The 105,330-nt window shown below is 67.6% G+C and carries 106 protein-coding genes, 4 tRNA genes and 2 pseudogenes; 60 read left to right on the forward strand and 52 right to left on the reverse strand.

The window, feature by feature from the left end:
* The 3 genes from lgt to ACIQ0W_RS11125 form a co-directional block, all read right to left on the reverse strand.
* Positions 1-745 (reverse strand): prolipoprotein diacylglyceryl transferase (gene lgt, locus ACIQ0W_RS11115; RefSeq protein ID WP_396642840.1); only part of this gene is annotated, 745 nt, incomplete at its 3' end.
* Complete coding sequence (locus ACIQ0W_RS11120; protein ID WP_157813986.1) at positions 718-1,314, reverse strand: M23 family metallopeptidase; 597 nt, start codon at positions 1,312-1,314, stop codon at positions 718-720. The genes lgt and ACIQ0W_RS11120, both read right to left, overlap by 28 nt.
* A 423-nt stretch (positions 1,315-1,737) precedes the next feature.
* Positions 1,738-2,172, reverse strand: coding sequence for a hypothetical protein (locus ACIQ0W_RS11125; protein ID WP_304689526.1), 435 nt, complete (start codon positions 2,170-2,172; stop codon positions 1,738-1,740).
* Positions 2,173-2,514: 342 nt separating this feature from the next.
* Between ACIQ0W_RS11125 and ACIQ0W_RS11130 the strand changes: the two genes are divergently transcribed.
* The 15 genes from ACIQ0W_RS11130 (at position 2,515) to ccsB (ending at position 15,044) form a co-directional block, all read left to right on the forward strand.
* Positions 2,515-3,753, forward strand: a complete 1,239-nt coding sequence (locus ACIQ0W_RS11130) for a peptidoglycan DD-metalloendopeptidase family protein (protein ID WP_304689527.1) — start codon at positions 2,515-2,517, stop codon at positions 3,751-3,753.
* A 103-nt stretch (positions 3,754-3,856) separates the two neighbouring features.
* Positions 3,857-4,300, forward strand: coding sequence for a DUF6153 family protein (locus tag ACIQ0W_RS11135; protein ID WP_304689528.1), 444 nt, complete (start codon positions 3,857-3,859; stop codon positions 4,298-4,300).
* Positions 4,301-4,375: 75 nt separating this feature from the next.
* A complete protein-coding gene (locus tag ACIQ0W_RS11140) occupies positions 4,376-4,981 on the forward strand; it encodes a DUF305 domain-containing protein (RefSeq protein WP_396642841.1) in 606 nt (201 codons plus the stop codon).
* Positions 4,982-5,071: 90 nt separating this feature from the next.
* Positions 5,072-5,977, forward strand: coding sequence for a WD40/YVTN/BNR-like repeat-containing protein (locus tag ACIQ0W_RS11145; RefSeq protein ID WP_396642842.1), 906 nt, complete (start codon positions 5,072-5,074; stop codon positions 5,975-5,977).
* Between the two features lie 61 nt (positions 5,978-6,038).
* The gene (locus tag ACIQ0W_RS11150; protein ID WP_036297898.1) at positions 6,039-6,479 is read left to right on the forward strand and encodes a hypothetical protein; all 441 of its coding nucleotides are present in this window, start codon (positions 6,039-6,041) and stop codon (positions 6,477-6,479) included.
* Between the two features lie 99 nt (positions 6,480-6,578).
* Positions 6,579-7,244, forward strand: a complete 666-nt coding sequence (locus ACIQ0W_RS11155) for a DsbA family protein (protein ID WP_396642843.1) — start codon at positions 6,579-6,581, stop codon at positions 7,242-7,244.
* 128 nt (positions 7,245-7,372) lie between these two features.
* Positions 7,373-8,284, forward strand: coding sequence for a cation diffusion facilitator family transporter (locus ACIQ0W_RS11160; RefSeq protein WP_036297894.1), 912 nt, complete (start codon positions 7,373-7,375; stop codon positions 8,282-8,284).
* The gene (locus tag ACIQ0W_RS11165; RefSeq protein ID WP_051513314.1) at positions 8,277-8,951 is read left to right on the forward strand and encodes a copper resistance CopC family protein; all 675 of its coding nucleotides are present in this window, start codon (positions 8,277-8,279) and stop codon (positions 8,949-8,951) included. Before ACIQ0W_RS11160 ends, ACIQ0W_RS11165 begins: the two co-directional genes overlap by 8 nt.
* Positions 8,941-9,477, forward strand: a complete 537-nt coding sequence (locus tag ACIQ0W_RS11170; protein ID WP_100812062.1) for a signal peptidase II — start codon at positions 8,941-8,943, stop codon at positions 9,475-9,477. Before ACIQ0W_RS11165 ends, ACIQ0W_RS11170 begins: the two co-directional genes overlap by 11 nt.
* On the forward strand, positions 9,474-9,809 hold the full coding sequence (locus tag ACIQ0W_RS11175) for a DUF6804 family protein (protein ID WP_036297890.1): 336 nt from the start codon (positions 9,474-9,476) through the stop codon (positions 9,807-9,809). Before ACIQ0W_RS11170 ends, ACIQ0W_RS11175 begins: the two co-directional genes overlap by 4 nt.
* Positions 9,806-10,411, forward strand: a complete 606-nt coding sequence (locus tag ACIQ0W_RS11180) for a TlpA disulfide reductase family protein (RefSeq protein ID WP_036297888.1) — start codon at positions 9,806-9,808, stop codon at positions 10,409-10,411. Before ACIQ0W_RS11175 ends, ACIQ0W_RS11180 begins: the two co-directional genes overlap by 4 nt.
* On the forward strand, positions 10,408-11,175 hold the full coding sequence (locus ACIQ0W_RS11185; protein WP_036297886.1) for a cytochrome c biogenesis CcdA family protein: 768 nt from the start codon (positions 10,408-10,410) through the stop codon (positions 11,173-11,175). The genes ACIQ0W_RS11180 and ACIQ0W_RS11185 overlap by 4 nt, the downstream gene beginning before the upstream one ends.
* Complete coding sequence (locus tag ACIQ0W_RS11190) at positions 11,156-12,841, forward strand: cytochrome c biogenesis protein ResB (protein ID WP_100812064.1); 1,686 nt, start codon at positions 11,156-11,158, stop codon at positions 12,839-12,841. The genes ACIQ0W_RS11185 and ACIQ0W_RS11190 overlap by 20 nt, the downstream gene beginning before the upstream one ends.
* Positions 12,838-13,776: a cytochrome c oxidase assembly protein gene (locus ACIQ0W_RS11195; RefSeq protein WP_100812065.1), complete on the forward strand. Its 939-nt coding sequence runs from the start codon at positions 12,838-12,840 to the stop codon at positions 13,774-13,776. Before ACIQ0W_RS11190 ends, ACIQ0W_RS11195 begins: the two co-directional genes overlap by 4 nt.
* A gap of 221 nt (positions 13,777-13,997) precedes the next feature.
* On the forward strand, positions 13,998-15,044 hold the full coding sequence (gene ccsB, locus ACIQ0W_RS11200; RefSeq protein ID WP_100812066.1) for a c-type cytochrome biogenesis protein CcsB: 1,047 nt from the start codon (positions 13,998-14,000) through the stop codon (positions 15,042-15,044).
* Between the two features lie 9 nt (positions 15,045-15,053).
* Here the strand turns inward: ccsB and ACIQ0W_RS11205 are convergent, their stop codons facing one another.
* Entirely contained in the window at positions 15,054-16,907 is a 1,854-nt protein-coding gene (locus tag ACIQ0W_RS11205) for a cation-translocating P-type ATPase (protein WP_232711474.1), read from the reverse strand.
* A 167-nt stretch (positions 16,908-17,074) separates the two neighbouring features.
* On the opposite strand from ACIQ0W_RS11205, the gene ACIQ0W_RS11210 reads away from it, so the two are divergent.
* The 5 genes from ACIQ0W_RS11210 to ACIQ0W_RS11230 are packed head-to-tail and all read left to right on the forward strand — an operon-like array spanning position 17,075 to position 20,811.
* Positions 17,075-17,434: a helix-turn-helix transcriptional regulator gene (locus ACIQ0W_RS11210; RefSeq protein WP_036297877.1), complete on the forward strand. Its 360-nt coding sequence runs from the start codon at positions 17,075-17,077 to the stop codon at positions 17,432-17,434.
* Positions 17,431-19,347 (forward strand): cation-translocating P-type ATPase, encoded by a 1,917-nt coding sequence (locus tag ACIQ0W_RS11215; protein ID WP_036297919.1) that lies wholly within the window; start codon positions 17,431-17,433, stop codon positions 19,345-19,347. The genes ACIQ0W_RS11210 and ACIQ0W_RS11215 overlap by 4 nt, the downstream gene beginning before the upstream one ends.
* The gene (locus ACIQ0W_RS11220; protein ID WP_036297875.1) at positions 19,347-19,955 is read left to right on the forward strand and encodes a cadmium resistance transporter; all 609 of its coding nucleotides are present in this window, start codon (positions 19,347-19,349) and stop codon (positions 19,953-19,955) included. The genes ACIQ0W_RS11215 and ACIQ0W_RS11220 overlap by 1 nt, the downstream gene beginning before the upstream one ends.
* Complete coding sequence (locus ACIQ0W_RS11225; protein WP_036297873.1) at positions 19,952-20,482, forward strand: signal peptidase II; 531 nt, start codon at positions 19,952-19,954, stop codon at positions 20,480-20,482. Before ACIQ0W_RS11220 ends, ACIQ0W_RS11225 begins: the two co-directional genes overlap by 4 nt.
* An 11-nt stretch (positions 20,483-20,493) precedes the next feature.
* A complete protein-coding gene (locus ACIQ0W_RS11230; RefSeq protein WP_036297871.1) occupies positions 20,494-20,811 on the forward strand; it encodes a hypothetical protein in 318 nt (105 codons plus the stop codon).
* Here ACIQ0W_RS11230 and ACIQ0W_RS11235 read toward each other — a convergent pair whose 3' ends face one another.
* A complete protein-coding gene (locus ACIQ0W_RS11235) occupies positions 20,812-21,828 on the reverse strand; it encodes a hypothetical protein (RefSeq protein WP_081766240.1) in 1,017 nt (338 codons plus the stop codon). It abuts the gene before it with no gap.
* Between the two features lie 78 nt (positions 21,829-21,906).
* Here ACIQ0W_RS11235 and ACIQ0W_RS11240 point away from each other — a divergent pair, with 78 nt between their 5' ends.
* Complete coding sequence (locus ACIQ0W_RS11240) at positions 21,907-22,491, forward strand: hypothetical protein (protein WP_396642845.1); 585 nt, start codon at positions 21,907-21,909, stop codon at positions 22,489-22,491.
* On the opposite strand, the gene ACIQ0W_RS11245 is transcribed toward ACIQ0W_RS11240, so the two are convergent.
* The gene (locus ACIQ0W_RS11245) at positions 22,481-22,969 is read right to left on the reverse strand and encodes a hypothetical protein (RefSeq protein WP_396642846.1); all 489 of its coding nucleotides are present in this window, start codon (positions 22,967-22,969) and stop codon (positions 22,481-22,483) included. The two genes, ACIQ0W_RS11240 and ACIQ0W_RS11245, sit on opposite strands and share 11 nt — an antisense overlap.
* Positions 22,970-23,082: 113 nt before the next feature.
* Positions 23,083-23,604 (reverse strand): AAA family ATPase, encoded by a 522-nt coding sequence (locus ACIQ0W_RS11250; protein ID WP_042378569.1) that lies wholly within the window; start codon positions 23,602-23,604, stop codon positions 23,083-23,085.
* A 95-nt stretch (positions 23,605-23,699) separates the two neighbouring features.
* On the opposite strand from ACIQ0W_RS11250, the gene ACIQ0W_RS11255 reads away from it, so the two are divergent.
* The 24 genes and pseudogenes from ACIQ0W_RS11255 to ACIQ0W_RS11370 all read left to right on the forward strand — a co-directional run bounded on the left by ACIQ0W_RS11255 (position 23,700) and on the right by ACIQ0W_RS11370 (position 49,684).
* Entirely contained in the window at positions 23,700-23,984 is a 285-nt protein-coding gene (locus tag ACIQ0W_RS11255) for a metal-sensitive transcriptional regulator (RefSeq protein ID WP_396642848.1), read from the forward strand.
* A 46-nt stretch (positions 23,985-24,030) separates the two neighbouring features.
* A complete protein-coding gene (locus ACIQ0W_RS11260; protein ID WP_396642849.1) occupies positions 24,031-24,384 on the forward strand; it encodes a heavy-metal-associated domain-containing protein in 354 nt (117 codons plus the stop codon).
* On the forward strand, positions 24,381-26,660 hold the full coding sequence (locus tag ACIQ0W_RS11265) for a cation-translocating P-type ATPase (protein ID WP_021065010.1): 2,280 nt from the start codon (positions 24,381-24,383) through the stop codon (positions 26,658-26,660). Before ACIQ0W_RS11260 ends, ACIQ0W_RS11265 begins: the two co-directional genes overlap by 4 nt.
* A gap of 21 nt (positions 26,661-26,681) precedes the next feature.
* Positions 26,682-26,945, forward strand: a complete 264-nt coding sequence (locus ACIQ0W_RS11270; RefSeq protein ID WP_021010667.1) for a YHS domain-containing protein — start codon at positions 26,682-26,684, stop codon at positions 26,943-26,945.
* Between the two features lie 29 nt (positions 26,946-26,974).
* Positions 26,975-27,556: a hypothetical protein gene (locus tag ACIQ0W_RS11275; protein WP_021065011.1), complete on the forward strand. Its 582-nt coding sequence runs from the start codon at positions 26,975-26,977 to the stop codon at positions 27,554-27,556.
* Positions 27,557-27,710: 154 nt separating this feature from the next.
* Complete coding sequence (locus ACIQ0W_RS11280; RefSeq protein ID WP_036302050.1) at positions 27,711-28,202, forward strand: DUF6153 family protein; 492 nt, start codon at positions 27,711-27,713, stop codon at positions 28,200-28,202.
* Positions 28,203-28,307: 105 nt separating this feature from the next.
* A complete protein-coding gene (locus ACIQ0W_RS11285) occupies positions 28,308-28,943 on the forward strand; it encodes a DUF305 domain-containing protein (RefSeq protein WP_396642850.1) in 636 nt (211 codons plus the stop codon).
* 196 nt (positions 28,944-29,139) lie between these two features.
* The gene (locus ACIQ0W_RS11290; protein WP_396642851.1) at positions 29,140-29,997 is read left to right on the forward strand and encodes a F510_1955 family glycosylhydrolase; all 858 of its coding nucleotides are present in this window, start codon (positions 29,140-29,142) and stop codon (positions 29,995-29,997) included.
* A 58-nt stretch (positions 29,998-30,055) separates the two neighbouring features.
* Complete coding sequence (locus ACIQ0W_RS11295) at positions 30,056-32,509, forward strand: phosphoketolase (RefSeq protein ID WP_396642852.1); 2,454 nt, start codon at positions 30,056-30,058, stop codon at positions 32,507-32,509.
* Positions 32,506-35,100 carry a heavy metal translocating P-type ATPase gene (locus tag ACIQ0W_RS11300; RefSeq protein WP_396642853.1) on the forward strand — a complete coding sequence of 865 codons (2,595 nt, stop codon included), beginning with the start codon at positions 32,506-32,508 and terminating at the stop codon, positions 35,098-35,100. Before ACIQ0W_RS11295 ends, ACIQ0W_RS11300 begins: the two co-directional genes overlap by 4 nt.
* A gap of 19 nt (positions 35,101-35,119) precedes the next feature.
* On the forward strand, positions 35,120-38,326 hold the full coding sequence (locus ACIQ0W_RS11305) for an HAD-IA family hydrolase (protein ID WP_051513456.1): 3,207 nt from the start codon (positions 35,120-35,122) through the stop codon (positions 38,324-38,326).
* Complete coding sequence (locus tag ACIQ0W_RS11310) at positions 38,326-39,972, forward strand: AarF/ABC1/UbiB kinase family protein (RefSeq protein WP_036298344.1); 1,647 nt, start codon at positions 38,326-38,328, stop codon at positions 39,970-39,972. The genes ACIQ0W_RS11305 and ACIQ0W_RS11310 overlap by 1 nt, the downstream gene beginning before the upstream one ends.
* A gap of 38 nt (positions 39,973-40,010) precedes the next feature.
* On the forward strand, positions 40,011-41,069 hold the full coding sequence (locus ACIQ0W_RS11315) for a type II glyceraldehyde-3-phosphate dehydrogenase (protein WP_033107657.1): 1,059 nt from the start codon (positions 40,011-40,013) through the stop codon (positions 41,067-41,069).
* Positions 41,070-41,123: 54 nt separating this feature from the next.
* A complete protein-coding gene (locus ACIQ0W_RS11320) occupies positions 41,124-41,342 on the forward strand; it encodes a DUF2933 domain-containing protein (RefSeq protein WP_021010678.1) in 219 nt (72 codons plus the stop codon).
* Positions 41,339-42,358: a DMT family transporter gene (locus ACIQ0W_RS11325; RefSeq protein WP_396642854.1), complete on the forward strand. Its 1,020-nt coding sequence runs from the start codon at positions 41,339-41,341 to the stop codon at positions 42,356-42,358. The genes ACIQ0W_RS11320 and ACIQ0W_RS11325 overlap by 4 nt, the downstream gene beginning before the upstream one ends.
* On the forward strand, positions 42,355-43,878 hold the full coding sequence (locus tag ACIQ0W_RS11330; RefSeq protein WP_036298348.1) for a multicopper oxidase family protein: 1,524 nt from the start codon (positions 42,355-42,357) through the stop codon (positions 43,876-43,878). Before ACIQ0W_RS11325 ends, ACIQ0W_RS11330 begins: the two co-directional genes overlap by 4 nt.
* A gap of 722 nt (positions 43,879-44,600) precedes the next feature.
* The gene (locus ACIQ0W_RS11335) at positions 44,601-44,816 is read left to right on the forward strand and encodes a helix-turn-helix domain-containing protein (RefSeq protein ID WP_232711325.1); all 216 of its coding nucleotides are present in this window, start codon (positions 44,601-44,603) and stop codon (positions 44,814-44,816) included.
* A pseudogene (locus ACIQ0W_RS11340) lies at positions 44,806-45,315 on the forward strand (IS5 family transposase); the annotation flags it as partial. The gene ACIQ0W_RS11335 and the pseudogene ACIQ0W_RS11340, both read left to right, overlap by 11 nt.
* Positions 45,207-46,823 carry a heavy metal translocating P-type ATPase gene (locus tag ACIQ0W_RS11345; protein WP_396642855.1) on the forward strand — a complete coding sequence of 539 codons (1,617 nt, stop codon included), beginning with the start codon at positions 45,207-45,209 and terminating at the stop codon, positions 46,821-46,823. The pseudogene ACIQ0W_RS11340 and the gene ACIQ0W_RS11345, both read left to right, overlap by 109 nt.
* A gap of 31 nt (positions 46,824-46,854) precedes the next feature.
* Entirely contained in the window at positions 46,855-47,295 is a 441-nt protein-coding gene (locus tag ACIQ0W_RS11350; RefSeq protein WP_100814304.1) for a DUF6153 family protein, read from the forward strand.
* Positions 47,296-47,391: 96 nt separating this feature from the next.
* Positions 47,392-47,985, forward strand: a complete 594-nt coding sequence (locus tag ACIQ0W_RS11355; protein WP_100814303.1) for a DUF305 domain-containing protein — start codon at positions 47,392-47,394, stop codon at positions 47,983-47,985.
* A 55-nt stretch (positions 47,986-48,040) separates the two neighbouring features.
* Positions 48,041-48,925, forward strand: coding sequence for a hypothetical protein (locus ACIQ0W_RS11360; protein WP_304690009.1), 885 nt, complete (start codon positions 48,041-48,043; stop codon positions 48,923-48,925).
* Positions 48,926-48,989: 64 nt separating this feature from the next.
* On the forward strand, positions 48,990-49,397 hold the full coding sequence (locus tag ACIQ0W_RS11365; protein ID WP_396642909.1) for a heavy-metal-associated domain-containing protein: 408 nt from the start codon (positions 48,990-48,992) through the stop codon (positions 49,395-49,397).
* A complete protein-coding gene (locus tag ACIQ0W_RS11370) occupies positions 49,394-49,684 on the forward strand; it encodes a tyrosine-type recombinase/integrase (protein WP_396642856.1) in 291 nt (96 codons plus the stop codon). The genes ACIQ0W_RS11365 and ACIQ0W_RS11370 overlap by 4 nt, the downstream gene beginning before the upstream one ends.
* Positions 49,685-49,898: 214 nt before the next feature.
* Here the strand turns inward: ACIQ0W_RS11370 and ACIQ0W_RS11375 are convergent.
* The 3 genes from ACIQ0W_RS11375 to ACIQ0W_RS11385 all read right to left on the reverse strand — a co-directional run bounded on the left by ACIQ0W_RS11375 (position 49,899) and on the right by ACIQ0W_RS11385 (position 51,101).
* Positions 49,899-49,989 (reverse strand) — tRNA-Ser (locus tag ACIQ0W_RS11375).
* A 59-nt stretch (positions 49,990-50,048) separates the two neighbouring features.
* Positions 50,049-50,552, reverse strand: coding sequence for a DUF2231 domain-containing protein (locus ACIQ0W_RS11380; RefSeq protein WP_100813983.1), 504 nt, complete (start codon positions 50,550-50,552; stop codon positions 50,049-50,051).
* 30 nt (positions 50,553-50,582) lie between these two features.
* Positions 50,583-51,101 (reverse strand): DUF2231 domain-containing protein, encoded by a 519-nt coding sequence (locus tag ACIQ0W_RS11385; RefSeq protein WP_100813984.1) that lies wholly within the window; start codon positions 51,099-51,101, stop codon positions 50,583-50,585.
* Between the two features lie 201 nt (positions 51,102-51,302).
* On the opposite strand from ACIQ0W_RS11385, the gene ACIQ0W_RS11390 reads away from it, so the two are divergent.
* Complete coding sequence (locus tag ACIQ0W_RS11390; RefSeq protein ID WP_396642857.1) at positions 51,303-52,763, forward strand: MFS transporter; 1,461 nt, start codon at positions 51,303-51,305, stop codon at positions 52,761-52,763.
* A gap of 51 nt (positions 52,764-52,814) precedes the next feature.
* On the forward strand, positions 52,815-53,768 hold the full coding sequence (locus tag ACIQ0W_RS11395) for an L-lactate dehydrogenase (protein ID WP_396642858.1): 954 nt from the start codon (positions 52,815-52,817) through the stop codon (positions 53,766-53,768).
* A gap of 94 nt (positions 53,769-53,862) precedes the next feature.
* On the opposite strand, the gene ACIQ0W_RS11400 is transcribed toward ACIQ0W_RS11395, so the two are convergent.
* The 3 genes and pseudogenes from ACIQ0W_RS11400 to ACIQ0W_RS11410 form a co-directional block, all read right to left on the reverse strand.
* The gene (locus ACIQ0W_RS11400; RefSeq protein WP_396642859.1) at positions 53,863-55,074 is read right to left on the reverse strand and encodes an MFS transporter; all 1,212 of its coding nucleotides are present in this window, start codon (positions 55,072-55,074) and stop codon (positions 53,863-53,865) included.
* A gap of 122 nt (positions 55,075-55,196) precedes the next feature.
* Positions 55,197-56,630, reverse strand: a complete 1,434-nt coding sequence (locus ACIQ0W_RS11405) for a hypothetical protein (protein ID WP_396642914.1) — start codon at positions 56,628-56,630, stop codon at positions 55,197-55,199.
* Positions 56,631-56,800: 170 nt separating this feature from the next.
* Positions 56,801-57,232, reverse strand: a pseudogene (locus ACIQ0W_RS11410) (hypothetical protein); the annotation flags it as partial.
* Positions 57,233-57,313: 81 nt separating this feature from the next.
* Between ACIQ0W_RS11410 and ACIQ0W_RS11415 the strand changes: the two are divergent.
* Together ACIQ0W_RS11415 and glpK are read left to right on the forward strand one after the other, a co-directional pair.
* Positions 57,314-58,279: a sugar-binding transcriptional regulator gene (locus ACIQ0W_RS11415; RefSeq protein ID WP_396642860.1), complete on the forward strand. Its 966-nt coding sequence runs from the start codon at positions 57,314-57,316 to the stop codon at positions 58,277-58,279.
* A 120-nt stretch (positions 58,280-58,399) separates the two neighbouring features.
* Positions 58,400-59,902: a glycerol kinase GlpK gene (gene glpK / locus ACIQ0W_RS11420; RefSeq protein ID WP_396642861.1), complete on the forward strand. Its 1,503-nt coding sequence runs from the start codon at positions 58,400-58,402 to the stop codon at positions 59,900-59,902.
* Positions 59,903-59,992: 90 nt separating this feature from the next.
* Here the strand turns inward: glpK and ACIQ0W_RS11425 are convergent, their stop codons facing one another.
* On the reverse strand, positions 59,993-61,717 hold the full coding sequence (locus tag ACIQ0W_RS11425) for an FAD-dependent oxidoreductase (RefSeq protein ID WP_396642862.1): 1,725 nt from the start codon (positions 61,715-61,717) through the stop codon (positions 59,993-59,995).
* Positions 61,718-61,892: 175 nt separating this feature from the next.
* Between ACIQ0W_RS11425 and radA the strand changes: the two genes are divergently transcribed.
* A complete protein-coding gene (gene radA / locus ACIQ0W_RS11430) occupies positions 61,893-63,293 on the forward strand; it encodes a DNA repair protein RadA (protein ID WP_396642863.1) in 1,401 nt (466 codons plus the stop codon).
* Positions 63,294-63,309: 16 nt separating this feature from the next.
* Here the strand turns inward: radA and ACIQ0W_RS11435 are convergent, their stop codons facing one another.
* Positions 63,310-63,699, reverse strand: coding sequence for a dehydrogenase (locus tag ACIQ0W_RS11435; protein WP_396642910.1), 390 nt, complete (start codon positions 63,697-63,699; stop codon positions 63,310-63,312).
* Between the two features lie 81 nt (positions 63,700-63,780).
* Entirely contained in the window at positions 63,781-64,482 is a 702-nt protein-coding gene (locus ACIQ0W_RS11440; protein WP_396642864.1) for a hypothetical protein, read from the reverse strand.
* A 446-nt stretch (positions 64,483-64,928) separates the two neighbouring features.
* On the opposite strand from ACIQ0W_RS11440, the gene ACIQ0W_RS11445 reads away from it, so the two are divergent.
* The 4 genes from ACIQ0W_RS11445 to ACIQ0W_RS11460 all read left to right on the forward strand — a co-directional run bounded on the left by ACIQ0W_RS11445 (position 64,929) and on the right by ACIQ0W_RS11460 (position 68,579).
* A complete protein-coding gene (locus ACIQ0W_RS11445) occupies positions 64,929-65,759 on the forward strand; it encodes a mycofactocin-coupled SDR family oxidoreductase (RefSeq protein WP_396642865.1) in 831 nt (276 codons plus the stop codon).
* Between the two features lie 18 nt (positions 65,760-65,777).
* Complete coding sequence (locus tag ACIQ0W_RS11450) at positions 65,778-66,611, forward strand: mycofactocin-coupled SDR family oxidoreductase (RefSeq protein ID WP_396642866.1); 834 nt, start codon at positions 65,778-65,780, stop codon at positions 66,609-66,611.
* 30 nt (positions 66,612-66,641) lie between these two features.
* A complete protein-coding gene (locus ACIQ0W_RS11455; protein WP_396642867.1) occupies positions 66,642-67,595 on the forward strand; it encodes an AAA family ATPase in 954 nt (317 codons plus the stop codon).
* Positions 67,596-67,790: 195 nt separating this feature from the next.
* Positions 67,791-68,579, forward strand: coding sequence for a VWA domain-containing protein (locus ACIQ0W_RS11460; RefSeq protein WP_396642868.1), 789 nt, complete (start codon positions 67,791-67,793; stop codon positions 68,577-68,579).
* A 16-nt stretch (positions 68,580-68,595) separates the two neighbouring features.
* Here ACIQ0W_RS11460 and ACIQ0W_RS11465 read toward each other — a convergent pair whose 3' ends face one another.
* The 5 genes from ACIQ0W_RS11465 to ACIQ0W_RS11485 form a co-directional block, all read right to left on the reverse strand.
* Entirely contained in the window at positions 68,596-69,096 is a 501-nt protein-coding gene (locus ACIQ0W_RS11465) for an amino-acid N-acetyltransferase (RefSeq protein WP_396642870.1), read from the reverse strand.
* Between the two features lie 267 nt (positions 69,097-69,363).
* The gene (locus ACIQ0W_RS11470) at positions 69,364-71,889 is read right to left on the reverse strand and encodes an ATP-dependent Clp protease ATP-binding subunit (RefSeq protein ID WP_396642872.1); all 2,526 of its coding nucleotides are present in this window, start codon (positions 71,887-71,889) and stop codon (positions 69,364-69,366) included.
* A gap of 188 nt (positions 71,890-72,077) precedes the next feature.
* Positions 72,078-72,806, reverse strand: coding sequence for a hypothetical protein (locus ACIQ0W_RS11475; protein WP_396642874.1), 729 nt, complete (start codon positions 72,804-72,806; stop codon positions 72,078-72,080).
* Between the two features lie 172 nt (positions 72,807-72,978).
* Positions 72,979-74,445, reverse strand: a complete 1,467-nt coding sequence (gene cls, locus ACIQ0W_RS11480) for a cardiolipin synthase (protein ID WP_396642875.1) — start codon at positions 74,443-74,445, stop codon at positions 72,979-72,981.
* A 41-nt stretch (positions 74,446-74,486) separates the two neighbouring features.
* The gene (locus ACIQ0W_RS11485; RefSeq protein ID WP_036301599.1) at positions 74,487-74,684 is read right to left on the reverse strand and encodes a hypothetical protein; all 198 of its coding nucleotides are present in this window, start codon (positions 74,682-74,684) and stop codon (positions 74,487-74,489) included.
* Between the two features lie 132 nt (positions 74,685-74,816).
* Here ACIQ0W_RS11485 and ACIQ0W_RS11490 point away from each other — a divergent pair, with 132 nt between their 5' ends.
* Positions 74,817-75,941 (forward strand): DUF4192 family protein, encoded by a 1,125-nt coding sequence (locus ACIQ0W_RS11490; protein ID WP_396642876.1) that lies wholly within the window; start codon positions 74,817-74,819, stop codon positions 75,939-75,941.
* A 57-nt stretch (positions 75,942-75,998) separates the two neighbouring features.
* On the opposite strand, the gene lysS is transcribed toward ACIQ0W_RS11490, so the two are convergent.
* The 13 genes from lysS to tilS all read right to left on the reverse strand — a co-directional run bounded on the left by lysS (position 75,999) and on the right by tilS (position 88,346).
* Positions 75,999-77,549, reverse strand: coding sequence for a lysine--tRNA ligase (lysS, locus tag ACIQ0W_RS11495; protein WP_396642877.1), 1,551 nt, complete (start codon positions 77,547-77,549; stop codon positions 75,999-76,001).
* A gap of 89 nt (positions 77,550-77,638) precedes the next feature.
* Positions 77,639-78,517, reverse strand: a complete 879-nt coding sequence (gene panC, locus ACIQ0W_RS11500) for a pantoate--beta-alanine ligase (protein WP_396642878.1) — start codon at positions 78,515-78,517, stop codon at positions 77,639-77,641.
* A gap of 9 nt (positions 78,518-78,526) precedes the next feature.
* A complete protein-coding gene (locus ACIQ0W_RS11505) occupies positions 78,527-79,294 on the reverse strand; it encodes a DUF2520 domain-containing protein (RefSeq protein ID WP_396642880.1) in 768 nt (255 codons plus the stop codon).
* Positions 79,291-80,970: a PH domain-containing protein gene (locus ACIQ0W_RS11510; protein ID WP_396642881.1), complete on the reverse strand. Its 1,680-nt coding sequence runs from the start codon at positions 80,968-80,970 to the stop codon at positions 79,291-79,293. Before ACIQ0W_RS11510 ends, ACIQ0W_RS11505 begins: the two co-directional genes overlap by 4 nt.
* Complete coding sequence (locus ACIQ0W_RS11515; RefSeq protein WP_396642912.1) at positions 80,967-81,515, reverse strand: PH domain-containing protein; 549 nt, start codon at positions 81,513-81,515, stop codon at positions 80,967-80,969. Before ACIQ0W_RS11515 ends, ACIQ0W_RS11510 begins: the two co-directional genes overlap by 4 nt.
* A gap of 76 nt (positions 81,516-81,591) precedes the next feature.
* Positions 81,592-82,119: a DUF3180 domain-containing protein gene (locus ACIQ0W_RS11520; protein WP_304689045.1), complete on the reverse strand. Its 528-nt coding sequence runs from the start codon at positions 82,117-82,119 to the stop codon at positions 81,592-81,594.
* Complete coding sequence (folK, locus tag ACIQ0W_RS11525; protein ID WP_396642882.1) at positions 82,116-82,688, reverse strand: 2-amino-4-hydroxy-6-hydroxymethyldihydropteridine diphosphokinase; 573 nt, start codon at positions 82,686-82,688, stop codon at positions 82,116-82,118. Before folK ends, ACIQ0W_RS11520 begins: the two co-directional genes overlap by 4 nt.
* A complete protein-coding gene (folB, locus tag ACIQ0W_RS11530) occupies positions 82,685-83,074 on the reverse strand; it encodes a dihydroneopterin aldolase (RefSeq protein ID WP_396642883.1) in 390 nt (129 codons plus the stop codon). Before folB ends, folK begins: the two co-directional genes overlap by 4 nt.
* Positions 83,062-83,871 carry a dihydropteroate synthase gene (folP, locus tag ACIQ0W_RS11535; RefSeq protein ID WP_396642913.1) on the reverse strand — a complete coding sequence of 270 codons (810 nt, stop codon included), beginning with the start codon at positions 83,869-83,871 and terminating at the stop codon, positions 83,062-83,064. The genes folB and folP overlap by 13 nt, the downstream gene beginning before the upstream one ends.
* A 38-nt stretch (positions 83,872-83,909) precedes the next feature.
* Complete coding sequence (gene folE, locus ACIQ0W_RS11540) at positions 83,910-84,500, reverse strand: GTP cyclohydrolase I (protein WP_396642884.1); 591 nt, start codon at positions 84,498-84,500, stop codon at positions 83,910-83,912.
* A 3-nt stretch (positions 84,501-84,503) separates the two neighbouring features.
* Entirely contained in the window at positions 84,504-86,510 is a 2,007-nt protein-coding gene (gene ftsH, locus ACIQ0W_RS11545; RefSeq protein ID WP_396642885.1) for an ATP-dependent zinc metalloprotease FtsH, read from the reverse strand.
* Positions 86,511-86,717: 207 nt separating this feature from the next.
* Complete coding sequence (gene hpt / locus ACIQ0W_RS11550) at positions 86,718-87,269, reverse strand: hypoxanthine phosphoribosyltransferase (protein WP_396642886.1); 552 nt, start codon at positions 87,267-87,269, stop codon at positions 86,718-86,720.
* Positions 87,270-87,308: 39 nt separating this feature from the next.
* Positions 87,309-88,346, reverse strand: coding sequence for a tRNA lysidine(34) synthetase TilS (tilS, locus tag ACIQ0W_RS11555; protein ID WP_396642887.1), 1,038 nt, complete (start codon positions 88,344-88,346; stop codon positions 87,309-87,311).
* A gap of 209 nt (positions 88,347-88,555) precedes the next feature.
* Here tilS and ppa point away from each other — a divergent pair, with 209 nt between their 5' ends.
* Complete coding sequence (gene ppa, locus ACIQ0W_RS11560) at positions 88,556-89,089, forward strand: inorganic diphosphatase (RefSeq protein WP_036298950.1); 534 nt, start codon at positions 88,556-88,558, stop codon at positions 89,087-89,089.
* Between the two features lie 24 nt (positions 89,090-89,113).
* Here the strand turns inward: ppa and ACIQ0W_RS11565 are convergent, their stop codons facing one another.
* Together ACIQ0W_RS11565 and ACIQ0W_RS11570 are read right to left on the reverse strand one after the other, a co-directional pair.
* Positions 89,114-90,337: a mechanosensitive ion channel family protein gene (locus ACIQ0W_RS11565; RefSeq protein ID WP_396642888.1), complete on the reverse strand. Its 1,224-nt coding sequence runs from the start codon at positions 90,335-90,337 to the stop codon at positions 89,114-89,116.
* A gap of 86 nt (positions 90,338-90,423) precedes the next feature.
* The gene (locus ACIQ0W_RS11570) at positions 90,424-91,857 is read right to left on the reverse strand and encodes a M23 family metallopeptidase (RefSeq protein ID WP_396642889.1); all 1,434 of its coding nucleotides are present in this window, start codon (positions 91,855-91,857) and stop codon (positions 90,424-90,426) included.
* 268 nt (positions 91,858-92,125) lie between these two features.
* On the opposite strand from ACIQ0W_RS11570, the gene ACIQ0W_RS11575 reads away from it, so the two are divergent.
* The 3 genes from ACIQ0W_RS11575 to ACIQ0W_RS11585 all read left to right on the forward strand — a co-directional run bounded on the left by ACIQ0W_RS11575 (position 92,126) and on the right by ACIQ0W_RS11585 (position 92,448).
* Positions 92,126-92,198: transfer RNA gene (locus tag ACIQ0W_RS11575), tRNA-Glu, on the forward strand.
* A gap of 20 nt (positions 92,199-92,218) precedes the next feature.
* Positions 92,219-92,292, forward strand: a tRNA-Asp gene (locus ACIQ0W_RS11580).
* Between the two features lie 83 nt (positions 92,293-92,375).
* Positions 92,376-92,448, forward strand: a tRNA-Phe gene (locus ACIQ0W_RS11585).
* A gap of 340 nt (positions 92,449-92,788) precedes the next feature.
* Here the strand turns inward: ACIQ0W_RS11585 and ACIQ0W_RS11590 are convergent.
* The 16 genes from ACIQ0W_RS11590 to ACIQ0W_RS11665 form a co-directional block, all read right to left on the reverse strand.
* Complete coding sequence (locus tag ACIQ0W_RS11590) at positions 92,789-93,832, reverse strand: cation diffusion facilitator family transporter (RefSeq protein WP_396642890.1); 1,044 nt, start codon at positions 93,830-93,832, stop codon at positions 92,789-92,791.
* Complete coding sequence (locus ACIQ0W_RS11595; protein WP_396642891.1) at positions 93,829-94,194, reverse strand: ArsR/SmtB family transcription factor; 366 nt, start codon at positions 94,192-94,194, stop codon at positions 93,829-93,831. Before ACIQ0W_RS11595 ends, ACIQ0W_RS11590 begins: the two co-directional genes overlap by 4 nt.
* Before the next feature lie 51 nt (positions 94,195-94,245).
* On the reverse strand, positions 94,246-94,557 hold the full coding sequence (locus ACIQ0W_RS11600; protein ID WP_396642892.1) for a metal-sensitive transcriptional regulator: 312 nt from the start codon (positions 94,555-94,557) through the stop codon (positions 94,246-94,248).
* Positions 94,558-94,571: 14 nt separating this feature from the next.
* Complete coding sequence (locus ACIQ0W_RS11605) at positions 94,572-96,728, reverse strand: heavy metal translocating P-type ATPase (protein ID WP_396642893.1); 2,157 nt, start codon at positions 96,726-96,728, stop codon at positions 94,572-94,574.
* Positions 96,729-96,784: 56 nt separating this feature from the next.
* Positions 96,785-96,994 carry a heavy-metal-associated domain-containing protein gene (locus ACIQ0W_RS11610; protein ID WP_396642894.1) on the reverse strand — a complete coding sequence of 70 codons (210 nt, stop codon included), beginning with the start codon at positions 96,992-96,994 and terminating at the stop codon, positions 96,785-96,787.
* 117 nt (positions 96,995-97,111) lie between these two features.
* Entirely contained in the window at positions 97,112-97,699 is a 588-nt protein-coding gene (locus ACIQ0W_RS11615; RefSeq protein WP_396642895.1) for a DUF305 domain-containing protein, read from the reverse strand.
* A 178-nt stretch (positions 97,700-97,877) separates the two neighbouring features.
* Positions 97,878-98,153, reverse strand: a complete 276-nt coding sequence (locus ACIQ0W_RS11620) for a hypothetical protein (protein ID WP_396642896.1) — start codon at positions 98,151-98,153, stop codon at positions 97,878-97,880.
* Entirely contained in the window at positions 98,150-98,509 is a 360-nt protein-coding gene (locus tag ACIQ0W_RS11625) for a hypothetical protein (protein WP_396642897.1), read from the reverse strand. Before ACIQ0W_RS11625 ends, ACIQ0W_RS11620 begins: the two co-directional genes overlap by 4 nt.
* Complete coding sequence (locus tag ACIQ0W_RS11630; RefSeq protein WP_396642898.1) at positions 98,509-99,261, reverse strand: hypothetical protein; 753 nt, start codon at positions 99,259-99,261, stop codon at positions 98,509-98,511. The genes ACIQ0W_RS11625 and ACIQ0W_RS11630 overlap by 1 nt, the downstream gene beginning before the upstream one ends.
* Before the next feature lie 90 nt (positions 99,262-99,351).
* Entirely contained in the window at positions 99,352-99,549 is a 198-nt protein-coding gene (locus tag ACIQ0W_RS11635; RefSeq protein WP_396642899.1) for a hypothetical protein, read from the reverse strand.
* Positions 99,549-100,670, reverse strand: a complete 1,122-nt coding sequence (locus ACIQ0W_RS11640) for a tyrosine-type recombinase/integrase (RefSeq protein WP_396642900.1) — start codon at positions 100,668-100,670, stop codon at positions 99,549-99,551. The genes ACIQ0W_RS11635 and ACIQ0W_RS11640 overlap by 1 nt, the downstream gene beginning before the upstream one ends.
* Entirely contained in the window at positions 100,660-100,902 is a 243-nt protein-coding gene (locus ACIQ0W_RS11645; RefSeq protein ID WP_396642901.1) for a helix-turn-helix transcriptional regulator, read from the reverse strand. The genes ACIQ0W_RS11640 and ACIQ0W_RS11645 overlap by 11 nt, the downstream gene beginning before the upstream one ends.
* Positions 100,899-102,266 (reverse strand): replication initiator, encoded by a 1,368-nt coding sequence (locus tag ACIQ0W_RS11650; protein WP_396642902.1) that lies wholly within the window; start codon positions 102,264-102,266, stop codon positions 100,899-100,901. The genes ACIQ0W_RS11645 and ACIQ0W_RS11650 overlap by 4 nt, the downstream gene beginning before the upstream one ends.
* Positions 102,253-102,675, reverse strand: a complete 423-nt coding sequence (locus ACIQ0W_RS11655; protein ID WP_396642903.1) for a hypothetical protein — start codon at positions 102,673-102,675, stop codon at positions 102,253-102,255. The genes ACIQ0W_RS11650 and ACIQ0W_RS11655 overlap by 14 nt, the downstream gene beginning before the upstream one ends.
* Positions 102,672-104,075: an FtsK/SpoIIIE domain-containing protein gene (locus ACIQ0W_RS11660; protein WP_396642905.1), complete on the reverse strand. Its 1,404-nt coding sequence runs from the start codon at positions 104,073-104,075 to the stop codon at positions 102,672-102,674. The genes ACIQ0W_RS11655 and ACIQ0W_RS11660 overlap by 4 nt, the downstream gene beginning before the upstream one ends.
* On the reverse strand, positions 104,075-104,473 hold the full coding sequence (locus ACIQ0W_RS11665; protein ID WP_396642906.1) for a plasmid replication, integration and excision activator: 399 nt from the start codon (positions 104,471-104,473) through the stop codon (positions 104,075-104,077). Before ACIQ0W_RS11665 ends, ACIQ0W_RS11660 begins: the two co-directional genes overlap by 1 nt.
* 155 nt (positions 104,474-104,628) lie before the next feature.
* Between ACIQ0W_RS11665 and ACIQ0W_RS11670 the strand changes: the two genes are divergently transcribed.
* Complete coding sequence (locus ACIQ0W_RS11670; protein WP_396642908.1) at positions 104,629-105,135, forward strand: hypothetical protein; 507 nt, start codon at positions 104,629-104,631, stop codon at positions 105,133-105,135.
* Positions 105,136-105,330: the final 195 nt, after the last annotated feature.

The following is a 105,330-nucleotide window of genomic DNA, read 5'->3' on the forward strand; positions in this document are numbered from 1 at the left end:
TGGGGTCGATACGAATGGATTCGAACCACGCCCTGCCCGTGCCGTAGATAAGCAGGTAGACGCCGAGCGCCCTGCCCCACCTCAGGTCATAACGACGCTCCAGAAGAAGGATCGTCGCGGCGCCTGCGAGATTCCACAACATCTCGTACAGAAAGAGCGGGTGAAAAATCGTGCCCGGCGGCAGGCCCTCCGGGAAAGCGGCGCTCTGCGGGTCGATTTGAAGCCCCCACGGAAGAGTGGTCGGAAGGCCGTAGAGCTCTTGATTGAAGTAGTTCCCCAGCCGACCTACTGCTTGCGCGATGAGCATGGCCGGTGCGAGTGCGTCGGCGAAGGACAGGAACCGGATTCCCGCGATGCGGCATCCGATCATCGCGGCAGCGCCCCCGACGAGGACGGCACCGAAAATGGCGAGTCCCCCCTCCCAGACATAGAGCACGCGCCACAGATCAGCGCCCGGGTAAAAATAGTCGTTGGGATGGGTGATCACATGGTAAGAACGTCCACCGGCGATCCCGAAAGGGACCGCCCACAGCGCGATGTCGACGACAACGCCGCGGGCGCCACCTCGCCGTTCGAGGCGCCGAGAAGCCAGCCACGTGGCGATCGCAATCCCCAAAATGATGAATAGCGCATAGAAGCGAAGTTCGAAGCCGCCGAGATAGACAGAATTGATGGAGGGGCTGGGAATACCCGCCGTGAACATCGGGCCGCTGCCGTTCAAGGATTCACCTTTGCCGACAGCCACGCGTAGGGGTCGATGTAGGTACCGTCGGCTCGCATCATACCGAGGTGTAGGTGGGGGCCTCCGCTCAGTCCGGTATCGCCGACTTTGCCGACGAGGTCACCGACACTGACCGAATCACCGGCCCGGAGAGCCAGCGTCCCGACTGCCATGTGTGCGTACAGGCTGCTGATTTTCTCCCCGTCGACGACGTGGTCGATGATCGCGTACACGCCCCACTGGCTGCTGTCGCTGGCTGACGCTTCCCGTACGACGCCATCGGCGACCGCTTGGATCGCCGAGCCGGCGCCCGGGTTCATATCGATCCCGTTGTGATCCTGCGGGCAACCAGGGCACGGTGATTCGCGCCATCCGAACCCGCTGCTGATCGGAACTCCGGTCAGAAAGGGCCACTGTATCGCGCCGCTGTAGTTGACGAATGTGGATGCTGTCTGCGCATACACTCCCGTCGTGATCGCGCTCGCACTGACGTACGTTCCCCGATCGAGGGGTGCGCCTGTCACCTGGATGTCGAGGTCAAGCGATTGGGCCTCGCCGTCGGAGCCACTTGCTTCCACCGTGTCGCTCGACACCGATGCCGGGAATGAGGCGCCGCTGGCGGGAAGAGCGAAACTTAGCGCTAGCGCCACCGCGGACGACATCGCGGTCGCCGACACAATTTGTCGCCGGAACGACGAACGACGTGTCACGGCGAGCGCAGGGTTGGGTGGCGCCGATGGTGGCAGTGTCAGGCGCTCCTTTCCGCTCTCCCTGATGCTTCGGCGGGTCGGCGAGGTAGCGGGCATAGACGGGTCTGAGGATGAGGGCATTGTGCATTCCGGGAGGAGAGATGTCGCGCGCACCGGCGCGGAAGAAAAGCGCGAGGATCCAGGTAGCGGATCACTCGTGACGCGGTCGCGGATCATGAGGCAGACCGGTCTTGACTCACGCCGCCACGCCGCCTGAAAATACGCGGCGTGGGGCGGTAACGAGCACCGTGACGAAAACGGGTGTGCTCAGGTCCGACTGATCGAGAGGACGTGAAGATCTGGTGCGCTGTGAAGGAGCACCCGCGCACGGAAACCCGTCGCTGAAGGGGGAACCAGACGTGTCGACAGCCAGAATCGCCGCGACGCCCGTGCGAGCCCGAGGCCTAAGGCAGCGACGAACGCGCAGACCGCGACAACCATGCACGCAAACAGGTCACCCATGTGGGATGAGCAATTTGAATCGCAGGGTTCAGCAACGGAAGAAGAACCGTCCGATGCGGAGGACAATATCGGGTTCTCCATAATGCTCTGCGAAAGGGACACTTCCGACGAGCCTGCGACGTTGTGCTCGCCCTCGCCCCCTGCATGCATCGCCAGAAGGGCGAGCACGAAGAGCGACACGAGCGTGACGAGCCAGAGGGTCGCGCCCTGCGTGCGTGTGCCGTCGCGAAGAATGTTCACTCGCGCCTTCCTGCCGCAGGGCTCGTTACGTGATCGTGATGACTTCAGGACAGAGTACAAGATCTGCATCCGAGACTTTCCTGTGAACCACACCTGGTAGGTATCGCCAACTGCAGTTGCTCGGCGTGTCTGGACAAGCGCGCTGGATGATCGGTGTAAGGGTAGCGAACGTTTCCCGCTATCGTCACCCGTCGCACGAGGAGTCCAATGTCCCGCTACCTTCCGCCGGTGGCGCTTCCCGCTGTCGACTGCGGGTGTGCACCATCCGCAGAAGAACTACGCAAACTTGAAGGACCGCGACGCGATGCGGGCGTCAGACACACATTGGGGCGGCGGGGCTTCGTGCGCATCGGCGCGCTCGGGCTGCTCGCCGCGGCGTCGCTCGGGGTGGCTGCTCCGGCCTTCGCTGCCACGTATCCGTCCTGGGACGATGTGCAGCGCGCCCGCGACAATGAAGCCGCGAAAGCCACCGAGATCTCGCGCATTCAAGGGTTCATCGCAACACTGAACGCCAACGTCATACGGACGCAGGCAGCAGCAGAGGAAGCGTCTCAAGAATTCTTCGTCGCGGAGGAGGAGTACTTTGCTGCTGTTGCGCGGGCGGATGAGTTCCAGTCCCAGGCTGATACCCAGGCCGCCGTCGCAGCGACTGCCTCGGAACGAGCGGGCCGCGTTGCAGCGGAGATGTATCGATCGGGTGGCGACGACACGTCGTTGCGATTGTTCTTTTCCGATGCCGGTGACGCCGACCAGCTGCTGAGCAGGTTGGGCAGGGCTGACAAACTTCTGCAGCGAAACCGAGATGCGTTCGCCGATGCCAGCCTCGCGCGCGGGGCGGCACAGTCGCTCAGCGATCAAGCCGCGGTCGCGCGAGACGAACGCGATCGACTCAAGCAGCTCGCTTCGCAGCGAATGGAAGAGTCGCAGGCCGCAGCCGACGCCGCTCAGCAGGCTTTGGACGAACAGTCCACCAACTTGGTCGTCCTGGAGGCTCAGCTGGCGGCACTTCAGGATTCCACTGCACGCACCGTGGCGGACTACCAGGCCGGCGTGGAAGCTCGACGCCGCGCGGAGCAGGAAGCGAGACGCCGCGCGGAGGAAGAGGCACGGCGCGCAGCCGAGGCAGCGGCTGCGCCTGGCGGGGGCGGGGGCGGACAGATCGGGCAGTCAGGTTGGGCGCGACCGTCCGGCGGGCGACCAACGTCACGTTATGGAGCGCGCGCGACAATTTGCGAGAACGGTTATTGCACCGGCTATCACTACGGCACTGACATGGCGACGGGCTGCGGGGCAGGCGTTTTTGCGGCGAGTGCGGGTCGTGTTGCATACGCCGGGACATATGGAGCGTTCGGGCAGCACGTCCGCATCGATCATGGCGGTGGCATATTGACGGCATACTCGCACCTTCAGCAGGGCGGGATATTGGTGGGCTACGGGCAACAGGTCGCAGCGGGCCAGTTGGTTGCGCGGGAAGGGAACTCCGGATTGTCGCGGGGTTGCCATTTGCACTTCGAAGTGTGGCGGAACGGGCAACGAATAAACCCCGAACCGTTCATGAGCGAGCGCGGCATCTCTATCTGACTTGGCAGCCAGGCGCCGACACCCGCCAACTCATCAGAAATCGAATGTACGATACCCCGTAGCGGTATAACCGCCGAATCGGATCCCGGGAAAGGTTTCGCACATGAGCGTTATGCGTCTGCGCGTCGCCCTCACTCGCCGTGTCGGGTATATCCGTCCCCTTCTTCTCGCGACCATAGGCGTCGCGCTCATCATCGTCGGACTGCTGTCCATGCACGGGATGGGCGGAATCGCCGACCACTCGGTGCCCGCCTCAACTCAGGCACACGCTGCTGCCTCGGAATCTCTGCCGCACGACAATCCCGCGCCAACAGATCACGAAGAAGCCGCAGAAGACTGCGCGCCAGCGTGCCCATCAGGCGACATGATGACGATGCTCATGTGCGTGCTCGCCCTGTTGGTGGGTGCTCTTCTCGTCGGCGTTCGCCCCAGGGCCATGAGCGTGCTCCCGCGGCACCTCGTCGCTCCCGAGGTCAAGCGCCGGGTTGAAGACATTGCGCCGCCCGCGCCTCCTGACCTGAACGTCCTCTCCATCAGTCGAACGTGAACGGGTAGCTGCCACAACGCAGTCCCGCGCTGAGCGCGGCTTCACCCACACTAAAACTGAACTTGAGGATAAGAAATGCGCACTCGATCCACCCTGCTCGCCGCAGGAACGCTTGCCACAGCACTCTTTCTAGCCGGCTGCACCGGCACGAGCATGGAGGGCATGGACGGCATGAATGGCAACGAACCATCGACAGGCATGTCTGCGGAGGCTACGGACGTCGATTTCAACGACGCCGACGCTACCTTTGCGATGGAAATGATCATGCACCACCAGCAGGCGATAGAAATGTCCGACGTTCTCCTCGCGAAAAACGACGTCGCGCCCGAGGTCATCTCTCTCGCCGAACGCATCAAGGCCGCGCAACAACCCGAAATCGACACCATGAACGATTGGCTCGCGTCTTGGGGCCGGGAGACGATGGGTTCTATGGGCTCCATGGACAGCATGGGCGGGATGATGTCAGAAGAGGATATGACCGCTCTCGAAGATGCCTCGGGACCGGAGGCGTCTTCGCTGTTTCTCGAGCAGATGATCGTGCACCACGAGGGAGCAATCGAGATGGCGCAAGCGCAGGTGACGGACGGGCAGAACCCGGACGCCGTGGAACTGGCCCAGAAGATCATCGACGACCAAACAGCAGAGATCGCAGAGATGGAGCAGTTGCTCACGCAGCTCTAGGCGCTTCGCGTCCGTAATCGTCTGCCATCTGCGAGGGGTCGCCGTGAAACTGGCGACCCCTCGCCCACCCCTCTTCGCCAGAAAGCGCTCATGCCCCGCACGCCGAAACATCGCTTTCCGCGAGGCCGGATTCAACAACTCCGCCTCGCTGTCACAGTTGTCATCACCCCACTCACCCTCGCCGGCTGCAGCAATTCACCCGACCCAACAACACCGGAAGGCATCGCCGAGCTCCAACACGTCCATGGCATAGTCGACAATCCCGACGGAGACGGCATCTTGATCGCGACCCACGCCGGCATTTATGGTCTCGACTCCGTAGACGGAAATGGAGAACTGACCAAGCTTGTCGGCGGATGGGAATTCGATGCAATGGGCATCACCTCGACAGCCGATACTCTCTACGCCTCCGGGCATCCTGGGCCCGCGACACCGGAGGGTTTCGGCAGTCCGAACGTGGGCTTGGTTCAATCGGACGACGGCGCCCTCACCTGGCGGAGCGTGTCGCTTGCCGGGGTAGCGGATTTTCACGACCTGAGTGCCGCGTCTGAGGAATCCGAAACCATATACGGGCTGCAGGGCGAGGCGCTGCGCCGCAGCGACGACGGCGGCCAGACGTGGGTCGACCTTCCCCCCGTGCAGGCCCGCGACATTGTCGTGTCCCCCGGCAGCGGAGGCACGCTAAACGCGACAACGGAAGCGGGGCTGGCGGTGAGTTCTGACGGCGGCGAGAGCTTCGTCACCGACCCCCAGGCGCCCGTGATGTATGTCATCGCCGCCCGGAACGACGGAGGCCTCGTCGGAGTCGACCTCGCTGGCACGGTTCGCTACCAGGACGGACCTTCCGCGGAATGGGTTTCCGGGGGCGCTCTCTCGGGTACGGCGCAGGCGTTCAGCTATCTGGACGAGTTCGGAATGCTTCTCGCGGCCGATGATCGAGGAGTGCTCGCGTCGGAGGATTTCGGTGTGTCATGGGTGACCCTGATCGCGTCGTGAATGCGCGCCTAAGCCGGAGCACCTTTAGCGCACCATTGAACGTTGATAGGGTGAGGAGGACATGATCGCCCCGGTGTCGTCCCGACCCTCGTCAATCTTGTCCGAACGCCTGTTGATAACGAAGATCATTACGAGCGTGGCGCTCGCGTTCTTTCTCATCCTCGGCGCGTGGGTGTCGACTCACTCCGAGCAGGAGGCCGCTGCGCCGGTTCCTGTCGGCGTCGCGCTGATCGATTCACACGTCGAAGCGCCCGCTCCGGCCGTTCAGACGATCGTTAGCACATACTCGGGCACCGATTCCCTATGGGGAATAGCGGTGTGCGCATTTGGAGTGCTGTGCGGGCTTCTTCTCGTGCTGATGGCGACCAATTGGTTCCATTCGCGGGGGCGCCCAACCCACGCCAACGTCGCGCTCGCGATGACCCGCGTACTCCTCCTCGCGCCGCCCCTGCCTCGCAAGGTAGCACTTTCACTTACGCAATTGAGCATTTCTCGAACCTGATACTCGCTGCGCCGTCTTGGTGATGGCGTCTCGCTCCGGCCGTCCGCCGGAGGCATCCGTTTCTATGCCGTTCGCGTGTTGAGTGTGTGGAGTTGCTTCGTGAAAACCCCCGTAAAGGCGACATTGATCGCCATTGCTGTCGCTGTCGTTCTGGTACTTGCCGGAATTATCTATGCCCTCGTGAACCAGACCGAGCCCTCGGCCCTCACAGGCGACGCCGGGGTTGTCTCGGTGGTGCGCCCCGACTCGCATGTCGTCGACGACGGAGGTGATGGCGCGGTCATTGTCGTGGAGTTCCTGGACTTCGAGTGCGAGGCGTGTGGCGCGTTCTACCCGATCGTGGAAGAAATACGGGAAAAGTTCGACGGCGAGATCACCTACGTCATCCGCTACTTCCCGCTGCCCGGGCACACCAACTCCACGAACGCCGCGCTCGCGGCCGAAGCGGCTGCGCAGCAGGACCAGTTCGAGGCGATGTATCAGCGACTGTTCGAGACTCAAGCCGAATGGGGCGAGTCGCAGGAATCCCGCGCGGATATGTTCAGAGGCTTTGCCGAGGGACTGGGGCTCGACCTCGCCGTCTACGACGCGGCAGTCGCAGACCCAGCCACGCTGGCTCGGGTGCAGTCGGACTTCGACGACGGACGCGCGCTCGGCGTCAGCAGCACCCCCACATTCTTCGTAGACGGGGCACTTCTGGAGCTGCAGCAGTGGAATGACCTCGAAGACACGATCGATCAAGCAGTCAACGGAGCGTCCGACTGAAATCGGCGTGAGCCGAGCCGCAGGCAATCGTAGACGCTCGCCACCGACCTCACGTCTCGACGCGGGCGAGGAATGAAACGATCGCGATGGCCCGTCAGATCATCGACCGCCCCTGAAAGGAGCGAACCGTGGGCGCAGGACACAGCCACGACATGAGCGAAGCGACCCCCCGCAATAAATTGCTCATCGCATTCTCGATCACCCTGGCGGTGTTCGTGGTCGAAGTGATCGGATCGATCATCACCGGCAGCCTCGCGCTGCTGGTCGATGCGGGGCACATGCTCACCGACGTGATCGGCCTCGCGATGGCGGTTACCGCCGCTAACCTCATGAACCGTCCCCCGTCCGACCGGCACACCTGGGGGCTCCGGCGCGCCGAGGTTCTCAGTGCACTCGCCCAGGCCGCCCTTCTCTTGGGCGTGGGGATCTTCGCTCTCGTCGAAGGAATCCGACGTCTATTCGAGCCGCCCGAGATCGCATCCGGCAGCCTGTTGTTCTTCGGGATCGTCGGCCTGGTCGCGAACATCGCGTCCCTGCTGGTACTGATGAGCGGTCGCACACGCAACCTGAACATGCGCGCCGCGTTCCTCGAGGTCCTCAATGACGCACTCGGCTCGGGCGGTGTCATCGCCAGCGCCATCCTGATCGCCACCCTCGGCTGGTACCAGGCAGACGCCATCGCCGGCATCCTGATCGCCCTCCTGATCATCCCACGCACCTTCATCCTGCTTCGCGCCTCCGGCAGCGTCCTGCTCGAATCCACCCCGCCCGCCCTTGACCTGGCGGAGGTACGCCGACACATCCTCGAACTCCCGCAGGTGGTCGCCGTGCACGACCTGCACGCCTCCCAAGTCTCCACCGACCTCCCGACGCTAACCGCACACGTCGTGGTCGACGACACCCTCACCCCGGAGCAGTCCGCCCGGCTCCTGCGAGCACTCCAGGAATGTGTCGCCGAGCACTTCCCAGTCAGCATCGAGCACGCCACCTTCCAGATCGAACCGCAATCACACCCCGGAGAGCACACCACCCATGCGTAAATCCCGCCGCTACCTCTTTTCCGTCATCGCTGCAGTCCTTCTCGGGTCTGGAATCACGCTCGCGGCGGCAGGCCCGGCGCAGGCGCACGACGACCTCCTGGGCTCCTTCCCGGATGCAGATTCCACGGTCGCTGTCTCGCCGGATGAGATCACCCTGTCATTCAGCGGCGAACTCATCTCTGACATGCAATCAGCGGTCATCGAGGTGACCGCGCCCGGCGGCGAGAACATCGCTACTGACGCCCCGACTGTCAGTGGCACCACGATCACGCAACACCTAGAACCCAACCCCCCGGATGGCGCCTTCACCGTTCTGTGGCGGGTTGTTTCCGGCGACGGCCACCCGATCAGCGGCGAGTACACCTACACGGTCGAACCGATTCAGAGCGACGCGAGCACCCCGGGCGCGGGTGCGACGGAACAAGCGCCCGAACCGTCCATCACCTCCGCCGAGACAACCACCAACACCGGCGGTAGCGAGCCCTTTGGAGGTGTAGCACTCCTGCCGATCCTCGCAGTACTCACCGGGGTCATCATCCTCGGAGCGGGGTTCATCGTGGTGTTCAAGGTCACCCGCGAACGTCGACTCCGCAACGAGGAAGCGGTCGACCGACAGGAGCAGCAGGATTCCGAGCGCACAAGTAAGGACGCGTCCCATGAAAAGTAACCAGGTGCGATTGTTCGCGACGGCATGCATTGTCGCCGCAGCCGTAGTGGTGGTCGATCAGGCAACGAAGGCGGCTGCCATCGGCGGGCTGAGCGAGACGGAGCGGATACCCATCCTGGGTGACTTGCTCGGGCTGCAGCTGGCGTTCAACCCCGGGGCGATCCTCTCCCTCGGCTCCGAAGCAACTTGGCTGCTCACCCTGCTTGGCGCGAGCGCCATGGCGTTCCTTGTCGTCGCCGCAACGCGTGCTCGCAGCGCCGGGTGGGCGGCAGGAATCGGACTGATCCTCGGGGGCGCGCTCGGAAACCTTATCGACCGATTGTTCTCGCCCCCCGGATTCGCACGCGGCGAGGTAACCGACTTTCTCGCGTACGGGAACCTTTTCATCGGCAATCTCGCCGACATCGCCCTCGGCGCCGGCGCGCTCGTTCTCGCCGTGACGCTCTTGAATCGCTCCCGGCGCACCCGCGAAGGCCGTCCCGCAAGCACAGCTGCTGACGAGTCGAACATGCAGGTGGTTCCGTGAGCGACAAAGCCCGTGTTGCTTCATCCTTTCAACGGAACGCGTTCGCCCCCGGGCTCGTAGCTGCGGCTGTGCTGTTCGTTGCCCCCGTCCTCATGGGAGACGACTGGTTCACCCTGGTGCTGTTCGTCACCGCCATCCTGGCTGCCATCGTGGGATGGTTCTCGATCCAAGCCCGCCAATGGTGGTGGACGCCTGTATTCCTCGCTGTCGCCGTAATCTGGAATCCCGTGTTCCCGCTGCCGTTCGCCGGTCCCGTTTGGGCGGGCGCTCAGCTCTTCGCGGCGGTGGCGTTCCTCGTCGCGGGTGTGCTGATCAAGGTGCCGCGCACATGAGCCTGCGCGAGCGAATCGGCTGGCCCTCCACGGTGCTCGCCATCGCCATAGTGCTCTCGGGATGCGCCGCCAACGACGCTCTCGCGGAGCAGTACCGGGACGGGAGTGAGAAGGGCTACATCTCCGGCGACTTTCAGGTCGTGGAGATCCCGGAGGGCGAGCGCGGCGATCCGGTCGATTTCGAAGGAGTCATCGAGACCGGAGAACCGGTCTCCAGCAGCGACTACAGGGGGGACGTTCTGGTCGTGAACTTCTGGTATGCGGCATGCGGCCCATGCATCGTCGAAGCGCCGCTCCTCGAGGAGGTATGGCAGAACTACCAGAGCGAGGGCGTCGCCTTCCTCGGGGTCAACACCTACGATCAGCCTGCCACCGCTCTGTCCTTCGCCCGGGACAACAACGTCACCTACCCGAGCGTCATCGACGTGAACGATGGAACCGTCAAGCTTGCGTTCGCGCAGGTCACTCCCATCCAGGCCACCCCAACCACACTCGTCCTAGATCGGGACGGGCGGGTCGCCGCCCGGATAATCGGGCAGTTGGCAACCGCATCCATCCTGTCCACCCTCGTCGATGACGCTCTCGCGGAGGACTCTCCGTGAATCCCGGTCAGCTGGTCTTCGATGGCGCCCTGTGGGTAGCGATCCCCATCGCCGTCCTCGCCGGTCTCGTCTCGTTCGTCTCGCCGTGCGTGCTACCTCTCGTGCCTGGCTACCTCGGCTACCTCGGTGGCACCTCGGTAGGTGATGGGGGAGCTGCTGATACTAATCAGCGCACGGCCACTGCGGACCGTGCCCGCATGATCGTGGGAGTGGGTTTGTTCATTGCAGGGTTCACCGTGGTGTTCGTGTCCGTGACGATCCTCGGCGGCACATTCGGTTACCTGCTGCTGCAATACGCGAACGTCCTGACCCGCATTTTCGGCGTGGTGGTGATCGCGCTGGGGCTGGTGTTCATCGGCTTCTTCGGGATCGCACAACGCACCCTGCGGCCCCGCGTCCAAGGCCGGGCCGGATTAATCGGTGCACCCCTACTTGGGTTCGCACTCGGTGTCGGGTGGACTCCCTGCATTGGCCCCACGCTGGCAGCGATCCTGTCTATGTCGTGGAACCTCGGCGACCCCGCCCGCGCGGGTCTCCTCGGGCTTGCATACTCAATGGGGCTCGGCATTCCCTTCCTTCTCCTCGCGCTCGGGTGGGGGTGGGCGTCACGCTCGGTGTCGATCCTCCGCCGCCACATCCGCGTCCTGAACATCGTCGGCGGGGCGCTGCTGGTTGTCTTGGGGCTGCTGATGGTGACCGGACTGTGGACCGCGCTGATGTCCACACTGCAGCAGGTGGTGATCAATGTCCCCGCCCCGCTCTGACACCGATAGTGCGGTCGATCCGCTGCGGCCGCCCGATCACGCCGACACCGATCGGGCCGACATCGTCGCCCCCTCTCTCGGGCTGGTCGGGTGGATGCGATGGGCGTGGCGTCAGCTGACCAGTATGCGCACCGCCCTCGTCCTGTTGCTCTTCCTCGCGATCGCCGCCGTTCCGGGATCGCTGTTTCCGCAACGCAGCGCAGACCCGAACGGGGTCATCCAGTGGGAGCGCAACAACCCCGACGTCTTCCCCCTGGCCGACGCAGTCGGCTTGTTCGATGTGTACTCGTCGCCGTGGTTCTCCGCGATCTACCTTCTGCTGTTCGCCTCCCTCATCGGCTGCGTGATCCCGCGCGCGAAGCACCATTACACCGCACTGCGGGCCCAGCCGCCTCGGACCCCTGCTCGGCTTGCCCGACTCCCGGCCTATCAGGAAACAACCCTGCCTGTCGTCGGCGGAAACACAGACGCCATGGGGCTCGCAGTTGACCTCGCGGAACGTCAGATGCGTCGGGCCGGCTATCGCGTGCACCGCTACGAAGGTGCGGGCTGGGCGTCGGTGTCGGCCGAACGGGGCTATGTGCGTGAGACCGGCAATCTGGTTTTCCACGTCGCCCTGGTTGGAGTGCTCACCTCGGTCGCCGTGGGCACCGGGTTCGCCTATACCGGACAGCGGGTCGTGGTGGAAGGCACCACGTTCGTCAACGCGCTCAGCGACTATTCCTCGTTCAATCCCGGCCGGTTCGTCGACGGGACCGTGCTCGCACCGTACTCACTCACCCTCGACGATTTCCAGGTCTCGTACCGACTCCCCGGCGCGCCTGGGGCCGGGCAGGCGGGGGACTTCTCTGCGGACGTCACCGTCCGCACACCGGGAGACGACGACCGCGCCGAGAGCGTGCTCGTGAACTACCCGATCACCGTTGATGGCGATCGGGTCTACCTTCTCGGCAACGGCTATGCTCCCACCCTCTCCATCCGCAACTCCGACGGCGAGCTGGTCTACAGCGAGTCGCAGCCGTTCCTTCCGCAGGACTCTGCGATGACCTCTTTGGGGATCATCAAGATCCCGGACGGTCTGCCGGAGCAGGTCGGCCTCGTCGGCTTCTTCTACCCCACGCAAGGCGTACTTCCCTCAGGCGCGTTCACCTCGATCTACCCCGATGTCGCGAATCCGGTCCTCACCCTCAATGTGTTCAGCGGCGATCTCGGCATCGATGACGGGATACCCCGGTCGGTCTACACACTGGATGTCGGCGGGCTCACCCAGCTCACCGGCGCTGACTCCGGCCTGGACTCCCTCGAGCTCACCCCTGGAGGCACCGCTGATTTGCCGAACGGGTGGGGCACCATCACCTGGGAGGACGACACGGAACAGGTCGGCGAGCCGGTGAAACGGTTCGCGTCCCTACAGATCCAGAGGGATCCCAGTGGCGTCTGGGTGCTCGTCTTCTCGATCCTCGCCCTCCTGGGGCTGTTCGCCGGACTGTTCGTCCCGCGCCGACGCCTCTGGGTCAAAGCTCGTCTGATGCCGGACGGGGTTCACGTCGAATATGCCGGTCTCGCGCGGGGAGAGGACCCGGCCCTTTCCCGCGCCGTCAGCGACTTCGCATCGCGACACTCCACCGCTTACACCGACCTGCCGAACGCAGCCCCACGCCCATGACGGAATGGATCTCGGACGCACCGCCCACGTTGATGGGGTTCCTTTCCCCTGTCCCGCTGCCGTTCCCGCTGTTGCCGCTTATCGCGGCAGCTCTTGCGGTCGTCTACCTCGTAGGCGCGATCCGGATGTGGACGCGGGGCAGGCGCTGGCCGATCTGGCGAACAGTCAGCTTCCTGCTGGGCTGCGTCAGCCTCGCCGCCATCACCGGGCTGGGAGTCGAGGCCTACGGGTACGCGCTGTTCTCGGTGTTCATGTTCCAGCAACTCACGCTCATGATGGCGATCCCACCGCTGTTGGTCCTCGGCTCGCCGGGCACGCTGCTCTTGCGCGCCACCCCTCACCACGGCGCCGGCCGCATTGTCCTCCAGATAGCTCACGCGGGGCTTCGCAGCCGGTTCGCGCGGTGGCTCCTCAGCCCCTGGATCGCGCTGCCGCTCTATCTCTTCGCGTTCTACGGTCTCTACCTGGCCGACTTCGCCGACCTCATCCTCGCTTTGCCCGGAGGTCATCTCGGCCTCGAGGTCGGCTTCCTCATCGCGGGGATCCTGTTCACCATCCCCGTGCTTTCCTCAGACCCGTTGCCCGTGCACCTCAATCACGCGGGACGAGCACTCGACGTCTTCGCGGAAGCCGCGCTGCACGCATTCTTCGGGGTGTTCCTGATGATCGCGGCAAGCCTTCTTATCGACAACTTCGCCGCATCCAGCCTCGCCCTCGGCGTTGACCCCCTCGTAGACCAGAGAATCGCGGGAGGGCTGGCCTGGTCGTACGGAGAAGCACCCACCCTGCTGATGCTCCTCTTCGTCATGCATCGCTGGTACCGCGACGACACCACCCGCGACGCAGCCGCCGCACGATACGCCGACACACACGGCGACCCCGATCTCGACGCCTACAACGCCTACCTCGAAACGCTCCGCAAGAGGGACACCTGACGAATGCTCTCGCTCACCTTCGCCTCTCACCCGACGCGACGCCGACACCGGCGACGGCAGGGTCACCGCTGTCCCGCCCCGAACCCGGCTCACTCCGGCCTCGATCGTCGATGCCTGGCTCACCACCCTCCTGCCGATCAGCGCCGGAGCCGGATTGATCCTTTTCGGATTCACTCACCGTCTTCGCAACCGACCTCGCCCTCACGATTGGAAACAACTCAATGCCCGGAACAGACCCACTTTCCCTCGATGGGATCTCACTGCTGCTGGTGTGGACGGCAATCGCCACCTACTCCCTAGCCTTCATCGCCTTCACCATCGACCTGGCGCAACGTGCCTCGCGCGCCGATACAGCGCACCTCCAGGAGCACCTACCCGCGCTCGTCGCTGTGGGCACAAACGCCCCCCACTCCGGCGTGGCAGACTTCGCCAACACTGCCGCCGCGAAACCAGCAGTCATCGATGCCCTGCGGGTGCCGCCAAGACTGCGCCCCCGACTGCTGTGGGCGCGCATCGGCACCGCGCTCACCGTCCTCGGGTTTCTCTTCCACGCGGCGGGCACCGTCTCACGCGGCATCGCGGCCGAGCGGGTTCCGTGGGCGAACATGTACGAATTCGCCCTCACCGGGACGTTGCTGATCGTGGCGGTCTTCCTCCTCGTCCTCCGGTTGTACGACCTGCGTTTCCTGGGTGCATTTCTCCTCGGAATGGTCGTGCTCCTTCTCGGTGGGGCGGCGGTCGCGTTCTACGTGGAGGTCGTCCCGCTGATGGACCCGCTCAAGAGCATCTGGCTGGTGATCCACGTGTTCGTCGCGTCCCTCGCCACAGCACTCTTCGCGATTGCATGCGGAATATCGGTCACGCAGTTGCTGCAAGCGCGCCGCGAGACGCGAGACTTGGCTACGTCCGACGATGCCGACATTCCCCGCTCTGGACTTCTGCGCGCACTCCCCAGTTCCGACGCCCTGGAATCGCTGTCCTACCGGTTTGCGATCGTCGGTTTCATGTTCTGGACATTCACGCTCATCGCCGGCGCCATCTGGGCAAACGACTCGTGGGGCCGCTATTGGGGCTTCGACACCAAAGAGGTGTGGACTTTCGTCATCTGGGTGCTCTACGCCGGTTACATCCACGCCCGGGCGACCCGCGGATGGCGGGGCAAGCGTTCCGCCTGGCTGTCCATCATCGGTTTCATGACCGTGCTGTTCAACTTCACCATCGTCAACATCTTCTTCAAGGGCCTGCACTCATACTCGGGCCTCAGTTGATCGGCAGGTTCAGGACGTCGAGGCGAGTGCGGGCTGCGAGGCGGCTGACTCAGTCATGCTGCGAACGAGAGCCGGGCGACGCGCAGCGCGAACGCCGTTCGCGATGACGATCAGCTCGGCTATCTCGTGAACCAGGACGACCCCAGCGAGCCCCATCACCCCGAATAGCGCGAGGGGGAAAAGCACAACGACAATCGCCAGCGCAAGGCCGATGTTGGCCGTCATGATCCGCCGACCGCGTCTCGCGTGCGCCAAGGCAATAGGGATAAGGCGAAGATCGTGGCCCGTGAAGGCGACGTCAGCAGATTCGATCGCCGCCGCGGAACCGCGCACTCCCATGGCGATCCCAACCGTTGCGGTAGCCAGCGCCGGGGCGTCGTTGATGCCGTCACCGACCATCGCGGTCGGATGCGTCGCCACGAGCTCCACGATCGCGTCGGCCTTATCTTTCGGCAGCTGCTCCGCCCGGACTTCGGTAATCCCGGCTTCCTCAGCGATCGCGCGCGCGGTGCGATCGCTGTCACCGGTGAGCATGATCGTGTCGATGCCCTGCGCGTGCAGCATCCGAACGGTCTCTGCCGACTCGGGCCGCAGCTCGTCACGCACCCCAATCAGACCGGCGAGCTGACTGTCTGCTTCGACGACAACAACGGTCATGCCGTGAGCTGCCATCTCTTCCGCGGCGACGCGGAGCCCCCCGGGGTCCAGCCAGCAGGCGTTGCCGACGTGCACGACCCGGTCGCCCACCTGGCCGGTGACACCGTGGCCGGCGTCCTCCACCACGTTCGTCGCGGAGGCGCCTCCCGTTCCGGCTTGGTTGATCGCCGCAGCCAGTGGGTGTGTGCTGGTGGCCTCGACCGCTGCAGCCCAGTCCAACAGCTCCTCGCGGGTAACGCCCGGGGCGGGTCGCACGTCCGCGACAATCGGTCTGTTGCGGGTGAGTGTTCCCGTCTTATCTAGTGCCACGGTACGAATGGTGCCGAGTTGCTCGAACGCCTCGCCGGACTTGATCACCACACCGAACTTTGATGCGGCGCCGATCGCGCTGATCACCGTCACCGGAACCGCGATCGCCAAAGCGCAGGGCGACGCGGCGACGAGGACGACCAGGGCGCGCTCGACCCACGTCCCGGGATCCCCCACGATGAACCCGAAAACGACGATCGCGGCAGCGGCAACCAGCACTACAGGCACTAGGGGGCGCGCGATGCGATCTGCGAGCCGAGCCCGATCTCCTTTCCGGGCATGAGCTTGCTCCACCAAAGCAACGATCTGCGTCAGCGAGTTATCCCGTCCATTCGCAGTCGCCTCGATGCGGAGCGTGGCCGCCCCATTCACCGAACCCGCGGCGACCGTCGCGCCAGGCGCGACATCTACCGGGATGGACTCGCCCGTCACTGCAGACGTGTCCAGACTCGAGCGACCCTCCACGACCACACCGTCCGTCGCGACACGTTCGCCGGCACCCACAACCAGGATGTCGAGTTCGCGCACCTCCGAGGCGGGGATCGTGAGATCGCTGTCAAGGCGCGAGACGCGCGCCGTCTCTGGAATCAGGGATAGTAGCGCGCGCAGGCCCTCCTTTGCGCGGTCCATCGCACGGTCCTCAAGGGCTTCGGCGAGGGAGAACAAGAACGCAAGCGTGGCTGCCTCGCCCACGTGGCCGAGCAGCACAGCCCCGATCGCGGCGATCGTCATCAGCAGTCCCACCCCGAGACGTCCGCGGAGAAGCCGCCGAACAGCGCCGGGAACGAACGTGTACGCGCCCGCCACCAACGCGGCCGACTGCAACGCCAACGCGAGGATGTCGAGCCCAGACCACTTGAAGATGTACCCGACGAGCAGGAACACCCCAGAAAGCACGGAGGGCAGCAGCGCACGATCGCGCCACCAGGCAGGGCGGACCTCCTCATACTGGTAGCGCCGATTGTTGCTGAGTTGCGTATTCAGCGGCTTCCGACTCTTCTCCCAATGAATGGTGGGGCACTGATCACCAATGATTGATCAGCGCTTGCTGTATAGTTCAGTACATGCTGACTATTGCTTCGCGCCTCGACGTCATGAACCGGCTCGGCCGGGCCATGGCGGACCCGACGCGCTCCCGGATCTTGATGACTCTGCTGAACGCACCGAGCTATCCGGCCGTGCTCTCGCGCGAGCTGGAGCTGACCCGCTCGAACGTCTCGAACCACCTGACGTGCCTGCGTGACTGCGGGATCGTGGTCGCCGAGCCTGAGGGTCGCCAGACGCGCTACGAGATCGCTGACCCGCATCTTGCGGCTGCGCTCGTCGCGCTCGTGGATGTGACGCTGGCGGTCGATGAGCACGCGCCGTGTGTGGACTCGTCGTGCACGGTGCCGGGCTGCTGCGGTACAGGGGCGGACGCGTGAGCGCGGCGTGTAGCTGCGAGCACGAGCCTGCCACTGCGGCGGAGGATGAGACCGAAGAGGTGGAGCGGCCCTGGTGGAGGGACCGTGGGATCATGGTGCCGGTCTTCTCCGGTGTCGCGTTCCTGGCTGGTCTGATCCTTGAATGGTCCGGGCTCGAGATCCCGGCGCTCGTACTGTTCTGGATCGGCCTGCTGCTGGGCGCGTCGACGTTCACTCCTGGCGCGATTCGGAAGCTGTTCAAGGGCAAGCTCGGGATCGGGCTGCTGATGACGATCAGCGCGATCGGCGCGGTCATCCTCGGCTATGTGGAGGAGGCCGCTGCTCTGGCGTTCTTGTACTCGATTGCTGAGGCGCTTGAGGACAAGGCGATGGACCGTGCCCGTGGCGGCCTGCGGGCGCTGCTGAAGCTCGTGCCGGAGACGGCGACCGTGCTGCAGAGCGGCGTCTCTGCGCAGGTGCCGGCGAGGGAGTTGACGGTCGGCCAGGTCATGGTGGTCCGCCCGGGCGAACGGATCGCAACCGACGGGATCGTCCGCTCTGGCCGCTCAAGCCTGGACACCTCGGCGATCACCGGAGAGTCGATCCCCGTCGAGGTCGAGCCCGGGGACGCGGTGTCGGCCGGCGCGATTAACAGCTCCGGCGTGCTGGAGGTCGAGGCGACCGCGGCCGGTACCGATAACTCGCTTACGACGATCGTGGAGTTGGTCGAGAAAGCGCAGACGGAGAAGGGCGAGCGTGCGCGTCTCGCGGACCGGATCGCCCGCCCGCTCGTACCCGGTGTGCTGATTCTCGCAGCGCTCGTCGCGATCATTGGGTCACTGCTGGGCGACCCGGAGGTATGGATCACTCGTGCGCTCGTCGTGCTGGTAGCGGCCTCTCCGTGCGCGCTGGCGATCTCGGTGCCGTTGACGGTCGTTGCCGCGATCGGCGCGGCGAGCAAGTTCGGCGTGATCATCAAGTCCGGCGCGGTCTTCGAGCGCTTCGGCACGGTCCGGCACGTCGCGGTCGACAAGACCGGCACCCTGACCCGTAACGAGCCCGCGGTCACCGCGGTCCTCACTGCGAACGGCATTGCCGAGGAGCAGGCGCTGGCTTGGGCGGCGGCTCTGGAGCAGCACAGCACGCATCCCCTTGCGGCGGCGATCACCGCTGCAGCCCCGGGTGTTCCCGTGGCCGCGGATGTGACCGAGCAGGCCGGGCACGGCATCGACGGCACCGTCGATGGCGCTCGTATCACGGTCGGCAGCCCCCGCTGGCTCGACGCCGGCGAGCTCGGCGACCGGGTTGCAGGGCTTGAGGAGCAGGGCATGACTGTCGTGATCGTGCACCGCGACGAGGCACCGGTCGCGGCGATCGGCGTCCGCGACGAGCTGCGTCCGGAAGTCCCCGAGGTGGTCCGCACGCTTGCGGATCAGGGCGTCGGCATGACGATGCTCACCGGGGACAACGCCCGCACCGCTCGTGCGCTGGCTGCGCAGGCCGGGATCGCTGATGTGCGCGCGGAGCTGCGCCCTGAGGACAAGGCGACCGCGATCGGCGAGTTGTCGAAGGCGGGATCGGTCGCGATGATCGGTGACGGCATCAACGACGCCCCGGCCCTGGCGTCCGCGGACATCGGCATCGCGATGGGAGCGACCGGCTCCGATGCGGCGATCGAGTCTGCGGACGTGGCCTTCACGGGTCATGATCTGCGGCTCATCCCGCGGGCGTTCGATCACGCGCGGCGGGGCCGGCGGATCATCAACCAGAACATCATCCTGTCCCTGCTGATCATCACCGCACTGCTCCCGCTCGCGCTCTTCGGGGTCCTGGGGCTCGCGGCTGTCGTCCTGGTCCACGAGGTCGCGGAGGTCATCGTGATCCTCAACGGCCTGCGCGCCGCACGCACCCGCACACCACGAATGGAAAGCTGATGCTCGCAACCATCGGGTCGGCGATCGGCCTGTTCGCGGCGACCAACATCGACGACATCGTCGTGCTCACCGTGCTGTTCCTCGCCTCCAGCCGGGGAAAGCCGCGACCGTGGCAGATCGTCGCAGGCCAGTACCTCGGGTTCATCACACTCGTCGTGATCAGCGTGATCGCCGCGCTCGGTCTCACGATCGTCCCGGACGAATGGGTCGGCTTCCTGGGTCTGATCCCGCTCGGCATCGGCATCTGGACGCTCATTCGCGGCCTGCGCCGTAACGGCGACGACGATGATGACGACTCCAAGATCACCGCGGTCGGACTATGGGGGGTCGCCGGGATCACGATCGCCAACGGGGCCGACAACATCTCCCTCTACACGCCGATCTTCCGCACCAGCTCGCCCGGCGACGTCGCGGTCATGATCGTCGTGTTCCTGATCCTCGTCGCCGTCTGGTGCGCTGCCGGGCGACTGATCGGCACCCACAAGGCCGTCACCGAAACGCTCGAACGTGTCGAGCACTGGCTCGTCCCCGTCGTGTTCATCGGCCTGGGCCTGTTCATCCTCATTGAATCCGGCGTTATCGTCCGTCTCTTCGAGGCCCTCGCATGACCCCGGACACGAATACCGACGTTGAGTCGGCATCGGCGTCGGGAGAGCGTCCGCAGAGAGGACGCTGGCGGCTCACTGCCTGGGCGCTTCTGATCGCCGTGGTCGTCGTCGTGATCGATCAGGGAACGAAAGTGTGGGCCGAGGCCACCCTGTCGGAGCACGAGCGCATCCCGCTGATCGGCGACCTGTTGGGCCTGCAGCTCGCGTACAACCCCGGCGCGGCGTTCTCCTTCGGGGAGAGCTTCACCTGGGTGTTCGCTCTCATCGCCGTCGCGGCCACGGCCACCGCGATCGTGTTCGCGTTCCGGGTCCGACGCCCCGGGTGGGCGATCGTGATCGGTGCGCTCGGCGGGGCCGCTGCTTCGCACGCCGGCGACCGGCTTTTCCGCCAACCAGGATTCGCCCGGGGGCACGTCGTCGACTTCCTCGCCTACGGCAACTGGTTCATCGGGAACCTCGCCGACATCGTGATCGTCACCGCTACGATTGCCGGAGCGCTCCTGATGCTCCGCGGCACCGAGAACTGAGAGGGCCAACCATGGAGATCACCCTGCAGTACTTCGACGGCTGCCCGAACTGGGAAGTACTCGACCGCCGGCTTGCTGAGCTGCTCGACGGTCGATCAGATATCCGCGTCACACGACAGTTGGTCGAGACCGCCGAGCACGCCGAGCGCCTCGGATTCCACGGGTCACCGACCGTCCTCGTCGACGGCGTCGATCCCTTCGCCGACGAGCACACGCCGGTCGGGCTCGCCTGCCGGGTGTTCCGTACCCCTGCCGGGCTGGGAGGCTCTCCGACCGTCGAGCAACTGCGCGAAGCGATTTCCGGCCCGGCTCTGACGGGTGATGCTTGATCAGGGGTGGGTGGAGCGGAGAGCCGGGTAATCGGACCACTCGCCACCGGCGAGACGCGACCATGAGGCAGCGGATGCCGTCGTGATGCCGAGGAGATCCGAGACGATCCGGGGATGCAGTTGCCGGGTGAGCTCGATGAGCGCTGTCGTGCGGGCGCTCCCGGCAAGCAGGCCTTCGGCGCGAAGGCGACGGCTGAGCGGCCCCGGGGTGAGGTGACGGCCCGGGTTCCGGCCGGGGAACAACCACCCTTCAGGATGGCCCTTTGTGGCATCGACGAGCTCGACGATGGCGTCGCCGAGGATCGCGGGGACCTCGATCGGCTCGGCCCCGACGGTGAGCGTCACGGGCCGCGAGCTCGTGTCGACCTGTGCCCGGGTGATCGTGACGATGCGGGTCAGCTGGATCCCGTAGAGCAGCACGAGGAGACCCGCGGCCCGGGTCTTCGGGTCCATGTCGGCATCGGACAGGAACCTGCGGGCCATCTGCCATCGGTGATCAGAGGCGTAGTCTCGCCCCTCGAGGCGATGGGCTCGAAACTCGACCCGAAGGGTGCTCAGCCGGTGTTTTCGCAGCCAACGAGTGAACGGTGCCAGCGCGTCGCGTTGGCTAGGCGAATCGGTCAGATACGCGTCGAGTAGGCGCTGCGGGAACGTCGCCAGCGTCTCCTGCTGCGCCCGGATCTCCCCGAGGAACGCGGCGCAGTACTTCAGTGCAGCCCTCTGCCTCTGGAAGCCGGAAGCAGGGCTGGACGCGCTGCGCAGTGTCCGAGTGGATCGGAGGAGCTCCCAGGTGCAGTAGCGGCGCAGGATCAGCCGGTCCTCGGGATGGTCGATGCCACCGAGCCAGTCGTTGAGCCAGTGGTCGAAGCGCGTGCCCTCGACGTCGAGCTCCGGCAGCACGCCGGAACGGACCAGCAGTGAGAGGAGGAACGCGACCGACTGTCCCGACCGGGCTCGGGTGATGATCGCCTCGGCGGTGAGCGGCAGGGTCCCGTCCGCGAGCTCGCGGAGCACCATCGCGCACTTGCTCTTGTGCAGCCAGCGTTCGAGCGACGCCGCTTTGCCATGGTGCGTGAGCAGATAGTCAGCAAGCGGGTGGAGATCCTCACGGATCTCTCCCGCATCGTCGGCGAGCAGCTGTTGGATCGCGACGGGCCGGCGGCACTCGACGCAGAGGTGCCGCTGGAGGGGCTCGTGATGGGCACTCGCGCCGGGGACCTGGATCCGGGGGTGCTCCTCGCGCTCGGCCGCGCCGGCGTCGCATGGGATCGGCTGGAGGCGCTGCTCACGCGCGAGAGCGGCCTGCGGGCGCTGGCCGGCACCGAGGACATGCGCGACATCCACGCCGCGGCCGCCGCTGGGGATGCGAGAGCCGCCGCTGCGCTCGACGTCTACCATCACCGGCTGCGCCACTATCTCGGCGCCTACCTCGCCCAGCTCGGCGGAGCGGACGCGATCGTCTTCACCGGCGGCGTCGGCGAGAATGCCGCCGCGACGCGCGCGGCGGTGGTCTCCGGCATGGCGGGCCTGGGCATCCTGATCGACCCGGCACGCAACGAGGCGAGGGCCGACGGGGCGCGAGCGATCTCGGACCCGAGCTCACCGGTCGCCGTGCTGATCGTTCCCACGGACGAGGAGCTCGAGATCGCCCGGCAGTCGCTCGCAGCGGTCAGCGTCTAGCGGTTCCGTCGACGTCGGAGGAGGCGGTCTCGTTCGTCCGATGCCGTCGGATGACGTTCAAGACGAGGACGGTTGCGAGCACCAGTGCCAGCACGAACATGGTCGCGATGAACCACAGGAAGTCCGAGCCGATCAGGATGTTGCTGATGACGAAGCGGCCGAAGGCGACGAGCACCCCGGCCGCCGTGCCGAGGTAGAGCCACAGCGTGCGGCGGGACAGCAGGGTCGCGCCGATGCCCAGCAGCACGATCCCGAACCCCGCGATGAAGCCGCCCCAGGTCGAGAAGACGATCCCGAGCCAGTCCACGAATGCCACTGGCAGCGTGGCGGCGTCGATACCCGTATGCCGGATGTCTTCTGGCAGGAGGGAGGGTCGAAGGAACAGGAAGTAGACCCCGATCCCGAGGGTGAAGACGCCGAGCGCGGTCGTGAGAGCGCCGCCAAGCAGGTCCTTCCGGAGACGTTCCTGAGTGGGCATCCGAGACATCCGTCCTGTTCGACCGTTGGGCGCGTTCTCGCCTGGACCTGTGCCGGTGAGATATGCCCTGGGCGCCAAGCGTTGCACAGGACACCCCGATCGGGCGAGAGCGGTCAGAGCCGGTCCAGGATGAACTGCACCCGCTCCTCGGCGCTGAGGACCGGAACCCGCACGACCGGGAAGGGCAGCGCTTCGTACACCTGGGTCAGCAGTTCGTGGATGCGCTGCTGGGCGGCGGTGTCCTCGGTGCGGGCGTAGTCCGCGGCCAGGGGCAGCAGGTCGAGGATGAACGTCTTGCGGTAGTCGACGTGCTCGAGCGCGGTGAGCAGGGCGGGGTCGGGCTCGAGGTCGAGGAAGCGGTAGTAGGCGAGGGAGTCGGGGACGGCCCGGTCGAGGAACACGGTGGCGTCCGGGTCGAGGGCAGCTTCCTCCGCGAGCTGCATGTCCAGGACGCCGCGCTGGAACTGCCGCTGCTTCGCCCGGACCTCCTCGACGGTGCGGCCGGCGATGCGCTGCAGGTCGAGATAGTGCCGGGCATGCTCGATGGTGGTGGTGTAGCCGCGGTCCCGCAACAGGTTCACGGTGGTGGTCTTGCCCGAGCTGGGCCCGCCGGTGATGACGTACCAGTTGGTCACGTTCGCCCTTTCGCTCTGCCCGCTCCGGGAATATCCTCTTCACGAAGTACCTTATACCACTAGAGGGTATACGATCGACGTCGGAGGTGGCTGAGATGGCACGCGGATACGTGGATGACAAGCAGGCGCTGCTGGCGCGGTTGCGTCGGGCGGAGGGGCAGGTGCGCGGGATCGCGCGGATGGTCGACGAGGACGTGTACTGCATCGACATCCTGACCCAGGTCTCGGCGGCGACGAAGGCGCTGGAGTCGGTCGCGCTGACGCTGCTGGAGGACCATCTCGGGCATTGCGTCGCGCAGGCGACCGCGCAGGGCGGCCCGGTCGCGGAGGAGAAGCTCCGCGAGGCGAACGCCGCGATCGCGCGGCTGGTCCGCTCCTAGAACGTTCACACCACACGCATCGACACGCTCACGAAAGAAGCACAACATGACCGGACAAGGATTCCAGGAACTCGGCCTGCAGGCGACGAACGGCGGTGGCTGCGCCTGTTGCGCCCCCACCTCCCACGCCGCCACGGCCAACACCACCGCCTCCGCGACGGCGCAACCGGCATCGGGCGAGGTGTCGGCGCAGTTCCTGGTGGAGGGGATGACGTGCTCGCACTGCGTGCGCAGCGTCACCGAGGAGGTCTCCGCGATCGACGGGGTCTCCGGCGTCGAGGTCGACCTGCACGCCGGCGGCGTGTCCACGGTGACCGTGTCCAGCACCGCCCCGGTGGACGCGGAGCGGGTGCGGGAGGCGGTCGAGGAGGCCGGGTACAGCCTCGCCGCAGCCTCATGAGCACGCTGGACGTCGATCTCGACATCACCGGGATGACCTGCGCGTCGTGCGCGACGCGGGTCGAGCGGAAGCTGAACAAGCTGCCCGGGGTGGAGGCGACGGTCAACTTCGCCACCGAGAAGGCCCGCGTGCACTCGGAGGCCCCGGTGCCGGTGGAGGAGCTGATCGCGGCGGTCGAGCAGGCGGGGTACGGAGCGAGCCTCCCAGCCCCGCCTGTGCCCGACACGGCTGAGCAGACCATCCCGCGGGACGATGAGCTGGCGTCGCTGCGGCAGCGGCTGATCGTCTCGGCGGTGCTGGCGGTGCCGGTCGCGGTGCTGTCGATGATCCCCGCCCTGCAGTTCACCTACTGGCAGTGGCTCACGCTCACCCTGGCCGCGCCGGTGGTGGTGTGGGGGGCGTGGCCGTTCCACCGCGCCGCGGCGATCAATGCCCGGCACGGGGCGGCGACGATGGACACTCTGATCAGCGTCGGGGTGCTGGCCGCGTTCGGCTGGTCGCTGTACGCGCTGTTCTTCGGCGGTGCGGGGATGCCGGGAATGCGGATGAGCGTCACCTTCGTCGGCACCCCGCAGGCCGGTGGCCACGAGGTGTACCTGGAGGTCGCCGCGCTGGTGACCGTGTTCATCCTCCTCGGCCGCTACCTCGAGGTTCGTGCCAAGCGGCAGTCCGGCGAGGCCCTGCGCGCCCTGCTGGAGCTCGGCGCCAAGGACGCAGTGATCCTCCGCGAAGGCACTGAGCAGCGCGTCCCCGTCGCACAGCTCGTTCCGGGTGATGTCGTGGTGGTGCGGCCGGGTGAGAAGATCCCCGCCGACGGCCTCGTCACCGAGGGAATGTCCGCGGTGGACGAGTCGATGCTGACCGGCGAGTCCGTGCCGGTCGAAGTCGCCCCCGGCTCCCGCGTGGTCGGCGCGACTGTGAACACCGGCGGGCGCCTGCTCGTGCAGATCACCCGCGTCGGCGCCGACACCGAGCTGGCCCGGATGGCGCGGCTGGTCGAGGAGGCGCAGACCGGCAAGGCCCAGGTGCAGCGCCTCGCCGACCGGGTGTCGGCCGTCTTCGTCCCCATCGTCATTGTCCTCGCCCTGGCCGCGTTCGCCGGGTGGCTGATCGCGGGGGCGCCCTTGGAGGTCGCCTTCACCGCCGCGGTGACCACCCTGATCATCGCCTGCCCGTGCGCGCTGGGGCTGGCGACGCCGACCGCTCTGCTGGTCGGCACCGGCCGCGGCGCCCAGCTGGGCATCCTCATCCGCGGACCCCAGGTGCTCGAGCAGACCCGCCGCATCGACACCGTCGTGCTCGACAAGACCGGCACCATCACCGCCGGCACCATGACCGTCACCGGCATCCACCCCGCTCCCGGCACCGATGAGGCGGAGCTGATCCGGTTCGCCGCGGCGCTCGAGCACGGCTCCGAGCACCCCATCGGCCGCGCCATCACCGCCGCAGCCGACGGCCCGACGGATGCCGTGGAGTCATTCGCCGCCGAGGCCGGTCAAGGCGTGCAGGGCATCGTCGACGGCCGCATGGTCGCCGCCGGCCGCGCCACCTGGATCACCGGGCAATGGGCGATCGCGATCCCCGACGAGCTCGCCGCGACGATCACGGCCGACGAGGCCGCGGGCGCCACCGTGACCGTCGTGGCGTGGGACGGGCAGGCGCGCGGCGCGATCAGCGTCGCCGACACCATCAAGCCCACCAGCCGTGAGGCCATCGCCCGACTGCGCGGGCTCGGGCTGACCCCGATCCTGCTCACCGGCGACAACCCCGGCGCCGCCCGCACCATCGCCGACGACGCCGGCATCGAGGACGTCCGCGCCGGAGTCACCCCGCAGGGCAAACTCGACACCATCCGCGAGCTGCAGGCATCCGGACGGGTGGTCGCGATGGTCGGCGACGGCGTGAACGACGCCGCCGCCCTCGCCCAAGCGGACCTCGGCATCGCAATGGGCACCGGCACCGACGCGGCCATCACCGCCGCGGACCTGACCATCGTCTCCGGCGACCTGCTCCTGGTCCCGGACGCGATCCGGCTCGCCCGCCGCACCCTGGGCACCATCAAGGGCAACCTGTTCTGGGCGTTCGCGTACAACGTCGCCGCGATCCCGGTCGCGATGCTCGCCCTGCTCAACCCCATCCTCGCCGCCGCCGCGATGGCGTTCAGCAGCGTGTTCGTCGTCACCAACAGCCTCCGACTGCGCCGCTTCCGCCTCCTGCCCGCCCCGACGCCCACCGTCCTGACGCCCAGCCGCGACACCACCCCCGTCCACGCCTGACACCCACGCAAGGAGACCGCCATGACGCACGACCACGAGCACCACACCGGCCACGAGCACGCCGCGCACGATCACGGATCCCACGAGCACCATCACCATGAGCCCCCGGCCGGGGCGACCAACCTCGTCACCTGCCCGGTCATGCCCGGCAATCAGGTCGACCCGGCGTGGGCAGAGAAGCGCGGCCTGTTCCGTGACTACGAAGGCGCGCGGTACTGGTTCTGCTGCCCCGAGTGCGGGCCGCTGTTCGACGGCGACCCCGCCCGCTACGCCAACGCCGCCTGACCCACGACGGCAGGGAAAGGGGGCGCGGGATGGATACAGCGGTCGGTCTGGTGCAGGCCTACCTGCGGGTGAACGGGTACTTCACCGTCGCCGAGTACCCGGTGCTGGACGCGACCGGTCCGGACGGGCCGCGCACCGTCACCGACCTGGACATCCTCGCGATCCGACTGCACCACATCCCCGGCGACGACCCCGACCCGGCCCTCGGCGCCCGCCCCGGGGCGCCGGACATGATCGTCGGCGAGGTCAAGGAGGGCGCCCCGAAGCTGAACCCCGCGATGCGCGACCCCGCGGTGCTGGAGGCCGCGTTCGCCCGGTTCGGCTGCTGCACCCCCGCCGACGCGCCCGCCCTCGTCCAGGAGCTGCTGACGGCCGGGCAGGTCCTCGCCCCGGAGGGCCACCTGATCCGCACGGTCGCGTTCGGCAACACCGCCCGCCCCCATCGGTCCGGCTCCTGGCACACCGTCCCCCTCGAGCACATCCTCGACTATCTCCGCGATCACCTCGCCCGCAACTGGGCCGTCGTCGGTCGCACCCAGATCAAGGACGACACCCTCGGGCTGCTGGCTCTGATGGAGAAGGCCCACCGTGCCGGAACGGGCCGCCGATGAGCCGGTTGCCGCGCACCGGTCCCCATCCGGGACCATCGCCCCTGGCCAGGCATCGGTCGGGCGACCAGGCTGGGCAGGACCGCCGTGCGCCCGATCGGCGCCGGCGGGGATCCAGGCACACCGGGGTACGCTGGACGCGGGAAGGAGGTCGGCGGTGAACCACATCCGAACCCTGGTGCACGCCCCATCCGGGCTGCACCGGCTGCTGCTGACCTTCGCGACCGCGCTCCTGCTGATCGCCGGCCTGCTGGCCATGCACACCCTCACCGGCATGCTCACCAGCGGGCACGCCGACACCCCCGCAGCGGCCTCCGAAGCCGCCCATGCCGCGCCCGACTCTGACCTGGGCGGCACCGTCGCGACCGGGAGCATGCTCGAGAACACCATCGGGACAGGCACCGAGGCTTCGGGCGGGCACTGCGAGGGCGACTGCGACAGCTCGGGCGGAATGCCGGACCATTCGATGCTGATGATGGCGTGCGTGCTGGCGCTGCTGGCCGCCACCATCGTGCTGCTCGCCCCGGCGCTGCTGGCCCGCCTGGGCACCGTCCTCGCCCTGCTACGCCTGCACGGGCGGAATGTGCTCACCGCGTTACCGCACCCCCGACCACCTTCCCTCATCGTCCTGTCGATCAGTCGAACCTGATTCCCCGCCCTCCCGTCGCCGCTGTGCCGGGAGATGCTGCGCCGTGCCCGCATACGGCTCGGGAATCAACTCACCATTCGACTGACTAGACAAGGACACCCACCCATGCGTTTCCGCATTCTCGCGCTGAGCACCGCCGCGCTCGCCGCTGCGCTCGTGCTCGCCGGCTGCGCGCCCACCGACGGATCCATGCCCGGCATGGACCACGGCCCCGGCGGCATGACCAGCGGCACCCCCGCCCCCTCCGAGCAGGCATCGTTCAACTCCGCTGACGAGATGTTCGTCACGATGATGATCCCGCACCACGAACAGGCCATCGAGATGGCCGATCAGATCCTGGCCAAGGACGGCATCGACGAGCGGGTCGTGACCCTCGCCGAGCAGATCAAAGCCGCCCAAGGCCCCGAGATCCAGACCATGAAGGGCTGGCTCGAGGACTGGGGAATCCCCTACGACGACTCCATGTCCGACATGGGCGGGATGGGCGGGATGGGCGGCATGGACCACGGCGACGGGATGATGTCCGACGACGACATGGTCGCCCTGGACGCCGCCACCGGGGTCGAGGCGACCCGGCTGTTCCTCGAGGGCATGGTCGGCCACCACCAGGGCGCCGTCACCATGGCCCAGATGGTGCTGAACAACGGCGAGAACCCGGACGTGGCCGCGCTCGCCCAGCAGATCATCGACGGACAGACCGCCGAGATCACCACCATGCAGGACATCCTCGCCACCCTCTGACCCGAACCCCTCGGGCGGGGCCGACCACCCCTGACCTGGCCCCGCCCGAGGCCCGGCGCATCCGTCCTGACCGACAGCGCCGGCCCGTCGAAAGGCCCATCATGACTTCCCGGACTCTGGCCGCGTGCTTCGTGGGCATCATCCTCGCCCTGATCATCCTGTCCGCGGCGACCATTCTCTTCATCCAGGCGATCGCATGAGCAGCAACGCCACCACGATCACGGCCGCTGCCGTCGCCGCTGCTGCGGGCCTGCTGCTGACCGGCTGCACCTCCACGCCGACCGCCACCTCGGCACCCGCCCCGGATACCGGTCTCGGTCATGTGCACGGCATCGTCGACCTCGGCGGGAGCACCGTGCTGCTGGGCGCCCACGCAGGCCTCTACACCCTCACCGACACCGGCGACATCTCCGGCCCCCTGGGAGGCGCGGACTTCGACGCGATGGGCCTGACCGCCGACGGCGACGTCCTCTACGCCTCCGGGCACCCGGGACCGAACACCCCGGCGGAGCTCGGCGAGCACAACCTGGGACTCATCCGAAGCACCGACGCCGGGACCACCTGGGAGCCGGTCGCGTTTACCGGGCAGGAGGACTTCCACGTCCTCACCGCCGGAGACGGTGCGATCCACGGGATCGGGTCCAGCTCGATCACCATCCGCACCAGCACCGACGGCGGGACCACCTGGATCGACGGCGCCGAGCTCCCCGCCGCCGACCTGACCGTCACCACCGACGGCACCCTCTACGCCGCGACGCGGCAGGGCCTGCAGGAGAGCCGGGATGCGGGCGCCACCTTCGACCTCGTCGCGGATGCGCCGCCGCTCTACCTGGTGGAGGCGGACTCCACGGGCGGGCTGGTCGGCGTCGACACCGACGGCACCCTCTGGCGACTCACCGGCACCGGATCCTGGGACAGCGTCGGTGCCGCCACGGGCACCGTCCAGGCGCTCGGGAACGCAGATGGGGCGGTCGTGCTCGTCGACGACCGCGGCATCGTCTGGATCCACGGCACCGAGACCACCGTCGTCCTCCCGGCAGGGACCGCACAATGACCACTATCACCATGACCACATTCGGCGGCCTCGGCCGCGAACCGCGAGGAGACCGACCATGAGCACCGCACCGGCCCGCTGGGCATACCGCACCATCGCCGTCACCCCGGAACGACTGGAGGAGGTGGATGCGTGGTGGCGGGCGGCGAACTACCTGAGCATCGGGCAGATCTACCTGCTCGACAACCCGCTGCTGCGCGACCCGCTCACCGCGGAGCACATCAAGCCTCGACTACTGGGGCACTGGGGCACCACCCCGGGCCTGAACTTCCTGTACGCCCACCTCAACCGGGCGATCACCGACCGGGATCTGAACACCCTGTACGTGACCGGGCCGGGGCACGGCGGGCCGGGCATGGTCGCCAACGCCTACCTGGACGGCACCTACACGGAGCTGTACCCGCGGATCGACCGCACCGAGGAGGGGCTCAAGGCGCTGTTCCGGCAGTTCTCCTTCCCCGGCGGCATCCCCTCGCACGCGTCCCCGGACACGCCCGGGTCGATCAACGAGGGCGGCGAGCTCGGCTATTCCCTCGTCCACGCCTACGGCGCCGCGTTCGACAACCCGGACCTGCTGGTCGCGTGCGTGATCGGCGACGGGGAGGCCGAGACCGGGCCGCTGGCGACCGCGTGGCACGGCAACAAGTTCCTCAACCCAGCCGCGGACGGGGTGGTGCTACCGATCCTGCACCTGAACGGGTACAAGATCGCCAACCCGACGGTGCTGTCCCGCATCCCCGAGGACGAGCTGGTCGCGCTGCTGCGCGGCTACGGCCACGAGCCGTTCGTGGTCACCGTCGGCTTCGACGGCGAGGACCCGCGGGAGTCCCACGCCCGGTTCGCCGGCGTGCTGGACGAGGTGCTGGACCGGATCGCGGACATCAAGACCGCCGCGGCGGCCGGCACCCTGGAAGGCCGGCCGGCGTGGCCAGCGATCGTGCTGCGCAGCCCGAAAGGCTGGACCTGCCCGCCGGTGATCGACGGGCTCCCCGTGGAGGGCACCTGGCGGTCCCACCAGGTGCCGCTCGCCGAGGTCCGCGACACCCCCGAGCACCTGCAGCTCCTCCAGGACTGGCTGGCCTCCTACCGGCCCGACGAGCTCTTCGACGCCGACGGCGCCCCGTTCCCTGCCACGGTCGCCGCCGCCCCGGCCGGAGCGCGGCGGATGAGCGCTAACCCGGTCGCGAACGGCGGGCAGCTGACCGTCCCGCTGCGCCTGGGCGACTTCCGCGACCACGCCCACCCGGTCGACCCCGAGGCGCGAGGCACGGGAACGGCGGAGGCGACCCGGATGCTCGGCGAATGGCTCGCCGACGTGATCCGGCACAACCCGGACAACTTCCGCATCTTCGGCCCCGACGAGACCGCCTCCAACCGGCTCGCCCCGCCCGTGTTCGAGGCCACCGGCAAGCAGTGGAACGCGACCGTGCTGCCGGTGGACGAGCATCTGGCGCCGACCGGGCGGGTGATGGAGGTGCTCAGCGAGCACCAGTGCCAGGGCTGGCTCGAAGGGTACGTCCTCACCGGCCGGCACGGCCTGTTCAACTGCTACGAGGCGTTCACGCACATCGTCGACTCGATGTTCAACCAGCACGCCAAATGGCTCGAAGCCGCCAGCGAGGTGCCCTGGCGGGAACCGGTGCCGAGCTTCAACTACCTGCTCTCCAGCCACGTCTGGCGGCAGGACCACAACGGGTTCAGCCACCAGGACCCCGGGTTCATCGACCTCGCCCTGAACAAGAGCCCCGACATCGTCCGCGTCTACCTCCCGTTCGACGCGAACACGCTGCTGTCCACCTACGACCACTGCCTGCGCTCCACCGGCTACATCAACGTCGTCGTCGCCGGAAAGCAGCCCGCCCCGCAGTGGCTCACCATGGACGAGGCGATCGAGCACTGCACCCGGGGCCTGGGCATCCTGCCCTGGGCCGGCACCGAGACCGAGGGCGCCGAGCCGGACGTGGTGCTCGCCGCCGCCGGCGACGTGCCCACCCTCGAGGGGCTCGCCGCGGCCGCGTTGCTGCGCGAGCACATCCCTGACCTGTCCGTGCGGGTCGTGAACGTGGTCGACCTGACCCGTCTGCAATCCGAGGACCAGCACCCGCACGGCCTGCCGGACCGGGAGTTCGACGCGATCTTCACCCCCGACAAGCCGGTGATCTTCGCCTACCACGGCTACCCGTGGCTGATCCACCGTCTCACCTACAAGCGCGCCGGGCACCAGAACCTGCACGTCCACGGCTTCGTGGAGAAGGGCACCACCACGACCCCGTTCGACATGGTCATGCTCAACGACCTCGACCGCTACCGGCTCGCGATCGACGTCCTCGACCACGTCCCGGGCCTTGCCGCGACCCACGCGCAGCTGCGGCAGGAACTCGTCGACGCCCGCCTGCGCGCCCGCGCCCACACCCGCGAGCACGGCACCGACATCCCCGCCGTCGCCGACTGGCGCTGGCCCCACCCCGACACCGACCCGAACCGCCCCTCCACCGCGAAGGAAATCCGATGACCGACACCAAGACCGTGACCCTGCAGGTCAGCGGCATGATCCGCGCGACCTCCAAGAACGTCACCGAAGCCCACCTCGCCCGCCAGCCGGGCGTCCTGTCCGTCGACGCGAACCCCGTCTCCCAGACCGCGACCGTCACCTACGACCCGCAGACCACCTCGGTCGCGCACCTGCAGCAGTGGGTGATCGAATGCGGCTACCACTGCGCCGGGCAGTCCGTCCCGGACCACATCTGCGACCCCGCCCACGAACCCCACGAGCACGCCGACCACCACGACCACGCCGAGCACGATGCCCACGCCGAGCATGACGCGCACGACGGCTATCAGGAGCACGCCGAGCACGAGGGACGCGCGGTCTCCACCGGTCATGACACCCCGGCGGGGCACGAGCACCCGCACCCGGCAGCGGACCACGCGGACCACTCCGCCATGGACGCCGGCGCGCATGCCGGTCACGCTCCGGCCACCGAGGGTGGGCACGATCACGGGGCTCAGCCGGCCGGCCGCAGCGCGCAGGATGTGATGGGCCACGGCGGGCATCACGGCGGCATGTCGATGGCGGCGATGATCCGGGACATGCGCAACCGGTTCCTGGTCGCGTTGATCCTGTCGATCCCGATCACCTTGTGGTCCCCGATCGGCCGGGAGGTGATCGGCTTCGAGGTGCCGGCCCCGTTCGGGCTGCGCGACGACGTGTTCATGCTGATCCTGTCGCTGCCGGTGATCTTCTACTCAGCCTGGATCTTCTTCGACGGCGCCTACCGGGCTCTGCGCGCCCGCACCCTGGACATGATGGTGCTGGTCGCGGTCGGTGTCGGCGCCGGCTGGATCTACAGCCTGGTCATCACCCTCACCGGAGGCGGCGAGGTGTTCTACGAAGCCGCTACCGTGCTGGCCACCTTCGTGCTGCTCGGCCACTGGGTCGAGATGCGCGCCCGGGGAGGTGCGAACGACGCCATCCGCCGGCTGCTGGAGCTCGCGCCCGCCCGCGCGGTCGTCCTCCGCGACGGAGAGGAGGTCGAGATCCCCACCTCCGAGGTCGTCCCCGGCGACCTCATGCTCATCCGCCCCGGCGCGAAAGTCCCCACCGACGGCGTCGTCGAGGACGGCGAGTCCGAGATCGACGAGTCGATGGTCACCGGCGAGTCCATGCCGGTCGAGAAGGCGCCCGGCTCGGAGGTGATCGGGGCGACCGTGAACACCGTCGGCACGCTCCGGGTGCGTGCCACGAAGGTCGGCGCGGACACCGCGCTGGCGCAGATCGTGAAGCTGGTGCAGGAGGCGCAGAACTCCAAGGCCCCCGGCCAGCGCCTCGCCGACCGGGCCGCGTTCTGGCTCGTTCTGCTCGCCCTCGTCGGCGGCACCCTGACCTTCCTGGTGTGGTTCCTCGCCGGGGCGGAGCTGCCGATGGCGATCCTGTTCGCGATCACCGTCGTCGTCATCACCTGCCCCGACGCCCTCGGGCTCGCCACGCCGACCGCGATCATGGTCGGCACGGGCCTGGGCGCCAAGCGCGGCGTGCTGTTCAAGAACGCGACCGGCATCGAGACCGCCGCGCACATCGACACCGTCGTGCTGGACAAGACCGGCACGCTCACCAAGGGCGAGCCGGAGGTCACCGACTACATCCCCATCGGCATGGACGACCTGGAGCTGCTCGCCCTCGCCGCCGCGCTCGAGCGGGAGTCGGAGCACCCGCTGGCCAAGGCGATCGTCACCTACGCCGAGAGCCGGAACATCCCGCGCCGCACCGCGTCCGCGTTCCGCAACGTCACCGGGCAGGGCGCGATCGCCACCGTGGACGGGAAGCACGTGGTGCTCGGCAACGCCCGGCTGATGGCCGCGCAGGGCATCGACACCGGCCCGGTCGTCTCGCAGCAGCAGGCCCTCGCGGACGGCGGCCGCACCGCGATCATGTTCGCCGTCGACGGGCAGATCGCCGGCGTGATCGCCCTCGCCGACGCCCCCCGCGACACCGCGAAAGCCGCGATCGACGCACTCCACGAGCAGGGCATCGAGGTGGCGATGCTCACGGGCGACAACAAGCCCACCGCCGAGCGCATCGCCTCGCTGCTGGGCATCGACACCGTGATCGCCGACGTGCTCCCCGAGGACAAGTCCGCCAAGATCGCCGAGCTCCAGGCATCCGGCAAGAAGGTCGCGATGGTCGGCGACGGCGTCAACGACGCCCCCGCCCTCGCCCAGGCGGACCTCGGCATCGCGATCGGCGCCGGCACCGACGTCGCCATCGAGACCGCCGATGTCGTCCTGATGCGCTCCGACCCGCTGGACGTGGCGATCGCGCTGAAGATCGGGAAGGGCACGCTGCGGAAGATGCGGCAGAACCTCGGCTGGGCCATCGGCTACAACGCGATCGCGCTGCCGATCGCCGCCGGCGTGTTCTACCCCGCGTTCGGGATCATGCTCTCCCCGGAGATCGCCGCCATCAGCATGTCCGGCTCCAGCGTGATCGTCGCCGTCAACGCGCTCCTGCTCAAGCGGCTCCGGCTGCCCGCCCAGCAGGCCCCCGCGGCCCCGGCAGAGGCGAGCAGCCTCGCCCCGGCGTCGACGCCCGGCGGCGCCTCATGACCGGACGCGAGGCGCCGCGATGACTCCGCGGTCGGCAGAGCGCGGGACTCACCACCTCGATGCCGTCTACGACGCGGTGCTGTTCGACATGGACGGCGTGGTCACGAACACCGCCGCGATCCATGCCGCCGCGTGGAAGCAGCTGTTCGACGAGGTGCTGCGAGACCCGCGTGTGCAGGTGGACGACCCCGAGACGACCTTCGACCCGGTCGCCGACTACCGCCGCTATGTGGATGGGCGAACCCGCGAGGACGGGGTATCGGCGTACCTGACGGCCCGTGGGATCGCCCTGGACGCCGGAGATCCCGACGACCCACCAACGGCGTGGACGATCGCGGGGCTCGCGGCGCGCAAGAACGAGCTGTTCCTGGCGGAGCTGGGCACCCGCGGGCTGCGCGTCTATCCGGGCACCGTGGCGCTGCTGCATCGCCTGCGGGGCGCGGCCGTTCCGGTCGGGCTGGTCACCGCGAGCCGGAACGCGCACCAGATGCTCGCCGCCGCAGGACTGGCCGGCTGCTTCGACACCGTGGTGGACGGCCGGATCGCGCTCTCGCATCACCTGAAAGGCAAGCCGGATCCCGCCATGTTCGTCGAGGCGGCCCGGCGACTGGGTGTCGCCGCGGCCCGCACCGCGGTCGTCGAGGACTCGGTCGCCGGCGTGGCGGCCGGGAGGCGCGGAGGCTTCGGCTTCGTCGTCGGCATCGACCGCGCCGGAGCGCGGGAGCAGCTCGAGGCCGCGGGCGCCGACCTCGTCCTGGCCGATGTCGCCGAGCTCGACCTGGGCGTCTCCACCACGGATCCGTGGCAGCTGGTCTACGACGGCTTCGACCCCGCGCACGAAGGGCACCGGGAGGCGCTCACCGCGCTGGGCAACGGCTACCTGGCCACCCGGGGCGCCCGGCCCGAGCACCACGACGACGGCATCCACTATCCCGGCACCTACCTCGCCGGCGTGTACAACCGACTGGCGAGCACCATCCACGGGCGCGAGCTCGAGGAGGAGCATCTCGTCAACACTCCCAACTGGCTTCCGGTGGACCTCCGCCTCGGAGACGGGCCGTGGCTGTCCACCGGCCAGGTCGTGACGCACAGCGAACGACGCGAGCTCGACCTGCGCCGCGGCCTGGTCGTCCGCCGCGCGGTCCTCACCGCTCCGAACGGGGATCGACTCGACTTCGTGCAGACGACGTTCACCTCCCTGGACGAGCCTCACCTGGCCGTGCTGGAAACCACGCTCACCGCCCCCGACTGGAGCGGCACGGTCACCCTCCGCGCCGGGATCGACGCCGGCGTGCGCAACAGCAACGTGGCCGCGTATCTCGGATCGGACGCCACCCACCTCACGCAGCCGACGTTCCGCCAGGTCGGCGACACCACCCTCTGCGAGGTGCGGACCCGGCAGAGCCGGGTCCACATCGCCACCGCCGTCCGCTCGACCCTCACCGGAACCGACAGCGCGACCGATCACCGCATCGACACGCCATCGCAGCACACCCGGGAGCTGCGCATCCCTCTGGAGCAGGGTCGACCGGTCACCCTCACCAAGACGGCCGCGATCTACACCTCCCACGATCGGGCCATCAGCGAGCCGGGTGGTGCCGCCCTGACCCTGCTCACCGAACGCGGTGGCGACGTCGAGGCGCTGCGGGAACGCCACGCGGCGGCGTGGCGGCGACTCTGGGAACGCTTCGCGGTCACCCTGGACGCCGACACGCACAGCCGACTCATCCTGAACCTGCACGTCTTCCACCTGCTCCAGACCCTCTCGCCGCACACCGTCGAGCTCGACGCCGGGGTGCCCGCCCGCGGCCTGCACGGCGAGGGGTATCGGGGGCACGTCTTCTGGGACGAGGTGTTCGTCCTGCCCGTGATCGCTCTGCGCACGCCCGAGATCAGCCGGGCGCTGATCGACTACCGCTGGCGGCGACTGGACGCCGCCCGCGCCGCGGCGACCGCCGCCGGACTCCGCGGAGCCCTCTTCCCCTGGCAGAGCGGCAGCGACGGTCGCGAGGAGACGCCCGAGGCGCTCTACAACCCGCGCTCCGGTCGGTGGATGCCGGACAACTCCCACCGTCAACGCCACGTCGGCCTCGCCATCGCCTACAACGCCTGGCAGCACTACCAGGCCACCGGCGACCTCGAGTGGCTCGCCGAACGCGGCGGCGAGCTCATCATCGAGGTCGCCCGCCTGTTCGCCTCGCTCGCCGAGCACGACACTGCCACCGACCGCTTCCACATCGCCGGGGTGATGGGACCCGACGAGTTCCACGACGGCGCCCCGGACGCTCCCGGCAGCGGCCTGCGCGACAACACGTACACCAACGTCCTCGCCTCGTGGGTCGCCACGCGAGCGGCCCGGACACTCGCCCTGCTCCACGGGCACCGCGGCGAGGGCCTCCGCGACCGGCTCCGCGTCACCGACGAGGAGATCGCGGGGTGGGCCCGGCTCAGCACACGACTGGCGGTGGGGTTCCACCGCGACGGCATCCTCACCCAGTTCGACGGCTACGAGAGCCTGCAGGAGCTGGACTGGGACCACTACCGCGAGGAGTACGGGAACATCGGCCGGCTCGATCTCATCCTCGAGTCCGAGAACGACAGCACCAACCGGTACAAGCTCGCCAAGCAGCCCGACGTCGTCATGCTGGTCTACCTGCTCGGTCACGACGGGCTCCGGGCGCAACTCGCCACGCTCGGCTACCCGTTCTCCGAGCAGGACCTGACCCGCACGGTCGAGTACTACCTCGCCCGCACCGCCAACGGGTCGACGCTCAGCCGAGTCGTGAACGCCTCCGTCCTGGCCGGCATCGACCCGTCCCGCTCCTGGATCGCGTTCCGCGAGGCGCTGATCGCCGATCTCGACGACTCCCAGGGCGGCACCACCCGCGAAGGGATCCACCTCGGCGCGATGGCCGGCACCATCGACCTGCCCGTCCGCTCCTTCGCCGGCATGGCCCTCGGTGACGACGAGCTCGTCTTCGCCCCCCGACTGCCGCCGAACCTCACCCGGGTCGGGTTCCAGATCCGATACCGCGGCCACCTCGTCGACGTGATGCTCCGTGACCGCAGCCTGGAGCTTCGCGTGCACGCCGGCTCAGCACCCGCGATCCACGTGCGCGTCGGCGCGGTCGCCGTGCCGCTCTCGGCCGGACAGACCAAGACGTTCGCGATCGGCCCGGGCACCTCGGCCCGCGACGCGACCAACCGCGAAGGAGGCCTCGACTGATGAGCACGCATCGGAGCCGGTATCGGCGCATCGCCACCATCCTCGAGCACCACGGACTCGGGCTCGGCCTCGGGCTGCTCGGACTGGAGAAGTGGATTCCCTTCAACAAAGGCGTTCTCGGGCATGCGCGCCGGGACGAGCCCTACACCAGTCCGGAACACCTCCGACTCGCCCTCGAGGAGCTCGGACCGACCTTCATCAAACTCGGCCAGCTGCTGTCCACCCGCAACGACCTGCTGCCCGCCGCTTACCTCGCCGAGTTGGTCAAGCTTCAGGACGCCGCGCCGCCCGAGGCCTGGGAGCCGATGAAGGCGGTGATCCGCGAGGAGCTCGGCGCGGACCCCGAACAGCTCTTCGCACAGTTCGACCCGCAACCGCTGGCCGCCGCGTCGATCGGGCAGGCATACGCCGCGACCCTTCACGACGGCACCCAGGTCGTCGTGAAGGTCCGCCGACCCGGCGCGGTCGCCCAGATCCACGAAGACCTGGAGATCCTGCAGAACCTCGCCGAGCGCGCCGACAAGCGGTGGGATGCCGCCCGCCAGTACAACCTGCCGGGCATCGTCGAGGAGTTCTCCCGCACGCTGCGCGCCGAGCTCGACTATCTGCAGGAGGGCCGGAACGCGGAGCGGTTCGCCGCCGACTTCGCCGACTCACCCGACGTCGCCGTCCCTCAGGTGTTCTGGGAGACGACCACGTCACGCGTGCTGACCCTGGAACGGATGCACGGCATCCGAGTCGACGACCTGCCCGCCCTGGACGCGGCCGGCATCGACCGGAACCAGCTGGCCAGGCGAGGCGCAGACCTCATCCTCACCATGGTGTTCGAGAACCGCTTCTTCCACGCCGACCCGCACCCGGGCAACCTGTTCATCCAAACCGACGGATCCATCGCCCTCATCGACTTCGGCATGGTCGGCCAACTCGACGAAGAGGTCACCGAGCAGCTCTCCGACGTGCTGCTCGCCTTCACCCGCGGAGACTCCAACGCGCTCGCCACCGCCCTGCTCGCGCTCTCGATCACCAAGAACACCTCCGACCGCGGCGAGCTCGGCCGCTCCCTGGACGTCTTCGTGTCGCGGTATCTCGGACGCCCCCTGTCCGACATTAACCTCAGCCACCTGCTCGGAGAGCTGCTCGCCCTGCTGCGACACCACCACCTCCAGCTGCCGCAGCAGACCGCTCTGCTGTTCAAGGTCCTGATGATGGGCGAGGCACTGGCGGCACGGCTCGACCCCGAGTTCGAGATGCTGCAGGCGCTCACCCCCTTCTCGGAGCGGATCGTGCAGCGACAGTTCTCCCTCCCCGCCCTGGCGAAACGCTGGGCACAGGCATCCGCGGATGCCGGAGCACTGCTGCTCGAGCTGCCCGGAACACTCAAGCAGCTCCGGCGGGTGCTGGAGAACGGCGGCCTCGAGGTGCACCTGCGCGCGGCCGAACTGGAACCGCTCGTGGGACGGGCTGAACGGATCGGCAATCGCCTGATCGCCGGCATGATCACCGCCGCCCTGATCAACGGCATCGGCGAACTCGTCAGCGGGAACACGAGATGGCGCTCGCGGGAAGGCGTCATGATCGGCGCCGGCGCGAGCGTGGTCACCGCACTCGGCGGCTACCTGCTCTGGACCACGCGGCGACGGCGATGACCGCCGCGGCTCCCATCCCTCATCAGAAAGGCACGCACATGAACACCATTCGAGTCGGCGTCAACGGCTACGGCGTCATCGGCAAGCGCGTCGCCGACGCGGTCCTGCTGCAGTCGGACATGGACCTGGTCGGCGTCGCGGACATCGCCACCGACTGGCGGATCAAGTCCGCAGCGAACCGCCTGCCCGTGTTCGCCTCCACCATCGAGGCGCAGCAGGCCATGCGGGGCGCCGACGTGCCCGCACAGGGAGTGCTCGACGACCTTCTCGCGCAGTGCGACGTCGTCGTCGACACCACCCCCAAGCATGTGGCAGCGGGAAACCTGGAGCGCTACCGCGCCCTCGGCGTCAAGGCAGTGCTCCAAGGCGGCGAGTCCCACTCCACCACCGGCCACTCCTTCGTCGCCCAAGCCAACTACGCCAGCGCCATCGGCAGGGACAGCACCCGGGTGGTCTCCTGCAACACCACCAGCATCGTGCGGATCCTCGGCGCGCTGGATGCGGCCGGACTCCTGCTGCGCGCCCGTGGGGTGCTCATCCGCCGCGCCACCGACCCGTGGGAATCGCACCTCGGCGGGATCATGAACACGATGGTCCCAGAACCGACCATCCCCTCTCATCAGGGCCCCGACGCACAGACCGTGCTCCCCGGACTCGATGTCGTCACCATCGCCGCCAAAGGCGCCCACACGCAGACCCACAGCCACTACTGGACGCTACAACTGACCCGGGAGGCGACCCGCGACGAGGTGCTGGACGCCCTGCGCGCCGCGCCCCGCATCGCGTTCATCCGGATGTCCGATGGCCTGGTCGCCCTCAACTCCACCGTCGAGCTGATGCGCGATCTCGGCCGCCCCCGGGGAGACATGTGGGAGGTCGCCGTGTGGGAGGACCTGGTCACCGTGAACGGCAGCGAGGCCTACCTCGCCTACCAGGTCTACAACGAGGCCATCGTCGTGCCCGAGACGATCGACGCGATCCGCGCGCTGACGGGCACCGTCCCCGACGCCGCGACCTCGATCCGCCTCACCGACGAGAGCCTCGGCATGCGCCAGGACTTCCTCACACCGGCGGAGGAGCCCGACCATGACCGGTGACCACCAACCGCCCGCCGACGTCCCGGCGAAGGCGACCCGCGGCGACGGATGCCTGTGACGGCGTGGCTGATCATCGGGATCTCCGTGCTCGGGATCGCGATCTACCTGTTCATCGACCACCTTCCCCACGTCGTCGCAGTGCTGCCCTACGTCGCGATCATCGGCATGGCCGCCATGCACCTGTTCGGCCACCGCCACCACACCGGCGCCCACGACTCGAATCATCGACGCCACGGGGGCGACAGCGGGACCGACACGCGAGAGTCGTCGTGAACACCGTCGTCCGCCCCCTCGCGGACGCCAGCCGGCACGGGCACCCCCGACCGCTGCGGATGCTGTGGGTCACGCTCGCCTGGGGGTCGTGCTTCGTCGCGATCACCGTCGGCCTGCAAGACGCCCCGCCGCTGTGGCTCGCGGCACTGAGAGCCCTCATCGCCGGGGTCGCGCTCGCAACCGTCGCCGGCATCCAGCGGGCACCTCTTCCCCGCGACCCGAAGACATGGGCACTGATCGGCTGCCTCGGACTGGTGAACATCGCCCTGGCATTCGCGACGATGTTCGTCGCCGCGACCGGACTGTCGACCGGGATCGCCTCGGTGCTCGCCAACGCGCAGCCAATCCTGATCCTGCTGCCCGCGTGGTGGCTCTACCGCGAGCGTCCCACCCCCGCCGCGATCGCCGCGATCGGCCTGGGCTTCACCGGCCTACTCATCATCGTCCTTCCCTCCGGGCTCGGCACCGGAGCGTGGCTCTCACTGACCTCCGCCGCCGCGATCGCCGCCGGCACCCTCATCGGCCGGATCGTGCACGCAGACGTCCGAATCGTGGCGGCAGCTCAGCTGCTCATCGGAGGTGCGATCCTCGCCGGCACCGCAGCCGTCACAGAAGGGCCGCCCACGATCGACTGGAACATCCGGTTCATCCTCACCCTGCTGTTCCTATCACTGGTCGGCACCGCCGCCACCACGGTCGCCTGGTTCACCGAGATCGGACGTGCCCGGCTCGACCTCCTCGCCGCGTGGACGCTGCTCGTGCCGGTCTTCGGGATCCTGCTGTCGCTGCTGATCCTGCGCGAGGACCCGGGCCTGTGGGGCTGGATCGGGACCGTGATCGTGCTGATCGCAATGGCGTTGCTCGCCATCGGATCCAGGCGCTCAGAGCCCTCGGCCGTCACGGCAACCGGCAATCGTGCCCCACGAGCCTCCGCCGATCATGCGACGTCCGACCCGGACGGCCTCCCTGACGAAAACCACGGCCCGCGCTCCCGGCCGGAAAGGAAACAACGATGAACCCGTCGCCCGCCCCACGCCCCCGCTTCCTCCTAACTCGGCGAGGGTTCCTCGGCGTCAGCATTGGCGCCGTCGCGACGGTCGCGCTGGCATCCTGCGCGCCGGCGGCGAACTGGGTGCAGCCCGACGGCGCCCAGGTCCAAGGCGCCGAGCGGCGCCGCGGCGGCACCGGGAAGGTCACCACCGCGACCCTCACCGCCGCCCCGACCGTGCTGGACCTAGCCGGGGCGACCGCGCCGACCTGGGCGTTCGGGTCTGTTCCGGCGCCCGTGATCCGTCTCGGCGCCGGAGACACTCTGAAGGCCACCGTCCGGAACCAGCTCGAGGCGGACACCTCCGTGCACTGGCACGGGCTCGCGCTGCGCAACGACATGGACGGCGTCCCGCCGGTCACCCAGCAGCCCATCAAGGCCGGGGCCAGTTTCGACTACGAGTTCATCGCGCCCGATCCCGGCACCTACTGGTTCCACCCCCACGTCGGGGTGCAGCTGGACCGTGGCCTGTACGGGGCGCTGATCGTCGAGGACCCCGCCGAGCCCGGCGGGTACGAGGACGAGTGGGTCATCATCCTCGACGACTGGCTCGACGGCGTCACCGCCACCCCCGACGACGTCCTTGACGAGCTGTCCGCCGGGATGGGTGACACGGGCGGGATGGGCGACATGTTCATGCGGATGGGCAACACCCTCATGGGCGCCACCTCCGATCTGCTCGGCGGCGACGCCGGCGACGTCTACTACCCCCTCTACCTCGTCAACGGGAAACCCCCCGCTGACCCCACCCAGTTCACCGGGCGGGCCGGCGAGAAGGTGCGGCTGCGGATCATCAACGCCGGCAGCGACACCGCGTTCCGCCTCGCCATCGGCGGTCACACGCTCACCATCACCCATACCGACGGCTTCCCCGTGGAACCGCTCGAAGTCGACAGCATCCTCATCGGCATGGGCGAACGCTACGACGCGACCCTCACCCTCGGCGACGGCGTGTTTCCCCTCGTCGCGCAAGCCGAAGGCAAGCGCGACCGCGGCTTCGCCGTCATCCGCACCGGCAGCGCCGCGGCAGCACCGACGGCCGATGTGAGCATCCCGGAGCTCACTAGCAGCCGGATCGGGACCGCACAGCTGCTGACGTCAGATAGCAGCGTTGCGCTGTCCTCACGGCAGCCTGATCGGACCGTGGCGATCACTCTCACCGGAGGTATGGCCGAATACGACTGGGGCATCGACGGGCGACGGTTCGATATGAATCAGCCCCTCGACGGCGCGCACGAGATCCGCGAAGGCGAACGCGTCCGGTTCACGATCACTAATGACACCGAGATGTGGCACCCATTCCATCTACACGGTCACACCTACCAGCATGAAGGTGGCGGCCCGCGGAAAGACACGTCGATCATCCTGCCCAAGCAGACCCTCACCGTCGACTTCGACGCTGACAACCCAGGTCTCTGGGTCGCCCACTGCCACAACATCTACCACGCCGAAACCGGCATGACCACTGTCATCGGCTATCGGGCGTGACCACGGCGCAACCTTCCGGAGGCCACGGAACTGGTCGTGTCGATGAACGCGTGACGGCGCCATTGATCGGACGGGATGCGGTCCCACCCCTGCGGGATCGTGACGATACCGGCCGCGGCTACGTTATTGGCCGGCCGGCCGGTCCGCCGTTGTCGGCGGTGGAGAGCGTGCGCGCCGAACGCATCCACCGCGCCGTGTTTGGGCACGCCAAGATCGTCCACGTCCTCGAGGGCGCCGCACACATTGAGACAGCCACAGGCATCCACGAGTTGACACCGGGCTACGCGATGGCTCTCGGGGCCGGCATGTGGTGCTCAGTGCGCCCAGACCCGACTGTGCGGCTATGGACGCTCTACTTCGACGAGTCCTTCCTCCGCTCCCACATGCGATGGGTGCTCGCCGACACCACGCGCGTCCGTCCGGGCGTGCATCCTGACGCCTGGGACGGCTCGGCACTCGTGCTGCAGCCTGGCGTGGACATCCTGCACCGCATCGAACCGCTGTGGCGCCAGATCAGCCTCGTGAACGAGACCGCGCCACCGGAGGTCGCGACCACCCGACTGATCTCTCTGTTCTCCCGCGCCGTCGAGATTGCCCTACCGACGCTGCTCGCCGACGACGGCGCCGTGCCCGAGAGGTTCGTCCTCCCGGTGCGCGGCCGGCTCGCGCAGCCGCCAATCGCTCGCCCCGTGCGCCGCTCGGTCGTCCTGCTGCGCTCGCGCATGACCGAGCCGTGGACGGTCGGCAGGCTCGCCGCGGAGGTGGCCGTCTCCCGCGCCCATCTCACACGCGTTTTCACCCAGCAGGTCGGTGTCGCCCCCATGCGGTTCCTCATCGAGACCCGCCTGACGGAGTTCACGCGACTGATCGAGGAAACCGACCTGCCGATCGCCGATGCATCCCGGCAAGTCGGATGGAACGACGCGCGAGCCGCCTGATCACGCGGTCGGCCGCTCCCGAGGCGGCCTGTCGACGAAGATCCACCAGCTCGTCGACGGCAACGGGCTCCCGCTGGTCGCGCTGCTGACAGCAGGCCAGGCCGGGGACTCGCCGATGTTCCTGCCGCTGATGGGACACCTGCGTGTCGCCCGTCCCGTCGGCCGGCCCCGCACTCATCCGGACGCGGTCCGGGGTGACAAGGCGTACTCATCCCGCGCGATCCGCGGGCATCTACGCGCCCGCGGGATCAAGGCCGTGATCCCCGAGCCGTCCGACCAGCAAGGCCACCGCAAGCGCCGCGGCTCACGCGGCGGACGCCCCGTCTGCCTCGACGCCGCCGACTACAAGGGCCGCAACGTCATCGAGCGCCGCTACTGCCACATCAAGCAATGGCGAGGACTCGCCACCCGCTACGACAAACTCGCGATCACCTACCGGGCCGCTGTCATCCTCAACGCCGTCATCGCCTGGACCCGGCAATTGTCAGACATGCCCTAGCCGTCGCCGATCAGGTGGTCGTGCGCCCCGGGGAGAAGATCCCTTCCGACGGGCTCGTCGTTGACGGCGCATCCGCGATCGACGCGAGCATGTTGACGGGCGAATCCGTCCCCATTGAGGTCACCAAGGGTTCCCGCGTGGTCGGCGCTACGGTGAACGTCGGCGGGCGCCTGATCGTGGAGATCACCCGCGTCGGCGCCGACACCGAGCTGGCGCGGATGCAACGGCTGATGGACGAAGCACAAACCGGCAAGGCCAAGGTGCAGCGCCTCGCTGACCGCGTCTCGGCCGTGTTCGTTCCGATCGTGATCGTCCTGGCGATCATCGCGTTCGTCGGGTGGCTGCTACTCGGCGGGTCGCTCGAGGTCGCGTTCACCGCGGCCGTCGCGACCCTAATCATCGCCTGCCCCTGCGCTCTGGGGTTGGCGACACCGACGGCGCTGCTGGTCGGCACCGGCCGCGGGTCGCAGCTGGGCATCCTGATCCGCGGACCCCAGGTGCTCGAGCAGACCCGCCAGGTCGACACCATCGTGCTGGACAAGACCGGCACCATCACGAACGGTGTCATGTCCGTCACCACGCTCTCCCCCGCACCCGGCATCACTTCCGAGGACCTGCTAGCATCGGCCGCCGCCGCAGAGTGGGGATCGGAACACCCCGTCGCCCGTGCAATCGTCGCGGCGGTGGAGGGCACGCCGACTCCTGCCGAGGGGTTCACGTCGCACGTCGGGTTCGGCGTGCAAGCCGTAATCGATGGCGCCGTGGTGGTCGCCGGGCGTCCCCTGTGGGTCGAGGACCAATGGTCCGTCCACGCCCCCGCCACCCACCGCACCGAAGCTGAGGCCCTGGAAGCCGCCGGGGCGACGGTGATCGCGGTTGCACGCGACGGCGAGTTCCTGGGCACGATCACCGTGTCCGACACCGTCAAGCCCACCAGCGCCGAAGCGATCGCACGATTCCGCGCGCTGGGGCTCCGGCCGGTACTACTCACCGGCGACAACGCCGGTGCGGCGCTACACATCGCCACTCTCGTCGGCATCGACGAAGTCCGCTCCGGAGTCACCCCTGCCGGGAAGCTCGAAGCGATCCGGCAGCTGCATGCCTCCCGGCGTGTGGTGGCGATGGTCGGCGATGGCGTGAACGATGCCGCGGCCCTCGCCGCGGCGGATCTCGGGGTGGCGATGGGCGGCGGGACGGATGCGGCGATCGCTGCGAGTGACATCACGATCGTCTCCGGTGACCTGCTCGTGGTGGCGGATGCGATCCGGCTGGCCCGCCGAACCCTGGGCACCATCAAGGGAAACCTGTTCTGGGCGTTCGCGTACAACATCGCCGCGATCCCACTGGCGATGCTCGGCCTGCTGAACCCGCTAATCGCGGCCGCCGCGATGGCGTTCTCGTCTGTGTTTGTGGTCACCAACAGCCTCCGGCTGCGACGCTTCCGCGCCCACGCCACCGCGTCGGTCGCCGCAGCCACCCCTATATCCCGCACACGTCAGCCCGCCTGATCCGTTTACCCTGGGAAGCGAGGGAGGTGACATGTCGATGATCGCTCTGGCGCAACGCCTGCGTCCTGGCCCGCGTGGGCTCGGCCACTCGCTGCTGCTACTCATCGCCGTCACCACCGCGATCATCGTCGGGCTGCTCGCGATGCACTCTCTGAACAGTCACGCCGAGACGTCAACGCCCGCGTCGTCGGCGATCCACGAACACGGCACCGCTGGCGCGGCCGTGGCCGTGGCCGACCACGGCACGCCCCAGCCGTCGACGGACGGGGAGTGCGTGGACTGCGGCGGGCATACCAGCATGCTGGCGATGACCTGCGTCCTCGCGCTGCTCTTCGTGGCGTTACTGCTCTTCCTCCCTCGCGTGGGCCACACCTGGGGGGCCGCGCTGCGCGCCGGCCCTACCCTGATCGCCCCTAGCACTGCCCTTCCTAGACCCCCGTCTCTGCTCGTTCTCTGCATCAGTCGCACCTGAGAGGTGCTCGCAGCCGACCCGTCCCGCGGGTGGGCTCAGCACTTTCACGCCCGGACACACCGGTTCGTGCGCTCACAAACGACTGAGGAGAACCTGATGAAGAACCGTGCCGCGGCGACCGCCGCGATCACCCTGACCGCCCTGCTCGCTCTCGCCGGCTGCGCTGGCACCACGACCGGTGGCGGCATGGACAACATGCCCGGGATGGGCTCATCGTCCTCGGCATCCCCTGCCGCCGATGTGAACTCCGCAGACATGCAGTTCACGATGATGATGGTCCCGCACCACGAACAGGCCGTCGAGATGGCCGACATGATCCTCGCCAAGGACGGCATCGATGACCGCGTGCTGAGCCTCGCCGAGCAGATCAAAGCCGCGCAAGGCCCCGAAATCGAGCTGATGGAGTCGTGGCTTGAGGAGTGGGGCACGCCGATGGGCGAGATGGACGGTATGGATCACGGGGGAATGATGTCGAACACCGACATGGAGGCGCTGGAGGGCGCCACCGGCGTGGAGGCGTCGCGCCTGTTCCTGGAGCAGATGATCGTGCACCACGAAGGCGCGATCGAGATGGCGCAGACGCAGATCGACGACGGCGAGAACGCCGATGTGGTCGCCCTGGCGGAGAACATCATCGCCTCGCAGACCACCGAGATCACGACGATGGAGGACATCCTCGCGACCCTCTGACAGGCAGGGGTCGGCCGCACCCGCCGGCTGGCCCTCGCCCGTGGAGCCCGCCACTATGAACACGCGCACACGCACCCTCACTGCCACCGTCCTCGCTGGCGTGCTGACAGTCACCGCCACGGCCTGCACGACCGCCGGCAGCGATGAACCTTCCTCCGCTCCGCCCGTCGCTCATATTCACGACGTCGCGTTCGCGCCCGACGGAGCCGTGCTGGTCGGCGCACACACCGGCGCGTACCGCATCGACCTCACCACCGATGAGGTGTCCCTGGTCGGGGACACTGTGTTCGATGCGATGGGCCTGACCGTCCAAGGGGAGAGCATTCTCGCGTCCGGCCACCCCGCCCCTGACAACCAAGAAGATTCGTTCGCTCCGCCGAATATCGGCCTCGTCCGGCACACCGAGACAGGGTGGGAGCAGGTGTCCCTCGCAGGGGTCACGGACTTCCACATGCTCGCCACCACTCCCGCCGCACCCGATTTCCTGCTCGGGCTCCCCTCCGACCGCGCCGCCCTGGCGGCGAGCGTCGACGGCGGGCAGACCTGGGCCGATGTCGCCGCGCTGACTGCCCGCGATATCAGCATCGATCCGACCAACCCCGATGTCGTGACCGCCACCACACCCGAGGGCCTGATGGTCAGCCGCGACGCCGGGAGCAGTTTCGCTCCCGTTGGCAACGCCCCGATGCTTGTCGTCATCGCCGCGGACCCCACCCAGGAGGAAGGAATCATCGGGGCCGGCGCGGACGGCACCATCTGGACCGGGACCACGAAGCCAGGAGCGGTATGGAAGACCGCTGGACACGCCACCGGGATACCAGCTGCCATCTCCGTCAGCCCGGACGGGACCGCAGCAATCGCCGACGATAGCGGCGTACGGATCACGACCGACGCCGGCAACACCTGGCGGACTGTCCTGGTGACGGAGCCGACCTCGTGATCTTTCCGCAGCGAGCCCGCCGATTTAGAGAAACGCAATGAACGAAACGACCCGCACCGTCGTAATGGAAGTCGAGGGCCTCTCCTGGGCATCCTCGAAGTCCATCGTCGAATCGACCCTGCTCCGCCAGCCCGGGGTTACCGCGGTCGACGCGAACCCGATCGCGCAGACCGCGAACGTCTCTTACGACCCGCAACGCACCTCACAGGCGCAGCTGCGTCAGTGGATCATCGAGTGCGGCTACCACTGCGCCGGACAATCAGTCCCCGAACACATCTGCGACCCTGCCGCTCCGTGCCCTACCCGGACTTTCTCGAGAACATCGTCCGTGCCGCAGCGTTCGGGAAAGGACGAGAGGACCTCCTCTTCGGAAATGGGCAGTCACACCTCCGCCTACCCAACTCACAGGACGGATGGTTTGCGGGCGCCGTGCGCCGGGCGGCGACACAAGACCCGGATTTCCCGCGCGTGACGCCCCACGACCTACGCCACACCGCAGCCAGCCTCGCCATCAGCGCTGGCGCGAACGTCAAAGCCGTGCAACGGATGCTCGGCCATGCTTCAGCAGCGATGACACTCGACACCTATGCGGACCTCTTCGACGACGACCTCGACAACGTCGCCGCGGCCCTGAGTGCAGCTCGTCAAGCAACCATCACCCTCCTCGAAGCGGCGCAGCCATCTCGATCATCAGAAATCGCACCCTCACCGACGGGGCCGGTTACCAGCCCGTCAAGTAGCGGGGGCCCGAGTCGCTAGCAGCTGTCATGCAGCTCGGCTTGTGCGCCATTAGCGACGTCGACCCGTAGGGCGTCATGCAGGCAACCAATCAGTGCCGTGGCAAGCGGTCGGGCCGCCTGCCAACAGCCGGCGAGAACACGTTCGTTCTCATTTCGTTCTCACTTCGCGAGTTTTGCGAATGACAGAAGCCCCGCGATCCCAGTGTTTCCAAGGGTTCGCGGGGCTTCGACAGTGGCGGTGACGGTGGGATTTGAACCCACGGTAGGGGGTTACCCTACACAACTTTTCGAGAGTTGCACCTTCGGCCGCTCGGACACGTCACCGCGGAATAGCTTACGTGCCTGCACGTCCCCCCGCCAATCGCACAGGTACAGCGCCCGGCTCACTCCACGCGGAACGCCTCCGCCTGCTTCGCCTCGCTGGCCACGCGCACCCCGTAGCGATACGAGAGCTTGCCGCCGAGCCATCCCGAAATGCTCAAGACCAACAGGCTCAGGATGCTGACGACGAACGCCCCGACCGGGATCTCGTCCGTGGTGCTGCGGAAGAAGAGCTGCACGGCGTATGCGCCGCAGACAGTGATGTTCAGACCCATATGGAAGGTCGCCGTGCTCGAGGCCTGGGTACGGTCGGGAATGCGCAGGTAGTCCAGCACACCGAAGAAGATCGCGGCGATGCTCCCCAGCAGACCGATCACGATCAGCACCCGCGACCCGATCGCGAATGGCTCGGGGTTCGCAGAGACGAGTCCGATGATGTCGAACACGAGGCTGGCGATCCACGCACCGATCGGGATCGTCACGGCGATCGGATGGAACGGATGCCCGTAAGGTCCGGCCAGAACGGTCGCCGGGCGCTTTGCGGACGAGATGTCTTCATCGGGCATGCGTACCTCCTGGGTGGGTGACGGTTCGGTTCACGGCAGCGGCTCGAGACCTTCGCGCTGGGTTTGCTCGTCCGCGACGCGAACACCGAAGGTGTGCGCGAGTTTTCCGCCGAGCCAACCCGAGAGGCTGAGGATCGCGAGGCCGCTGACGCTGAGGATGACGGCGAACGTCGAGACACCTTCGCTGTCGCTGAAAATGCCGCCGCGCAGCAACAGGCTCGCGAGGAAGATCCCCATGGCGATCAGGTTGAGGATCATATGCGTCGTGCCCGTAGCCCGGGCGGGCGTGCCGCGCGGAATAGTCAGCCAGTCCAGAAACCCCAGGACGGCAGCAACGACGGCGCCGATCAGCCCGATGACGATCAAGATCCTCGCCCCCATCACGAATGGAGCGGGCGAGGACTGCGTGATCGCGATGAAGTCGAACACGACGCTCGACACCCATGCACCGATCGGGATGATCACGGCGATCGGATGAAATGGGTGACCGTACGGGCCGGCGATCCGTGTGAGTGGGTACTTGGCAGCGGGGCGCGGTGGGCTGTGCATCGGGGCCTCCGAGACGAGTCATGCGGCGAACGAGCAACGCGGAGCGAAGCCGGTGAGGTGACGAGATTACGGTCGACACCACGGGTTCTGATCGGGGGTTGACACGGCCGCCGTTCTGCCGCATCGTGGGCGATCGCCTGCGCGCACACATCCGCTCGCGAACTCGCCCACCACAGCCCAGTCGAGGGCTAGGTTGTCCCCATGGCCTCCCCGATGACCCGCCAACAGCGCCTCGTTCTGGCGGTCGCCGTGCTCGCCTCGTTCGTCGCGTTCCTCGACGGCACGGTCGTCACTGTCGCACTGCCCGCGATAGACGAAGAGCTCGGCGGCGGGTTGACCACCCAACAATGGGTGGTGGATGCCTACCTCATCACCCTCGGCGCGCTCATTCTGCTGGCGGGGTCGGTGAGCGACGCATTCGGACGGATCGTCGTGCTGCGGATCGGTCTGATCGGCTTCGGCATCGCCTCGGTCGCCATCGCGGTGGCGCCCGACCCGATCGTGTTGATCGTGGCTCGCGCGTTGCAGGGCGCCGCCGGGGCGTTCCTCGTCCCGAGCTCTCTGGCCCTGATCACCTCGACCTTCCGCGACGCCGCGCAGGGGCGGGCGATCGGCATCTGGACCGCGCTGACGACCTGCGCAATGCTTACGGGACCCGTCCTCGGTGGCATCTTCGTCGACCTGCTCTCGTGGCGCCTCGTCTTCTTGATCAACGTCCTTCCGATCGCGATCACGCTCTGGCTTCTGACGCGCCTCACCCACCGCGACGTTCGGCGACCGGATGCCTCGATCGACTGGCTCGGCGCGGCGCTCTGCACTCTCGGGCTCGGCGGGTTCGTGTTCGCCCTCATCGAGCAACCGAACCTCGGGTGGCGATCCCCCGCCATCCTGATCCCGGGCATCGGCGGTCTCGCCATGTTCATCGCGTTCCTGCTGCGCCAGCGGACCGTGCGGTCGCCGATCCTGCCGCTCGACCTCTTCCGAGTCCGCAACTTCTGGACCGGCAACGTCGCGACCGCTTTCGTCTACGGCGCGCTGAGCCTGAACGGCTTCGTCGTCGGCGTCTACCTGCAGCAGGGCGCCGGCCTGAGCGCCACCCTCGCGGGCCTCGCGAGCCTGCCGGGCACGGTGCTGTTGATCCTGCTGAGCTCCCGCGTGGGCGCCCTCTCGGGTCGATTCGGCCCGCGCCTGTTCATGACGGTCGGACCGCTGGTGATGGCCGCGGGCGCGCTCCTTCTTCTCACCGTCCGCGACGACTTCTCGTATTGGACGCAGGTGCTGCCCGGCATCCTGGTCTTCGGTCTCGGGATCTCACTGACGGTGGCTCCGCTGACATCAGCCATTCTGGGCGCGATCGACACCGATCGCTCGGGCATCGCCTCGGCCGTCAACAACGCCGTGTCGCGCGTAGCCGGCCTGATCGTGATCGCGTTGCTGGCGACGATCGTCGGCGGATCGCTCGACCTCGACGGCTTCCACCGCGCGGCGATCGTCACGGCCGCACTCATGGCAGTCGGGGGGCTCGTCTCGTTCGCCGGCATCCGCAATCCGCCGCGCGCCGGTTCCGCCGACCAGCCGGCACACGACGATTCGGATGCCGCGGCCCCCGCGGACCGCGACCGTGAGAGCGATCCCGGCGAAGCATCCGAAACTTCCCGTTAGTTCTGGCGCCGCCCCCTGCCCCTCGGGGCGGCGCCCTGCGAGACTGACGACATGAGCGCAATCGAGAACTCCAAACTCACCGTCGTCGGCGCGGGCAGCGTCGGAGCAAGCACCGCCTACGCCGCGCTCATCCGCGGATCCGCACGCCATGTCGCCCTGTACGACATCGCCACCGCGAAGGTCGAGGCCGAGGTTCTCGACCTGGCACACGGCACCCAGTTCACCGGCGCAAGCGACATCATCGGCGGCAGCGACCTCTCGGTCGTCGAGGGGTCGCACGTCGTGGTGATCACGGCGGGCGCGAAGCAGAAGCCGGGTCAGTCGCGCATCGAACTCGCCGAGGTCAACGCGGGCATCCTGCGCACGATGATGCCCGAACTGCTCTCCGTCGCCCCCGACGCGGTCTACGTCGTCGTCACGAATCCGTGCGACGTTCTGACGGTTCTCGCACGGGAGGCGACCGCGCTGCCGCCCGAGCGCATCTTCGCCTCGGGCACGGTGCTCGACACGTCTCGACTGCGCTGGAAGCTCGCGGAACGCGCGGGGGTTTCGACCTCGAGCGTGCACGCGTACATCGTCGGCGAGCATGGCGACACCGAGTTCCCGATGTGGTCGAAGGCCACGATCGGCTCGGTTCCGATCCTCGACTGGGTCTCGCCGGGACACCCCCGGATGTCGCAGGACGAGCTCGACGCGATCGCCATCGACGTGCGGGATGCGGCATACAAGGTCATCCTCGGAAAGGGTGCGACGAACTACGCGATCGGACTCTCGAGCGCACGCATCGTCGAGGCGATCCTCAACGACGAGAACGCCGTGATGCCGGTCAGCACCGTCCTGCACGACTTCCACGGCATCGACGGGGTCGCCCTGTCGGTTCCGTCGATCGTCAGCGCACGCGGCGCGGTGCCGATCCGCGAGACGGTCTTCTCGCCGCACGAGCTCGACCTGCTGCGCGACTCGGCCGACGCGCTGCGGACGGTCGCGGAATCGCTGAGGAGCTGACTCGAACAAAGGAGTTCAGCGCCGCGAGAGGATGTCTGGGGCCGAAAGGTCCTCATCCCGCGTCGAAGTCCTCGGTTTCAGGCGCGCCGCGGCGTCAGCGCCGACGCAAGGGAGCTGCGGCGATGCCTCCGGCCACGCCGAACAGCACGACCGCACCCGCCACGACGGCGAGCACCGGCAGCCACGAATCGGCCGCCTCGTGAATCGCGCCCAGGATGATGGGGCCGGCGGCCGCGAGCCCATAGCCGACACCCTGGACGATCCCGGAACGCCCGGCGACCGTGTGCTCGCCGCCACCCAGCGCGCCGATCATGATGAACACGACGGTGAGCCCGCCGCCCTGCGCGACACCCCCGATGATGCACCAGAGCAGCCACAGACCGGGGTTCAGGGCGAACCCGACGGGGATCGCGAGCCAGCCGACCGCCACGAACAACACCCCCGCGAAGATCGAGACACGTGTCGTGATGATCGGCACGAGCAGGGCGCCCGCGATGCCCGAGACCTGGAACACCGCCGAGATCCCGCCGGCGGAGGCGGCGTCGTACCCCGCGTCCTCGAGGAGCGACGGCAACCAGGCCGTGACCCCGTAGAAGCTGAACGCCTGTCCCGCGAAGGCCGCACCGAGCAGCCACGTCGAGGCCGAGCGCGCGACACGCGGATCGACCTCGTCGGTCGGACGCGTCACGGTTCCGCCGCGGGGAAGCAACGCGCCACGGATGCCGCGCAGGCCGAGCCACACGGCGAGCGCGACAACACCGAAGCCGGCCCAGACGACGATCGCGCCGCGCCAGCCGATCTCGGACGCCAGTGGCGCGGTCGCCAGCGTGACGGTCATCGTGCCGATGTTGATCGCCGAGGTGTACAGCCCGGTCATGAAGTGCGCGCGCTCGCGCGGAAACTCCCGGGCGATGATGATCGGCACGACGACGTTGCCGATCGTCAGGAACAGGCCGATGATGGCGGTTCCGACGAGGGCGGCGGTCAGCCCGCCGGCCGAGCGGATGAGGCATCCGGCGATCGCGCCCACCAGGCACAGCGACAGCGCGAAGTCGACCCCGCCCCGTCGAATCACCCACACGGCGAGGGGCGAGCAGATCGCGAACGCGAGCACCGGGATGCTCGTCAGCAACCCCACGACCGGGGCGGTGACACCGAGGTCGGCACCGATCTCGCCCGCGACGGGGGCGACCGCCACGATGGGGGATCGCAGCAGCGCGGCGGTGAAGAGGACCGCGACCGACAGCGCGACGAGTCGTCTGCCCGTGAGCGCGGAGGGGGGCGGGTTCAGCGGAGACGAGGACACCACGCCCACGCTATCGATACCTGCGCCCCCCCAAGTCACGTCGGTGCCGACGCCGAAGCGCCGGCACCGACGACGGTAAGGCCCGTCGCCGACACCGGCGCTTGCGGTCAGGTCGGATCAGTTCAACGCACCGGTGCGGTCGCGTCGACGTTCACCTCGGCATCCTGCAGCGCGCGTGAGCGACGACGGACAACGACGCCGATCACGAAGAGACCGACAGCGAGAAGGATCGGCAGGATGATCCGCGCGAAGAACGCGAAGCCGCTCCATTCCATGACCAGACCCTGCGTCGCCGTGCCGCCGACCACGTTCCACGTGATCAAGAGCGCGGCGGTGAAGGCTCCGACGTAGATCGTCCCCGTGCGGTGGAAGAAGTACGTCGACAGCACACCGACCAGCGCGAGCACCGGGATGAAGGGGTAGGCGACGATCGTCAACAGCGACTCGTTCGGGAATCCCAGCTGTCCCGAGACGAACATCGGGATGTAGGCGATCGCCTCAAGCACGACGAGTCCGGCGGGCAGAACGATGGCGTTCGCGATCATCTCGGACTTCTCAGAGATGCGTCGGCCTGTCCAGCGCAGCGAATTGTGCATGGTGAACGTCAGCGCCAGGAAGAACAGCGTCAGCGGGATCAGGTAGACCACGAACGTGCCGAACTTGCCACCGCTGATGGGCTGGAGCTGCAGAACGTAGAACCGGAAGTCGCTCTTGAACAACCAATCCGAGACGAGCACCAGGAGGTACGCGGTTCCGACGCTCGCCAGGGCGACCAGCGCAGACTTGCCGACGACCGACCAGCGGAATCCGTTGGGAGTTGTCAGGACGTCGGCCGCACGGGCGGCGCGCTCCGGGGAACGGCGCTTGGTGACGACGCGCACGATGAGGAAGATCACGAGCCCGATGACGCCGTTCAGCAGCGCCCAGACGGCGATGCCCGTCGAGAAGGACTGCGAGAACACCGAGTCCGCCGGGATCCACTGCGCGCCCCAGGTGTTGAGCGCGTAGAAGGTCAGGGCCGGGATGGCCGTCGTGATGACAGCGCTCACGAACCAGGGCCACCACCAGCGACTGCCCGAAGGGGCGGGAACGGCGCGGCGGGCGCGCCCGAAGTACGAGGTCGTCAGCAGCAGGCCGCCGACGGCGAAGATCGCCATGATGCCACCGGCGAGAGCGACGAGCGTGCCGATCTCTTTGATCCACCAGGTCTGTCCGCCGACAGAGCTTCCGCCGTCGAGGGTCTGGTCGAACCAGTCGATGATGTCCTGCGTGGCGCTCAGGTCGTGCGTGGCGCCGGGGTGGTTGTTGACGGGGCGTGCCAACTCGCGGGCGGTACCGTCTTCGATCGAACCGTAGAGCTCACCGGCGACGACCGGCTCATCGGTCCCGAAGAACTCCATGAGCTTGGGGCTGGATTCGAGCTCGTACGAGCTGGTGGCTTCCCACATCGAGCCCGCGAACTCCTCCCACAGCGCGAACACGACGAGCGTGTTGCGGGGGAAGTCGGTCGTCCCCGGAGGGCCGAAGAATCCCGTCGCCGAGTCCAGCAGAACCATGGACTTGTATCCGTCGGGGAAGGCGACCGCGGCGTTGACGATCGTCGCACCACCGAGCGAGTGCCCGTCATACCGATGTTGTCGGTGTCGACGATGTCGAGCGAGCGCAGGTACGCCAGAGCCGCGGGGCCGTTGAAGCCGTTGGCGAAGGCCGGGGCGTCGGAGCGTCCGTGGCCGGCCTGATCGATGGCGAGCACGACGTAGCCGCGCTTGCTCAGCTCGATCGCCGGAGCCAGCTGCATCTCGCGCGAGTTGACGTATCCGTGCACGGCGAGAACGGCCGGGGCCGGGTTCTCGGCGGTGACGCCGTTGGGCACGTACAGCAAGCCCGAGACGAGGCTGCCGTTCGCGCCGACGAACGATGTGTCGCGCACCTGGACGGATCCGCCGGATGTCTGGGTGAGGGCAGCGGTCGCGCCCCCCGCGAGGACCAGGGCGATGGCGACCGCCAACAGCGACCACAACCTCGCCACATTTCGGGTCAACGTCATGCTGATCTCAACTCCTTCGTCGGGTGCACTGCATCTGCACCTGGTCGGTGCGACGGTCCCGGCCGGCCAGATGCACGAAATGCTGAGGGATGTGCACAAACGTGCACACATCTGTCTCCCAGCTTCGCGAGATGAGCCCTTTTCGTGCCCCGGTGACAGGATGGACGCGCCCCATTGCGAGAGGAACGACCGATGGTCGATGCAGACCGCGACGATGACCGCGCGCGGGCCGCACTACGCGCCGCGCAGATGTACTACGTGCAGGACCTCACGATGGAAGCCATCGCCAGCGATCTGCACACGTCTCGCTCGACCGTTTCGCGTCTGCTCAGCCACGCCCGCTCCAGTGGCCTCGTGGACATCCAGATCCGCTCTCCCTTCGACGCCGCGACCGAACTCGAGCGGGGGCTCGAGGCACGTCACGGCATCGCCGTGCACGTCGTTCCTTCGCCGCAGAACATCAGCGATGTCGACCGCCTCGACCGTGTCGCCCTCACCGCGGCGCGTCTGCTCGCGCGATTCGTCGACTCCAACATGACCCTGGGCGTGGCGTGGGGGTCGACCGTCAGCGCGATCAGCAGGCATCTGGTCCCGAAGGACACGCACAACGTGACAGTCGTCCAGATGAACGGCGCCGGCAGCTACCTCACGACCGGCATCGACTACACGAGTGAGATCCTGCGCCGTTTCGGCGACGCCTATGGCGCGAAGGTGCAGCAATTCCCGGTGCCCGCGTTCTTCGACGACCCGGACACCCGGTTGGCGCTGTGGCGTGAACGCAGCACCCGCCGGGTCCTCGATATCCAATCCCGCATGGACCTCGCACTGTTCGGACTCGGGTCGCCGTTCGCGGGCGTGCCGAGCCAGGTCTACATCGGCGGCTACCTCGACGAAGCGGACTTCGCGAGCCTGACCGAAGAAGACATCGTCGGCGACGTCGCGACGGTCTTCTACCGCGCCGACGGAAGCTGGCGAGACGTCTCCCTGAACCGCCGCGCAACCGGTCCTGCGTTCGACGAGTTGCGACGTGTCGCACGCCGGGTGTGCGTCGTAGCGGGCGAGCAGAAGGTTCCCAGCCTGCGAGGCGCCCTCGCCGCCCGGCTCATCACGGACCTCGTCATCGACGAGGGCGCGGCCCGCAGGCTCGCCGCATCCTGAGCCGTCGATTGCGCACGTTCGTGCATCGGCTGGCAGAAGGCGTGCACGCCTCCTAATCTGGACCCGGCCCACCATCGATGAATCCGCAGCCGGGCGCCGACGACGAAGGAGTACACGTCGATGACTTTCATCCTCGCGCTCGACCAGGGCACGACGAGCACCCGCGCGATCGTCTTCGATCACGACGGGCGCCGCGTCTCGGTCGGCCAGCTGGAACATCAGCAGATCTTTCCGCAGGCAGGCTGGGTCGAGCACGACCCGCTGGAGATCTGGCACAACGCCCAAGAGGTGATCGGCGTGGCACTCGCACGCGCCGACATCACGCGCCACGACATCGCCGCCGTCGGCATCACGAACCAGCGCGAAACCGCCATCCTGTGGGACCGCCGCACCGGCAAGCCTGTGCACAATGCGATCGTCTGGCAGGACACGCGCACGCAGCAGATCGTCGACCGGCTCGCCGCGGACGGCGGCATCGACAGGTTCCGCGCCCGCACAGGACTCCCCCTCGCCGCATATTTCTCGGCGACGAAGATCGCCTGGGTGCTCGAAAACGTTCCCGGCGCTCGTGCGCTCGCAGACGATGGACATCTCGCCTTCGGGACTCCCGACACCTGGCTGCTGTGGAACCTGACGGGCGGGCCCGAGGGCGGCGTCCACGCAACGGATGTCACGAACGCGAGCCGGACGCTGCTGCTCGACCTGGAGTCTCTCGATTGGCACCCCGAGCTGCTGAGCGCCTTCGACATCCCGTCGTCGATCCTGCCCGAGGTGCGCTCGTCCTCCGAAATCTATGGCACGGTCGAATCATCGAGCCTGCTGCGCGAAGTGCCGATCGCGGGCATCATGGGCGACCAGCAGGCGGCCACGTTCGGGCAGGCCGCGTTCGCGCGCGGCGACAGCAAGAACACCTACGGCACAGGGAACTTCCTCGTGATCAACACGGGGGAGCGCCCCGTCATCTCGAACAACGGTCTGTTGACGACTGTGGCCTATCGACTCGGTTCGGGGGCGACGGCCTATGCGCTCGAGGGGTCGATCGCGGTCACGGGGTCGCTCGTCCAGTGGCTGCGAGACAACCTCGGCATCATCTCGTCGGCGTCCCAGGTGGAAGAGCTCGCACTGGCGGTCGAAGACTCGGGCGGAGTGATCATCGTCCCCGCCTTCTCGGGACTGTTCGCGCCCCACTGGCGCCCGGATGCTCGCGGCGCGATTCTGGGCCTCACCCGCTTCGCCGATCGCCGGCACATCGCGCGCGCCGCCCTCGAGTCCGTCGCCATGCAGACCCGCGAGGTCGTGGACGCGGCTGCCGTCGACACGGATGCCCCGATCACCGAGCTCCGCGTCGACGGAGGGATGGTTGCGAACGACACGCTCATGCAGATGCAATCCGACGCGCTCGGCATCCCCGTCGTGCGACCCGCGATCGCCGAGACGACGGCACTCGGTGCGGCCTTCGCGGCGGGCCTCGCGGTGGGCTTCTGGTCGGGTCTGCCCGAGCTGTCAGACCTGTGGCAGGAGGACCGCCGCTGGGAACCCCGCTCGTCCGAGGCGGAGCGAACCCGGATGCTGCAGCGATGGCAGAACGCGGTCGCCCGCACGCTCGACTGGCCGCAGGGTTGAACTCGCGGGCGGTGATGTCGCGCGTCACCGCTGAGCCACGGCGCAGCGCCTGAGCCTGCGGAATCGGCGCTCAGCGGCCGAGCGCGCGACTCAGCGGGCGGTGCGCCGCCGCTGCCCGGCTCGCTCCGGCGCCACGCGCGGGCTGACGCCGTGGGCAGCCTGCAGGTCATCGAGCGAGAGCGAGCGCTCCTCCTCGACGCGCGATGCATCCCAGCCGGCGGCATCCGCGAACGCGGCGAGCGTGTGTTCGAAGACGTCGCTGGTCAGGTCACCGGTGTACGTCACGTCGGTGCGGCGCAGCAGGACGTCGTTCAGCCGGGTCGCCTTCTCGTGCTCGACGAAGTACGCGACCTCGCGCGATGACAGACGGTCGCCGAGGATCGGCTCGTCGTGTGCGTCGGCGAGGAAGTTCACGACCTCCCGCGCTCTCGTGCCATAGCGCTCGAGCAGGATGCGCCCCCGTTCGAGCGACACTCCGCCCAACTCGGACCGGATCCAGGCATCCTTCGCCTCGGGACGCGGGTAGTTCCGGCCCCCGCCGATCGAGACATCCTCGGTCGACGCGCTGCGCTCACGCTGCAGTAGCGCGAGCACGCGGTCGGCGAGCTGCTCGCCGAGAGCCCGGAACGTGGTCCACTTGCCGCCGACCAGGTTGAGCATCGGGGCGCCCGGGCCTTGCGAATCAACGATGCGGTAGTCGCGCGAGACGAACCCGGGCACCATGTCGTCGTGGCGCGGCAGAGGACGGATGCCCGAGAAGCGGTAGACGATCTGCGACCGGTCGACCCGCACGTCGGGGAACACCTGCCCGACGAGCTCGAAGAAGTAGTCGACCTCTTCTTCTGTGCAGACCGCCCGCTCGCCCGGATCGGCCTCGAGGTCGGTCGTCCCGACGAGCACGCGACCCTTGAGGGGGTACACGAGCACGATGCGACCATCCTGGTGCTCGAAGAAGATCTCGCGGCCACCCGTTGCGGCGAGCAGTTCCGGATTGTCGAGAACGACGTGCGAACCCTTGGTGCCGCCCATCAGACTGCTCGGTTTGCCGAGCGCCCCGGCGGTGAGGTCGGTCCAGGGTCCGGATGCGTTCACGATCACGCGGGACGTGATCGTCTGCTCCGTGCCGGTCAGCGCGTCGCGAACGATGACACCGTTCTCATCACCACCGACCGCCTCGACGTAGTTGAGAGCGGTCGCCTGCCCCGCCGCCGCGCCGGACGCCTCACCGTCGAGCGCGACGTCGAGCGCGAGCCGCTCGGGGTCGCGGAGGGATGCGTCGTAGTAGGTCGCGGTGAAGCGGAAGTCCGGAGCGAGCTCGGGCAACTCGCGGCGGGATGCACGGCGCCCGTGGAAACGGTGGCGGGGAACCGAGCCGCCGTCGCGGGAGAAGAGGTCGTAGATCGTGAGACCGATCTTGATGAGCACTGCACCTCGCGCCTTGGGGCTGCCCTGCTTGTGCGTCAGAAAGCGCAGCGGCGCCGCGAGGATCCCCGAGAACACTCCCTGGATCGGGATCGTCGTCGCCAGCGGCGAGACATGGTGGGGGGCGATGCGCAGCAACCCGTTGCGCTCGCGCACGGACTCGCGAACGAGTCGGAATTCGCCGTTCTCGAGATAACGGATGCCGCCATGGATCATGTGGCTGGAGGCCGCACTCGCGCCGGAGGCGAAGTCGTTTCGCTCGACGAGCAACACTCGAACACCCTGCATCGCCAGGTCTCGGAAGGTGGCGAGGCCGTTGATTCCTCCGCCGATGATCAGCACGTCGTAGTCGGGACGGTCGAAGGCTGCTTGAACTTCGGGGCGCACGCTCATGGACTTCCTTTCTCCTCGACAAGGCTGACTGGTGGAGAACAAATGCGCAACCTGTCTGCACGAACGTGCGTATGCGCATTCGCGAACGCACAACCGCGCACGTAGCGGCGCTGTCGGTCGGCGACGCACCGGGCTACCGCGACGGGATGTCGGAGCCCGCGCCTAACCTGGGCCCATGGCAACTCGAAAGCCCAGCACGGCCTATCGCTGCGCGGAATGCGGGTGGACGAGCGTCAAGTGGGTGGGTCGTTGCGGCGAGTGCCAGCAGTGGGGCACGGTCACCGAGGTTGCGGAACAGACCGGCATCCTGCGCGGGTTCACGCCGCACGCGCCCACCGCCGATCGCGTCGCGCGTCCGATCACCGACGTTGCGACGATCGAAGCCCCGCGCCGCCCGACGGGGGTCGGCGAATTCGACCGCGTCCTCGGCGGCGGACTCGTCGCCGGCGCGACGATTCTGATCTCGGGCGAGCCCGGAGTCGGCAAGTCGACGCTGCTGCTCGAGGTCGCCGCACGCGCCGCCCGCTCCGGCCGACGCGTGCTGTACGTGAGTGCCGAGGAGTCGACGGCGCAGGTGCGGCTCCGTGCCGAGCGCACGGGCGCCCTGCACGACGAACTCTTCATCGCGAGCGAGACCGACCTGGCGACGCTCGTCGGGCAGATCGACCAGGTCGTCCCGACGCTTCTGATCGTCGACTCGGTGCAGACGGTGTCGTCCTCGCTCAGCGAGGGGCTCGCGGGCCATCCGAGTCAGGTGCGCGAAGTCGCGGCCACCCTGGTCCGCATCGCGAAGGAACGCGATCTGCCGGTCCTGATCGTCGGCCACGTCACCAAGGACGGCTCGATCGCGGGCCCCCGGCTGCTCGAGCACCTCGTCGACGTCGTCTGCCACTTCGAAGGCGACCGTCAAACCTCGCTGCGCTTCGTACGCGCGCTGAAGAACCGCTTCGGGCCGACGGACGAAGTCGGATGCTTCGAGATGACCGGCGACGGCATAGCCGAGGTCCCCGACCCCAGCGGGCTGTTCCTGGGCCATGGCACTCCCGTCAGCGGCTCGTGCGTCACGGTCGCGCTCGAAGGCCGTCGCGCCCTGCCCGTCGAGATCCAGGCCCTGGTCAATCCGAGCTCGACCCCGAACCCCCGTCGGGTCGTGAACGGCGTCGACTCTTCCCGAGTCGCGATGATCCTCGCCGTTCTCGAACGTCGCGCCGGGCTGAAGCTGAGCGCCCTCGACGTCTATGTGTCGACGGTGGGCGGAGTCCGGCTCACCGAACCGGCAGCCGACCTGGCTATCGCGTTGGCCATCGCCAGTGCTCTCGGCGAGTTCGCCATCCCGCACCAGGTTGCGGCAGTCGGCGAACTGAGCCTCTCGGGCGAGATCCGAGCGGTCGCGCAGCTGTCACAGCGGCGCAGCGAGGCATCCCGTCTCGGTTTCGTGCACTTCGTCGATGCCGCGTCGAAGCACCTGCCTGCGGCGCTGGACACCGTCCGCGGCCACGCCGACCGTGCCGCGCGTGGCGGGCGCGGTCCGCTCGATCGTCAGAGCCGGGGGCCGAGCGACGTTCCGGAGTTCTGACCCCACAGCGCGGCGGTCAGCCGGCGAGAGCGTCGATCAGGTCCGCGGGTGACGCCTGCATCGGGTGGGGACCCGCGATGTCGATGAACACCGTCGTGATCACCTCGCGATGGGTCCGCAGGAATGCGAGCAACCAGCCGGGCGACTGCAGGCCGATCGCGGGCGGAAGGTTCTCGGGCTTGTGGGCCGCGTCACTGAACAGCAGAAGCGCGATTTCGCCCGTGTTGGGGTCGCGGTAGGTCCACACCTCGCCGACATCGAGCGGATTGTCGCGGTCGGTCGGAGCCATCAACGGCACGACGGTGTTGCCGTTCCGCAGCGCCAGGGCGACCGCCGCCATGTCCTGCTTCGCGAGTGCCTGGGCCAGCGCCTCGGCTCGGAAAACTGCGGCGTCCGCCTTCTTCACACGCCCCTTGGACGTGCCGGGTTTGCCGCTCTTTCCGGATCTACCGCTCTGTCGCACCACCCTTCCAGGGTAGCCGGGGCGTCAGTAGAGCAGGATCTGTCGCGACGTCTGCGACGGGATGCCGCCGATCGAGACATCCAGGTGGTACGACGATCCTCCGCCCGGCGCGCGCTGCCGGTCACCCTCGCAGGTGTCGACGGACGATCGGGTGCGGTCCCACGCGATCGGCGCCGAACTCTCGACGACCTGCCCGGCCGCCAACGTGACGACCATGTCGCTCGGTGCAGCCTGACAGTCGGTCGAGCGCCACCAGGCATCGTTCCCGCTCGTGATCGTGAAGCTCTGCTGCGTCGTGCCGACGTTGATCGTGCACGGCGTGGCGCTGGTATTCGTGAGGCGGATGCTCAGCTGGGGGACCTCGCCCGCCGCGTAGGACTCTTTGTCCGTCAGCGCTTCGACGAGCGCGCTGTCTGCGGCACAGGCCTCGGGGGTCAGTTCGGCTGCAGCTTCCGTCGCGGCTTCTTCCGGTAGGGCATCCGCCGGATTGGATCCGCCCGTCGCAGCAGGATCGGGCAGCGTCGGTGTGGTGTCGCTCGGCGAGGGTGACGGCGAACTCTGGCTCGCTGCCGGCGTCACGGATTCGGCGGATCCACGCCACGGCTGTGCGACGAGCAACCAGACGACCAGGGCGACGATGACGAGCAACCCGATCAACACAACGGCGCGCCGCCGTCGGTACACCGCGGGCGACGGACGTCGCCGTCGCGTGCCTTCGCTGCTCATGCATTCAGGCTAAGCGCGGGTTGCCCAGTCCCCGGCGCGGCACGCCCTCCGCAGCGACACCCGGTGCGTGCGGGACCGCGGGCGCGAGGCCGGGCATGCAGCACGGGCATGCAGTTGCGCGGGCACCCTTCCATTCGGCACCGAGTGTCATTAGCATCGATTTACACCCGCAGGGCGCGACGCAGATGTCCGCCCGCAAGGAGCATCCGATGGATTCGCAGACGACGTCGTCATACTCTCAGACTCCCGCGAACGTCCATCGCTTCGTCGTTCCATCCGCAGTCGGATGGGCTGTCCGGCCGCGCGACCCCCGATCCGGAGGCGCCTGCACCGTCTGACACCCGAACCCCGACTCCCTCCGCGGCCCGACGATGCGCCGCGCCGGTCTCGTGACCTCACAACCGAAAAGAGGCTCGCCGTAGCGCGAGGAGAGAGAGGAGCAGGCTATGGGAAGGGTCGAAGGCAAAGTCGCCTTCATCACAGGAGCGGCGCGCGGGCAGGGACGCTCGCACGCCGTGAGGCTGGCACAAGAGGGAGCCGACATCATCGCTGTCGACGTCCTCGAGGAGATCCCCGGGGCGCCCTATGGGCCCGCGACCGAGGAAGACCTCGCCGAGACGATCGCACAGGTCGAGGCTCTCGACCGCAGGATCGTGGCCCGCAAAGCCGACGTACGCGATCAGTCGGGCCTGAACGCCGCGCTGGAGGCGGGCATCGCCGAACTGGGTCGACTAGACATCGTCTGTGCCAACGCGGGGATCTCGACCTCGATGGCTCCGGCGCAGGATCTGTCCGAGGAGATCTGGCTCGACATGATCGACGTCAACCTGAACGGGGTGTGGCGCACGTGCAAGGCGGCGATCCCCCACCTGAAGGCCGCCGGCGGCGGGTCCATGATCCTCACCAGTTCGGACGCGGGTCTGTTCGCGTTCCCGAACATCGCCCACTATGTCTCGGCCAAGCACGGGGTCGTCGGCCTCATGCGCACGCTCGCCCTGGAGCTGGCACCGGACATGATCCGGGTCAACAGCGTGCACCCCACGGTCGTGGACACCCCGATGGTCAACAACGAGGCGACGTTCCGGCTGTTCCGGCCGGACATCGACGACCCCGGCGTGGAGGACTTCAAGGAGGCCGCGACGATGATCAACGCGCTCCCGATCCCCTGGGTGGAGGCCGTCGACATCTCCAACGCCGTGCTGTGGCTCGCGTCCGACGAGGCGCGCTACGTCACGGGTGTCGCCTTGCCGGTCGATGCCGGCGCAAACGCCAAGTAGGGAGAGAACGGAAACATCATGGGAAGACTGGACGGCAAGGTCGCCTTCATCACCGGAGCGGCGCGCGGTCAGGGACGATCGCACGCGCTTCGGATGGCCCAGGAGGGCGCCGACATCATCGCTGTCGATATCGCGCAGCAGATCGAGACGGTGCCGTACGCCACCGCAACGGCCGAGGATCTCGCCGAGACGGTGCGCCAGGTCGAGGCGCTCGATCGACGGATCGTCGCCAGCGAGGCCGACGTGCGCGATTATGACGCACTGAGCGCCGCCGTCGACGACGGGGTCGCTCAACTTGGGCGGCTCGACATCGTGAGCGCGAACGCCGGAATCTTCTCCAGCGCGACCGCGGACGAACTGACGGATACGGCGTGGAACGACATGATCGGCGTCAACCTCACCGGTGTGTGGCACACCGCCAAGGCAGCGATCCCTCACCTGAGGGCGGCTGGCGGAGGGTCGATGATCCTGACGAGTTCGACGGCGGGGATCAAGGGATTCCCGAACTTCGTGCACTACGTCGCGGCCAAGCATGGTGTGGTGGGGATCATGCGCACCCTCGCGCTCGAGCTGGCTCCGGACTTCATCCGGGTCAACTCGGTCCACCCCACGAGTGTCGACACCGACATGATTCAGAACGACTCGCTGTACGCGCTCTTCGCCCCGGATCTGCCGGTCGAGGAGCGCACGCGCGAGACGATGGGTGGCCGGTTCCAGTCGCTCAACGCGCTGCCGATCCCCTGGGTCGAGCCGGTCGACATCTCCAACGCTGTGCTCTGGCTGGCGTCGGACGAGTCCCGCTACGTCACGGGAGTCATGCTGCCGGTCGACGCGGGGTCCACGCAAAAGTGACGGGTCCCGTGAGATGACAGGCCTCGTGAAATGACAGTGGACGAGGTCGCAACGGCGCCCACGGATGCCGCTGAGCTCCAGCGCAGCCGCGGGCGCATCGCCCGCCACCTCGTCGGGCGCGAGCGTGAGTTGGAGCTCACGCTCGCGGCCGTCGCCGCGGGGCGGGACATCGTGCTCGAGGGGCCTCCCGGGACGAGCAAGACGACCATCCTCGGCGCAATCACCGAGGAATGGGGCATCCCGCTGCTGTTCGTTGAGGGCACCGCGGATCTGACGCCCGCGAAGCTCGTCGGACACCACAACCCGGCTCGCGTGCTGCGAGAGGACTACTCGGCCGACAACTTCGTGCCGGGTCCTCTGGTCGAGGCGATGCAACGCGGCGGATTCCTGTACATCGAGGAGTTCAATCGCGCGCCGGAGGACACCCTCAACTCACTCCTGACGGCGATGGCCGATCGCTCGCTCGCGATCCCGCGGGTCGGGCGCATCCGGGCCGAACCGACGTTCCGCGTGATCGCGTCGATGAATCCGTACGACAACGTCGGCACGACGCGCCTCTCGACCAGCGTGCACGATCGCCTGAACCGCCTATCCGTGGACTATCAGGACGCGGATGCCGAAGAGCGCATCGTTATCCTGCGCACCGGCGCGGATGCCGGGGGCGCGGCCTCTCTCGGCGCACGCCTCGTGCCGGACGCCGTCGCCGTGACGCGTGCCACGCGTGATCACCCCGACATCCGTCAGGGTTCCAGCGTGCGCGGCGCGATCGACACCGTGCTCGTGGCCCTCCGCTTGGCCGCCCTACGCGACCTCGACGATGCGGACTCGCCCGCGTATCCCGAACTCGTCTACGACGCGATGATCGTGGCCCTATCCGGGCGCATCCACCTGGACGAGGCGGTCGACGCAACTCCCGAGCGCGTTCTCCGCGAGATCTGGGAGGACCGGTTCGTCCTCGAACCGCACCGCGCCGATCCGGGTTGAAGAGAGGTTGCCGCCGACACCCCCATTCGCGGGGAGCGGCGCAGGTCGGCGACACGCGGGATGCCGCTCCGGCGCACGCCGAAGAAGCTGGACACACCGCCCACACTCTTCGACGCGTCACCCGGGGCCGGCGGGATGGTGTTGCGCGGAGACGGCTCCGCGCGCTCGTCCGCCCCGGCGCGGCCGACTGGCACGGTGCGCGGCGAGACCGACGAGGTCGGTGCGCTCGTCCCGCTCCCCGATGAGGCGCCCGAGCCGGATCCGACGGTGCGCGCGCGTGCCCGCGAGATCGCGGCGCGACTCGCTGTGCCCCGCGCGCGGCGGGATGCGACCACGCGCCGCGGGGTGGGCGACTTGGCGAGCCTGCCCTACCGCGGCGCCTCGGACGACATCGACCTCGACCGGACCATCGAGATCCTCGCCGAGCGCCCCGTCCCCGACGACGACGAGGACATCGTCGTCCGTGAACGGGTGCGCACGCGGCGCTCCGTCGTACTCCTCGTCGACGTCTCGGGATCGATGCGCGGCGAGCGGATCAAGACGGCAGCGGCCACCGTCGGGGCGCTATCGGCGGAGCTGTCCCACGACGACCTGGGTCTCGTAGCGTTCTGGTCGGATGCGGCAGTCCTCCTGCCCCTCGGGTCACCCGCCAAGCCCGCCGAGATCATCGACGCCATCCTGCGGATCCCCGCGCGCGGCCTCACGAACATCGCGTTCCCGCTCGAGGTAGCGGCGCGACAGTTGGCGCGGGTGCCCGCCCGCGATGCCCGCGTCCTCCTGCTCTCGGACTGCGTCCACAACGCCGGTCCCGATCCGCGTCCGCTCGCGGCACGACTTCCGCGGCTCGACGTGCTCCTCGACGCGACGGGCGAGAAAGACGTCGAACTGGGCCGAGAGCTCGCTGCACGAGGACGCGGGCTCTGCCGCATCATCCGTGGCTACCGCGATGTCGCGCCCGCCGTGACGCGCTTCTTCGCGTCGTAGCGGGGCGGGTCGGACGCTAAAGCGTTTTGAGCATTCGGGTGTTGCCGAGGGTGTTCGGCTTGACGTGCGCAAGGTCGAGGAATTCGGCCACACCCTCGTCCGGACTCCGGAGCAGCTGCGAGTAGACGTCCGGCGGCACGACCTGCTCCCCGATGGGAGTGAATCCGCGGGCCGAGAAGAAGTCCACCTCGAACGTCAGACAGAACAGCCGCGTCAACCCGAGCTGCCGGGCGTTGCTCTCGAGGGCTTTCACGATGCCCTTCCCGACGCCGCGGTGCAGCCAGTCATCCGTGACGATCAGCGTGCGGACCTCACCGAGGTCCTCCCACATGACGTGCAAGGCTCCGCAGCCGACCAGCTGCCCGTCGGCCTCGGCCACCACGAACTGCTGCACCGATTCGTACAGCACGACCAGGTCCTTGCCGAGCAGGATGCGGCGCTGCACGAAGGGCTCGAGCATGTCGCGGATGCCGACGACATCCGTCGTCCGCGCTGCCCTCACCGTGAAATCGCCCATCCGTTCAGCCTATCCCCCGCGCCTCCGGTCGCCGACGGCGCGCGGTCTCGGACAGTACTCCGGAACGACTCCCCTTCGCGGGGCGCTGACGGTGTCCCCGGCCCAGAATCGGCCTGCTTCTCCGGAGTATTGTCCGGCCGGATCGATCACCCGGGCGCAGATGGGCTGATCGCCGGGCCTCAGCACCGCGCCTCTGCCCAGAAACGACGAAGAGCGGATGCCTCGGGCATCCGCTCTTCGTGTGTCCGGGGCGAAACCCGGACACACTCAGTCGCTCGTGATCGCCAGGTCCGGCGTGGACGAGATCTCGCCCGAGGACGCAACGCCCACGGCGACCTTGTCGCCGCGCGGCTTGGTCTCGAACACGAACTCGCCGTTCTCCACGTCGACCGTGATGTGGTCGCCGGGGTTCAGCTCGCCGTGCAGGATGCGCTCGCTGAGCCGGTCCTCGATCTCGTGCTGCATCGCGCGGCGGAGCGGGCGGGCACCGAGCGTCGGGTCGAACCCGATCTCGATCAGGCGCTCCTTCGCCGGCTGCGAGAGCTTGATCGTCATGTCGCGATCCAGCAGACGATCGGCCAGGCGCTTGGTGAACAGATCCACGATCTGCACCAACTCCGGCTTCGACAGCTGCGGGAACACGATCACGTCGTCGAGGCGGTTGAGGAACTCGGGCTTGAAGTGGCGCTTGAGCTCTTCGTCGACCTTGCCCTTCATCCGGTCGTAGCTCGTCTGCGCGTCACCCTCGACCTGGAACCCGACGGGTCCACCGGCGATGGCCGACGATCCGAGGTTGGTGGTCATGATGATCACCGTGTTCTTGAAGTCGACGACGCGACCCTGACCATCCGTCAGGCGACCCTCTTCGAGGATCTGCAGCAGCGAGTTGAAGATGTCGGGGTGGGCCTTCTCGATCTCGTCGAAGAGCACGACCGAGAACGGCTTGCGCCGCACCTTCTCGGTGAGCTGACCGCCCTCTTCGAACCCGACGAAGCCCGGAGGGGCACCGAACAGGCGCGAAACGGTGTGCTTCTCACCGAACTCCGACATGTCGAGCGAGATGAGCGCGCCCTCGTCGTCGAAGAGGAACTCGGCGAGCGCCTTGGCGAGCTCGGTCTTTCCGACACCCGTGGGGCCGGCGAAGATGAACGAGCCCGAAGGGCGCTTGGGGTCCTTGAGTCCCGCACGCTGACGACGAATCGTCTTCGACAGCGCGGCGATGGCCTCTTCCTGGCCGATGACGCGCTGGTGCAGCGCCTTCTCCATGAAGACGAGACGGCTGGTCTCCTCCTCGGTCAGCTTGAACACCGGGATGCCGGTCGCCTGAGCCAGGACCTCGGCGATCAGGCCCTCGTCGACGACGGCGTGGGATGCGACATCCCCCGAACGCCACTGCTTCTCGAGGCGCAGCCGCTCGGCGAGCAAGGACTTCTCCTCGTCGCGCAGGCCGGCGGCCTTCTCGAAGTCCTGCTCCTCGGACGCCTGCTCCTTCTGCTGGCGAACGGCGGCGATCTTCTCGTCGAACTCCCGCAGCTCGGGGGGCGACGACAGGATCGACAGGCGCAGGCGGGCACCGGCCTCGTCGATCAGGTCGATGGCCTTGTCGGGCAGGAAGCGGTCGGCGACGTACCGATCGGCGAGGTTCGCGGCGGCGACGATCGCGCCATCCGTGATCTGCACCTTGTGGTGCGCCTCGTAGCGGTCGCGCAGGCCTTTGAGGATGTTGATCGCGTGGGGCAGCGAGGGCTCCGCAACCTGGATCGGCTGGAAGCGGCGCTCGAGCGCAGCATCCTTCTCGAAGTGCTTGCGGTACTCGTCGAGCGTGGTCGCGCCGATCGTCTGCAGCTCTCCGCGGGCGAGGAGCGGCTTGAGGATGGATGCGGCGTCGATCGCGCCCTCAGCGGCGCCCGCACCGACGAGGGTGTGGATCTCGTCGATGAAGACGATGATGTCGCCGCGCGTGCGGATCTCTTTCGTGACCTTCTTGAGGCGCTCTTCGAAGTCACCGCGGTAGCGGGATCCCGCGATGAGCGACCCGAGGTCGAGCGAGTAGACCTGCTTGTCCTTCAGCGTCTCGGGCACATCGCCCTTGACGATCGCCTGGGCGAGACCCTCGACGACGGCGGTCTTGCCGACGCCGGGCTCACCGATCAGCACGGGGTTGTTCTTGGAGCGACGCGAGAGGATCTGCATGACCCGCTCGATCTCCTTCTCGCGCCCGATGACGGGGTCGAGCTTGTTGTCGCGGGCGGCCTGCGTGAGGTTGCGCCCGAATTGGTCGAGCACGGCGGAACCTCCTTGCGCTGCCTGGCCCGTCTCGTTCGCCGCGCCGCTGACCGCGGCGGGCTCCTTGCCCTGGTATCCGGAGAGCAGCTGGATGACCTGCTGCCGCACCTTGTTGAGGTCCGCGCCGAGCTTGACGAGCACCTGGGCGGCGACGCCCTCGCCCTCGCGGATGAGCCCGAGCAGGATGTGCTCGGTACCGATGTAGTTGTGGCCGAGCTGCAGAGCCTCGCGGAGCGAGAGCTCGAGCACCTTCTTGGCGCGCGGCGTGAACGGGATGTGGCCCGTCGGCTGCTGCTGGCCCTGGCCGATGATGTCCTGAACCTGCTCACGGACGGCATCGAGCGAGATGCCGAGGGACTCGAGCGCCTTGGCGGCGACTCCCTCGCCCTCGTGGATCAGACCGAGCAGGATGTGCTCGGTACCGATGTAGTTGTGGTTGAGCATCTTCGCCTCTTCTTGGGCGAGCACAACCACACGTCGGGCACGGTCGGTAAATCTCTCGAACATTGCAGGCTCCTCGGCATCGGCCGCACGCGTCCCTACGGCTCGCGTGTTACATCGAGGGTAACCAGCGGACGGATGCCGTGAGCCGGTGTTCGCCGTGGGCGTGACTGTTCGGCGGGCGGGCGGGCGCGCCGCGGCTGCACGGGCAAGACGCGCGGGGACGGCGCCAGTGCCGCTCCCCCGCGCGCGGCCTAGTTGGAGCCGTAGATCGGGACGCGCAGCCCGTCGAAGTCGTCACCGACGAGCACGGCTGTGACGCCCTCGTCTTCGTCGAGGTCCGCCACCGACGTGATCAGCGCGCGAGGAACCATGTCCATGGTGCAGATCTGGTCAGCCGGCGGGTCGACGAACGTGACCGTCACTTCGGCTGGCGCCACGACTTCGGTGGACTCGACGACCGGAACGCACGTCGAGCTCCCCCAGGTCACGAGCACGAAGGAGTCGTCCTCGTCGATCCATCCGGCGCTCGGCGCGTACTCCGAGGCGGTATTGGTGGGGTCGAGTCCCTGGACTCCGTCGAGGTCGGTGTCGCCCGTGAATCCGTCACCCGCGACCGTGATCTCGAGGTCGACTGCGGGGTCCATGTCCGGCAGCGCCTCGACGAGGGTCACGCGCGGAACCATGTCCGTCGTGCACACCTCGTCGGTGTCGGCATCGGCGAGGATCACGGCGAAGGTGCCGTTGTCCTGCAACGCGGCATCTTCGACCACCGGGACACAGGTCGATGACCCGTACGTGATGATGCCGATCATCCGGCCATCGTCGAGCCAGGTCGCGTCGACCTCGACGTCGGAGACAGAGCCGTCGGCGGGTACGGAGCTGCTGCTTCCCGGCGAAGCGGGCGTGGCCGTGCAGCCCGCGAGCACGAGGAGCGCGACCGCTCCGGCACCGAGCGCGGTGAGTGCTTTGCGAACAGCCACGATGGAGCCTCTCCGGGCGGGATGCCTCGTCCCGTACCCCGCGGACGTGCTGTCGTCCGCTCATCCATCCTGACCGATTGCACCGGGCTCATCAGGCGAAGACGGTGACAGCGCGATAACGATCACCACTCAAGTCGGTAACGCTCGCGCAATCCGAAAACGGGCCGCGCTCCTACTGCAGGGCCGAGGTCAGACGAGCAAGGTTGTCGAGCACCGTGGAGCGGAGCGGCTGCTGCTTCCACTCTTCGAGGGTCAGCTCGCGGCTGAGGGAGCGATAACGATCCTCGACCGAGCGCATCTGGTCGGCGAACTCGCTACCCCGAACCAGCAGCGAGATCTCCATGTTCAGACCGAACGAGCGCATGTCCATGTTGCTCGAGCCGATGACGGCCGTCTCGTCGTCGATCGTCAGGCTCTTGGAATGCAGGATGTAGGGCTTGCGGTACATCCAGATCTTCACGCCGGCGCGAAGCAGGGCCTCGTAATAGCTGCGCTGCGCGTGGTAGACGATGGCCTGGTCGCCCTCTTCGCTGACGAAGAGCTCGACGTGCACGCCGCGGTGACACGCGGTCGTCACCGCAAGCAGCAGCGACTCGTCCGGCACGAAGTACGGACTCACGATGATGACCTTGCGCTCGGCCGCGTAGAGCAGGCCGAGGAAGAGCCGCAGGTTGTTCTCGGAATCGAATCCGGGACCGGATGGCACGACCTGCGCATCGAGATCCCCCGGTCCTGTGTCGAGGTTGTCGATGTCGAACTCGGCGGAGAGCTCCTCGTCGGTCTCGCTGTACCAGTCCGAGAGGAAGACCGCGTTGACGCTCGCGACGATCGGCCCCTGCAGTCGAACCATCAGGTCGACCCAGTGCAGACCCCGGCGGATGTTCTTCGGCAGGTTGTAGGTCGAGTCGGTGACGTTCTGCGAGCCCATGAATGCGACATTGCCGTCGACGACCAGGAGCTTCCGGTGGTTGCGCAGGTCGGGGCGCTGGTATTTGCCCTTGAACGGCTGCACCGGAAGCATCAGGTGCCACTGCGCACCCATCGCGTCGAGCCGCTTCAGCGTCGCCTTGTAGTTCGGTTTGCCGCGGTTGGCCCAGTGGTCCAGGAGCACGCGCACCGTGATCCCGCGGGCGCACGCCTCTTCCATCGCCCGGAACAGGTTGTCGGTCGCGGTATCCGCCTGCAGGATGTAGAACTCGATGTGCGCGTAGTGTTGCGCGCCGCGCACGGCCTCGGCCATCGCATCGAGGCTCTCCTGATACTCGGCGATGAGGGTCACGGTGTTGTCGCCGGCGAGGGGCATGGCACCCAGGTTGCGATTCATCGTGACGAGCGACGTGAACCACGCGGGCGCATCCGGCCGCAGCGACCCGAACTCGAGGTTCTCGGTCGCGTCGTGGATGTACTGGTTGATCTGCCGCTGCTTGCGTCGGCGAACACGGGGCAGGCGCGGGTTGCCGATCAGAAAGAAGAGCAGCAGCCCGATGAACGGGATGAAGTAGATCGCCAGCAGCCAGGCGGTAGCCGCTGTGGGACGACGGTTGCGCGGGATGACGATGATCGCCCAGACGCGAATGGTGAGGTCGAAGATGAGGACGGCGACCAGCCACCACGTGATGTCGAAATTGAGGACGAGCACCCGTTTCCCTCCGCCGGCTCGTGCTCAGCGTAGCGGGGTGGTCAGGGTGCGGCGGGACGCGGGTCTTCCGGCGCGGGGGCCATCCCCCGCTTCGCGCGCTCTTCAGCCTCGATCTGGGCGTAGACGCGGCGCTCGGTGCGGTCCATGCGAATGATGCCGCGCAAGACGAAGAAGAAGACCGCCGAGACGACGAGGGTCGGCAGAATCGACCAGATCAGTGCCGCCCAATAGCCTTCCACCCTTCCAGGATACGTCTGCTGGAGCCGCAAGGACGATCGGATGCTTCCTCCACACCGGCACCCGCAGGCCGGTCGTCCCCTGATCGGCCATCGTCGCCACCGCGCGGGCCGCCGGAACACCACGCTGGCCGCATGCCCACCATCATCAAGGCCTCCGACGCCGCAGACTTTCTCGCCCTCGTTCCCGCCCTGGCCGGCTACCGCCCTCGGCAGAGCCTCGCGCTCGTGCTGTTCCGCGGCAACCGCACGGCGGGCGTCATGCGCTACGACCTCCCGAAGCCCGATGCGGTCGAAGCGATGGCCTCGACCACGATCGGGCTCGCCTGCAAGGTCGACCGCATCGACGGCATTGCGATCGTCGTCTACACGGATACGGGTTTCCGCGACGATCCGTCGGGTCCGATCGCCTGGCGAGATCTCGTCACCGCGCTGGAGAAGCGGGCGCATGTCTGTGGACTGCGAGTCGTGGAGGCGCTCTGCGTTGCGGGCGACGCGTGGGGATCGTACGAGGATGCCGCAGCGCGGCCCCTCTCCGAGGTGCACCAGCGCGAGGCAGACCTGCCCATGCAGGTGCCGGCCGGCGATCAGGGTGCCGGCGCCCACCTCCCGGAGGTCGATCTGGCCGAGAAGGAACGGCTCGGGCGAGCGCTCCTCGCGATCGACGATGCGGCCGAGGTGCTCCTGGCCGCACCCGCGAACGCCGAAGACACCGAGATCCCTTCACTGGCGCGACTGGACCCGCGAGCGCTCGCGGCGGTAGGTGCTCTGGATGATCTTCCGGAGCTCCTGGAGGACGCACTCCTGTGGGATACCGAGACCCTCGATGCCTTCTCGGGCGCTGCCCTGCTGTGGTGTCTGTCCCGACCGGCCCTGCGCGATGTGGCTCTGCAGCAGTGGGCCGGCGACATCCGCTCCGGCGAGCTGGCCCTCGACGCTCAGCTGCGCTGGGAGGCGGGCCACGAATATCCTGCCGAGCTCGGCGCTCGGTTCTGCGGGGAGGGGCCGCGCCCCGATCCGGGTCGCTTGCACCGCGCGCGAAACCTCGCGCGGCGCATCGCGGCCGCCGCCCCCCGCGATGCACGACCGGGGCCTTTGGCCGCGGCAGCGTGGCTCAGCTGGGCGCTGGGTGGGTCGACGCACGCGGGCTGGTATGCCGAGCGTGCGCTCGAGATCGACCCGGGGCACGGCCTGTCGCAGATCGTGATGAGCATGTGCGCGGCGTCACACTTGCCAGAGTGGGCGTTCGCCCGCGAGTGAGTTCAGTGGGCGTTCGCCCGCGAGTGAATTCAGTGGGCGTTCGCCCGCGGGTGAGCGCTACTTGACCAGCGGGAAGAGGATCGTCTCGCGGATGCCGAGGCCCGTGATCGCCATGAGCAGGCGGTCGATCCCCATCCCCATGCCTCCCGAGGGCGGCATACCGTGCTCGAGGGCGCGCAGGAAGTCCTCGTCGATGCGCATGGCCTCGACGTCGCCGCGCGACGCGAGCACGGCCTGCTCGACGAAACGCTCGCGCTGGATCACGGGGTCGACGAGCTCGGAGTATCCCGTGGCCAGCTCGAACCCGCGAATGTAGAGATCCCACTTCTCCACGACGCCCTCGATCGAGCGGTGCGCCCGCACGAGCGGGCTCGTGTCGACCGGGAAGTCCAGAACGAAGGTCGGGCGCTCCAGCCCACCCTTCACGAAGTGCTCCCACAGCTCCTCGACCAGCTTGCCGTGCGTGACGTGAGTCGGCTCGTCGACGCCGGATGCCGCGGCGAGCGCCAGCAGTTCGTCGACGGATGTTTGGGGGGTGACCTCGTGCCCGCTCGCCGCCGAGAGCGACTCGTACATCGAGATGCGGTCCCACTCGCCGCCGAGGTCGTACTCGGTGCCATCGGCCCAGGTCACGACCGTCGAGCCCGACACGGCGCGCGCGGCGTTCTGGATGAGCTCCTGCGTCAGATCGGCGATGCCGTTGTAGTCGGAGTACGACTGGTAGGCCTCGAGCATCGCGAACTCGGGACTGTGCGTCGAGTCGGCACCTTCGTTGCGGAAGTTGCGGTTGATCTCGAAGACCCGGTCCAGGCCCCCGACGACCGCACGCTTGAGGAACAGCTCGGGCGCGATACGCAGAAACAACTCGGTGTCGAACGCGTTCGAGTGCGTCACGAACGGACGGGCCGCGGCACCGCCGTGCTGCACCTGCAGCATCGGCGTCTCGACCTCGAGGAACCCGTGTCCCGTGAACGTCTCGCGCAGGCTCGCGTTGACCGCGGCGCGGGCCCGCACCGTCTGGCGGGCCTGGTCGCGCACGATCAGATCGAGGTAGCGCGCGCGCACGCGGCTCTCCTCGTTGAGCTCGGAGTACATGTTCGGCAGCGGCAGGATCGCCTTGGCCGCGATCTGCCACTCGTCGACCATGATCGAGAGCTCACCGCGGCGGCTCGAGATGACCTCGCCCGCGACGAAGACGTGGTCGCCCAGGTCGACGAGTTCCTTCCACCGCTGCAGGGATTCCTCGCCCACACCGGCGAGCGACACCATCGCCTGGATGCGGCTGCCGTCGCCGGCCTGAAGCGTCGCGAAGCAGAGCTTGCCGGTGTTGCGGCTGAAGACGATCCGGCCGGCGACTGCGGCGCGCACGCCCGTCGCGGTGTCGGCCTCGATCTCGCCGTAGGTCTCGCGGAGCGCCGCGATCGTGTCGGTCACCGGAACGCTCACGGGATAGGCACCACCCGAGGCATCCGTCCGCTCGTCCTGCAGACGCTCGCGCTTGGCGAGCCGGACCGCCTTCTGCTCGAAGACGTCCTCCTGGTCGGCCAAGCCGTCTGGAACAGAGGCGTCGGATGCTGCCACGGCAGGCGGAACGGAAGAATCGGTCATCTGCGGGAGCTCCTCGAAAGTCGACACAAGTCTATCCGCGCACCTCCGCGCGCCCCGGCCCGCGCGAGGGACGGCGACGGGCCTCCGGATCAGCGGATGTAGACCTCGGCGTTGTCGATGAACCGGTGCCCCGCGACCGTCGCGGCGATCAGCACGAGGGCGGTGCCCTGGTGGCCCTCGTCGGCGGGCAAGAAGGTCTCGGGATCAACGACGCTCAGGTACTCGAGCCGAATCCGCTCCTCGCCCATGAGGGACGACTGTGCCGCCGCGATGCAGGCGTCGACGCCGCGGTCGGCGTTGGACGCCGCCGCTTCGAGCGCGGCAACGAGCTTGCCGGCCGCTTTGAGGTCGCGCTCTTCGAGCATGCCGATACGCGTCGAGATCGGCAGACCGTCGTCATCGCGCACCGTGTCGGCCTCGAGTACCTCGACGTCGAGGTAGAGATCGCGCACCATGCGACGCACGAGATAGATGCGCTGGGCATCACGCCGTCCGTAGACCGTGACGTCGGGCCGGACGAGGTTGATCAACTTCGCCTCGACCGTCAGCAGCCCATCGAAGTAGCCCGGCCGGGCACGTCCCTCGAACCGCAGGCCGAGGTCGCCCGCCGTGATCTTCGTCGTCTGCGACCCGTGCGGCAGCAGTTCGTCGGCGCTCGGCGCGAAGACGATGTCGACTCCGAGAGATTCGAGCAGCGCAGCATCCGCGTCGAGAGTGCGCGGGTAGGCCTCGAAAGCGCCCGTGGTGGCAAAGCGCAGCGGGTTGACGAAGACCGAGACCACCACGACGTCGGCACGTTCCCGAGCCAGGTGGATGAGGTCGATGTGCCCGTCGTGGAGCGCGCCGATGGTGGAGATGAGGGCGACGGTGGGCTCGGCGGGAACATCCTTCGCCGCATCCCCCGTCGTCCGTGCTGCGCTCCTGGCTTCCGCCAGTCGGGTGCGCAGCTCGGCGATGGAGCTGATCATCCTTGGATGCTACCCCGGCAGCACATCCGGCTCGTCCAGGCCGTCGCGTCCCACCCAACCGACGTCACCGCCGCCGCCCCGAACGATGCCCTCCCAGTCCGGCGTCGTCTCGAGGGTGAGCGCCTGGTCGACGGTGGACCGGACGAGCGCCGACAGGTACCCACCCGGATTGTCGATGCCGATGCCCCGCAGCAGTGACGTGGACTGCTGGACGACGGCGCGCGAGAACTCCGTCGCTGTCGCGATCGCCTCGGCATACGAAGCACGATCGGCTTCGGCGACGACAACGGGCTCGCAGCCGAGTTCGACCGCGAGGGCCTGCGCGATCGGCAGCACGGCCGCGGGAGCCGTGACGGCGGCGTAGCCCGCCTGCAACTGACGCAGGTCGATACTCGTGCCGGTGAAGGTGATCGCGGGGTGAACGGCGAGAGGGATGACTCCCTGCTCGACGGCCGGACGGAGGATGTCGGTGCCGAACCGCGCGTCCGTGTGCAGCACGAGTTGGCCCGGTTGCCAGGCCGACACCGCTGCCAGTCCCGCGACCAGTTCGGCGAGCTGATCGCTCGGCACCGCGAGGATGACGAGCTCGCTGCGCCGCGCGATCTCGGGCGGATCGAGGTGCGGAACACCCGGCAGGATCGCCTCGACACGGTCCGGATCGGACCCGGGGGTGATGCCCGTCAGCGCGTGCCCGGCCCCGCCGAGCGCGGCGCCGATGATCGGGCCGACGCGGCCGGCACCGATGATCCCGACGCCGAGGCGTCCCGCGCGGTTCACGTCGCCTCCGGCGCCTGGCTGACCGTCGCCTCGGGCGTCCCTGCCCCGACCGTTTCGGCCCACCGATGGCTGCGATCCGCGGTGGAGGCGGCGGATGCTCGAACGGTGACATCCGCGAATGCCGCCAGCGCGTCGTCCCGATCGAGCGCCGCAACGTAGCCGTAAACGGGTCCGGCAACGGTGTGCGGGCGCAGCGACGCGACGCGCAGCGAGCGGTCGAGCGGACCCTGATGCAGGCCGACGCTCTGCACGCGCGCGAAGGGGAAGATCGCGAGCGATCGCCAGATCTGACCGCGGCGGAGCAGCAGCGCGTGCGGTGAGACGAGGAATCCGTTGCGCCGCCACGACAGCGGCCGGATGAACCAGGCGCGGCGCGGGGTCTGCGAGTACGGGTCTTCCTCCCGTGGCCCGAGGATCCCGTGCTCGAAGAGCAGGGACCACTCGTCATCGCGCGTCCCGGGCAGCACCAGGCGCAGGACGCGCTCGACATCGGCACGGGTGCCGACCGGCAGGACCGTCGTGAACTGGTCGGTGGACGTGTCGCCCGCGCTCCGCCCCGTCAGGCGGTTGATCTTGATCAGCCACCATCCGAACGGGCGCCAGAAGATCGACTGGCGTACCTCGATCGCGTGCACGCGTCCCGGGGGGATGATCTCCGTCACGGTCGTGAACAGCCCGAACGTCACCCGTAGTCCATGCCGTGTGGGCGCGATCGAGTACCGCAGCGACTTCACGATCTGCGACACCCAGTACGCGCCGAAACCGAGGAGCGCGGGCACGAGGCCCAGCAGCACCCACGGCGATCCCCAGATTCCGCCGGCGATCGCGACGCCCGTCATCACGAGCAGGGCGAGCGTGCCGCCCCCCAGCACCTGCGAGGCGATCAGTCGCCCGGTCGGGATGTGGACGACGCTCTCGGGCTCGCTCGCCGGGCCCTCGGCCCCGGCGATGAGTCCCGTGATGCCCTCGCTGACGGCGCTCGAGACACCACGCACGCGGTTTCCGGATGCCGTCGCCCCGGCTGCCTCGGCGAGCTGACGACCCGAGGCGAGGCGCAGGATATCGGCGCGCACGCGCTCGGCGTTGCTCGTCGAGAGGTAGTCGAGCTTGACGTTCGCATCGGTGCCGGCGCCCACGACCTCGAGCTTGGCGAGCCCGACCAGACGCGCCACGAGGGGCCGGGTGAGGTTGACGCCCTGAACGCGGTCGAGCGGTGCGCGCCGTTGCGAGCGAAACAGGATGCCCTGCTTGACCTCGACGTCGTCCTCCGTGATCCGGAAGGTGTGGAACCGCCACGACAGGTAGAAGCCTCCGACCACCAGCACGAGCGCACCCAGCACAGCGAGGCTCGCCAGAAGCAGGAGCCCGTTGTCGAGTACCCAATCGACGGGGTCGCCCGAATTCCACTCGCCACCGTCGGGAAGCTCGGGCAGCAGAGAGGGCAGGAAAATCGCGACCAGCCTGTCACGCAGGTTGGCGATGACGATGCCGACCACCACGACGAGGAAGATGCCGCCCCGGAAGATCGGGGACAGCGGATGCATCCGGTGCCACTCGCCGTCGCTCAGCTCGCTGCGCGCCTCGAACGGCTCACCGCGCACGGGATCGGGCGCGGGCGCATCCGTCACCCCCGCGGAGACCTCGGGCGTTTCGGCAGGCCCTGAGGATTCGCTCATAGCCCCGTCCGTCGCGACTCGGCGACCTCGACCAGCAGGTCACGCAGGTGTTCGGCAGTCTCTTGCTCGAGGCCGGGGATGGTCACGCCCGTCGCGGCGGCAGCCGTGACGAACTTGAGCTGGGCGATGCCGAACCCACGATCGAGGGGGCCGTGGGTGATGTCGATCAGCTGCATCCGTCCATACGGCACGGCGACCAGGCGCTGCCACAGGATGCCCCGGCGGAACACCAGGTCGTCTTGACGCAGGCGATACCCGATCGAGCGCGCCTGGCGGGGAAGGATTGCGGTGGTCCAGATCGAGATGGCCAAGATGATGCCGCCCGGGATGTAGGCCCAGGTCTGGTTCAGGAACAGCGTCAGGAACAGCATGGCGGCGGCGACGAGGACGATCAGCACGCCGCTCGAGATGAGCTGGACCCAGACGTACTTCGGCGAGATCTGGTGCCAATCGCCGCCGTCCAGCTCGAGCCGACTGGGCGAGCGCGGCTCGACGAGCGCGGTGAACGTGTTGCGGTCGAGCGCGTCCGTGTCGCCCTCGACCACGGGGCTTTCATCTACGGACCCCGCGTGCACGGGCCCGGCATCGACTGCGCTGGCGGACGCCGTGAGACCGCCACCCTCACCAGGGGTGGCTGTCGCCTCCGGCGGCGGGCTCTGGGGGTTCGTCATCGTCGTCCTTCCGGATGATGCACATGTTCTCGGCGACGAGTGCCGCGACGACGAGGATCGCCCCCGCGACGGCGGTGGCAACGACCGCCGTGATCGAGCCTAACGGCGGCGGCACCGGGCGTGTCAGCAGGTAGAGGGCCAGACCCGCGCCCGCCCCACCGACGGCGGCGCCCACGATGCTCGACGCCTTGGCCAGAATCGCGATCCGCAGGGCGCGGAAGGGATTGACCGGGGAGCCGGATGCGGGCTGCGATCCGGTCGCGACCGCGCCATCGCCGCGCGGACCCCGGATCGCCCGACGGATGGGCAATGCCAGCACCACCACGATCGCGCCGAGCAGCAGAAGCATGATCGGCAGCGAGATGAACGGCGTGAAGGTCGGACGCCCCGAGACCGTCAGCAGGTGATCGAACAGGAATCCGGCGAGCGCGCCCAGCACGGCGGCCGACACCAGGACGAGCGGACTGGTGCGTTTCACGCGCGGTCCCCACCCGAAGCATCCGGATGCGTGTCCCCCGCCTGCGCGCGGAGCCGCTCGACGAGATCGCGCACCGCGCCGTGACCCACCAGGATGGCGTCGGGATCCGCCTCGAGCCACGGCTCGAGCACGAAGTCCCGTTCCACGGCGCGCGGATGCGGCAGGGTCAGATTCGGGTCGTCCGACTGCACGTCGCCATAGGCGATCAGGTCGAGGTCGAGCGTGCGGTCGCCCCACTTCTCGTGGCGCTCCCGTCCGTGCTCGGCCTCGATGCGGTGCAGCAGCGCCAGCAGGACGCTCGGAGCGAGCCGCGTCGAGACGAGGGCGACGGCGTTCAGGTACGCGGGCGCCGAGGCATCCGGACCGTCCGGGCGCACGGCGACCGTCTCACGCGTCGGCGATACGCGCACGTGATCAACGAGAGGCAGCCGCGCGATCTCACGCACCGCATCCTCGAGCGTGGCCCCCCGGTCCCCCAGGTTGCTGCCGAGGGCCACGACGGCCACGGTCGTCTCGTGATCGGGCCGCGGCTCGCGGGGCGGGAGTTCTTCGGCCAGGCGGCGGCTCATGGGGTGCTCCGGGGGAAGTCGATCGCGGCTCGTTCGATGGTGACCGAGACGTCCGAGAACTCGGCGTCGATGGGCGCGCTCGGCTTGTGGACGGTGACGCGCACCGACGCCAGCCGCTGGTCCGCGAGCACCGCGACCGCGATCCGCTCGGCGAGGGTCTCGATCAGGTTGACCGGCTCGCCCGCGACGATCGCGACGATGGCGTCCGCGACCTCGCCGTAGTGCACGGTGTCGCGCACATCGTCCGTGCGTGCCGCCTCCGCGGTGCGGAGCTTGAGGACGACATCGATCACGAAGTGCTGCCCCTGCTCGCGCTCGAAGTCGAACACCCCGTGTCGACCGAAGACCCGCAGGCCGGTCAGCGTGATTTCGTCTAGGCCGTCCACGGTGCCCCTCCTCTCCAGGCCGCCGCGATCACGAGGGCATCGCGGGTCGCCGCGACGTCGTGCACGCGAACGCCCCACGCGCCGGCGCGCTCGGCCAGCACACTCGTCACGGCGGTCGCGGCATCGCGGCGGGTGATCGAGGGTTCGTGACCGGATGTCCCACCCAGCGCCGCGGACAGGAACCGCTTGCGCGAGGTGCCGACGAGAACGCGCGGCCCGAGGGCGACGAGTCGTTCGAGGCCGGCGAGCATCGCCCAGCTCTGCTCGGGTGTCTTGCCGAAGCCGATACCCGGATCGAGCACGACCCGCGAAGGCGCGATCCCCGCCCGCGCCGCCTCGCCCAGTCGCTCGGCGAGTTCGGCCGTCACGTCGCGCGCAACATCCGTGTAGGCCGCGCGTGCGTACATGTCGGACGATGGACCCCGCCAGTGACCCAGCACGAAGTCAGCGGATGTCTCGGCCACCGCGGCGAGCATGTCGGGGTCGGCGAGTCCACCCGAGACGTCGTTGACGATCTGCGCGCCCGCCGCGACCGCCGCGACCGCCGTCTCGGCATTCATCGTGTCGATGCTGACCACAACGCCGCGCTCTGCGAGGGCGGTGACGACCGGCAGAATCCGCTGAATCTCTTCGGGGACGGGCACGCGCTCCGCGCCCGGCCGGGTGGACTCGCCCCCGACGTCGATCACGCCCGCGCCGTCGGCGACGAGTTCGAGCGCATGCGCGATCGCGACCTCGGGGTCCAGGTACTCACCGCCGTCGCTGAACGAGTCGGGAGTCGCGTTGACGATCCCCATGATGAGTGTGCCCGACGCGCCTTCCGTGTTCGCCGCGCTCACGAGCGAACGCCACCGATCAGAGCGATCAGTTCGGCACGCGCCGCTGGCTCGGCGAGTTCGCCGCGGGCAGCAACGGTGACGGTCGAGGCATCCGGTTGCCGACCGCCACGCATGGTGACGCATCCGTGACGCGCATCGAGCACGACCAGAACCCCCCGCGCATCGAGCTCGTTCTGGATCGTGTCGGCGATCTGCTCGCCGAGTCGCTCCTGTACCTGCGGGCGGGCGGCGAGGATGTCGACGACCCGCGGCAGAGCACCGAGCCCGACCACGGTGTCGCCCGGCAGATAGGCGACGTGCGCCACACCGCGAAAGAGCAGCAGGTGGTGCTCGCACACGGAGCGGAATGCGATGTCGCGCAGCAGCACCGCGCCCGAGGCAACCGTCTCGGGTTCGGGTCCGCGTGCGACCGAGATCGGGTTGCCGAGCGGCTCGGCAGGGTCCTGATCCAGCCCCGAGAAGAACTCGGTGTAGGCCTCGGCGACGCGTTGCGGGGTCCGCTTCAGACCCGGACGATCGGGATCCTCGCCGATGGCGACCAGCAGTTCACGAACGAGCGCCTCGACGCGCCCGGAGTCGACAGCCATGGGCTACGCCGTGGCCGGGCGTGTCTGACCCGAGGGCCGCCGGCGCGGCTGCTTCTCGGTGGCCACGGCCTCGGCGGGCATGTCGGCCGCGAGTCCCTCCGGCAGGGTCTGCTTGGGAACCTCGACCGGGGGCAGCGCCGAGACGGGGCGCTTCTCGCTCGAGAGCCACTGCGGACGCGGGGGCAGGCGACGCACCTCGGTGAAGAGCTCGGCGAGCTGCAGGTGGTCGAGCGTCTCCTTCTCGAGCAGCTCGAGAGCGAGCTTGTCGAGCACGTCGCGATTGTCGCTGATCACCTGGTAGGCCTCGTTGTGCGCCTGCTCGATGAGCGCGCGCACCTCGGCGTCGACGCGCTCGGCGATCGACTCGGAGTACTCGCGGCCGTGCCCCATGTCACGGCCCATGAAGACCTCACCGCTCGCGGCGCCGAGCTTGACCGGCCCGAGCTGCATCGTCATGCCGTACTCGGTGACCATCTTTCGGGCGATGTTCGTCGCCTTCTCGATGTCGTTCGACGCGCCCGTGGTCGGGTCGTGGAAGACGATCTCTTCGGCGACGCGGCCGCCCATGGCGTACGTCAACTGGTCCTGCAGTTCGTTGCGGGTGACCGAGTACTTGTCGTCGAGCGGCAGCACCATCGTGTACCCGAGCGCTTTGCCTCGCGGCAGGATCGTGACCTTCGTCACGGGGTCGGTGTGGTTCATCGCGGCCGCGGCGAGCGCGTGTCCGCCCTCGTGGTACGCCGTGATCAGGCGTTCCTTGTCTTTCATGACGCGCGTGCGGCGCTGCGGTCCCGCGATCACGCGGTCGATGGCCTCGTCGAGCGCGCGGTTGTCGATCAGCTGCGCGTTCGAGCGGGCGGTCAGCAGGGCCGCCTCGTTGAGCACGTTCGCGAGGTCGGCACCGGTGAAGCCGGGCGTCTTGCGGGCGACGACCTCGAGGTCGACGCCGTCGGCGAGCGGCTTGCCTCGGCCGTGCACCTCGAGGATGCGCTTGCGACCTTGCAGGTCGGGTGCGTCGACGCCGATCTGGCGGTCGAAACGGCCGGGACGCAGCAGGGCCGGGTCGAGGATGTCGGGGCGGTTGGTCGCCGCGATGACGATGACGTTCACCTTGGGGTCGAAGCCGTCCATCTCGACGAGCATCTGGTTGAGCGTCTGCTCGCGCTCGTCGTGTCCGCCGCCCATACCGGCGCCACGGTGACGGCCGACCGCGTCGATCTCGTCGATGAAGATGATGGCCGGGGAGTTCTCCTTGGCCTGGTTGAACAGGTCGCGCACGCGGCTCGCACCGACACCCACGAACATCTCGACGAAGTCCGAACCCGAGATCGAGTAGAAGGGCACGCCCGCCTCACCCGCGACGGCGCGGGCGAGCAGGGTCTTACCGGTTCCGGGAGGGCCGTACAGCAGCACGCCCTTCGGGATGCGGGCACCGACGGCCTGGAACTTGGTCGGGTCCTTCAGGAAGTCCTTGATCTCCTGCATCTCTTCGATCGCCTCGTCAGCGCCCGCGACATCCGCGAACGTGACCGTGGGCGATTCCTTCGAGACGAGCTTGGCCTTGGACTTGCCGAACTGCATGACCTTGCTGCCGCCGCCCTGCGCCGACGAGAGCAGGAACCAGAAGAGCAGACCCAGCAGCAGCAGCGGGATCATGAGAGAGAGGAAGCCGTCGAACCAGGATGCCTGGGGCACGACGTCGTTGAACCCGTCGGACGGGTCCGCGGCGTTGATCGCGTTGACGACCTCTTCCGCGCGAGCGGTCACGTAGTAGAACTGGACGTCCGTTGCGCCCTCGTAGGCCTCGGACAGGGTCATGTCGACGCGCTGGTCGCCGTCGGTCGTGACGACCTCGGTGACAGTGCCGCCGCCGAGGAGCTCGAGTCCCTGTTGCGTCGAAATCTGCTTCGCTCCGCCGAGGCTCGAGATCAGCGTGAAGCCCACGATGAGGAAGACCCCGATCAACAGCACGTAGATCAGGGGATTACGGAAGATCTTCTTGAAGTCCATGGTGGCGGGGCGAGCCCGAAGCCTTTCGTCGACGTTCCGCACCAGGGCGGTTCAGACAGGGTATCGCTCCCCCGCTTTGCACCGGCTGTGCATTCGCCCACGGCGTACAGCGCCCGCCCTGCCTTCGATGTCCCACTTTGTGCCGGTTTCGCGACCGCTTACCGATCAGAAGTGGGACACACTCGCTGAGAAGTGGGACATGGGCGATCAGGAGTAGACGTGCGGCGCGAGCACCGCGACGTCGCGGAGGTTGCGATACCGCTCGGCATAGTCGAGGCCGTAGCCGACGACGAACTCGCTCGGGATGTCGAATCCGACGTAGCGGACGTCGACATGCACTTTGACCGACTTGGGCTTGCGGAGCAGCGCGAGCACCTCGACCGACGCCGCACCGCGGACGCGGAAGTTGTCGAGCAACCAGCTCAGCGTCAGACCCGAGTCGATGATGTCTTCGACGATCAGCACGTGCTTGTCGTGCAGGTCGGTGTCGAGGTCCTTCCGGATCTGCACCACACCACTCGACTTGGTGCCGGCCCCATAGGAGGAGACGGCCATCCAGTCCATGGGCACCAGCATCGGCAGTGCACGGGCGAAGTCGGCCATGACCATGACGGCGCCCTTCAGCACCCCGACGAGCACCAGGTCCTTGCCCTCGTAGTCCTTCGCGACCTGCGCCGCCAGTTCTTCGAGTTTGGCGAGGATCTGCTCCTCGGTCACGAGGACATCGGTCAGGTCATCGGCGAGATCGGCGGCGCGCATGGGGACGAGTCTAGGCTCCGTGCCCGACGCATCCGAAAGTCAGGTGCGAGCCGTGAACACCAGCCGGGCGCCGCGACGCTCGGCCACGCAGCCGGGCAAATCGATCGGCGCCTGGCCATGCCAGTCGGTCACGAGTCGTGCAACCTCCAGAGTCTGCGATCGGGTCAGGCTGACACCGAATTCGCTCTGCACCACGTGGCGAATAACGCGGTGGCGCAGGGCAGCCGGGTTGGCCGCGAGCGCGGGGACGGAGACCGAAATGCCCGCTTCGGCGTGCTCGACGATGTCTTCTATCGTCTCGTCGATCATGTCGCGGAAAGCCTCGGCATCCTCGCGCAGCTGCTCCGCCGTGCGGGCGAGGGCCTCGGCGACCCCGGGTCCGAGTTCGTCCTCCAGCAGCGGCAGCACTCGGTTGCGCACGCGCACACGGGCAAAGCGCGGATCCTGGTTGTGCGGGTCATCCCAGGGCGCCACCCCCTCGGCGGCGCACGCCGCGCGGGTTGCTTCGCGACGCATACCGAGCAGCGGACGCATCCACAGCACACCGGATGCCTCGTCTTCCCGCACGGGCGCCATGCCCATCAGGCTCGATCCGCCCGAACCCCGCGCCAGGCCGAGCAGCACGGTTTCAGCCTGATCGTCGAGGGTGTGGCCGAGCAGCACGGCGACCGCGCCGATGCGCTGGGCCTCGGCGCGCAGCGCACCGAAGCGCGCGTCCCGAGCGGCAGCCTCGGGCCCGCCCTCCGCCCTTACCTCGACCGCGATGACCGTCGCAGGGAGGCCGAGGGCCCGCGCGGCACCGGCCGCGGTCGCGGCCTGTGCGGCCGACGCATCCTGCAGCCCGTGGTCGATCACGACGGCAGAGGCTTCGATGCCGAGCCGCGGGGCCTCGAACGCGACCGCCGCGGTCAGCGCGAGCGAGTCGGCGCCGCCCGAGAGCGCGACGAGCACGCGGGGTTCCGCAGCCCCGGGCTCACCGCGCAGGGGCGTCAGGGCCGCACGGACCGCCGACCGCACGGCCGCAACCGCGGGGTCGAGGCGTCCGCGGTGGGCGCTGTCGTCGGCAGTCTCGGGCACGCCCCCACCGTACCCGGGCCCCGGCCGCCGCCCATGCCGAACATCACGGAGGAGCCGTGGGGCAGGAGTGACCCTGTGGGGCTTCACGGCGGCATCTACCAGCCACCGAACCTCTGAGATGTTCGCCCCGGCCGGTTGACTAGGCTGGAACGCGGTGAACAGCAGGTCCGCCACTCACTTTTCGCACCATCTATATCGAGGAGCCACGCATGGGCGCGTACGACGCCGTCATCGAGATCCCCCGCGGCAGCCGCGTCAAGTACGAGGTCGACCACGGCACCGGCCGCGTGTTCCTCGACCGCGTGCTGTTCACGCCCATGGGTTACCCCGCCGACTACGGGTTCTTCGAGAACACCCTCGGCGAGGACGGCGACCCGCTCGATGTGCTCGTGCTGCTCGACGTCACGCTCTTCCCGGGCGTCATGGTCACCGTCCGCCCCGTCGGCGTGCTGAAGATGAGCGACGAGGCCGGCGGCGACGACAAGCTCGTCGCCGTTCTGGCGAAGGACCCGCGCTGGGCCCACATCCAGGACGTCGACGACATCCCCGAGTTCACGAAGAAAGAGATCGCGCACTTCTTCGAGCACTACAAGGACCTCGAGCCGAACAAGTGGGTCAAGGTCGACGCGTGGGGCGATGTCACCGAGGCCGAGCGTCTCGTCGCCGAGTCCATCGTCCGCTTCGAAGAGCACGAGGGTCAGACCAAGACGCAGGGTGAGGGCGAAGCGCCCAAGTCCATCTGATCCGGTCCCGAGCCCGTCGGCGCGTCAGTCGTCGTCGCGGGCGGGCTCGAGCAGCGGATGCTCGCGGCTCTGGCGTGCGTCCTCCTGAACGGGGATCGCCGCGGTGAACTCGGATGCCCGGGCCTCACCGTCTGCATTGCCCGAGAAGAGTCCGGCGCGGTCACGCGCTTCGGCGGGCACTGCCGATTTCACGGCCGACGAGCGCTGCTGACCGGGATCGCCGACCAGAACACGCTGTAGCGGCAGGGATGCCGCATCCTCATCGCGCACCCATTCGACGAGGGATTCGCGCACGACGCACCGCAGATCCCAGAGCGCTGCCGAGTCCGCCGCGCTGACCAGCACCCGCACCCGCACCATGCCGCCCGTCGCCTCGGTCACCTGCAGCACCTGCGTGCGGCCATCCCAGAGCGACGACTCGGCCAGCACGGCCTCGAGTCGGGCGCGCATGGCATCCGTCGAGACGCGCCAGTCGACGTCCAGCTCGACCGATCCGACGATTTCGCTGCCGTACTTGGTCCAGTTCTCGAACGCGGTCGAGGTGAAGTAGTTGCAGGGGAGCACGACGGTGCGCTGATCCCAGGTCATGACGACGACGTAGGTCAGCGTGATCTCGTGGATGCGGCCCCACTGGCCGTCGACCACGACGACGTCGTCGACGCGGATCGCTTCCGAGAACGCCAGTTGCACGCCGGCGAATACGTTCGCGAGCACGGACTGCGCGGCGAGACCGGCGACGATCGAGGCGATACCCGCGGACGCCAGGACGCTCGCACCGACGGCTCGCACCCCATCGAAGGTCAGCAGGCTGGCACCGATCGCGACGATCACCACGATGACCACGACGAGACGACGGACGATCTGCAGCTGCGTGTGCAGGCGACGCGCGACGCGGTTGTCGGGTACGTCGAGGCGATAGCGGCTGAGGCTGAGGTCAGCGATGAACAGAAGAAGCTGGCAGACGAGCCAGGCGCCGGATGAGATCAGCCCGATCAGCAGTGCGTGATCGACGACTTCGCGCCAGTCGGCACCGGGGAAGCTGATCGCCACGGCGATCCACACCCCCACGATGAGGAGGGTGACACGGAACGGCCACCGCGCGCGTGTAATGAGTGTGGTCGCCCACTGCCGGTGGCGGGACGTCGTCCGGACGATGACGGACGCGACCGCCGAGATGATGAGGACGGCGACGAGCGCGCCGACGAGGGCGAGGGAAAAGGTCAGAAGTGTTGACCAGGGTTCGGGCACGGGATCTCCGATCGGTCTCTCACCAGGCTAGGCGCGACCCCCCGACCCGACGCAAACCCACGGAAATGTGGTCAGGGATTGCCCAGCTAGATCGAGATGCCCCGGGCGCGCATGAACACTTCCGGGTTCGTGCGAACGCCGTTGATCCATACCTCGAAGTGCAGGTGGCATCCGTATGACAAGCCCGTCATGCCCTCGCGTCCGATCAGCTGTCCGGCGCTGACGCTCGCACCGTAGCCGACCATGAAGCCGCCGTTCTGGATGTGCGAGTACCGCGTCACGACGCCGCCGCCATGGTTGATGTGGATCTGGTTCCCACTCTGCCCGTTGGCTGCGGCATAGGTCACGCGCCCGCTGTATGCGGCGAAAACACCGGCGCCGCAGCCGGTAGACATGTCGGTGCCGTTGTGGTGGCCGGTGCATCCGTATCCTGGCGTGCACAGCGTGGCGCGCGCGCCGTAGCGGTCACTCGGGCGGCCGCTGGACGGGCGCGCCCAGCCGGTGGTGCCGACCTGTCCGCCGGCTCCTCCGCCACCGCCGCCGCCACCGCCACCGCCACCACCGCCACTGTTCGCAGCGGCGGCCGCAGCGGCTTCCGCGGCGAGGCGACGCGCTTCTTCCTCCGCACGACGCCGAGCCTCTTCTTCGGCCTTGCGCTTTGCTTCGACGCCCGCCTGGTAGCCGGCGACCGTCTGTGCGGTCTGGTCCTTGAGGGCGGCGAGCTGCGCCTCGAGCACGACGAGGTGCTCGGACTGGGCATCCAGCGCGGCCTGGGCGGCATCCGCTGCCGCCTGGGATTCGACCATCTTCTGCTCGGCGACCTGCTTCAGGCGATCACGCTCGTCACGGGCGACGGATGCCTGATCGCTCAGGGACTGCGCCGAGTTCTGGGCCGTGACGGCGCTGGCGAAGGTGTCTTTGTTGCGCTCGAGCACCTTGTCCATGCGGCCGAGGCGCCCGAGCAGGTCGTCTGCCCCTGACGCGGACCCGGTGAAGAACAGTTCGAGGGAGGTGTCGTCGCCGCCGCTGCGATAGAGCTGCGAGGCGACCTTGCCCGCGCGCTGTGAGGCCGCGCTGGCCGCCGCACCCTGCGCATCCGCTTGCGCCTGCAGGTCGTCGGCGATCATGACCGAGTTGAGGTATTCCTCCTCAGCCTCGAAGTACTCCATCGAGGCCTGCTCGGCGGCGGCCTGTGTGGCTGCGACGTTGGCCTGGAGCTGGTTGATGAGGCCCTCGATGCGAGTGACCTCGCTGGCCTTGGATGCCTCGTTACCCTTCGCGCGCTGGACGTCGTCCCACGAGGGATAGGTCGCGGCGAACGCGGCGGGAAGCATCGGTCCGCCCATCGCACCGGCGGCGACCAGGCCGAGCGCACCGGCGCCGAGCAGCCAGCGGCGGGATACGGAGCGCTTCGCGATCGCGGCGTTCGCCCGCATCTCGGCTGGCGTCGGAGCGCAGCCACAGTCCGGTTCGGGACCGGACGCGTCGCGCACGAAGGCATCGCCGTGCAGAGCTGACACGTCGTTCCTCCCGATCGCTACGCCAGTAACATGAATCACACTAACAACATCTTTAACATCCGCAACGTTATCGGCGTTCGACGCTCGCTGATCCGCGGCATGCACCGCGTGTCTCAGCCACACGAAAGAGAGCAGCCACAAGCACACCTCGACCCCCAGCATCCCCCTCCGTCGTCGCACAGCGCGGCGGACGCGCCCGCGATTGGCGGTTTGGTCGGGGAATGCGTATGCTTGATCGTCGGTAAGCGTGAGCCCCTGGGGTTCATTCGGCCCCATCGTTTAGCGGCCTAGGACGCCGCCCTTTCACGGCGGTAGCACGGGTTCGAATCCCGTTGGGGTCACTCGTACAACTAAATAGCATGGCCCTGTAGCGCAGTTGGTTAGCGTGCCGCCCTGTCACGGCGGAGGTCGCGGGTTCAAGTCCCGTCAGGGTCGCTCTAAGCGACGGGCCCTTTCTTTTTGAGAGGGCCTTTCGTCTAGATCGCGACAGTCCCGCTTTTTCGAAGCGGATGCCGCGAGGCTCTGTAGCTCAGTTGGTAGAGCGCACGACTGAAAATCGTGAGGTCACGGGATCGACGCCCGTCGGAGCCACTGGCCCTTCTTCAGGCTTCTACTGGAGGAGGGTCTTTTATTTTGCCTGGTCAGGGCGGTTTTCTTTTCGGTCATTGAGCGAGCGAAGCGAGACGAAACACCTTCCTCCGATGTCGATTTGCCGCCCTTATCGTGCGCTTGGGCCGGTCCGGGGCCGGTCGAGGCCCTGAAACGGTGTGCGATTGACTGTGGGAATCGTGTCGCGATGACACAAGCTGGCCATAGCCGACACACCCTCCGCTCCGCCAGCACCGTGCGTCAGGAAACTCTCTACTGATGGATGCGGAAACCTGTTCGGGCTTTCCTGTGAGGTCTGCGTAGCAATCGGCGATGCAACTAGCTATTTAGCGGTGAAGTGATCTGCAACTCCGCCGGTAGTTGTCATGCTTACAAGGAACTCATCGACGTTCGGGAGGTGTTCGCGGACGCTGCGAGCCGCCTGGGCGCTGACCTGATCGAGTTGTTCTCGCGAGGCCTTGGAATCCACGGTGAGGATCGCGTCGCCCTCGAGCCGGTGCCCGTTCCAGCGAAGTCTGATGCGGTCTACACGGTCGATGCCGTCGACGTGGTGGAGGGCATGCGCGACCTTGTCGACGAGCTCGGGTTCGACACCGTCGAGCAGGCGGCGGCCGACGCTGCGAATCGTGCCGATGAGCAGGATGAAGATCGCTGCGGAAATGATCAGGCCAACGATCGGGTCGGCGAGGGGGAAGCCGAGGAGAACGCCGATGCCTCCGGCGACGACCGCCAGTGAGGTGAATCCGTCGGTGCGGGCGTGGATGCCGTCGGCGACGAGCGCTGCGGAGCCGATGCGTTGGCCGACGCGGATGCGGTAGATCGCGACGATCTCGTTGCCGAGGAATCCGATGATTCCCGCTGCGATGACCCAGCCGATGTTGTCGAGGGGTTGCGGGTGGAGGATTCGGTCGATGGATTGCCAGGCGGCGACGATGGCGGACAGCGCGACGACGAAGACGATGAAGAGTCCGGCGAGGTCTTCGGCGCGACCGAGACCGTAGGTGTATCGGCGTGACGCGGCTCGTCGTCCGAGGATGAATGCGACCCAGAGCGGGACGGCGGTGAGCGCGTCGGAGAAGTTGTGGACGGTGTCGGCGAGGAGGGCCACGGAGCCGCTGAAAACGACGACGATCGCTTGCAGGACGGTCGTGGCGAGCAGGATGAGCAGACTGATCTTGAGCGCCCGGATGCCCGAGTTGTTCGCTTCCAACGCGTCATCGATCGAGTCCGCTGCGTCGTGTGAGTGCGGGACGAACAGACCGTGGAGGAACCCCTTCAGCCCGGTCGGATGATGGTGCTCGCCATGTGAATTGTCATGGTCGTGGTGTGCATGCTCATCGTGGGGATGCGAGTGCTGGGCATTCATTCGCCCACCCGATCGGTGTGGTGGTGACGGGGAGTGCCGCCCAGTGAGTGTTCGGCTTGGTAGATGGCGTCGGCGACCAGCCGGGACGCGTGCTCGTTCTCGAGCCGGTAGAACACCCGTTGCCCGTCCTGTCGGGTCGAGACGATCCGCGCCAAACGCAGCTTGGCAAGATGCTGGGACACCGCTGCCGGGGACTTGTCGACCGCCTCGGCGAGGCTGTTCACGGAAAGCTCCTGAGCGTCTTGGAGAGCCAGTACGATCCGCACCCTTGTGGCATCCGCGAGCATCCCGAACACTTCGACCGCCAACTCGACATACGAACTGTCCGGACGATATCCGCATTCCTGCGTATCTGCGCTCATACGCAGACTATATCAGACGTGCGCGAAAGTGGTCCCGTGGCGTGGTCGGGGTCAGGAGCGGACGAGTCGGGCGATGGCGTCGCTGGCTTCCTTGATCTTCGCGTCGGCTTCGTCCCCTCCCGCGCGGGCGGCGTCGACGACACAGTGTTTGAGGTGGTCGTCGAGGAGGCCGATGGCGACGGCTTGCAGAGCGTTGGTGAGCGCGCTGATCTGGGTGAGGATGTCGATGCAGTACTTCTCGTCATCGACCATCTTGGAGATTCCCCGCGCTTGCCCCTCGATGCGCTTGAGCCTGCTGAGGTACCGCTCCTTATCGGTGATGTAGCCGTGGTGGTGGGCGGGCGAGTCTGAGGCGGCGGTCATCAGCGGGCTCCGTTCTAGCGGTCCAGGATCATTCGGGTGCTGTTTTCAGGGGTGAGGTCCAGGCGTCGCAGGAGTTGGGCGTTGAGGGCGACGACGACCGTGGACAGTGACATCAGGATCGCACCGACGGACATCGGGAGGACGAATCCAATGGGTGCGAGCACGCCGGCGGCGAGGGGGACGGAGATCAGGTTGTAGCCGGCGGCCCACCAGAGGTTCTGCTTCATCTTGCGGTAGCTGGCCCGGGACAGTTCGATCACCGAGAGCACCGAGCGGGGGTCGGAGCTGGCGAGGATCACGCCGGCGGAGGCGATCGCGACGTCGGTTCCTGCACCGATCGCGATGCCGACGTCGGCTTGGGCGAGGGCGGGTGCGTCGTTGACGCCATCGCCGATCATCGCGACCTTCTTGCCCTCGGCTTGCAGCTCGGCGATCTTGGCGGACTTGTCCTCGGGGCGGACGCCGGCGAAGACACGGTCGATGCCCAGTTCCTCGCCCACGGCATTGGCGACGGCTTCGGCGTCACCGGTGATCATCACGACCTCGATGCCGAGCTTGTGCAGCGCCTCGACAGCCTCGCGGGATTCGGGGCGGATCTCGTCGGCGAGCTTGAGCCCCCCGATCACCGTGCCGTCCTGGACGACATGGAGGATGATCGCCCCCTCGGCGCGCCATGCCTCTGCAGAGTCCACCTCAGCGGCACCGACCTCTTCGAGCAGACGGGGACCGCCAACACGAACCTTGGCGCCGTCCACGGTCGCGGTGACACCGACGGAAGGTGAGGACGTAAACCCGCTCGCGGCAGCCAACGTGAGGTTGCGCCCCTGTGCGGCACGGACGATCGCTCGGGCGAGAGGGTGCTCGCTATCCGCTTCGGCGGCTGCCGCAACGGCAAGGACGGTGTCGGCGTCGTGGCCAGCGGTAGGGGCGATGTCTGTGACGGTCGGTTCGCCCTTGGTGAGGGTGCCGGTCTTGTCGAACAGGACGGCGTCGATGGTGCGCATGCTTTCCAGCGCGAGCCGGTCCTTGATCAGCACGCCACCACGCGCGGCGCGTTCGGTGGAGATCGATACTACGAGCGGGATCGCTAGACCGAGGGCGTGGGGGCACGCGATCACCAGAACGGTGACGGTTCGGATGACCGCGGCGTCCGGATTTCCGATCACCGTCCACACGATCGCGGTGATTGCCGCAGAACCGAGCGCGAACCAGAACAGCCAGCCTGCGGCCCGGTCTGCGATCCGCTGCGCACGAGAGCTGGAATTCTGCGCCTCTGTGACCAGCTTTTGAATTCCGGCGAGAGTCGTGTCATCGCCGGTTGCAGTGACCTCCACGCGCAGCCCGGAGTCGGTAGCGACCGTCCCTGCCGTGACAGAATCACCAGTCCCACGGGTGACCGGACGCGATTCGCCTGTGACCATGGAATTATCTATGTCCGCTTGGCCGTCGACGATTTTCCCGTCGGCGGGAACGCTGCCACCGGGGCGGACCACGACGACATCTCCGATTTTCAGGTCGGCGGGTGCCACCTTCACGATCTGGTCGCCGTCGATCCGTTCCGCCTCATCGGGCAGGAGCGCGGCAAGAGAGTCGAGCGCGGAGGTGGTCTGGGCGAGGGAGCGCATCTCCACCCAGTGCCCGAGGAGCATGATCACGATCAGGAGAGCCAGCTCCCACCAGAATTCCAGCTGATGATCCAGCAGGCCCAGGCTTGCACCCCAGGAGGCAAGGAACGCGACCGTTATCGCGAGGCCGATCAGCAGCATCATCCCAGGGGTCCGAGAACGGAGCTCGCTGATCGCACCAGTCAGGAACGGCCAGCCACCCCAGAAATACATCACCGTGCCGATCACCGGGGCGATCAGATTCACGCCAGGGAATTCCGGCAACGAGTAGCCCAAGAGCATGGCGAACATGCTCGAGAACCCCACCACCGGGATCGCCAGCAGCAGGTTGATCCAGAACAACCGGCGGAACTGCCCGACGTGATCACCATGCCCCGCATGGCCACCGTGCCCGGCGCCCCCACCGTGATCGTCGTGCCTCACATGACCACCGCTCTGAGGCGCATGTTCGTGTGCGCTGTTGTCCTGGTCGGGGCTGGTCGCTAGGGAGTGGGCAGTGCCCTGGGTGTCCGCTTCGGTGTGCCGGTGAACGTGCGGGTCAGTCATGGAATCCTCCGGGATCCGAAAAGTACTGCAAACTTGGCGTCGACCTGCGCGATGGATCAGGCCAATGCGGCCTGGTAGCCTGCGCGAGAAACAGCGGCAACGACCGCAGAGGCGTCCAGCGGTGCAGAACTGGAGACGGTGAGCGATCCAGTCGCGGCGCTCACCTCCACCGTGTCGACCTCAGGCATCTGCGCAACCTGTTCGCGGACCGAGTTCTCGCAATACCCGCACGACATCCCCGCCACTCGGAAGACTTCCGTCACCATCGATCTCTCCTCACTCTCGTTATACCCCCAGGGGGTACCTGACTCGATCCAACCATGGAGATCAGTCGACTATTCCGTCGCGGCTCCACCAGGTCGCTTGTTGTGTGGACTGGGCGCTCACTCCGTCGGGCATTGCCGCTCGGCGCTGACGTCGTATTCGGGCACGGGTCGGTCGGCGGCTTCCGCGGCGGTCGCGGCGACGCCGTTCTCCTGGATGTCTTGGACCAACCACTCCATCTCGAAAATCTCGCGCCGCTGGGCTTCGCTGATCCCGACAGCCAGCTCACACACCCGGACGTCAGCGATCTGGGCACGTTCCGAACGGGTGATTGCGAGGGAGTGGTGCGGGATCATCCCGTTCATGAAGCCGGTGTCATCGACGAGGATCTGGCTGCGATCCAGCGCGATACCGCCACCGATGAACAGCAGGCTCACCACGATGACGATGATGTTCGCTTTGGTGTTCTTGTACATGTTCAGCATCCAGGCGAGCATCACCAAGCCCATGGTGCCGCCCATGGTGACCGCCATGAAGACCCGACTCTCGCTGAATCGGATGTGGCTCCATTCCCAGGAACCGGCGAACATCACCCAATACATGACGACCATCGCCGTCAGCAGCATCGCCCCGAACCGGGCGTACATCGTCAACATCTTCCGCCGGTCGCTCCGGTCGTTCTCGGCGGCTTCCGCGTGAGAGGTCATCACCGTCTCCTTAGCTCTCGCGTTCGCGCCCCAGAACCGGTGTGAACGGGGCGAGTTCAGGCGAAAAAGCTAACGACACGACCGTCGTTGCGGGAACCTGGTTGATACCCCTACCGGGTTATGGTAGACCGCCAGCTTTCGACGGTGCTAGGTCATGGTGGCCGGAAGCAGGACGCAATTAGCCATTCCTTGTTCGCTCATCTCGCTCGAGGATTCGCCGGTACGCGTCTTCGTCGATCAGGTCAATCATGAATGCGTACTCGACCACTTCGAAGCTGTTCGGGCGAGACTCCCAATCATCCGCGAGACCGCGGTTGCGATGCTTCGGCTCGAAATCCCACGACTGAAGCGTGGTGACGAGCTGATCCTGTGAGATCTCGCCGCGCTCGGCGCTACGAACAACGTCCATGGCTGTCGTTGCGTCGATGCGACCCTTCTTTCCGTCGAGATTCATGGGTTCCAGTGCGAGCTTCGCGGGTTCACCCCCTCTGCGAATCGCCGAATCAGCTTGCGGTCAGTATCGTCGTCACGCTCGACCCCGGCTCCGTCGACCACATACAGAGCGAAGACATCGCTACCGAGTTTGTGGTCGAAGCGCGCCTCGGTCGCGGCCTCCACGAGATCCCAGTTTCTGACCTGGATTGACATCCTGCCTGCCCGACCGAAGGTGTACGCGGGTTCAAGCTCGGAGAACCAGAACCACTGATCCTCGAGGCGAACGGCAAACCCGTTGGCGCGCTCGAGGTGGGGTGCGCTCATGGGACGCTTGAGCCGATTGACTTGAACGACATCGTCGTACTCGACCCGCATCAGGACTCCTCCCTATAGACGCTGACTTCCCATCCCGGTGCCTGCCGGTCTTCCTCGAGCGAACCACACACGGCCGACAGCGGCGGCGGGACCAGCCAATCGTTCCAGCGCTCCGTCTCGCCCTTGTCTCCCGCAGCGAACCGGTCGGGCTGCTCCCATGCGTCCCAGGCGAGCTCGAGCACGTGGTGCTCGACGACGAGAGCAGCCCACCGGTTGGCGAAGGTCTTACGATCGACGACCGCTGCGGTGGCACCTCCCACCGCGACAACCCGCTTGCTCCCGACTCTGGTCAAGCCGACCTTGAACTGTCCGAGTCGAGGGAGATGTAGGAGATACACCTGATGAGGCTCCCACCGTCCTCGGTCGACATGCGGGTCGTTAGCGGAGCGCGGCGGGTACGTCAGACAGGTTCGGGCGTATCCGAGCCAGTCGGACCGGATACGCTGAATGCGCTCCAGCGGATTATTCCGAACGAACACCTCCCAGACGAACGTGACGGTCTGCGCAGTCAGGTCAGCCTCTGCGCGACGATCGGCCCGAAGCCAGGCGCGGCTCTGCGGCTGACGCGGGATGGACTGCCACCAGTACAGCTTCGAGCGGGCCTGGTCGGGCAACGGGCGTCCGATCAAGGTTTCGATCTCCGCGAACGACAGGACGGCATCCTCTGCCGGATCTACGTCACGAAGGTAGTCGCCGAGCGGCGTGTAGATGAGTTCGAGCCGAGACAACGGCTCATCAGATTCGGTTGCCATCATGCATTCCTCTCCGTTAGTGAGGACGGGCTCGCCCTCGCTGCATATACGCCCGGTCGTGAGGGTTTCGCGGACAAACGGGTTTCACATTCACGGCCACCGTTCGAAAACGTCATGCAGCGCGTCGACCTGCGAGAGCGACCGTGCGATGTGAGCCAGCTCGAATTCATCCGCAAAGTCGTCAGCGTTCGAGCGCAGGAGGCCGCGGTAGTCGCCCAGCGCGCTGACGAGGCTCGCGTGGCACTCCGGATTGGCGAGCAGCTCATCCAGCTCGTTGTGAACATTCATCACTGTCCCGCCTCGAAGAGTGAGTCGATCGCGGCTGCAGCCCGGCGAGCAACGTCCGAACGGGCGCGGCTATACCGTTCCGTCATCTGCATGCTCGAGTGCCCCAGCACGGCCTGAACATCGTTCGCCGAGGCGCCGGCGTCGAACAGCATTGTCGCGAGCGTGTGTCGGAGGTCGTGAAGGCGCAGGTCGTCGCGATTCAGCGTCGTCCGCAGCGTTTTCCAATCGACGGCGCGGCGGACGTTCGATGTGTTGATGCGTCCACCCCGAGGACCTGTGAACACGAGGTCACCGCGATGCTTGCCTGCCATCGCCTCGGCAAGCGGCGCCACGAGCGGCGTCGGGATCGGCACGTCTCGCTCTTTGTGGCTTTTCGGGGTCAGTTCGACGCCTCGGCCGTCTGCGCCGATACTGAAGGCCCGGCGAACATGGATCGTGCGGTGCGCAATGTCGACGTCCTCGATGCGCAATGCCGTCGCCTCATTGGCGCGCATGCCTGTGTAGACGAGAGCGGCGATATAGCGTCGGTAGTGTGCATCATTGATCGCCGATAGCAGCGTCGGCACCTCCGCAGCCGTGAGCGCACGAGAGCGCAGACTCGTCGCCGTCTCAGACCTCGGCCTACGAGCGAGACGCGCCTGGTTCAGCGGAACGAGATGCGCGCGGACAGCGCCGTCGAGCAGCCGACTCAGCACCGAGAGTGCGTCGATCCGCGTCGAGGTGCTTCCCTCCCATCCGGTGATCGCCTCCTCGATACCCCCACCCGTCAGCTTCTCGAGCTTCACGTGGCCGAGCCACGGCTTCACCCGCAATCGCCAGGCACGTTCGTAGGCCCGTGCAGTCGATGCACGAACACTGCCCTCGATTACTACCCAGTGGCGCGAGTGCCACTGCGTGAGTGTCATATCGCCGTCGGGGTAGCGCCGAGTGAGTGTCTCCGAGCGCAGCTTCTTCGCCTCGGCAAGCGTCCCGACGTAGGACGTGCGCTCGCGTTGCTCTCCATTCAGGCCTATCGCCCACACGCGCACCTGGTACTTTCCGCGGTCCTTTCGGAAGCGGATGCCCTCCGGTAGCGGGCGCCGGGTCTTCGGATCGATTCGCTCGCCGCGATCAGCTGACACCGCGAGTACCGCCGGCCTCGAGGAAAGCTGTCACCGTCGAAGCACGCCAGAGCATGTGCTTGCCCATGTGCGCGTCGGGAAACGGGAACCGATTCTGACGCCGCAGCGAGTCGAACGTCGACATCGGCACGCGGCAGAGGGCAGCGGCCTCACGCCGGGTCAGATAGTCGACCTGATCGGCGTGGTCGATGTCCACGGTTTCCTGGTCGTCTGCGAGCGTGTGAACGGTCATGTCGTGCTCCTTTCGTTTGGTGGCATATTGCGATCGTGTGCGCGTTGCTTTCGCCACTCACGCGCTGCATTTGCGGCTTCGGTCGCCAGGGCTTTGTCGCCGTCGGTGAGCCAGCCCATGCCGGCGTAAGCCCAGGAGCCCACAACGAGGATCTCGTCGGCCGCGACAGCGTCTGTCTGCTTGGTCTTATCGAGGAGCGAGTTGAGCCGCCACGCGCGACGGGCGCCTCGGAGCGCGCCGAGTGTGACGGAGTATCGCCGTGACTTCGTCGAGAAATGCCCGCGGAAGCCGAGCATCCCGTCCCACTTGTGCAGTTGCGCGTACGGACCCTTTGGATCCGCGAACCTGGCCAGGTGCCGGACCGTGTTCTTGATGCGCTGGATATGGTCGCGTCCGCCGCTTGCCGGCTCGAGGTCGTCGGTCGCTTTGGTGGCGTATTTCGCGATGTACGCGGCGACGGCACGGTCAGACAGGGAGCCATCGAGTCCGTCACGACGGACGATCGCGCGAGCATCGAACTGCGATCCCCAGCGCAGCTCGCGGTATGTGTCGTCTCCCTGTATGGGCGCGACAACGACGCGTGTCTTTTTCACCGACACACCGATCGCCTCCACTAGATGGCCGGTCGTAATGAACGACGGCGCAGGCGGGAACGGTTCGACGGGGTCGACACCGTCGAGGCGAATGATGGCGTGGAAGTGCACAACCCCGCGACGTTGGAACTCGGCGACCTTCGCGAACTGAACGCGCACCATGGTCGACGCCTCGCGTTGCGAAACACCAAGCGAATGCGCCAGTTCACGACGAAGGCTGATCGTGAAGCGACGCCACAACTCTGGGGCGTGATACTGCCAGACGACCTGGCCGGCGTAGTCATAGCAGTCCGCGCAGACCGCATCGCCCCGTTGCGCGTCAGCATCACCGTGCCCGCATCGGCACGCACGCGGCATCCCGTGTTCGCACTCGCCCGCACGGCGATCCGTGGCAGTCGAGTGCACGGCTCCGAACGATGGCGCTGTGAGGGTCAAGAAGACCATTGGATGCGTCGCCACCGCTTCGGGAACGTTCTTCATCCCGCCAGCCGCACCGGCCATGATCATGTGCCAGGTGTCGCCCTTGTACTCGTGACTGCACGATGCACACCGCGTCGCACGACGATTGCCGCAGCGAGTGAACGTCAACCCGTCGGGTTCGCGCGAGGACGCGTAATCTGCGAGCACCTCGCCCGTCGGCCCGTGCAGCGTCGTGGACGAGCCGACGAGCCTGACCGGGCGACTGCAGTATCCGGTAGCGGCCGCATTACCCATCCATCGGTCGTAGTCGGGACTCCGCAGACGACGCGCGACGGATTCAGCGAGAGGCATCTGTCACCACCACCGGAACCGCGCACCCGATGTCATACGTGACCGCCGAGTAGTAATCGTCGAACCACACGATCCGGCAAATCTCGTCGCTCTCCCCCAGCTCTCGGCGCAGCTCCTGCCACTTCAGGATGGCGGCGTCCGAACAGGTGTCGTTGGCGATTGTCGGACCATAGCTGTCGAGGCCTGCCTGCCCGACTGAGGGCTCGGTGTACTTCGCCCGCTTGACGAGGGCGTCGCGATCCCAGTACTCCCCCAGGTTGCACGGCGCTGTCCGGAACGCGGGCAGCGCCTGCTCTTCCTGCGGGGCCGACGGCATCGCATCGGACGGCGCGGTTCCACTGCATCCGGAGATAACGACGGCGAGTGCGATGACACCGCCGGCCGAGGCGCGGGCTACTGAACGGTTCATGATGCTTCCTTTCGTGAGGTGCGGCGAGGTTGCCGCGGCGCGCGAGCCGGACGTTCCGGGGCGGTGGGCGATTCGGGAATGACTACGGGGACGTGACGTGGCGCAGGGAATCGATGCGCGGCGTCGCGAATCATGTCGTCGGTGATCAGACCGGCGCGTACTCGAATGGGTGCTGTGCCGTCCTCGGGGAGCACATAGGCAACGCCCGGAGTGTCCGGCGAAATCTGATGACAAAACGCACCGGCGGCCACCGCACCGTCGCCGAGAACCATGGCGGTCTCGATCCCGTCTCGCAAACGAAGGCCGACTGTCTGCGTGAACAGACCCCGCGCGGGCAATGTCTCCTTACGCGGGTCTTGGAGGCAGGCGAAGACGATGAACCCAACAGCTCGCCCCTGAGACGCAAGGGTCGCGATCGCGGAGTTCGCGCGTCGCATCAGATCGCGGTCAGTCTCATACGCGGTGAGCGCTGCAAGTTCGTCGATCAGAATGACGACGGTGGGACTACCAGCAGCTGCAACATGCTGCCTCGTACGACCCGCGAGATGCCGGGCACGCGCCTGCATCGCGTTGACAGCCTCCTCGAGCAGGACGACCGATCGTTCCGCCTCCGCCGCAAACCGAGTCAGGAGCGGCTGTCCCATAGCGAGTTCCATCCCGCCCTTGCGATCGATGCCCCAGATCTCGACCAGGCCACTGTGGATCGGCTGCGCCAATCCGAGAAGCAGTCCCCAGACGAGCGAAGCTTTGCCGCTACCCGACGAGCCGGCGACGAGGGTGTGAGGACCGAGACGAAGCCTCCAAGGCGAGCCGCCGTTCGCCCTCCCCATCACCACGGTTCGCCCGTCCCACGCTTCGCCGTAACCGAGGGAGAACGGCTGCGCGAGGGCGTCTCCGTACTCGAGGCGCAGAATCAACTGACCGATCGACACCCCGTGGACAGTCGCCTCTCTCGCGCCAAACGCTTGAGCAAGCAAGCCAGCGTGCGCTTGGAGGTGCTCTCGCCCAAGCCCCTGCGGAAGGCCGACCGGCGCCGCGCAGGTCCACCCCTCCCACTGAGGCTGTCCTATGCCGGCGACCACCACCCCGCCGCCCATGCTGCGAGCGGACAGTCCCAGGCGCATTGCCACGTCAGGCCACGTCGCGACGATGTTCCTTGCCGCGTCGCGCTTCCACTTGTCGGCGTCTGCATGAGGCATCCGTCTCGACGTGATGACGAGCCAGGTTAGAAACAGCGCCGGCACGACAACCAGCGCCCAATTGAATGCGATCTGGACCGCCGGAACCGCGGGAAGCAGCGTCATACCCCATACGACAGCGAGAACCCACCACCAACGCCGCCACAGGAGCGCGAACTCATCGCCCCATGTGCGCAGGCTGCGCGGCGTGGTGGCGGCCATCACTCGCCCCCGCGCTGCTTCGGGGCCGGCTTCATCTCGATCGCGCGAAGCGAGTATGCAACGCGCGGGCGACCATTGTTCTCCTTCACGTAGGGCGTGACCGTCAGTCCCTCGAAGACTGCGGGGCGGAACGGCAGACCATTCATCTCGGGCGGGAGCTGCGGCTCCACGATGCTGATGAGCTTTACGGTCACCTCGCCCTGCCCCTTGCGAGCTTCGGGGTCGGCGTCGATCACGCGAACCTGCCAGAGCGGGTGACCGCTGTTGCGATCCGCGTCCTGGCCGCCGAGCGTGCCGTCGTCGTTCCACTTCATGACACGTTCGACCTCTCCGACGACGAACGCGCCGCGCGGGAAGAACGCCTCGAAACTGACCGGAATTGCTGACTGCAGTGCCATCTCTGGCTCCTCTCAATTGGAACTGTTAGGAGCAGTCTGCATCACTTTCGTTACTGGTGTCAACATTTGTTTAATGCGCAAGCAGACGTTGCCGCCATCGACATTCGGGAAGGCTCGACACTTAGCGATAACCTCGACTGCAGAGAGGGGCCAACGTGGCAGGGGATGTCGAGTTGCCGTGGGGAACGATGCCCACTGTTGTCGTCGAGCTCGCGAAGGTTCTCGCAGCCAAGGCGGCTGCCGCGTCTTCCCATGCGCAGAAGATCAAGTGGCCGACGGAGCCGGGCGACATCCAAGATCAGCTTCGCCTCGCCATCGGAGACGCGCACAAGATCACCAAGGCCGGCACGGACCTACGTGCACTGTTGTCCGCCTACGCACACAGATTTCACAGTCCCAGGCCCGTCATCTCCGACCTCGCTCGAGCGCAAGACACGAGTTCGCAGGGATTCATTCGGCGCTATTCAGCCGAGACCGTCGACGCGGTCAGCTCACTTGTCTCTGAAGCGCCGGACGTGAATCTCATTTTGGATGCGTTTCCGTCCGTCTCCATGGCGGACCTTCGCGGACTCGGCGGCACACTCGCTGCCGCCGTCGAGCGATTGAACGCCGAAGGCCAGCATGGGCGTCGGCGCCGACCAGCTCGTTCGGCCGACCTGTGAGAACTTTCCTTACTCATTCAAGGCCGGCCTGCGGCCGGCGCACGCTGACGCGCGCCAGCCTGCGGTGCGTCCGGTCCTCGCTTCGCTCCGGTCCGGGCGCTCCTCGGCAGCCGCGCCCCCGCGTTCTTCCAGGAAGAATCGCTTGACCGCCCGCACTGCCAGCGAAACGCCAGTGTCTGAGGCCCGAGATAGCTT

Origin of the sequence: Microbacterium sp., from assembly GCF_044340635.1 — a bacterium.
Taxonomy (GTDB): Bacteria; Actinomycetota; Actinomycetes; order Actinomycetales; family Microbacteriaceae; genus Microbacterium.

What these genes read in the sequence shown, in the direction of transcription:
- ACIQ0W_RS11470 (WP_396642872.1), bottom strand. Translation starts at nt 71,889, where the DNA reads ATGTTCGAGAGATTTACCGACCGTGCCCGACGTGTGGTTGTGCTCGCC.
- ACIQ0W_RS11350 (WP_100814304.1), top strand. Translation starts at nt 46,855, where the DNA reads ATGTCGATGATCGCTCTGGCGCAACGCCTGCGTCCTGGCCCGCGTGGG.
- ccsB (WP_100812066.1), top strand. Translation starts at nt 13,998, where the DNA reads ATGCCCGGAACAGACCCACTTTCCCTCGATGGGATCTCACTGCTGCTG.
- ACIQ0W_RS11615 (WP_396642895.1), bottom strand. Translation starts at nt 97,699, where the DNA reads ATGACCTCTCACGCGGAAGCCGCCGAGAACGACCGGAGCGACCGGCGG.
- ACIQ0W_RS11150 (WP_036297898.1), top strand. Translation starts at nt 6,039, where the DNA reads ATGATCGCCCCGGTGTCGTCCCGACCCTCGTCAATCTTGTCCGAACGC.
- ACIQ0W_RS11405 (WP_396642914.1), bottom strand. Translation starts at nt 56,630, where the DNA reads ATGGTTCTGCTGGACTCGGCGACGGGATTCTTCGGCCCTCCGGGGACG.
- ACIQ0W_RS11225 (WP_036297873.1), top strand. Translation starts at nt 19,952, where the DNA reads ATGACCCCGGACACGAATACCGACGTTGAGTCGGCATCGGCGTCGGGA.
- ACIQ0W_RS11630 (WP_396642898.1), bottom strand. Translation starts at nt 99,261, where the DNA reads ATGGCAACCGAATCTGATGAGCCGTTGTCTCGGCTCGAACTCATCTAC.
- ACIQ0W_RS11425 (WP_396642862.1), bottom strand. Translation starts at nt 61,717, where the DNA reads ATGAGCGTGCGCCCCGAAGTTCAAGCAGCCTTCGACCGTCCCGACTAC.
- ACIQ0W_RS11490 (WP_396642876.1), top strand. Translation starts at nt 74,817, where the DNA reads ATGCCCACCATCATCAAGGCCTCCGACGCCGCAGACTTTCTCGCCCTC.
- ACIQ0W_RS11590 (WP_396642890.1), bottom strand. Translation starts at nt 93,832, where the DNA reads ATGAATGCCCAGCACTCGCATCCCCACGATGAGCATGCACACCACGAC.
- ACIQ0W_RS11310 (WP_036298344.1), top strand. Translation starts at nt 38,326, where the DNA reads ATGAGCACGCATCGGAGCCGGTATCGGCGCATCGCCACCATCCTCGAG.
- ACIQ0W_RS11360 (WP_304690009.1), top strand. Translation starts at nt 48,041, where the DNA reads ATGAACACGCGCACACGCACCCTCACTGCCACCGTCCTCGCTGGCGTG.
- ACIQ0W_RS11600 (WP_396642892.1), bottom strand. Translation starts at nt 94,557, where the DNA reads ATGACCGCCGCCTCAGACTCGCCCGCCCACCACCACGGCTACATCACC.
- ACIQ0W_RS11595 (WP_396642891.1), bottom strand. Translation starts at nt 94,194, where the DNA reads ATGAGCGCAGATACGCAGGAATGCGGATATCGTCCGGACAGTTCGTAT.
- ACIQ0W_RS11165 (WP_051513314.1), top strand. Translation starts at nt 8,277, where the DNA reads ATGCGTAAATCCCGCCGCTACCTCTTTTCCGTCATCGCTGCAGTCCTT.
- panC (WP_396642878.1), bottom strand. Translation starts at nt 78,517, where the DNA reads ATGATCAGCTCCATCGCCGAGCTGCGCACCCGACTGGCGGAAGCCAGG.
- ACIQ0W_RS11355 (WP_100814303.1), top strand. Translation starts at nt 47,392, where the DNA reads ATGAAGAACCGTGCCGCGGCGACCGCCGCGATCACCCTGACCGCCCTG.
- ACIQ0W_RS11440 (WP_396642864.1), bottom strand. Translation starts at nt 64,482, where the DNA reads ATGAGCAGCGAAGGCACGCGACGGCGACGTCCGTCGCCCGCGGTGTAC.
- ACIQ0W_RS11135 (WP_304689528.1), top strand. Translation starts at nt 3,857, where the DNA reads ATGAGCGTTATGCGTCTGCGCGTCGCCCTCACTCGCCGTGTCGGGTAT.
- ACIQ0W_RS11170 (WP_100812062.1), top strand. Translation starts at nt 8,941, where the DNA reads ATGAAAAGTAACCAGGTGCGATTGTTCGCGACGGCATGCATTGTCGCC.
- ACIQ0W_RS11275 (WP_021065011.1), top strand. Translation starts at nt 26,975, where the DNA reads ATGGATACAGCGGTCGGTCTGGTGCAGGCCTACCTGCGGGTGAACGGG.
- ACIQ0W_RS11620 (WP_396642896.1), bottom strand. Translation starts at nt 98,153, where the DNA reads ATGAATCTCGACGGAAAGAAGGGTCGCATCGACGCAACGACAGCCATG.
- ACIQ0W_RS11285 (WP_396642850.1), top strand. Translation starts at nt 28,308, where the DNA reads ATGCGTTTCCGCATTCTCGCGCTGAGCACCGCCGCGCTCGCCGCTGCG.
- ACIQ0W_RS11380 (WP_100813983.1), bottom strand. Translation starts at nt 50,552, where the DNA reads ATGCCCGATGAAGACATCTCGTCCGCAAAGCGCCCGGCGACCGTTCTG.
- ACIQ0W_RS11140 (WP_396642841.1), top strand. Translation starts at nt 4,376, where the DNA reads ATGCGCACTCGATCCACCCTGCTCGCCGCAGGAACGCTTGCCACAGCA.
- ACIQ0W_RS11270 (WP_021010667.1), top strand. Translation starts at nt 26,682, where the DNA reads ATGACGCACGACCACGAGCACCACACCGGCCACGAGCACGCCGCGCAC.
- ftsH (WP_396642885.1), bottom strand. Translation starts at nt 86,510, where the DNA reads ATGGACTTCAAGAAGATCTTCCGTAATCCCCTGATCTACGTGCTGTTG.
- radA (WP_396642863.1), top strand. Translation starts at nt 61,893, where the DNA reads ATGGCAACTCGAAAGCCCAGCACGGCCTATCGCTGCGCGGAATGCGGG.
- ACIQ0W_RS11385 (WP_100813984.1), bottom strand. Translation starts at nt 51,101, where the DNA reads ATGCACAGCCCACCGCGCCCCGCTGCCAAGTACCCACTCACACGGATC.
- ACIQ0W_RS11655 (WP_396642903.1), bottom strand. Translation starts at nt 102,675, where the DNA reads ATGAACCGTTCAGTAGCCCGCGCCTCGGCCGGCGGTGTCATCGCACTC.
- ppa (WP_036298950.1), top strand. Translation starts at nt 88,556, where the DNA reads ATGGGCGCGTACGACGCCGTCATCGAGATCCCCCGCGGCAGCCGCGTC.
- ACIQ0W_RS11300 (WP_396642853.1), top strand. Translation starts at nt 32,506, where the DNA reads ATGACCGACACCAAGACCGTGACCCTGCAGGTCAGCGGCATGATCCGC.
- ACIQ0W_RS11190 (WP_100812064.1), top strand. Translation starts at nt 11,156, where the DNA reads ATGTCCCCGCCCCGCTCTGACACCGATAGTGCGGTCGATCCGCTGCGG.
- ACIQ0W_RS11455 (WP_396642867.1), top strand. Translation starts at nt 66,642, where the DNA reads ATGACAGTGGACGAGGTCGCAACGGCGCCCACGGATGCCGCTGAGCTC.
- ACIQ0W_RS11180 (WP_036297888.1), top strand. Translation starts at nt 9,806, where the DNA reads ATGAGCCTGCGCGAGCGAATCGGCTGGCCCTCCACGGTGCTCGCCATC.
- ACIQ0W_RS11415 (WP_396642860.1), top strand. Translation starts at nt 57,314, where the DNA reads ATGGTCGATGCAGACCGCGACGATGACCGCGCGCGGGCCGCACTACGC.
- ACIQ0W_RS11450 (WP_396642866.1), top strand. Translation starts at nt 65,778, where the DNA reads ATGGGAAGACTGGACGGCAAGGTCGCCTTCATCACCGGAGCGGCGCGC.
- ACIQ0W_RS11635 (WP_396642899.1), bottom strand. Translation starts at nt 99,549, where the DNA reads ATGAATGTTCACAACGAGCTGGATGAGCTGCTCGCCAATCCGGAGTGC.
- ACIQ0W_RS11395 (WP_396642858.1), top strand. Translation starts at nt 52,815, where the DNA reads ATGAGCGCAATCGAGAACTCCAAACTCACCGTCGTCGGCGCGGGCAGC.
- ACIQ0W_RS11230 (WP_036297871.1), top strand. Translation starts at nt 20,494, where the DNA reads ATGGAGATCACCCTGCAGTACTTCGACGGCTGCCCGAACTGGGAAGTA.
- ACIQ0W_RS11210 (WP_036297877.1), top strand. Translation starts at nt 17,075, where the DNA reads ATGCTGACTATTGCTTCGCGCCTCGACGTCATGAACCGGCTCGGCCGG.
- ACIQ0W_RS11245 (WP_396642846.1), bottom strand. Translation starts at nt 22,969, where the DNA reads ATGCCCACTCAGGAACGTCTCCGGAAGGACCTGCTTGGCGGCGCTCTC.
- ACIQ0W_RS11305 (WP_051513456.1), top strand. Translation starts at nt 35,120, where the DNA reads ATGACTCCGCGGTCGGCAGAGCGCGGGACTCACCACCTCGATGCCGTC.
- lysS (WP_396642877.1), bottom strand. Translation starts at nt 77,549, where the DNA reads ATGACCGATTCTTCCGTTCCGCCTGCCGTGGCAGCATCCGACGCCTCT.
- ACIQ0W_RS11390 (WP_396642857.1), top strand. Translation starts at nt 51,303, where the DNA reads ATGGCCTCCCCGATGACCCGCCAACAGCGCCTCGTTCTGGCGGTCGCC.
- folE (WP_396642884.1), bottom strand. Translation starts at nt 84,500, where the DNA reads ATGGCTGTCGACTCCGGGCGCGTCGAGGCGCTCGTTCGTGAACTGCTG.
- ACIQ0W_RS11465 (WP_396642870.1), bottom strand. Translation starts at nt 69,096, where the DNA reads ATGGGCGATTTCACGGTGAGGGCAGCGCGGACGACGGATGTCGTCGGC.
- ACIQ0W_RS11265 (WP_021065010.1), top strand. Translation starts at nt 24,381, where the DNA reads ATGAGCACGCTGGACGTCGATCTCGACATCACCGGGATGACCTGCGCG.
- ACIQ0W_RS11610 (WP_396642894.1), bottom strand. Translation starts at nt 96,994, where the DNA reads ATGGTGACGGAAGTCTTCCGAGTGGCGGGGATGTCGTGCGGGTATTGC.
- ACIQ0W_RS11605 (WP_396642893.1), bottom strand. Translation starts at nt 96,728, where the DNA reads ATGACTGACCCGCACGTTCACCGGCACACCGAAGCGGACACCCAGGGC.
- ACIQ0W_RS11220 (WP_036297875.1), top strand. Translation starts at nt 19,347, where the DNA reads ATGCTCGCAACCATCGGGTCGGCGATCGGCCTGTTCGCGGCGACCAAC.
- ACIQ0W_RS11145 (WP_396642842.1), top strand. Translation starts at nt 5,072, where the DNA reads ATGCCCCGCACGCCGAAACATCGCTTTCCGCGAGGCCGGATTCAACAA.
- ACIQ0W_RS11650 (WP_396642902.1), bottom strand. Translation starts at nt 102,266, where the DNA reads ATGCCTCTCGCTGAATCCGTCGCGCGTCGTCTGCGGAGTCCCGACTAC.
- ACIQ0W_RS11315 (WP_033107657.1), top strand. Translation starts at nt 40,011, where the DNA reads ATGAACACCATTCGAGTCGGCGTCAACGGCTACGGCGTCATCGGCAAG.
- ACIQ0W_RS11295 (WP_396642852.1), top strand. Translation starts at nt 30,056, where the DNA reads ATGAGCACCGCACCGGCCCGCTGGGCATACCGCACCATCGCCGTCACC.
- glpK (WP_396642861.1), top strand. Translation starts at nt 58,400, where the DNA reads ATGACTTTCATCCTCGCGCTCGACCAGGGCACGACGAGCACCCGCGCG.
- ACIQ0W_RS11625 (WP_396642897.1), bottom strand. Translation starts at nt 98,509, where the DNA reads ATGCGGGTCGAGTACGACGATGTCGTTCAAGTCAATCGGCTCAAGCGT.
- hpt (WP_396642886.1), bottom strand. Translation starts at nt 87,269, where the DNA reads ATGCGCGCCGCCGATCTCGCCGATGACCTGACCGATGTCCTCGTGACC.
- ACIQ0W_RS11335 (WP_232711325.1), top strand. Translation starts at nt 44,601, where the DNA reads ATGACCGAGCCGTGGACGGTCGGCAGGCTCGCCGCGGAGGTGGCCGTC.
- ACIQ0W_RS11445 (WP_396642865.1), top strand. Translation starts at nt 64,929, where the DNA reads ATGGGAAGGGTCGAAGGCAAAGTCGCCTTCATCACAGGAGCGGCGCGC.
- ACIQ0W_RS11365 (WP_396642909.1), top strand. Translation starts at nt 48,990, where the DNA reads ATGGAAGTCGAGGGCCTCTCCTGGGCATCCTCGAAGTCCATCGTCGAA.
- ACIQ0W_RS11510 (WP_396642881.1), bottom strand. Translation starts at nt 80,970, where the DNA reads ATGAGCGAATCCTCAGGGCCTGCCGAAACGCCCGAGGTCTCCGCGGGG.
- ACIQ0W_RS11645 (WP_396642901.1), bottom strand. Translation starts at nt 100,902, where the DNA reads ATGACCGTTCACACGCTCGCAGACGACCAGGAAACCGTGGACATCGAC.
- ACIQ0W_RS11330 (WP_036298348.1), top strand. Translation starts at nt 42,355, where the DNA reads ATGAACCCGTCGCCCGCCCCACGCCCCCGCTTCCTCCTAACTCGGCGA.
- ACIQ0W_RS11660 (WP_396642905.1), bottom strand. Translation starts at nt 104,075, where the DNA reads ATGGCCGCCACCACGCCGCGCAGCCTGCGCACATGGGGCGATGAGTTC.
- ACIQ0W_RS11345 (WP_396642855.1), top strand. Translation starts at nt 45,207, where the DNA reads ATGGCGAGGACTCGCCACCCGCTACGACAAACTCGCGATCACCTACCG.
- ACIQ0W_RS11255 (WP_396642848.1), top strand. Translation starts at nt 23,700, where the DNA reads ATGGCACGCGGATACGTGGATGACAAGCAGGCGCTGCTGGCGCGGTTG.
- ACIQ0W_RS11260 (WP_396642849.1), top strand. Translation starts at nt 24,031, where the DNA reads ATGACCGGACAAGGATTCCAGGAACTCGGCCTGCAGGCGACGAACGGC.
- ACIQ0W_RS11290 (WP_396642851.1), top strand. Translation starts at nt 29,140, where the DNA reads ATGAGCAGCAACGCCACCACGATCACGGCCGCTGCCGTCGCCGCTGCT.
- folP (WP_396642913.1), bottom strand. Translation starts at nt 83,871, where the DNA reads ATGGGGATCGTCAACGCGACTCCCGACTCGTTCAGCGACGGCGGTGAG.
- folK (WP_396642882.1), bottom strand. Translation starts at nt 82,688, where the DNA reads ATGAGCCGCCGCCTGGCCGAAGAACTCCCGCCCCGCGAGCCGCGGCCC.
- ACIQ0W_RS11195 (WP_100812065.1), top strand. Translation starts at nt 12,838, where the DNA reads ATGACGGAATGGATCTCGGACGCACCGCCCACGTTGATGGGGTTCCTT.
- ACIQ0W_RS11235 (WP_081766240.1), bottom strand. Translation starts at nt 21,828, where the DNA reads ATGGTGCTCCGCGAGCTCGCGGACGGGACCCTGCCGCTCACCGCCGAG.
- ACIQ0W_RS11665 (WP_396642906.1), bottom strand. Translation starts at nt 104,473, where the DNA reads ATGGCACTGCAGTCAGCAATTCCGGTCAGTTTCGAGGCGTTCTTCCCG.